110 protein-coding genes, 2 tRNA genes and 1 riboswitch (1 of these 113 running past the window's edge) are annotated in these 115,343 nt (G+C 62.5%); of the genes, 49 read left to right on the top strand and 63 right to left on the bottom strand.

Annotated elements, in window-relative coordinates; all coding sequences use genetic code 11:
- A partial coding sequence (locus tag EC912_RS19855; RefSeq protein ID WP_132142908.1) for a helix-turn-helix domain-containing protein occupies positions 1-246 on the bottom strand: 246 nt, incomplete at its 3' end.
- A gap of 66 nt (positions 247-312) precedes the next feature.
- Positions 313-1,098, bottom strand: a complete 786-nt coding sequence (locus EC912_RS08445; RefSeq protein WP_132142910.1) for an SDR family NAD(P)-dependent oxidoreductase — start codon at positions 1,096-1,098, stop codon at positions 313-315.
- 212 nt (positions 1,099-1,310) lie between these two features.
- Between EC912_RS08445 and EC912_RS08450 the strand changes: the two genes are divergently transcribed.
- The 6 genes from EC912_RS08450 to EC912_RS08475 are packed head-to-tail and all read left to right on the top strand — an operon-like array spanning position 1,311 to position 5,337.
- A complete protein-coding gene (locus tag EC912_RS08450; RefSeq protein WP_132142912.1) occupies positions 1,311-1,493 on the top strand; it encodes a hypothetical protein in 183 nt (60 codons plus the stop codon).
- A 38-nt stretch (positions 1,494-1,531) separates the two neighbouring features.
- Complete coding sequence (locus EC912_RS08455; protein ID WP_132142914.1) at positions 1,532-1,867, top strand: hypothetical protein; 336 nt, start codon at positions 1,532-1,534, stop codon at positions 1,865-1,867.
- 4 nt (positions 1,868-1,871) lie between these two features.
- Positions 1,872-2,246, top strand: coding sequence for a GntR family transcriptional regulator (locus tag EC912_RS08460; protein ID WP_132142916.1), 375 nt, complete (start codon positions 1,872-1,874; stop codon positions 2,244-2,246).
- Positions 2,243-3,100 carry an ABC transporter ATP-binding protein gene (locus EC912_RS08465; protein ID WP_132142918.1) on the top strand — a complete coding sequence of 286 codons (858 nt, stop codon included), beginning with the start codon at positions 2,243-2,245 and terminating at the stop codon, positions 3,098-3,100. The genes EC912_RS08460 and EC912_RS08465 overlap by 4 nt, the downstream gene beginning before the upstream one ends.
- Entirely contained in the window at positions 3,097-4,056 is a 960-nt protein-coding gene (locus EC912_RS08470; protein WP_132142920.1) for a hypothetical protein, read from the top strand. The genes EC912_RS08465 and EC912_RS08470 overlap by 4 nt, the downstream gene beginning before the upstream one ends.
- A gap of 57 nt (positions 4,057-4,113) precedes the next feature.
- Entirely contained in the window at positions 4,114-5,337 is a 1,224-nt protein-coding gene (locus EC912_RS08475; RefSeq protein WP_165973543.1) for a serine hydrolase domain-containing protein, read from the top strand.
- Positions 5,338-5,466: 129 nt separating this feature from the next.
- Here EC912_RS08475 and EC912_RS08480 read toward each other — a convergent pair whose 3' ends face one another.
- Positions 5,467-6,864, bottom strand: a complete 1,398-nt coding sequence (locus EC912_RS08480) for a class II fumarate hydratase (protein WP_132142925.1) — start codon at positions 6,862-6,864, stop codon at positions 5,467-5,469.
- Positions 6,865-7,007: 143 nt separating this feature from the next.
- On the opposite strand from EC912_RS08480, the gene purB reads away from it, so the two are divergent.
- The gene (gene purB, locus EC912_RS08485) at positions 7,008-8,375 is read left to right on the top strand and encodes an adenylosuccinate lyase (protein WP_132142928.1); all 1,368 of its coding nucleotides are present in this window, start codon (positions 7,008-7,010) and stop codon (positions 8,373-8,375) included.
- A 54-nt stretch (positions 8,376-8,429) separates the two neighbouring features.
- Here purB and EC912_RS08490 read toward each other — a convergent pair whose 3' ends face one another.
- Together EC912_RS08490 and EC912_RS08495 are read right to left on the bottom strand one after the other, a co-directional pair.
- Positions 8,430-8,936: a ku family containing domain-containing protein gene (locus EC912_RS08490; RefSeq protein WP_132142930.1), complete on the bottom strand. Its 507-nt coding sequence runs from the start codon at positions 8,934-8,936 to the stop codon at positions 8,430-8,432.
- Positions 8,937-9,008: 72 nt separating this feature from the next.
- Positions 9,009-10,331: an Nramp family divalent metal transporter gene (locus tag EC912_RS08495; RefSeq protein ID WP_132142932.1), complete on the bottom strand. Its 1,323-nt coding sequence runs from the start codon at positions 10,329-10,331 to the stop codon at positions 9,009-9,011.
- A gap of 225 nt (positions 10,332-10,556) precedes the next feature.
- On the opposite strand from EC912_RS08495, the gene EC912_RS08500 reads away from it, so the two are divergent.
- A complete protein-coding gene (locus tag EC912_RS08500) occupies positions 10,557-10,748 on the top strand; it encodes a CsbD family protein (RefSeq protein ID WP_132142934.1) in 192 nt (63 codons plus the stop codon).
- A gap of 86 nt (positions 10,749-10,834) precedes the next feature.
- Here the strand turns inward: EC912_RS08500 and EC912_RS08505 are convergent, their stop codons facing one another.
- Positions 10,835-11,425 (bottom strand): NADPH-dependent FMN reductase, encoded by a 591-nt coding sequence (locus tag EC912_RS08505; protein ID WP_132142936.1) that lies wholly within the window; start codon positions 11,423-11,425, stop codon positions 10,835-10,837.
- A gap of 129 nt (positions 11,426-11,554) precedes the next feature.
- Between EC912_RS08505 and EC912_RS19375 the strand changes: the two genes are divergently transcribed.
- Complete coding sequence (locus EC912_RS19375) at positions 11,555-11,707, top strand: hypothetical protein (RefSeq protein WP_165973544.1); 153 nt, start codon at positions 11,555-11,557, stop codon at positions 11,705-11,707.
- Between the two features lie 265 nt (positions 11,708-11,972).
- Here the strand turns inward: EC912_RS19375 and EC912_RS08510 are convergent, their stop codons facing one another.
- Positions 11,973-12,872 (bottom strand): LysR family transcriptional regulator, encoded by a 900-nt coding sequence (locus EC912_RS08510; RefSeq protein ID WP_132142938.1) that lies wholly within the window; start codon positions 12,870-12,872, stop codon positions 11,973-11,975.
- Between the two features lie 91 nt (positions 12,873-12,963).
- Between EC912_RS08510 and EC912_RS08515 the strand changes: the two genes are divergently transcribed.
- Positions 12,964-13,932 (top strand): NAD-dependent epimerase/dehydratase family protein, encoded by a 969-nt coding sequence (locus EC912_RS08515; RefSeq protein ID WP_132142940.1) that lies wholly within the window; start codon positions 12,964-12,966, stop codon positions 13,930-13,932.
- Between the two features lie 61 nt (positions 13,933-13,993).
- Here the strand turns inward: EC912_RS08515 and EC912_RS08520 are convergent, their stop codons facing one another.
- From EC912_RS08520 to EC912_RS08565, 10 genes are all read right to left on the bottom strand, one after another.
- A complete protein-coding gene (locus EC912_RS08520; protein ID WP_132142942.1) occupies positions 13,994-16,852 on the bottom strand; it encodes a TonB-dependent receptor plug domain-containing protein in 2,859 nt (952 codons plus the stop codon).
- Between the two features lie 358 nt (positions 16,853-17,210).
- Positions 17,211-17,438, bottom strand: coding sequence for a DUF3820 family protein (locus EC912_RS08525; RefSeq protein WP_132142944.1), 228 nt, complete (start codon positions 17,436-17,438; stop codon positions 17,211-17,213).
- A gap of 21 nt (positions 17,439-17,459) precedes the next feature.
- Positions 17,460-17,696, bottom strand: coding sequence for a hypothetical protein (locus EC912_RS08530; RefSeq protein ID WP_132142947.1), 237 nt, complete (start codon positions 17,694-17,696; stop codon positions 17,460-17,462).
- A 65-nt stretch (positions 17,697-17,761) separates the two neighbouring features.
- Complete coding sequence (locus EC912_RS08535; protein ID WP_132142949.1) at positions 17,762-18,007, bottom strand: hypothetical protein; 246 nt, start codon at positions 18,005-18,007, stop codon at positions 17,762-17,764.
- A gap of 162 nt (positions 18,008-18,169) precedes the next feature.
- Positions 18,170-18,949: an NADPH-dependent F420 reductase gene (locus EC912_RS08540; RefSeq protein ID WP_279389023.1), complete on the bottom strand. Its 780-nt coding sequence runs from the start codon at positions 18,947-18,949 to the stop codon at positions 18,170-18,172.
- Entirely contained in the window at positions 18,946-19,587 is a 642-nt protein-coding gene (locus EC912_RS19525) for a PAAR domain-containing protein (RefSeq protein WP_207906804.1), read from the bottom strand. The genes EC912_RS08540 and EC912_RS19525 overlap by 4 nt, the downstream gene beginning before the upstream one ends.
- Positions 19,588-19,783: 196 nt before the next feature.
- Entirely contained in the window at positions 19,784-20,779 is a 996-nt protein-coding gene (locus tag EC912_RS08550; RefSeq protein ID WP_132142955.1) for a DUF4105 domain-containing protein, read from the bottom strand.
- Between the two features lie 94 nt (positions 20,780-20,873).
- A complete protein-coding gene (locus EC912_RS08555) occupies positions 20,874-23,168 on the bottom strand; it encodes an Orn/Lys/Arg decarboxylase N-terminal domain-containing protein (protein WP_132142958.1) in 2,295 nt (764 codons plus the stop codon).
- A 24-nt stretch (positions 23,169-23,192) separates the two neighbouring features.
- A complete protein-coding gene (adiC, locus tag EC912_RS08560; protein WP_132142960.1) occupies positions 23,193-24,518 on the bottom strand; it encodes an arginine/agmatine antiporter in 1,326 nt (441 codons plus the stop codon).
- 50 nt (positions 24,519-24,568) lie between these two features.
- Positions 24,569-26,035 carry a DcaP family trimeric outer membrane transporter gene (locus EC912_RS08565; RefSeq protein WP_132142962.1) on the bottom strand — a complete coding sequence of 489 codons (1,467 nt, stop codon included), beginning with the start codon at positions 26,033-26,035 and terminating at the stop codon, positions 24,569-24,571.
- A gap of 239 nt (positions 26,036-26,274) precedes the next feature.
- On the opposite strand from EC912_RS08565, the gene EC912_RS08570 reads away from it, so the two are divergent.
- From EC912_RS08570 to EC912_RS08580, 3 genes are read left to right on the top strand one after another with little or no spacing between them, the layout of a single operon-like run.
- Positions 26,275-27,579: an amino acid permease gene (locus EC912_RS08570; RefSeq protein WP_132142964.1), complete on the top strand. Its 1,305-nt coding sequence runs from the start codon at positions 26,275-26,277 to the stop codon at positions 27,577-27,579.
- Between the two features lie 12 nt (positions 27,580-27,591).
- Positions 27,592-29,466, top strand: a complete 1,875-nt coding sequence (locus EC912_RS08575; RefSeq protein ID WP_343136939.1) for an esterase/lipase family protein — start codon at positions 27,592-27,594, stop codon at positions 29,464-29,466.
- A gap of 36 nt (positions 29,467-29,502) precedes the next feature.
- Positions 29,503-30,186, top strand: a complete 684-nt coding sequence (locus EC912_RS08580; protein WP_132142966.1) for an HAD family hydrolase — start codon at positions 29,503-29,505, stop codon at positions 30,184-30,186.
- Here the strand turns inward: EC912_RS08580 and EC912_RS08585 are convergent.
- Both EC912_RS08585 and EC912_RS08590 read right to left on the bottom strand, forming a co-directional pair.
- A complete protein-coding gene (locus EC912_RS08585; RefSeq protein ID WP_132142968.1) occupies positions 30,177-30,464 on the bottom strand; it encodes a hypothetical protein in 288 nt (95 codons plus the stop codon). The two genes, EC912_RS08580 and EC912_RS08585, sit on opposite strands and share 10 nt — an antisense overlap.
- A gap of 80 nt (positions 30,465-30,544) precedes the next feature.
- On the bottom strand, positions 30,545-30,925 hold the full coding sequence (locus tag EC912_RS08590) for a tautomerase family protein (protein WP_132142971.1): 381 nt from the start codon (positions 30,923-30,925) through the stop codon (positions 30,545-30,547).
- 245 nt (positions 30,926-31,170) lie between these two features.
- On the opposite strand from EC912_RS08590, the gene EC912_RS08595 reads away from it, so the two are divergent.
- From EC912_RS08595 to EC912_RS08605, 3 genes are all read left to right on the top strand, one after another.
- Positions 31,171-31,491 (top strand): hypothetical protein, encoded by a 321-nt coding sequence (locus tag EC912_RS08595; RefSeq protein ID WP_132142973.1) that lies wholly within the window; start codon positions 31,171-31,173, stop codon positions 31,489-31,491.
- A 187-nt stretch (positions 31,492-31,678) separates the two neighbouring features.
- Positions 31,679-32,191: an arsenate reductase ArsC gene (locus EC912_RS08600; RefSeq protein ID WP_132142975.1), complete on the top strand. Its 513-nt coding sequence runs from the start codon at positions 31,679-31,681 to the stop codon at positions 32,189-32,191.
- Positions 32,192-32,304: 113 nt separating this feature from the next.
- Entirely contained in the window at positions 32,305-32,646 is a 342-nt protein-coding gene (locus EC912_RS08605; protein ID WP_132142977.1) for a DMT family transporter, read from the top strand.
- 291 nt (positions 32,647-32,937) lie between these two features.
- On the opposite strand, the gene EC912_RS08610 is transcribed toward EC912_RS08605, so the two are convergent.
- The 8 genes from EC912_RS08610 to EC912_RS08650 all read right to left on the bottom strand — a co-directional run bounded on the left by EC912_RS08610 (position 32,938) and on the right by EC912_RS08650 (position 40,163).
- A complete protein-coding gene (locus tag EC912_RS08610) occupies positions 32,938-33,297 on the bottom strand; it encodes a DUF1304 domain-containing protein (protein WP_132143814.1) in 360 nt (119 codons plus the stop codon).
- 83 nt (positions 33,298-33,380) lie between these two features.
- The gene (locus EC912_RS08615; protein WP_132142980.1) at positions 33,381-33,812 is read right to left on the bottom strand and encodes a GFA family protein; all 432 of its coding nucleotides are present in this window, start codon (positions 33,810-33,812) and stop codon (positions 33,381-33,383) included.
- A 65-nt stretch (positions 33,813-33,877) separates the two neighbouring features.
- Complete coding sequence (locus EC912_RS08620) at positions 33,878-34,387, bottom strand: hypothetical protein (protein ID WP_132142982.1); 510 nt, start codon at positions 34,385-34,387, stop codon at positions 33,878-33,880.
- A 626-nt stretch (positions 34,388-35,013) separates the two neighbouring features.
- Positions 35,014-36,615 carry an MFS transporter gene (locus EC912_RS08630; RefSeq protein WP_132142986.1) on the bottom strand — a complete coding sequence of 534 codons (1,602 nt, stop codon included), beginning with the start codon at positions 36,613-36,615 and terminating at the stop codon, positions 35,014-35,016.
- A gap of 204 nt (positions 36,616-36,819) precedes the next feature.
- Complete coding sequence (locus tag EC912_RS08635) at positions 36,820-37,227, bottom strand: Rap1a/Tai family immunity protein (protein WP_132142988.1); 408 nt, start codon at positions 37,225-37,227, stop codon at positions 36,820-36,822.
- Positions 37,228-37,277: 50 nt separating this feature from the next.
- Entirely contained in the window at positions 37,278-37,502 is a 225-nt protein-coding gene (locus tag EC912_RS19380) for a hypothetical protein (RefSeq protein WP_165973545.1), read from the bottom strand.
- 298 nt (positions 37,503-37,800) lie between these two features.
- Entirely contained in the window at positions 37,801-39,225 is a 1,425-nt protein-coding gene (locus tag EC912_RS08645) for a hypothetical protein (RefSeq protein WP_132142992.1), read from the bottom strand.
- A 68-nt stretch (positions 39,226-39,293) separates the two neighbouring features.
- Positions 39,294-40,163 (bottom strand): ATP-grasp domain-containing protein, encoded by an 870-nt coding sequence (locus EC912_RS08650; protein WP_132142994.1) that lies wholly within the window; start codon positions 40,161-40,163, stop codon positions 39,294-39,296.
- Positions 40,164-40,177: 14 nt separating this feature from the next.
- Positions 40,178-40,254: riboswitch (S-adenosyl-L-homocysteine riboswitch) on the bottom strand.
- Between the two features lie 202 nt (positions 40,255-40,456).
- Between EC912_RS08650 and EC912_RS08655 the strand changes: the two genes are divergently transcribed.
- Positions 40,457-40,771: a hypothetical protein gene (locus EC912_RS08655; RefSeq protein ID WP_132142996.1), complete on the top strand. Its 315-nt coding sequence runs from the start codon at positions 40,457-40,459 to the stop codon at positions 40,769-40,771.
- A gap of 460 nt (positions 40,772-41,231) precedes the next feature.
- Entirely contained in the window at positions 41,232-41,804 is a 573-nt protein-coding gene (locus EC912_RS08660) for a hypothetical protein (protein WP_132142998.1), read from the top strand.
- 61 nt (positions 41,805-41,865) lie between these two features.
- Here EC912_RS08660 and EC912_RS08665 read toward each other — a convergent pair whose 3' ends face one another.
- From EC912_RS08665 to tpiA, 7 genes are all read right to left on the bottom strand, one after another.
- On the bottom strand, positions 41,866-42,555 hold the full coding sequence (locus EC912_RS08665) for an outer membrane beta-barrel protein (RefSeq protein ID WP_132143000.1): 690 nt from the start codon (positions 42,553-42,555) through the stop codon (positions 41,866-41,868).
- A 186-nt stretch (positions 42,556-42,741) separates the two neighbouring features.
- Positions 42,742-43,083 carry a hypothetical protein gene (locus EC912_RS08670; RefSeq protein WP_165973546.1) on the bottom strand — a complete coding sequence of 114 codons (342 nt, stop codon included), beginning with the start codon at positions 43,081-43,083 and terminating at the stop codon, positions 42,742-42,744.
- Between the two features lie 151 nt (positions 43,084-43,234).
- Positions 43,235-44,251, bottom strand: a complete 1,017-nt coding sequence (locus tag EC912_RS08675; RefSeq protein WP_132143005.1) for a hypothetical protein — start codon at positions 44,249-44,251, stop codon at positions 43,235-43,237.
- Between the two features lie 2 nt (positions 44,252-44,253).
- Positions 44,254-44,409, bottom strand: coding sequence for a hypothetical protein (locus EC912_RS19385; protein WP_165973547.1), 156 nt, complete (start codon positions 44,407-44,409; stop codon positions 44,254-44,256).
- 455 nt (positions 44,410-44,864) lie between these two features.
- Positions 44,865-44,949 (bottom strand) — tRNA-Leu (locus tag EC912_RS08680).
- Between the two features lie 20 nt (positions 44,950-44,969).
- Positions 44,970-45,410, bottom strand: a complete 441-nt coding sequence (gene secG, locus EC912_RS08685) for a preprotein translocase subunit SecG (protein WP_132143007.1) — start codon at positions 45,408-45,410, stop codon at positions 44,970-44,972.
- 25 nt (positions 45,411-45,435) lie between these two features.
- On the bottom strand, positions 45,436-46,185 hold the full coding sequence (gene tpiA / locus EC912_RS08690; protein ID WP_132143009.1) for a triose-phosphate isomerase: 750 nt from the start codon (positions 46,183-46,185) through the stop codon (positions 45,436-45,438).
- A 167-nt stretch (positions 46,186-46,352) separates the two neighbouring features.
- On the opposite strand from tpiA, the gene EC912_RS08695 reads away from it, so the two are divergent.
- Positions 46,353-48,749 carry a DUF3772 domain-containing protein gene (locus EC912_RS08695; RefSeq protein WP_165973548.1) on the top strand — a complete coding sequence of 799 codons (2,397 nt, stop codon included), beginning with the start codon at positions 46,353-46,355 and terminating at the stop codon, positions 48,747-48,749.
- 166 nt (positions 48,750-48,915) lie between these two features.
- Here the strand turns inward: EC912_RS08695 and EC912_RS08700 are convergent, their stop codons facing one another.
- Together EC912_RS08700 and EC912_RS08705 are read right to left on the bottom strand one after the other, a co-directional pair.
- Positions 48,916-50,550, bottom strand: a complete 1,635-nt coding sequence (locus tag EC912_RS08700; protein ID WP_132143013.1) for a serine hydrolase — start codon at positions 50,548-50,550, stop codon at positions 48,916-48,918.
- A gap of 70 nt (positions 50,551-50,620) precedes the next feature.
- Complete coding sequence (locus tag EC912_RS08705; protein ID WP_132143015.1) at positions 50,621-51,526, bottom strand: DMT family transporter; 906 nt, start codon at positions 51,524-51,526, stop codon at positions 50,621-50,623.
- Positions 51,527-51,622: 96 nt separating this feature from the next.
- Here EC912_RS08705 and EC912_RS08710 point away from each other — a divergent pair, with 96 nt between their 5' ends.
- Positions 51,623-52,507, top strand: coding sequence for a LysR substrate-binding domain-containing protein (locus EC912_RS08710; protein ID WP_132143017.1), 885 nt, complete (start codon positions 51,623-51,625; stop codon positions 52,505-52,507).
- 117 nt (positions 52,508-52,624) lie between these two features.
- Here EC912_RS08710 and EC912_RS08715 read toward each other — a convergent pair whose 3' ends face one another.
- The 4 genes from EC912_RS08715 to EC912_RS08730 all read right to left on the bottom strand — a co-directional run bounded on the left by EC912_RS08715 (position 52,625) and on the right by EC912_RS08730 (position 58,977).
- On the bottom strand, positions 52,625-54,457 hold the full coding sequence (locus tag EC912_RS08715; protein WP_132143019.1) for an ABC transporter ATP-binding protein: 1,833 nt from the start codon (positions 54,455-54,457) through the stop codon (positions 52,625-52,627).
- A gap of 69 nt (positions 54,458-54,526) precedes the next feature.
- Positions 54,527-55,183 (bottom strand): Pr6Pr family membrane protein, encoded by a 657-nt coding sequence (locus EC912_RS08720; RefSeq protein WP_132143021.1) that lies wholly within the window; start codon positions 55,181-55,183, stop codon positions 54,527-54,529.
- 44 nt (positions 55,184-55,227) lie between these two features.
- Positions 55,228-57,210 (bottom strand): M1 family metallopeptidase, encoded by a 1,983-nt coding sequence (locus EC912_RS08725; protein WP_132143023.1) that lies wholly within the window; start codon positions 57,208-57,210, stop codon positions 55,228-55,230.
- Positions 57,211-57,327: 117 nt separating this feature from the next.
- On the bottom strand, positions 57,328-58,977 hold the full coding sequence (locus EC912_RS08730) for a glycoside hydrolase family 19 protein (protein WP_132143025.1): 1,650 nt from the start codon (positions 58,975-58,977) through the stop codon (positions 57,328-57,330).
- Between the two features lie 359 nt (positions 58,978-59,336).
- Here EC912_RS08730 and gnd point away from each other — a divergent pair, with 359 nt between their 5' ends.
- Entirely contained in the window at positions 59,337-60,341 is a 1,005-nt protein-coding gene (gene gnd / locus EC912_RS08735) for a phosphogluconate dehydrogenase (NAD(+)-dependent, decarboxylating) (protein WP_132143028.1), read from the top strand.
- Between the two features lie 128 nt (positions 60,342-60,469).
- Here the strand turns inward: gnd and EC912_RS08740 are convergent, their stop codons facing one another.
- From EC912_RS08740 to EC912_RS08755, 4 genes are all read right to left on the bottom strand, one after another.
- On the bottom strand, positions 60,470-61,453 hold the full coding sequence (locus tag EC912_RS08740) for a malate dehydrogenase (protein WP_132143030.1): 984 nt from the start codon (positions 61,451-61,453) through the stop codon (positions 60,470-60,472).
- Positions 61,454-61,494: 41 nt separating this feature from the next.
- On the bottom strand, positions 61,495-62,694 hold the full coding sequence (locus EC912_RS08745; protein ID WP_132143032.1) for an aminotransferase class I/II-fold pyridoxal phosphate-dependent enzyme: 1,200 nt from the start codon (positions 62,692-62,694) through the stop codon (positions 61,495-61,497).
- A gap of 174 nt (positions 62,695-62,868) precedes the next feature.
- The gene (locus EC912_RS08750; RefSeq protein ID WP_132143034.1) at positions 62,869-63,378 is read right to left on the bottom strand and encodes a peptidylprolyl isomerase; all 510 of its coding nucleotides are present in this window, start codon (positions 63,376-63,378) and stop codon (positions 62,869-62,871) included.
- A gap of 133 nt (positions 63,379-63,511) precedes the next feature.
- Positions 63,512-65,260, bottom strand: coding sequence for a 3-hydroxybutyrate oligomer hydrolase family protein (locus EC912_RS08755; protein WP_132143036.1), 1,749 nt, complete (start codon positions 65,258-65,260; stop codon positions 63,512-63,514).
- A 178-nt stretch (positions 65,261-65,438) separates the two neighbouring features.
- On the opposite strand from EC912_RS08755, the gene EC912_RS08760 reads away from it, so the two are divergent.
- Positions 65,439-66,089 (top strand): response regulator transcription factor, encoded by a 651-nt coding sequence (locus tag EC912_RS08760; protein WP_132143816.1) that lies wholly within the window; start codon positions 65,439-65,441, stop codon positions 66,087-66,089.
- A gap of 83 nt (positions 66,090-66,172) precedes the next feature.
- On the opposite strand, the gene EC912_RS08765 is transcribed toward EC912_RS08760, so the two are convergent.
- Genes EC912_RS08765 through EC912_RS08775 form a run of 3 tightly spaced genes read right to left on the bottom strand, consistent with a single transcriptional unit; the run spans position 66,173 to position 72,817 of the window.
- Positions 66,173-69,454 carry a hybrid sensor histidine kinase/response regulator gene (locus EC912_RS08765; protein ID WP_132143038.1) on the bottom strand — a complete coding sequence of 1,094 codons (3,282 nt, stop codon included), beginning with the start codon at positions 69,452-69,454 and terminating at the stop codon, positions 66,173-66,175.
- 16 nt (positions 69,455-69,470) lie between these two features.
- Complete coding sequence (locus EC912_RS08770; RefSeq protein WP_243649202.1) at positions 69,471-70,514, bottom strand: extracellular catalytic domain type 2 short-chain-length polyhydroxyalkanoate depolymerase; 1,044 nt, start codon at positions 70,512-70,514, stop codon at positions 69,471-69,473.
- A 14-nt stretch (positions 70,515-70,528) separates the two neighbouring features.
- On the bottom strand, positions 70,529-72,817 hold the full coding sequence (locus tag EC912_RS08775) for a TonB-dependent receptor (protein WP_132143040.1): 2,289 nt from the start codon (positions 72,815-72,817) through the stop codon (positions 70,529-70,531).
- A gap of 176 nt (positions 72,818-72,993) precedes the next feature.
- Here EC912_RS08775 and EC912_RS08780 point away from each other — a divergent pair, with 176 nt between their 5' ends.
- The 4 genes from EC912_RS08780 (at position 72,994) to EC912_RS08795 (ending at position 77,459) form a co-directional block, all read left to right on the top strand.
- Positions 72,994-74,391, top strand: coding sequence for a GntP family permease (locus EC912_RS08780; protein ID WP_132143042.1), 1,398 nt, complete (start codon positions 72,994-72,996; stop codon positions 74,389-74,391).
- A gap of 29 nt (positions 74,392-74,420) precedes the next feature.
- Positions 74,421-75,119 (top strand): alpha/beta fold hydrolase, encoded by a 699-nt coding sequence (locus tag EC912_RS08785; RefSeq protein ID WP_132143045.1) that lies wholly within the window; start codon positions 74,421-74,423, stop codon positions 75,117-75,119.
- 250 nt (positions 75,120-75,369) lie between these two features.
- Positions 75,370-76,713 (top strand): hypothetical protein, encoded by a 1,344-nt coding sequence (locus tag EC912_RS08790; protein WP_132143047.1) that lies wholly within the window; start codon positions 75,370-75,372, stop codon positions 76,711-76,713.
- Positions 76,710-77,459: a hypothetical protein gene (locus EC912_RS08795; RefSeq protein ID WP_132143049.1), complete on the top strand. Its 750-nt coding sequence runs from the start codon at positions 76,710-76,712 to the stop codon at positions 77,457-77,459. Before EC912_RS08790 ends, EC912_RS08795 begins: the two co-directional genes overlap by 4 nt.
- A gap of 274 nt (positions 77,460-77,733) precedes the next feature.
- Here EC912_RS08795 and EC912_RS08800 read toward each other — a convergent pair whose 3' ends face one another.
- Positions 77,734-78,039 (bottom strand): ArsR/SmtB family transcription factor, encoded by a 306-nt coding sequence (locus tag EC912_RS08800; protein ID WP_132143051.1) that lies wholly within the window; start codon positions 78,037-78,039, stop codon positions 77,734-77,736.
- Between the two features lie 200 nt (positions 78,040-78,239).
- On the opposite strand from EC912_RS08800, the gene typA reads away from it, so the two are divergent.
- The 3 genes from typA to EC912_RS08815 all read left to right on the top strand — a co-directional run bounded on the left by typA (position 78,240) and on the right by EC912_RS08815 (position 81,581).
- Positions 78,240-80,075 (top strand): translational GTPase TypA, encoded by a 1,836-nt coding sequence (typA, locus tag EC912_RS08805; protein WP_132143053.1) that lies wholly within the window; start codon positions 78,240-78,242, stop codon positions 80,073-80,075.
- A gap of 329 nt (positions 80,076-80,404) precedes the next feature.
- Positions 80,405-81,085, top strand: coding sequence for an ATP-binding protein (locus tag EC912_RS08810; protein WP_132143056.1), 681 nt, complete (start codon positions 80,405-80,407; stop codon positions 81,083-81,085).
- Positions 81,078-81,581, top strand: a complete 504-nt coding sequence (locus tag EC912_RS08815; RefSeq protein ID WP_132143820.1) for a mismatch-specific DNA-glycosylase — start codon at positions 81,078-81,080, stop codon at positions 81,579-81,581. The genes EC912_RS08810 and EC912_RS08815 overlap by 8 nt, the downstream gene beginning before the upstream one ends.
- On the opposite strand, the gene EC912_RS08820 is transcribed toward EC912_RS08815, so the two are convergent.
- Both EC912_RS08820 and EC912_RS08825 read right to left on the bottom strand, forming a co-directional pair.
- Positions 81,578-82,807 (bottom strand): c-type cytochrome, encoded by a 1,230-nt coding sequence (locus EC912_RS08820; RefSeq protein WP_428993096.1) that lies wholly within the window; start codon positions 82,805-82,807, stop codon positions 81,578-81,580. The genes EC912_RS08815 and EC912_RS08820 overlap by 4 nt on opposite strands.
- Positions 82,808-82,819: 12 nt before the next feature.
- Positions 82,820-83,521, bottom strand: a complete 702-nt coding sequence (locus EC912_RS08825; protein ID WP_132143060.1) for a c-type cytochrome — start codon at positions 83,519-83,521, stop codon at positions 82,820-82,822.
- A gap of 129 nt (positions 83,522-83,650) precedes the next feature.
- On the opposite strand from EC912_RS08825, the gene EC912_RS08830 reads away from it, so the two are divergent.
- On the top strand, positions 83,651-85,231 hold the full coding sequence (locus tag EC912_RS08830; RefSeq protein WP_132143062.1) for an amidase: 1,581 nt from the start codon (positions 83,651-83,653) through the stop codon (positions 85,229-85,231).
- A 167-nt stretch (positions 85,232-85,398) separates the two neighbouring features.
- Here EC912_RS08830 and pgi read toward each other — a convergent pair whose 3' ends face one another.
- The 6 genes from pgi to pcnB all read right to left on the bottom strand — a co-directional run bounded on the left by pgi (position 85,399) and on the right by pcnB (position 91,387).
- Complete coding sequence (gene pgi, locus EC912_RS08835) at positions 85,399-87,030, bottom strand: glucose-6-phosphate isomerase (RefSeq protein WP_132143064.1); 1,632 nt, start codon at positions 87,028-87,030, stop codon at positions 85,399-85,401.
- A gap of 241 nt (positions 87,031-87,271) precedes the next feature.
- A complete protein-coding gene (panD, locus tag EC912_RS08840) occupies positions 87,272-87,652 on the bottom strand; it encodes an aspartate 1-decarboxylase (RefSeq protein WP_132143066.1) in 381 nt (126 codons plus the stop codon).
- 121 nt (positions 87,653-87,773) lie between these two features.
- On the bottom strand, positions 87,774-88,622 hold the full coding sequence (gene panC, locus EC912_RS08845; RefSeq protein ID WP_132143068.1) for a pantoate--beta-alanine ligase: 849 nt from the start codon (positions 88,620-88,622) through the stop codon (positions 87,774-87,776).
- A gap of 21 nt (positions 88,623-88,643) precedes the next feature.
- Positions 88,644-89,471, bottom strand: coding sequence for a 3-methyl-2-oxobutanoate hydroxymethyltransferase (panB, locus tag EC912_RS08850; protein ID WP_132143070.1), 828 nt, complete (start codon positions 89,469-89,471; stop codon positions 88,644-88,646).
- 60 nt (positions 89,472-89,531) lie between these two features.
- Positions 89,532-90,029, bottom strand: coding sequence for a 2-amino-4-hydroxy-6-hydroxymethyldihydropteridine diphosphokinase (gene folK, locus EC912_RS08855; protein WP_243649203.1), 498 nt, complete (start codon positions 90,027-90,029; stop codon positions 89,532-89,534).
- A complete protein-coding gene (gene pcnB, locus EC912_RS08860; RefSeq protein ID WP_132143072.1) occupies positions 90,026-91,387 on the bottom strand; it encodes a polynucleotide adenylyltransferase PcnB in 1,362 nt (453 codons plus the stop codon). Before pcnB ends, folK begins: the two co-directional genes overlap by 4 nt.
- 221 nt (positions 91,388-91,608) lie before the next feature.
- Here pcnB and EC912_RS08865 point away from each other — a divergent pair.
- Both EC912_RS08865 and fdxA read left to right on the top strand, forming a co-directional pair.
- Positions 91,609-91,684: transfer RNA gene (locus tag EC912_RS08865), tRNA-Glu, on the top strand.
- A gap of 30 nt (positions 91,685-91,714) precedes the next feature.
- Entirely contained in the window at positions 91,715-92,038 is a 324-nt protein-coding gene (gene fdxA / locus EC912_RS08870) for a ferredoxin FdxA (RefSeq protein ID WP_132143074.1), read from the top strand.
- 201 nt (positions 92,039-92,239) lie between these two features.
- Here the strand turns inward: fdxA and EC912_RS08875 are convergent, their stop codons facing one another.
- Both EC912_RS08875 and dapA read right to left on the bottom strand, forming a co-directional pair.
- On the bottom strand, positions 92,240-92,827 hold the full coding sequence (locus EC912_RS08875) for a hypothetical protein (RefSeq protein WP_132143076.1): 588 nt from the start codon (positions 92,825-92,827) through the stop codon (positions 92,240-92,242).
- Between the two features lie 29 nt (positions 92,828-92,856).
- Positions 92,857-93,750 carry a 4-hydroxy-tetrahydrodipicolinate synthase gene (dapA, locus tag EC912_RS08880; protein ID WP_132143824.1) on the bottom strand — a complete coding sequence of 298 codons (894 nt, stop codon included), beginning with the start codon at positions 93,748-93,750 and terminating at the stop codon, positions 92,857-92,859.
- Positions 93,751-93,874: 124 nt separating this feature from the next.
- Between dapA and EC912_RS08885 the strand changes: the two genes are divergently transcribed.
- The 7 genes from EC912_RS08885 to EC912_RS08915 all read left to right on the top strand — a co-directional run bounded on the left by EC912_RS08885 (position 93,875) and on the right by EC912_RS08915 (position 99,696).
- On the top strand, positions 93,875-94,435 hold the full coding sequence (locus EC912_RS08885) for a glycine cleavage system protein R (RefSeq protein ID WP_243649204.1): 561 nt from the start codon (positions 93,875-93,877) through the stop codon (positions 94,433-94,435).
- Entirely contained in the window at positions 94,436-94,897 is a 462-nt protein-coding gene (locus EC912_RS08890) for a peroxiredoxin (RefSeq protein ID WP_132143078.1), read from the top strand. It begins immediately after the preceding gene.
- Between the two features lie 189 nt (positions 94,898-95,086).
- Entirely contained in the window at positions 95,087-96,475 is a 1,389-nt protein-coding gene (locus tag EC912_RS08895; protein WP_132143080.1) for a PhoH family protein, read from the top strand.
- A gap of 48 nt (positions 96,476-96,523) precedes the next feature.
- Entirely contained in the window at positions 96,524-96,814 is a 291-nt protein-coding gene (locus tag EC912_RS08900) for a GIY-YIG nuclease family protein (protein ID WP_132143082.1), read from the top strand.
- A gap of 190 nt (positions 96,815-97,004) precedes the next feature.
- Positions 97,005-97,781 carry a bifunctional hydroxymethylpyrimidine kinase/phosphomethylpyrimidine kinase gene (gene thiD / locus EC912_RS08905; RefSeq protein ID WP_132143084.1) on the top strand — a complete coding sequence of 259 codons (777 nt, stop codon included), beginning with the start codon at positions 97,005-97,007 and terminating at the stop codon, positions 97,779-97,781.
- Between the two features lie 51 nt (positions 97,782-97,832).
- Entirely contained in the window at positions 97,833-98,786 is a 954-nt protein-coding gene (locus EC912_RS08910; protein ID WP_132143086.1) for an aspartyl/asparaginyl beta-hydroxylase domain-containing protein, read from the top strand.
- A gap of 7 nt (positions 98,787-98,793) precedes the next feature.
- Positions 98,794-99,696 carry a sigma-70 family RNA polymerase sigma factor gene (locus EC912_RS08915; RefSeq protein ID WP_132143088.1) on the top strand — a complete coding sequence of 301 codons (903 nt, stop codon included), beginning with the start codon at positions 98,794-98,796 and terminating at the stop codon, positions 99,694-99,696.
- Between the two features lie 45 nt (positions 99,697-99,741).
- Here the strand turns inward: EC912_RS08915 and EC912_RS08920 are convergent, their stop codons facing one another.
- The 3 genes from EC912_RS08920 to grxC all read right to left on the bottom strand — a co-directional run bounded on the left by EC912_RS08920 (position 99,742) and on the right by grxC (position 101,545).
- A complete protein-coding gene (locus EC912_RS08920; RefSeq protein WP_132143090.1) occupies positions 99,742-100,758 on the bottom strand; it encodes an isocitrate dehydrogenase in 1,017 nt (338 codons plus the stop codon).
- Between the two features lie 137 nt (positions 100,759-100,895).
- The gene (locus EC912_RS08925) at positions 100,896-101,276 is read right to left on the bottom strand and encodes a carboxymuconolactone decarboxylase family protein (protein ID WP_132143092.1); all 381 of its coding nucleotides are present in this window, start codon (positions 101,274-101,276) and stop codon (positions 100,896-100,898) included.
- Positions 101,276-101,545: a glutaredoxin 3 gene (gene grxC / locus EC912_RS08930; RefSeq protein ID WP_132143094.1), complete on the bottom strand. Its 270-nt coding sequence runs from the start codon at positions 101,543-101,545 to the stop codon at positions 101,276-101,278. The genes EC912_RS08925 and grxC overlap by 1 nt, the downstream gene beginning before the upstream one ends.
- Positions 101,546-101,720: 175 nt before the next feature.
- Between grxC and EC912_RS08935 the strand changes: the two genes are divergently transcribed.
- The 10 genes from EC912_RS08935 (at position 101,721) to EC912_RS08980 (ending at position 113,543) form a co-directional block, all read left to right on the top strand.
- Positions 101,721-103,352, top strand: coding sequence for a beta-barrel assembly-enhancing protease (locus tag EC912_RS08935; protein WP_132143096.1), 1,632 nt, complete (start codon positions 101,721-101,723; stop codon positions 103,350-103,352).
- Between the two features lie 67 nt (positions 103,353-103,419).
- Positions 103,420-104,109, top strand: a complete 690-nt coding sequence (gene phoB, locus EC912_RS08940; RefSeq protein ID WP_132143098.1) for a phosphate regulon transcriptional regulator PhoB — start codon at positions 103,420-103,422, stop codon at positions 104,107-104,109.
- Positions 104,110-104,181: 72 nt separating this feature from the next.
- Positions 104,182-105,465 (top strand): phosphate regulon sensor histidine kinase PhoR, encoded by a 1,284-nt coding sequence (phoR, locus tag EC912_RS08945; protein WP_428993097.1) that lies wholly within the window; start codon positions 104,182-104,184, stop codon positions 105,463-105,465.
- A gap of 92 nt (positions 105,466-105,557) precedes the next feature.
- Positions 105,558-107,633 carry a polyphosphate kinase 1 gene (ppk1, locus tag EC912_RS08950; RefSeq protein WP_132143100.1) on the top strand — a complete coding sequence of 692 codons (2,076 nt, stop codon included), beginning with the start codon at positions 105,558-105,560 and terminating at the stop codon, positions 107,631-107,633.
- A gap of 10 nt (positions 107,634-107,643) precedes the next feature.
- Entirely contained in the window at positions 107,644-108,789 is a 1,146-nt protein-coding gene (locus tag EC912_RS08955) for an MGDG synthase family glycosyltransferase (protein ID WP_132143102.1), read from the top strand.
- Positions 108,786-109,277, top strand: coding sequence for a hypothetical protein (locus EC912_RS08960; protein WP_132143104.1), 492 nt, complete (start codon positions 108,786-108,788; stop codon positions 109,275-109,277). Before EC912_RS08955 ends, EC912_RS08960 begins: the two co-directional genes overlap by 4 nt.
- 299 nt (positions 109,278-109,576) lie before the next feature.
- Positions 109,577-111,094, top strand: a complete 1,518-nt coding sequence (locus tag EC912_RS08965; RefSeq protein WP_132143106.1) for a Ppx/GppA phosphatase family protein — start codon at positions 109,577-109,579, stop codon at positions 111,092-111,094.
- 59 nt (positions 111,095-111,153) lie between these two features.
- Complete coding sequence (locus tag EC912_RS08970; RefSeq protein WP_132143108.1) at positions 111,154-111,867, top strand: peptidylprolyl isomerase; 714 nt, start codon at positions 111,154-111,156, stop codon at positions 111,865-111,867.
- A 4-nt stretch (positions 111,868-111,871) separates the two neighbouring features.
- Positions 111,872-112,606, top strand: coding sequence for a UDP-2,3-diacylglucosamine diphosphatase (locus EC912_RS08975; protein ID WP_132143110.1), 735 nt, complete (start codon positions 111,872-111,874; stop codon positions 112,604-112,606).
- Between the two features lie 85 nt (positions 112,607-112,691).
- Positions 112,692-113,543, top strand: coding sequence for an ion transporter (locus EC912_RS08980; protein WP_243649205.1), 852 nt, complete (start codon positions 112,692-112,694; stop codon positions 113,541-113,543).
- Positions 113,544-113,616: 73 nt separating this feature from the next.
- Here EC912_RS08980 and EC912_RS08985 read toward each other — a convergent pair whose 3' ends face one another.
- Positions 113,617-114,417: a ferritin-like domain-containing protein gene (locus tag EC912_RS08985; protein ID WP_132143114.1), complete on the bottom strand. Its 801-nt coding sequence runs from the start codon at positions 114,415-114,417 to the stop codon at positions 113,617-113,619.
- A 64-nt stretch (positions 114,418-114,481) separates the two neighbouring features.
- Positions 114,482-115,343, bottom strand: the 3' portion of a protein-coding gene (gene purF, locus EC912_RS08990) for an amidophosphoribosyltransferase (protein WP_132143116.1). 617 nt of this gene lie beyond the right edge of the window; 862 of the gene's 1,479 nt are visible here — the last part of the coding sequence; its start codon lies off the right edge, out of view — the gene reads right to left on this strand; the stop codon is at positions 114,482-114,484.

Below are 115,343 nucleotides of genomic sequence, written 5' to 3' on the forward strand. Positions count from 1 at the left end.
GCGATGGGGTCGCCGCGAGCGATCGGCCAGGGGCTCGTGCGCCTGATCGCGGCCTAGCCATTTGTAAGCGGTGGTTCGGCTGACGCCGAACCGGCAGGACAGCTCAGCGATCGACTGACCGGGCTGCTTGGCCGCCGCCACAAGCTCAGTACGAAGTGACATGGATGAGGTTTCCTTCCAGGGCATGGGCTGGGCCTCGGACCGCCACAACTTGGCGGTCGAGGTGTAAACCATGTCCTGGCACATCTGTTAACCATGTCTCCGGTCCATACACGCCCGCCGGAATGACGATGAGGGAATAGACGGAATCGCTCAAATCACCGAAGTCTTCGCCCCATCCATCGGAATCACCGCACCCGTCACATAACTGGCCAGATCGCCGGCAAGAAACACGGCAACGTTCGCGACCTCGTCCGGCTCCGCCATACGCCCCATCGGGATCTCCGCAACCTGCTCGGCCAAAAGCTCCTCACGCCCACGCCCCGAAGCACGCATCGCCGCCGAGATGCCCTCTTCCACCCGATCGGTACGAGTCATGCCGGGATTGATGACGTTCACCCGCAATCCCTTGTCGGCGTACGCACGGGCATAACCCACCGAGGCGAGCATCAACGCGGCGTTCGCTCCGCCGCCCGCGATATGTATCGGATTGGCCTGCTTTCCGCCCTGGCCGACGATGTTGACGATACTGCCGTGCCCACGCGCCGCCATGCGTTTGATCAGTGGCGCGAGCACATTGAGATAAGTAAAGTACTTGGCGTCCAGCGCACCCTGAAACGCTTCGTGCCCCAGCTCGTCCAGGGGGAAACGTCGCGCGGCTCCCGCGGAGTTCACCAGGACGTCGAGCGGCGCGCCGCTCTCCTCCAGCGAAGCGATCAGTGCCGCGGCGGCCTTGCTGTCGCGCAGGTCCACGGCATGAATATCCATATCGAACCCGGCGCGGCGCAGATCCTCCCTGGCCGCGTGCAGGTTGTCGATGCTCAGGGAAACACCCACGACGCTGGCGCCTTCGGCCGCGAATGCCCTGGCACAGGCCAGGCCGATGCCCTTGCTGGCCCCGGTAACCAGCACCCGCCTGCCCTTAAGACCCGATTCCATGACTCGCCTCGTCGACCGAATAAAGCCCCGATGATGCCCCAAACGTCGCGTATCAACGTTCTGGCGTACTAGCGCATCACACCAGTGACCGCGGCGACCACCCCGTAGGCCATTAGTCATATGGAATTTCACGAAATTCTTGTTGACGACTCAAATTATGGTGTTATAGTTCACTACAACACCGGTCACCCAGACCACTACTGGAGAACAACATGAAAAGCCCGAACTACATCGCCCTGGCAGCCTCCTTCGTTCTCGCCGCCGCCTCGATCGCCGTTTTCCACGAAAGCAGCACGACCGCCGCCCCGCTGACCGAAATCAACGGCACGCACGTCACCGACATGGCACCGATCGTCGTCTACGCCGACACCGGCGCGAACGTCGCCTCCCTCTAACCGCACCACCCGCTTAAAACCGTCATCGGAGTTTCCCCATGAAAGCGCCGAACCTGATAGCCGTCACCGCCTCCCTGCTGATCGCCGGAGCCAGCGTGTTCGTCTTGCGCTCCTTCGATGACCGCATTTCCACACTCGCCGCCGCGCCCGCCATGATCAACGGCGTACGCGTCATCGACCTGGCCCCCGTCACGGTCCGCCCCACCGCCGCAGATGTGCGCGAGGCGACCCGGACGAGCGAGGCAACACTGGATAACGCGGCAGCGGCTATCCGGCGCAACGCCGAGGAGCGCGCGATGGCGCTTCTCGGTTCGCAGCTGGCCATGCCCTACTATTCGTTTGGCAATGTTTTGAGCCGTACGGCCAAGGATTAACTACATGTCCATTACCTGGAACGACAGCGTCCCGATCTACCGTCAACTACGCGAGCGCGTAGTCGCGATGATCCTGGACGGCGCCTTGAGCGAGGGCGACCCGCTGCCGTCGGTACGTCAGGTCGCGGGGGATTTTCAGATCAACCCGTTGACCGTTTCCAAGGCGTATCAGGAGCTGGTGGACGAACAACTGGTTGAAAAACGGAGGGGATTGGGCATGTTCGTCATCGATGGAGCGCGCGAAGCGCTGCTTAAGTCCGAAAGGGAGCGCTTCCTGCGCGAAGAGTGGCCGGCTCTGTTCGCCCGCCTGCAACGCATGGGCCTGGATCTGAAAACCCTGATGCGCGAGGCCTCGGGCTCCGCGGAGGATCAGTCATGAGCGCGGTCATTACCGCCACCGGCCTCACCAAGCGCTACAAGAATTCCCTGGCGCTGGATGGCGCCAGCTTCCAGATCGGCGCCGGACGCATCGTCGGCCTGATCGGTCCGAACGGCGCCGGCAAGACGACCGCGCTGAAGGCCATCCTGGGACTGACCACGTTTACCGGCGAGCTGTCCGTATTGGGACTTGACCCGCGCAAGCAGCGCGACCAGCTGATGGAACAGGTCTGCTTCATCGCCGACGTGGCTGTCCTGCCGCGCTGGATCAAAGTGAAGGACGCCGTCGACTTCGTAGCCAACGTACATCCGCGCTTTGATCGCGCCAAATGCGAGTCCTTCCTGGCCCGCACGAAGCTGCAGCCGGACCAGAAGGTCAAGCAGATGTCCAAGGGCATGATCGTGCAGTTGCACCTTGCCCTGGTCATGGCCATCGATGCCCGCCTGCTGATTCTGGACGAGCCGACGCTGGGCCTGGACATCCTTTATCGCAAGCAGTTCTACCAGAGCCTGCTCGAAGACTATTTCGACGAGAACAAGACGATCGTCGTCACGACCCACCAGGTCGAGGAGATCGAACACATCCTCACCGACCTGATGTTCATCCGCGACGGCAAAATCGTTCTGGATACCGACATGGAAGCCCTGGGCGAACGGTTTACCGAAGTGCTGGTAGGTGCCGAACGGGCAGCCGCGGCACGGGAACTGAAGCCCCTCGACGAACGCCAGGTATTCGGCAAGAGCATTTTCCTGTTCGACAACGTGAGTCGCCCGCAGCTGGAAGAGCTGGGTGAAGTGCGACGGCCGTCGATCGGCGACCTCTTCGTCGCCACCATGAAGGGAACCTACGCATGAAAACCTTCTATTGGCTCGTCAAACGCGAGTTCTGGGAGAACCGGGGCGGCTTCTACCGGGCCCCCCTGATCACCGCCATCGTCTTCCTGGTGCTGAACCTGATGGCCATGGTGGTGGGCGAAGTGATGGGGCGCCGGATGGGCGGCTTCCACTTCACCGGCGAAGTCGACACGCTGAGCCATCTGGACGAACACGGTCTGGCGGTCGCCGGCGCGGCACTGGATGTCACGCTCTATGGTTTCACCGCGCTTATCCTCGCCGTCACCGCCATCGTCGTCTTCTTCTATTGCCTTGGCGCGCTGTACGACGACCGTCGCGATCGCAGCGTCCTGTTCTGGAAATCGTTACCCGTCTCCGACACCAGCACCGTGCTGTCCAAGGTAGCCAGTGCCGCTCTCGTCGCCCCCGTGATCGGTGTGGTGGTCGGTGTCCTTGGTGGCCTGGTCCTGGCCTTGATGGCAACCATCGTCGCAACGCTGCACGGCGTACCGCTCTGGCAATTCCTGGTCGAGGCCCATCCGTTCCGTGTCGCCTTCAACCTGATCTGCCTGATCCCGCTGTACGCACTCTGGGCATTGCCGACGATCGGTTGGCTGCTGCTCTGCTCCGCCTGGGCTCGTAGCAAACCGTTCCTCTGGGCTATCGCTCTCCCGATCGGTGCCGCGGTTGTCGTCCAGTGGTTCGGTCTGATGGGCATCTTCGAACGGTCCGCCCAGTGGTTCTGGGTCAACGTGCCGGGACGCCTGCTGCTCAGCATCATCCCCGGTGGGTGGGTTCGCTACGCAGATAATCTCGATCACCTCGACAAGCAAGACCCGGGTTCGATCCTGAACGCTGTCGGCCTGTCCTACCACTACAGCACGCTGGCTTCGCCGAACGTCTGGGTCGGAGCCATCGCCGGAGCGCTGATGATCGCCGGCGCCATCTGGTTCCGCCGCTGGCGCGAAGACACCTGATCGAACAAAGACGGCTCCCTCGGGAGCCGTCTTTCCATGAGCCGTGAGGAGATCGACATGCTCCGTCGCACGCTTACCGTTCTGTTCGGCATACTGGTCGCGGGCTGCGCGACACATCCGGTCGCAACCAGCCATACCCGCCTGCGCGGCGCCGATCTGGATCGCCGCATCGCGCGACTGATGGAAGCGGCGAACGTGCCCGGCCTTGGCGTGGCGATTATCGAGAACGGCCGCGTCACCAGCGTAAAAGCGTATGGCAAACGCGATGTCGAAAAGGGTTTGCCGCTACAGACCGATACGATCATGTACGCCGCGTCGCTGACCAAGGCCGCATTCGGCTACGCCACGATGACGCTGGTCGACGAGGGGCGGCTCGATCCGGACGGCACGATCGACAAAGACCTGCCCAAACCGCTTCCCTCGTATGAAAAATACGCGGATCTTTCGAACGATCCGCGCTGGAAGTCGCTGACACCGGCCATTCTGCTCAGTCACCGCTCCGGATTCGCGAACTTCCGCTTCTGGCAACCCGGCAAGGATTACGATCCGAACGGCAAACTCCAGTTCTACTTCGATCCCGGAACGCGCTTCGCCTATTCGGGCGAAGGCATCAACCTGCTCCAGTTCGTGCTGGAAAACGGCAAGCACATAGACGTCGATACACTGATGCGCGAACGCCTGTTCGTACGTTTCGACATGCGGCGCACCTCGATGACCTGGCGCGACGCCTTCGCGGCCAACGTGGCTATCGGTTACGACGAGAACGGCAAGGCACTGGGACACAAACAACGCGGCTCCGTGCGGGCAGCTGGCTCGATGGACACGACCGTCGCCGATTACGCGAACCTGCTTGCCGGCATGGTCCGTGGCGAAGGCTTGAGCGATGCGGCGCATAAGCGCTGGTTGACGCCTGCCGTTCGTATCCGGTCGGTGCGGCAATTTCCGACCATCGGCCTGCCCGACTCCAGTGACAACGACGGGATATCGCTGGGCTACGCGCTGGGCGTGGGAACGTTCACGTCGCCGCAGGGCAAGGCGTTCTTCAAGGAAGGACACGATGACGGGACTAACAACGTCGCCGTGTGTATCGAGGGCTCTAAGAACTGCGTACTGCTGATGAGCAATAGCTCGAACGGCGAGAAGATCTTTGCGTATCTCATCGACGATGTACTCGGGAAGACGTGCTTTCCGTGGTACTGGGACAGTTACATTCCGTACGATCATCCGGAGTGGCGGACGGCGAAGCCTGTGGTGAATGCGCATCCGGCTTGCACGTTGTAGAGCCTTACCGGACGGAGTCGCGAAAACCGTTCGCATCGCACTGGGTTCCTGCCTGCGCAGGAACCCAGTGCGGCGCAATAGATTTCAGCGATACGGCCAGTTCACGCTTTCAGCGCGCAATACCCTCAATCAACCGCCACCGCCGCCACCCCCATGAATCCCACCCTTCGTCAACGCCATGGGATCGAGCAACGCAGCCAGCTCACCTTTCGATAGCCCCGTCGTCTCCAGCGCCACATCCAGAATCGGCCGTTTTTCCTTATAGGCCTGCTTCGCCGTCGCCGCGCCCTTCTCGTACCCGATCACCGGATTGAGCGCCGTCACCAGGATCGGATTCTTATCCAGCGCCTCGCGGATATGATCCGTATTCACTTTGAATCCAGCGATCGCCTTATCCGCGAGCAACGTCGTAACGTTGGCCAGGATCTCGATCGACTGAAGCAGGTTGTACGCGATCACCGGCAGCATCACGTTCAACTGGAAATTGCCCGACTGACCGGCCACGGCGATGGTCGCGTCGTTGCCGATGACCTGCGCGGCGACCATGGCGGCGGCCTCGGGGATCACGGGGTTCACCTTGCCAGGCATGATCGACGAACCCGGCTGCAACGCCGGCAGCTCGATCTCGCCCAGCCCAGCCAGCGGACCGGAATTCATCCAGCGCAGGTCGTTCGAAATTTTCATCACGGCCACGGCCAGTGCACGCAATTGGCCCGATAGCTCGACCGGTGCATCCTGCGCGGCCATGCCTGCGAAATAATTGTCGGACGATTCGAATTTCACGCCGGTCAGTTTCGAAAGCTCGACGGCCACGGCCGGCCCGAATTTCGGATCGGCGTTGATACCCGTACCGACGGCAGTGCCGCCCTGTGGCAGGCGGCGCGTACGCTTCAGCGTGTCGACAATGCGTTCCGATGCGGCGGCGATCTGGGCGGACCAGCCGGAAAGCTCCTGGCCAAACGTGATCGGCATGGCATCCATCAGATGCGTGCGCCCGGTCTTGGCCACCTTCTTCAACTCGCGGGCGCGCTTGTCGATCGTCTTGCCGAGGTGCTTCAGCGCCGGCAGCAGTTTCTCGTGCGTCGCCAGCGTCGCGCTGACGAGGATCGCGGTGGGAATGACATCGTTGGAACTCTGGCCCGCGTTGACGTGATCGTTCGGATGAACTTTCGAACCGGCGAGTGCGGCGAGGTGCGCGATGACCTCATTGGCGTTCATGTTGGAACTGGTCCCCGACCCGGTCTGGAAGACGTCGATGGGGAACTGGTTGTCGACCTCGCCCGAGGCCACCCGCTCGGCGGCGGCACGGATGGCCTTCGCCTCGCCTTTTTTCAGCTGCCCGAGCTTCACGTTGGCCTCGGCGGCGGCCGCCTTGATCAGGCCCAGTGCGCGGATGAACTCGCGAGGCATGGTGAGCCCCGAGACCGGGAAATTGTCGACAGCGCGCTGGGTCTGCGCGCCATACAGGGCGCTGGCAGGCACTTTCAGCTCGCCCATGCTGTCGCGTTCGGTACGGTACTTGGTCATGCGGGGACACTCCGTGCACACGTGGGGTAGACCCGTATTAGGTGGCGGCAAGCCGCTCGGAGGCAAGGGCCGGTCCGGGCCTGCCCGGCCGCTCACGCTATAATCGGCGCTTTCGTCCCACCCGCAGCCCAGGAACCGCCCGAATGTCCCACGCCACGCTGACCGCTCTTTCGCCCCTGGACGGCCGTTACGCCGCCAAGGCCGGTCCGCTCCGTCCGATCTTCAGCGAGTTCGGTCTCATGCACCGCCGCGTGCACGTCGAAATCCACTGGCTGCTGGCACTGGCGGCCCACCCGGGCATCGTCGAACTGCCCGATTTCCCGGCCGAAGCCGTGGCGCGCCTGACCGCCATCGCCGATGGTTTCAGCGTGGACGACGGCGAACGCATCAAGGAAATCGAGGCGACGACGAATCACGACGTCAAAGCCGTCGAGTACTTCATCAAAGAGCGCATCGGCAACGAACCGGCACTCGCCCAGGCGAAGGAATTCGTCCACTTCGCGTGCACCAGCGAAGACATCAACAATCTCGCGTACTCGCTGATGCTGCGCGATGCGCGTCAGGACGTATTGCTTCCCGCTCTGGATGCGCTCATCGCCAGGCTGCGCGAACTGGCGCACACGCATGCCGGACTTTCGCTGCTTTCGCGTACGCACGGCCAGACCGCGTCGCCAAGCACGATGGGCAAGGAACTGGCCAACGTCGTCGCCCGTCTGGAGCGCCAGCGTCGCCAGTTCGTCGCCATCGACATTCCGGGCAAGATCAACGGCGCCGTCGGCAACTACAACGCGCATGTCATCTCGTATCCGGACGTCGACTGGCCGGTACTGGCGGATCGTTTCGTCACCGGTCTCGGCCTGACATTCAATCCGTATACGACCCAGATCGAGCCGCACGATGGCATCGCGGAATTCGCGGACGTACTGCGTCGCGTGAACATCATCCTGATCGATCTCTCCCGCGACATCTGGGGTTACATCTCGCTCGGCTACTTCAAGCAGGCCCTGAAGGCCGGCGAAGTCGGTTCGTCGACGATGCCGCACAAGGTCAACCCCATCGACTTCGAGAACGCCGAAGGCAACTTCGGTCTGGCCAATGCCCTGCTCGGTCACTTCGCCGAAAAGCTGCCTATCAGCCGCTGGCAGCGCGATCTCACCGACTCCACGGTGTTGCGCGCACTGGGTACGGCCTTCGGCCATACGCTGGTTGCCGTCGAGTCGCTGCAGAAGGGCCTTGGCAAGCTCAACGCGAACCCCGAGCGCATCGCGGCCGATCTGGACGCCAGCTGGGAAGTGCTGGCCGAAGCCGTGCAGACGGTCATGCGTCGCTATGGCTTGCCCGAGCCGTACGAACAGCTGAAAGCGCTCACACGTGGTCAGGGTATTACGCGCGATTCGATGCGCGCGTTTATTGCCGGGCTCGACATGCCAGCCGATGCGAAGCAGCGGTTGCTCGACCTGACGCCGGGTAGCTATATCGGTCTGGCCAACGTTCTGGCGAAGAACGTCTAAACGGCATGGCCTGCACGTTACAACGGCGAGGAATATTCCTCGCCGTTGTAACGGTCAAGACGCCTTTTTCGCACGCGTACGCGCCGCTTTCTTCGCGGCTGCCGAACGCCCCGCCGCACCCTTCGTATGCGCAGCCTTCTTCGCCGCAGCCGAACGGCTCGCCGCCGGACGTTTCGCCGCACTCTTGCGTGCCTGCGCCGACAGTGCCCGTTTGGACGCCGCGGCGTGGCCTTCTTTCTTCAATGCCGTCTTCGTCGCACGCGAACGCGTCGTCGACTTCTTCGCCGCCGTACCCGACGAACGCTTCCGCGCCGCCCTGGTATCGGACGCTGCTTTCTTCTTCGTAGCCGTGCTCGCGGACTTTCCCGCGCCGATCTTCACACCGGCGCGGCGCGCCTTCGAAAGACCGATCGCGATGGCTTGCTTCGCCGACCGGGCACCGTGTTTGCCCTCGCGAATATGTTCGATTTCCTCGTGAACGAATTCACCCGCCTGAGTAGACGGAGCCTTGCCCCGACGCTTGTCCTCGCGGGCTTTGGCGATGGTTTTCTTCTCGGGCATGGCAACGTCTCCGGTGATATCGACGATGCCCGAGACTGCACGCAACTATGTGATACCTATGTCGCGATCAGGTCACGCGACACCACACACTTGCAGCACCAGCCAGACGTTCGCGCCCGAAATCGCCGCGAAGAGTAGCCACGCGCAAACCGATACAAACCGCGTATTGACGAAGCTGCCCATAAGCAGGCGGTCGTCCGTGCATCGAATCAGCGGATACATCGCGAACGGCAGTTGCAGGCTCAACACCACCTGACTGGCCACGAGCAGTTGCCCCACCGCCCGGTCGCCCAGCAGCATCACGCCGATGAAGGCCGGCACGATCGCCAGGCCGCGCGTGATCAGCCGACGCTGCCAACAGGGAATCTTCAGACGCAGGAATCCGTCCATGATCACCTGCCCGGCAATCGTTCCGGTGAACGTCGAGCTCTGGCCCGACGCGAAGAGTCCTATCGCGAAAATTACCGCTGCCGCTGTGGTGCCCGCGATCGGTGCGAGCAGCTGGTATGCGTCGCTGATGTCGGCCACGTCGTTGCGCCCGGTGGAATGAAAAGCGGCGCCGGCCAGGATGAGGATGGCCGCGTTGATCGTCAGTGCGATCAGAAGAGACACGACCGTATCCACGCGGGTCAGCCGGATCGCCCGGCGCCGACCTGAATCGCCCGCTCCGATCACACGTGTCTGGACGATCGACGAGTGCAGGTACAGGTTGTGCGGCATGATCGTGGCGCCAAGGATGCCGATGGCCAGATACAGCGGCTCGCGCGACGAGAGCGCATGGAGCGACGGCACGAAACCCGCAGCGACATCCGGCCAGTTCGGCCGGATAAGCAGCAGTTCGACCAGGAAGCAGATCGCGATCGTACCGACCAACCCGAGGATGATCGCCTCGATGCGCCTGAATCCCCTGCCCTGCAATCCCAGAACGATGAACGTATCCAGCGCGGTCAAGGCCACGCCGACCGGCAACGACACGCCGAACAGAAGATGGAATGCGAGCGCGCTGCCGAGCACCTCGGCCAGATCGCAGGCAACAATCGATATTTCGGCCAGCACCCATTGCGCACGGCCCACGGCCGGCGAGTAGCGTTCGCTGGAAAGTCGCGCGAGATCCTTGCCGGTAGCAATACCCAGGCGCGCGGCCAGACACTGGAGCACGATAGCCGCCAGGCTGGACAATACGACGACGAACAACAGCTGGTAACCGTAACGTGAACCGGCCTCGATATCGGTGGCCCAGTTGCCCGGGTCCATATAACCCACGGCGACCAGCAGACCGGGCCCGACAAATCGGGAAAGCTGCTTCCAGAACGGCGCATCCGGCGACACGACGACCGAACCGGCCACCTCGGAAGGACAGAACGGCGCCGTGGCGGTCTTGGGCAAACGGTACATGGGGCGGGCTTATCCACGAAGAACGAAGGCGAGCGGCTCGCTCGCGTCTCATGCTACCCAAGAATCCGCAGCACTGTCGCCGATATCCGGTTCAGGAAGTCGCCGCGCAACGAACGATCGGATGCACTCAGTGACGGACGCCGGCACAGACGCTTCACGGAGAGACTATGCACACGGCGCGGTAATCGTACTGTCTGCAATACCGCAGATTCGAGGAGACACACGATGGACAAGAATCGTACCGAAGGCATGAAACACGAAGTAAAAGGCGCCATCAAGGAAGGTGTGGGCAAGGTGACGGGCAATACCGCGAAGCAGGTTGCAGGCAACATCGAGAAGAACGCGGGCAAGATGCAGAACGAACACGGCAAGCTTGCGGATGCCGCCCGCCAGGCAGATAAACGTTCCCATCATTGATCCATTGTCATGAGGGGGCGCTTCGTGGCGCCCCTTCGGCGTCCGTATTCCCGTATCGGCGGATGAGGCATTCATCCGCGGATACGCTAGTACGGCGTACCTTCCGCACGCTGTCGCTTCAGGGCCCGGGCATACCACTCAAGTTCGTCGAGGAAGCGGCCGAGCGAGCGGCTAAGCCGCTCGTCGGTCGGCACGCCCTGCTCGTCCAACGCATGGCCGATACGCGGAACGGGACACGTACTGGAGATACTCGGCATCCCGAGCTCTGCGACTGTCTCCCGCAGCGCGAAAGCCGCGCGTACGCCACCGAACTGGCCGGCGGAATATGAAACGATGCCCGAGGGCCGCCAGAAATACTCTTCCAGAAAATGATCGAGCAGATTCTTCAGCGCGGGCGGTATACCGTGGTTGTACTCGGCGGTGACGATAACGAACGCATCGACACGCCGATACAGTGTCGCTAGTGTTTCCAGCACCTCGGGTGCCTCGCCACTGGCGTATTCTTTGTACATCCGGTCCAGCAGCGGCAGGCGAACCACCATGGGATCGACAAGGACCGCTTCGTGGCCTCGCGCTTCCAGTGCGTTCACCGCCATGCGCGCGGCGCGTATACCCATCCTTTCCTGCCGGACGGAACCCAGCAGTACGGCAAAGGACAACGACTTCGATTCGGTCATGGAGAATTCCCCAGGCGTGACGTGCATGATACGTGACGGCAGCCATGCCTACGGCGCACTAACAAGCACCTGCCGTTTCGTTGACCGATGGCCTGCAATGCTCCGACTCAACTCCGAAGGCAAGGCTCTATGAACCGCACGCGCTTCCTCGCTCTGATCGCGCTCATCGTCGCCATGGTGGCGATCATGATCGTGGGCGCCATTCGCAATGGCGGTTCGTCGGGCGACGACGCGCCCGATCAGGGCGCGACGCAACATGCCACGCCTTCGCCGCAACGCTGACGATCAGGCTTCGGCGGGTTCGGGAGTATCCGCGGTCCACGTGTCCGTCGCCTGCGTGGCCCGCTGCACGGCCACCAGCCAGTCCACACCGTAGCGCATGACAAAGGGCGCAACCGTGCCCGGAACGAAGCCGTCCGGCCAGGGCGCTGCGACAGTCGATTCGGTATCGCCAGATAAAACCGGTATTGCGATGGCCAAAATCTGGCCCCCCGTTGATAGTCCCTGTTGCCTTAGTAAGCGAAAAAAGCGGCAACGTCAACGGTATCTACGTGACACCTCGCGTGTATTCGACCATGGCGGCAGCCAGGTGATCGAACATCAGACGCGTGCGCAGACTCCGGCGAAGGTCCTCATGCATCGTCACCCAGGTATCCAGACCGATGTCGACCTGCGCCGGAAGCAGCCGGACCAGGTTCGCATCGCGGCGAGCCAGCGCGACCTGGCAGATACCGATGCCGTAACCCGCACGGATCGCCGCCAGCGCGGCCAGATCGCTGTCCGTGCGTAACGCGAAGTCGTCGCGCGAATACGCCATGCCTTCGGGACGAAGCGCCCGGACATAAGGCTGCTCTTCGTCGTAGCCGATCAGCGTATGGGTGGCCAGTTCGCCGAGGTCGCGAGGCGTGCCGTGTGTTTCAAGATAGCGGCGATGCGCATGCAGGCCCAGCTTCACGGCACCGACATGCCGCGCCACGAGTGCATCCTGCGAGGGACGCACCATACGGATGGCGATATCGGCATCGCGACGAAGCAGATCCTCCGTGCGGTTGGATAGCGACAACTCCACCACGATGCCCGGATGACGTTCGCGAAACGGTACCAGCATCGCCGGCAGTACTTCGCCGCCGATTATTTCGCTTGCGGTAATCCTGACCACGCCTTGCGGGTCGGTCCGTCCTCCGGACGCCGCACGGTGTAGAGACGCCGATGCGGCAGCCATGGCCTCGGCATGCGGAAGCAGTTCGTCCGCGACGTCTGTCGGCACTAACCCTTGCGGCGATCGCGCGAATAGCGATACGCCCAGCGCCGCTTCGAGCTCGCGGACGTGCCGACCGAGACTCGGCTGGGTCATACCGAGCGACCGCGCTGCTCCGGACAGGCTCCCCTCGCGCATCACGGCGAGAAAGGAGCGAAGCAGTTCCCAGCTGGGTTCGGTATCGGCCATGCAAAAACGTATAGCAGCTCTTAGCCCATAGGCAATTCTTTTTATGCAGGCGAGAGCTCACGATGAGTCCGTCTACTCAACGGGATCGACCATGAACGCGAACGGCAAGACGGTACTGGTACTGGGTGCGACCGGCGGCGTAGGTGGCGAGGCGGCGCGGGCGCTGCTCCGGCATGGTTGGACCGTGCGGGCGTTGACCCGGACCCTCCGCGAGAACGACGGGAGCGGTATCGACTGGCGCCAGGGCGATGCGATGAATGCCGACGACGTGCTACGTGCCGCCGAAGGCGTGGCCGTCATCGTCCATGCGGTCAATCCGCCCGGCTACCGCGGCTGGAATCGCCTGGTGCTGCCGATGCTCGACCATACGATCGCCGCAGCGCGCGCCGTCGGCGCGCGCATCGTCCTGCCGGGCACCGTGTACAACTACGGCGACGATGCCTTTCCGGTGCTGACCGAGGCATCGCCCCAGCACGCCCGCACGCACAAGGGCCAAATCCGTGTCGCCATGGAGCAACGCCTCGCCGACGCGGCCCGCGATGGCACGCCCGTGCTGATCCTCCGCTGCGGCGACTTCTTCGGTCCGCGCGCAGCCAACAACTGGTTCACCCAGGGACTGGTCAAACCGGGCCAGCCTTTGCGCACGGTGACCTACCCGGGTCCACGCCAGCTGGCCCATAGCTGGGCCTATCTGCCCGACGTCGGCGAAACCATGGCGCGGCTCCTCGATCGCGAACGCGACCTGGCCACGTTCGATGCGTTTCATTTCGAAGGACACTACATAACGGGCGACGAACTGGTGGATGCGATCCGTCGCGCTGCGAACGCGCCCGATCTTCGCGTACGCGCCTTTCCCTGGCCGCTGATCGTACTGGCGTCGCCCTTTGTCGAAACGCTGCGCGAGCTGCGTCCCATGCGCTATCTGTGGAAAACGCCACTACGCCTGGACGGCCACAAGCTGCATGCGTTCCTCGACGACGTGCCGCACACTGGCATCGATGAGGCATTGCGCGCGACGCTGGCTTCAATGGATGTCGGAATCGTGCAGGAGCGCGCTTGAGCGCGCTCCTGCAAAAAGCCAAAATTGCCGGCCGCCCCATGGGCGGCCGGCTTGGGACCCATCAGAACTTCACTCGCACGCCGAGGCTATAGAACCGCCCGATCACGCCATTCATCGCATAGGTCGGGTTGTAGTTGATCGCCGCATAGTTGATGGGATCCAGTGGCGCCTTCCTGTCGAAGATATTCATCACCGATGCATTCACGGAGAGCTTCGGCGTGAAGTCGTAGCTACCCGTCAGATCCACATCCGTAAACGACGACATATGGCAGCTGGCCGGGAAGTCGGCACCCGTGAGCGTATTGGTCGAGAAGCATCCGCTCGTGATGTCCGGCACCGTGAACTTCAGTCCGCTCGTGTAGTAAGCCGTTGCGGTAACCGTCGCTTTGCCGAAGCTGACGCTGTTGGCCCACGAACCGCGATAGCGCGGCGTGCCCGCTCCAGAGGACAGCTGGTACGGACCATGCGTGCCGACAAACTGCAGTTCCGTTCCGTCCTGCAGGATCAGCTTCCAGCTCAGGATCTTCGTGAGCTGGATTTCGCTGGTGAAATGCACGTTCTCGCTGAAGTCGAAATTACCCTTCAGGTCCAGGTCGATACCTTCGGTTTTCAGCGCGTTCTGGTTTACATACGGCGCCGCCACGATCAACGGACGCGGAAGCGCGGTGGGTGCCGCGGGATCGGGACCGTCGACGGTAATCGACGAACCGGCCGGCAGTGGCAGACCTGCATAGTAGGCGTCGAGTATCGCGTTGGAACTCTGTTGCGCGATAACCCCGGTCTTCTTGATCGCGTAATAGTCCAGCGATGCCGACAGTTGCGGAATCGGCTGGTACAGGATGCCGAAGGTGTAGCTCTTCGATCGTTCCGGCTTGATGTTCGGATTCGCGGAAGTCAGGAAGGCAAGGCCGTACGGCTGCACGTAACCGCTATTTCCGTGCTGGTTCTGGAAATCCGCCGGCGGCGTGTACAACGTGAAACCTTCGGCCGCGCTCGATCCGTTTTCCGCGAAGCTCGGCGCGCGGAAGCCTTTCGAGAAGGTGCCGCGGAACGCCAGTTCCTCGATCGGTTTCCACTTGAAGCCGATCTTCGGCGAGAAGTTATTGCCGAAGTCGGAGTAATGGTCGAAACGTCCGGACAGATCGACCTCCAGCGATTCCAGGAATGGCGCGTCGATCTCGGCGTAGACGCCAGACACCGTACGCTTACCCCGGGTATGCGCAATACCCAGTCCCTGCGCCGCAAGATTCGGATTCAGGTCCGGATCGTCCTGCGCCTCGCGACGGATATCGATACCCGTCGCCAGACCCAGCTGACCGCCTTTCAGATCCATCAACGAACGCGACAGACGGAAGTCGATCGATTGCAGGTCGCTCGTCGAGGTTTTTTTCAAGGGAGGCGCCAGTGCGGCGATCAACGCCTGACTATTCGCGGACGGGTTGAGGAAGTTGTACGTCCCGTTCGTTACCGCGGATATCAGTTGATTGTAGTTGAGGAAGCCGAAATTGGTGACATCGAGCGACGTATGGTTGAGCACCAGCGCGGTGTCGTAGTTCCATTCGCCGAACGTGCCGGTCAGGCCGCCGACCAGACGGAAGTTATGGTTATCGTTCACGGCGCCGCCCAGTATTCCCGGGAAGCCGTAGTTGATGAGCGCTGCGTTGCCGGCCGCCGCAAACGGATTATTCGGATTCAGCGAGCCATCGGGCAACGTGGCCGGCAGCGCAATGGTATTGGTGTTGTTCGGCGTGCCCGCCTGGATCTGCGCGGGAAGACCGGACACCGTCGTCTTCGTCTCGTAGTAGCTGGCCCCGATATAGGCCTGCATGTTGTCCGACACCTTCAGGGTAAAGCGGCCGTAGACGCCGCGTCGATCGATGCTCGGCGCGATATCGCTATACAGCTGATTGACATTCTGGGAGCAGTAACTGCCCGGGTTGTTGGGATCCCCGGTCACCAGCGTGGTGCCGTTGGGACCGCACGGCCCCAGGGGCTGGGCAACCGCCCCCGTGTTCGGGACGCCGCTGGTTACATCACCGGGTCGCGACAGCTGGCCGGGCGTCACGGTGCCGACCGTGGAGCCGAGATTCAGCGACGGCTGACCGGCAATGAGGTTATTGCCGCCGATCCGCGACAGGTCCACGGTGTTGTACGGAAAGCCACGTTGCCGCACACGGATATCGTCGTCCTTCTGGTATTCGACACTGACATAGGCGTTATAGCCATCCTTGTTCAGATCGCCGCCGCCGAACAGCACGCTCGCACGCTTCTGCGTACCGCCGCCATGCTGTGACGTACCGACGCTCGCCGAGGCTTCCGCCCCTTGATAGCCCGGTTTCAGGATGATGTTCACCACACCGGCAATGGCATCGGCGCCATACAGCGACGATGCGCCGTCTTTCAGTACGTCGATGCGCTCGATGGCGTTTGTCGGAATGGTGTTCAGATCGACGAACGAACGCTGCCCATCGTCGGCCAGCGCGTAACTGGCCGCGCGGCGGCCATCGATCAGCACGAGAGTCGAGTTCACGGTTAGACCGCGCAGGGCAACACCCGACGAACCGGCCGCGAAACCGGCGGTAAACGACGTGGGAATCGATCCGCTGTTGTCCGCCGATACCGCGCGGATAACGTCCGAAATAGTCGTCAGACCGCTCTTGCGGATCATATCCGCCGTAATGACGGTCACGGGCGACGGCGTTTCAACATCGATGCGAGGGAGCGCCGAGCCGGTAACGGTGATGGTCTGCAGTTCGGTGGTCCCTTTCTGGTCCTGTGGGGCAGGAGCCGGAGGCGGCGCGGACTGCGCGAAGCTTGCAACACTCGTGCAGGCGATAGCGAAAGCGATGGCCGTTGCGAGGGAATGGCGACGATATGCCCGTAATGGGAATCGGACCCGTAGCGGGGAGCAGGTTTTCATGAGCGATCTCCGGAGCCTGTCAGGGGAGTTAAGGCGACTGGTGATCTCAAGGAGTGCCGGCACGCGCGTACGTCCGTTATGCCTTGTGGCACGGACGCGACATCGGTGGGCGTTATGAAGTCATTAGCACTCCAGAGCAAAGGCGACCCGACACTCCGCGCCGTATCGTCATTGTCCGAAAGGCCATGCCCTCCCGCATGACCTGCGTGCCCGAATGAACCGACAACATTTCATTCACGGCAGCGCAGCAAAGACGCTACGCCGAATTCACGAACCGCACAATCCACGAAATGTGAAATTCCGCGAAAACGCTCTGGCACGAACTATGCTCTCCCGGCGTGTTCGTACCTGGCCGTATTTACGGCTTTCGCAACGGCGTGAGCAGCGAGCGCAGACCGTTGTGGTCAAGCTCGTGCATCAGGGCCAGAAGCCGACCCAGATCGCCCGGAGGAAATCCTTCGCGGGCGAACCACGCAAGATAAGGCCCGGGAAGGTCCGCCACGGGCATGCCCTTGTGCTTGCCATAGGGCATGGTCAAGGTGGCGAGGCGTTTGAGGTCGTCGGGTTTGAGTGAGATATCTTCCATGGCGCGAAGCATAACGTGCAATCAGCCAGCGCCGGGATCGAAACCTTCGCGATCGACCATCATGCGCCGTGCCGCTTCGACACCCTTCCCCAGACCTTCCGCGCAGGCATCCGCTTCCGATTCGTGCAAGGCAATACAGGATTTTTCGAGCACCTCGTCGCCATCTTCGCGTATGACGTATTTGCCGCGCCATCGTCCCGGCTTGGCCATGTAACAGGTGCCTTCCACGTCGAAATAACCGATCTTTCGATGCGTCATGATTTTCACTGCGGGGACTGTGGCCCCCCATGCTAACCATCGGCGATAAATATCGCGTGTAGCGCTCAGAGCAATCCGCTGACGGGACGCTTCGCGTTCGACTCGAACTCGCGCCAGATACCATCGGCGCCTTCGACGGATACAAGCACGCGCACGCCTCGCTGCGCACCGATCAGTTTCGACTGCGCGACGGCGTAGGCAATAGCTGCCACGCGCGTCGCGAAGTTTTCCATGGGCACGCCATTCAACTGGACATGCCAAAGACCGGCCAGGTCCGGATTGAACGGAATATCGTAGATCGCAAGACTCATGATCAGGCGTTACTCCACCGAGCCGGTAGAACCAACAGTCGCCGGGGCGACGAATGCCGGGGGCTCCCCGTCATTCGCGACCCGCAAGGTTAACGCTTTCGCCGATGGAGGAACAACGCGGTTCCGAGATCCCGGATTTTCACGCCGTCCTAACGTCCCATGTCAGCGCGGCTGCTCGAAACTGCCGGGACTGCGATCCGTCGCCCGCCAGTCGGGCGTGCGATGCCGGGATGCATCGATGAGGCCCAGTTTCAGCCGGTCGAGCTGGAAATCGGTCGTGTAGACCGGCGTTCCCGGCTGCTGCCGCCAGGACTCGTCCAGCGTCCCCGAATCCACCCCGTCGAACCCCAGCGCCTCGACCAGCTTGAGGACCGTCGCCTTTGCATTGGCGTCGTCGCCCGCCACGGGGAGTGCCACGCGATCGCGCGCACCCGACGGCCGCCCCAGCTTCAACAGATGATCGGCATAGATATTGTTGAACGCCTTGATAACAGGACGCCCGATCTGGCTGGATACCCATCGGCTTTCCGTCATGCCTTGCTCGATGCCATCGATGCGGCCATCTCGCTGGCGCGGGTAGTAATTGCCGGTATCGACCACGACGACATGTTCGCCGACGCCGGCGAAAAGATCGCCGGGTAGATCCGGTACGCGATGCTGGGGAATGGTGACGATCACGACATCGCCCGCACGCGCGGCCTCCTGCGCCGTGACCGCCCTTGCCCCTGTTTCCGCGGCAAGGGATTCCAGCGTATCCGGCCCGCGTGAATTGGCGACGAATACGTCATGGCCAAGTTCGCGGAAACGCTTCGTCAATGTCGAACCAATGTTTCCCGCACCGATAATGCCGATCTTCATTCGAACCTCCAGATGCGATGTGTGGACACGCCACCATGGCGCAGTCCTTTCCCGGCCATTCTTTAGCCAACGTCGTGAATTCAAGGCGAGCGAGGTATGACGTCGCGTCGCGGACGGCCCCGGCGGCGACGCTGCGGTGCAGGCGGCGGCAGCTCCTCCGGCACGAAATCGATAGCGACGAGTTCGAGCCGCCGCTCCGCCGGGAGCCCGAACTCGAAGTAGACGGGCGGCGCGTCGGGGCATGCCATCGTCACCGGGTCCGTAAGACCGTATGCGTCGGTATAGCGCCAGTCTTCTCCGCCTTCGCTACGCGGTACGACATACGAGGTATCGGGAACCGGAAGGCCACTGACCGCGTGCGAGACCCTGAAGCGAAGAACGGGCGGCAAGGCGGCAGCCCCCTGCAGACGACGCTCCGCGATGCAGGCCATGGATCGCGCGCGCGGGCGGATGACGTCCGCCGGGTAGCTATAGCGCCAGAGACTGCTCATGACCCATGCGCCACAGGAAGTGCGGTCGCCATGAACGGCAAAGCGCGGCTCGTCGCCGATGGACGGCAATCCCGTTTCGACGATGGACGCGATCGTGCCGCAAGCGTCGCAGATGACCTTGTCGCCGATCCGCGCCACGGCCAGACCGTAGAGGCGCGCGACCGGACAACCGGAGATCACCCGCCCGCCATGCGTGGTGATGTCGCCGACCACGACGATGGGCCGGCTCATCGGTCGTCCTTTGTCCGGGGGCGCACGCGCCCGGATATTTCCGAGTGTCGGTCCACTGAATGGTTCCTCCATGAACCCTTGCATCGTGGCCGCGTCATCCGACGCGGCCTCCTTTTGCCATTAAATCGGCATCGCAGCCCTCTGGATATACGATTGTTCTGAATTACGACGCGCAATAAATCTGGCAAAGCCCAACTTAACGTGCGGGCGGAACGCCATCGCGGATGACCCGCGAGAAATCGTCGCCGACTGCCGACCCTCGCGCCCGGTCGGTGATACGCCCCTGACGGCGCCATTCGTCGACCGAAAGTCGCGGATCGAGCGTGCCGTTGTTGTGCAGGTATTCGGGAAGGTAACCCGTGAGAAGGAGCCGCAGGTCCATGGGCAGGCCCGGATCGATACGGCGCGCCATGCGATAGACGATGGTCGTGCAGTTCGAGGTGATCGTGTTGTAGAAACGCGGCGTCGTCGTCAGTTCGTTCGCGGCGTTCACGTAAGACAGGAACAGCGAACGCATGCCCTCGCGAGGCATGCTCAACGGAAACAGGTAATCGTCCTCATCCCGTACATTGGTCCGCACACGAACGATGTCGCGTTCGTCCGCCGCGATCAGCACAAGCTCGAACTGCTTGAAGAACCCGCCGATCTCTGAGAAGGCTTCGCCACGTTCGCGCCGGATTTCCATCGAAAAAACGACGTGCCTGCCGTCGGAAAAACCGAACGAGATCATGGCATGGGCAATGGCCTTGCTGCCCCAGTACGAAAGGATGGCATCCGCGGACACCAGTTGGTCCAGATCGTAGGTTCGCGTGTCCCAGCGCTCGTCGAAATCGTCGTCGGTACGCCAGTTGAAGTCGCGGACATTGACCAGGGTGACGCGACTCCCATCCACCGACCCGTGCAGCAAATGCGCTACGTCGGGCGACCATACCCGGTCGTTGGAAGGCCGGATGCTCGTCCACCATACGACCAGCAGGAGCAGCAACCCCGCGTACGCAAGCACCGGCCACCAGGCGCGCCTTGTCACTGTCAGTGCAAGCACCGCGATGACCGCCAGCGCCCAGATCGCACTACCGGTCCAGCGCGCCGCCTGGCCGCCGGGAAGCTGGTACCAGAGCGCGAACCCGCCCCATACCCCCGAAACGAATACGACGACACCCGTAAGCGCCCCAAGGACCGTCCGGATCAGCATCCCTCGTTTTCTCATTCCCACACCCGCATCGCGACCCCGACGGCCTTGAAGGCAAGCGTCGGGGTTCGCTGCGCATAACGCAATGGGCTATCGATCAGACGCCCTTCAGCACTTCTACCTTGTACTCGGCTCCCTTGGGACCGTTCTCGATAATCAGACCGTGCACGTCCGATTCGAATCCCGGGAAACGCTCGTTCTGCGCGCGAGCGATACGCAGCGATTCGATAATCGCGTCGTTTTTTCCGCCAAAACGCTCGCCCGGCATGATCGTCGGAATCCCTGGCGGATAGGGGACCAGCATCGTTGCCGCGACGCGCCCGCTGAGTTCGTCGATCGGGGCACGCTCGATCTCGCCCTTCACCAGCCGATCGTAAGCTTCGGCGGGAATCAGCACAGGTTCGGGAAGTCCGACGTACATCTTCTGCATGATCTCCGCCACCTTGTACTCGACGTTGAAGGCATGCAGCCGGTCGCACAGATCGCGCAAGCCGACATCGCCATAGGTCAACGGATAGTCCGCCACCAGCGACGGCAATGCATTCAGCAATGGCTCGTTGCGGTCGTAGAGTTCCTTGAAGGCCAGCAATTCGGTGGCCAGCGTGCTCCATTTGCCCTTCGTGACACCCATCGAGAACAGCAGCAGGAACGAATACAGGTTGGTCTTCTCGACCGTTAGCCCACGCGACCACAGGAATTTCGTGACGATAGCAGCAGGGATGCCACCCTTCTTCGTCGATCTGCCGTCCATGCCGAGACCCGGCGTAAGGATGGTGACCTTGATGGGGTCGATCATCATGTAGTCGCGTGGAAGATCGCCGAAGCCGTGCCATGCGGCCTTCGGCGCCAGACGCCAGTCGGCCTGCTTCGTGGTGACCGGTAGCGCGGCCCGTTCGCCCAGCCGCAGTTTTTTCTCCAGACCATCCGGCTGCCAGACCCTGAACCACCAGTCCCGCTGGGACAGGCCGTCGCCGATGTGCAGCATCGCGCGCCGGAACGACACGGCCTCGTCGTGCGTTTCCTGCACCAGCGAACGTCCCGCCCTGCCCTCCATCATGCGCGCCGCAATGTCGCAGGCGGCGATCACGCCATAGTGCGGCGACGTCGTGGTGTGCATCATGAAAGCTTCGTTGAAACGAGCGACGTCCAGACTGCGATGGCGGCCGTTGCGCGCATGGATCATCGATGCCTGAGAGAAAGCCGCCAGCAGCTTATGTGTCGAATGCGTGGTGAAAATCACGGGATCCTGTTCGCGCGCCTTACCCTTCGCCATGCCGTAGTGATTGTCGTACAGCTCGTGGAAGGCCGCATACGCGTACCAGGCCTCGTCGAAGTGCAGGTAATCCACACCGCCGCCGATGTCGGCGGCGATACGCTCGGCGTTGTAACAAAGCCCGTCGTAGGTCGAATTGGTCACGACCGCAATGCGCGGTTTCTTCGGATTTTTCGCCTTGCTCGCCAAAGGATGCGAAGCGATCTTCTTCGCCATCGCCTTCGGTTCGAACTGATCGAGACTGATGGGTCCGATGATGCCGTGCGCGTTGCGGCTGGGTGTGAAGTACACCGGGACCGCACCCGTCATGATCAGCGAATGCAACAGCGACTTATGGCAATTCCGGTCGACGAATACCACGTCTCCACGCGCCACTGTGCCATGCCAGACGATCTTGTTCGAGGTAGACGTGCCATTGGTCACGAAGAACGTATGGTCGGCGCCGAAGGTGCGGGCCGCCTCGTCTTCCGCCTGCTTGATCGGACCGGTGTGATCCAGCAGCGAACCCAGCTCCGGCACGGAAATCGACAAATCACTTCGCAACGTGTTTTCCCCGTAGAACTGATGCAACGCGCGACCCACCGCCGACTTGGTGAATGCCACGCCGCCACCATGACCTGGCGTATGCCAGGAATAGTTCGACTGGGCCGTATGCTGGATCAGCGCCTTGAAGAACGGCGGTAACAATTTGCCCATGTAATCGTCGGCGGCACGCATGACCTGGCGTGCGATGAAGTTCTTGGTGTCTTCGTAAAGGAAGACGAAGCTGTGCACACGCCCGAGCAATTTGGCCGGAATCTGCTCGATCGTCCGGCGTTCGCCATACAGAAACACCGGAAGATCCCCGCGACGAGCCGACTGGTCGTCCAGGAATCGAAGCAGGTCGTCGAACTGATCGGGCCCCTCTTCTCCTCCATCGATGGAAATGAGCACGGCCGACGCGGCGATATACGTGCGGGCGGCCGCCTGCGCGTCGCCCATCGTCAAACCGCTCAGGACGCGCTGTCCGTGCGTAGCCAGCTCGTCCGCGAGCGCTCGTATCAGAATGCCGTTGATGCGCGGCGACTCGTAATCGTCGTCGATGATGACGATAGGGTAATCAAGTGCGTTGAAGTACATAGCCAGACTCCGTAGGGGGATAAGTCAGGGTGTCTTGACGAGGCGCGCGCGCTGCCGGCGCTGCTCGCTGAAGAAGGGATAGAAGACGGTGATGAACAGCATGAACAGGAATGCGTAGCTCACCAGATTGCCGTCCGTACCGAAAATGGCCCACAGGCAATACACGACGGCGATGCTGGTCAGCACCCAGTAAAAGCCCGTATGCGTCGTTGAATGGGATTCCTCGACCGCGAAATAGCAAGCGACCGACGAGTAGATATACGGAAGCAACGTAAGGACAACGGCGGCCTGCGTGATCAGCTCGAACTGCTGCGACGCGCTCGGCGACGAGGCCGTGACGACGACAATCAGCGACATCAGCACGCCGACGATGACCAGGCCCATGACCGGCGTATCGTGCTTGTCGGTCTTGCTGAAAATCTTCGGAAACAGCCCGTCGTCGCCAGCGGCCTTCGCACTCAGCGCCGTCAGCAATATCCAGCCGCCCAGCGATCCACCCGCGCCAAGTGCGGCGCAGAGGCTGACGATGCCGCCACCCCACTGTCCGAGTGCCACCTGAGCCGCAAGGGCGAACGGCGCATCGGCGACCTGAAGCTGATCGTTCGGAATCATGCCCATGATCACAGCCGAACTCAGGATGTAAACCACGGCCGCCAGCGCGACTCCCGCGATGGTCGCGATCGCCACGTTTTTCTCGGGATCCTTCACGACAGCCGCCGACACCGATGCCGACTCGACGCCGATGAACGCCCAGAGCGTGAGCGATGCAGCACTGGAAATCGCTTCGAAATCGCCCTTGCCGGACACGTTGTGCGCGCCAGCGAAGATATCGGCACGGAACCAGAACCATCCGAACAGCGCGATACCGAAAAGCGGTACGAGCGCGAACGATGTCGTGATGGACTGAATTCGGGTGACGACGTTCGCGCCGAGAATATTGGCGAAGGTAAACACCCAGATCAGCACCAGCACGACGATGGTGCGCATGCCCGCTTCCCGGAGCGAGGGAACGAAATAGCTGAAATAACCCACCGCCGCCACGGGCAACGCCACATTGCCTATCCAGTTGGCGAACCAGTAGATCGTGTTCGTCTGGAAACCCATATAGGGACCGAAGGCGTCCCGCGCATACGCATAAGGACCGCCCGCCTTCGGCGCCAGCCGTCCCAGCTTGGCGAAGACGAAGGCGAGAAGCAGCGAACCTATCGTGGTCACCGCCCAGCCCCACATCGAAATCGTACCGATGCGCGCGAGACTTCCCGGCAGAAGGAACACCCCCGACCCCATCATGTTGCCGCCGACCAGGAAGGTCGCCGCCACCACGCCTATCTTGCGTTGCCCGCTTGCCATGACATGCTCCCTATCGATGATGAGAACCGGCCTTCCCCCGATAACCCGGCCTATTTGACGAAGCTGTACTGCAAAGAACCCTGCACACGCGTGTCGTTGGCCGTACTGCCGTCCTGCTGACGCAACCTTCCGTGCAGCACCTCGACACCCATCGTCCAGGTAGGTGCGGGGCTCCAGATAAGATTGGCAGCGGCATAGTTGCTGTCTCGGAATGCGTTGCTCGCGAGCAGGTTGCTACCGGCCGTGCGCGCCATGCCGTACACGGCACTGGAGCGCCAGTTCTTGCTCCAGTAGTGCGTATAGGCACCGTATCCGCCCCAGGTTTTCAGGGCCTTCAACTGCCCGTCGGCACCCACGACGGCGTCGAGACCCGACCCACTGGTATCGGAAAGGTAACGTGCGATGCCCTTGCCCCAAGCGCCACTGAACATCAGCAGATCGTCGCCGAACGTGGCCAGCGCGCCGGCCAGCGCCACACCGCCGGCCATCGTGTAATCGCCACGTCCGTCGCGCGCATAGCCCAGCCGGCGTACCACCGCGCTGGCCTGGACATGTCCCCATGCGCGCTCGATCCGACCCGCCAGAACGACATCCGGAACGCGCGTGGTGCCGGTGACGGGATGGTCCACGTCCGGCACCGCCACTTCCGAACTGGGGCGCTCGGCGGAAATCGTGATGCTATTGCCCTGGCTCAGCTCGAAGGCCTGGTGGATACCTGGCTGCAGCAAGAACATCTGTCCGCCGGGCCCGGCGAAATCGAGCGTGTCGGGCAGTGCATCGGCATCCATGAAAGAGGAGTAGCCGTAGCCGGCGTAGGTATTGCCGATCTGGCCGAAGGCCTGGCGCAGGTGGAACTGGTAGGCGTCGCTGCCACCGCCGAAGAAATCGTTCTCGAGATAGAAACGCAGATTGCCGTAGTCCGTCGGCCTGCGTGCCTCGAAGCTGAAACGCGTCTGCCGCGCATGCATGTTGAAATTCGCATTACCGGCATTCGGATCGCCGATGGGGAACGTCGCGGGAATGAATTGCTCCCGGTTACCGGCATCGTGCGTGTCGTAGATGGCATCCAGTTTTGCGTAGCCACCGATGCGTATCATCGTCTCGGTGCCGGGAATGGGGATGAACCCCTTCAGTTCGGGATCGTTCGGCGGCGGCCGGTTGTCGATGCGGGAAGCGCCCGTGGCGTTGTCCGAAACGCTTTGTTGTTCCGGCAGACGGGATTGTTCGATACCCAGCGCAATGGCCGGTTTCTGTGCTGGGGACACGGACATGACGGCAGGCGGCGGCGGAACCCCGGTCGGTGGCCTTGCCGGCGCGGGTACCGTCGTCGCAGCCGACTGCGATTGCGCGCTGCGCTGATTGGCCTCGACACTATCCAGGCGTGCCTGCAATGCGCGCACCGTTTCGCGGAGACTTTCCACCTCTTCTTTCAGCGCCTTCGTATCGTCCTGCGCCACGGCTCCTGTCGAGGCGAGCAGCCCAACGACCATCGCGCATACCAGCAGCCCCTTTCGCATAGCGCACTCCGTTTCGCCAGCGAGGGCGGTTATTGAAGATTGCGTTACAACATGGTGCGCATTACGTCGTCGAGGCTAAACGCTCGTGCCTGAAAAATACAAGCAACTGCGGCAAATTGCGCCATATCCGTCAAGATACCGGAACACACTTTGCATTTTTAATGCATGGAATGCGTGAAATGCATTACCGATGATAAGGTGCCTTCGCTCGTCCCGGCATTCCTATCGAGGTATTACCGATGACCGATCGCCCGGTGCGCAAGATGGGACTGCTCGCGACCACGATGCTGGTCGCCGGGAACATGATAGGCACCGGTGTTTTCCTGCTCCCGGCCAATCTCGCCAGCGTCGGCAGCATCTCGATCTTCGGCTGGGTCGTGGCCACGGTGGGCGCCATGGCGCTTGGCCTCGTATTCGCCCGGCTTGGCCATTTAGACCCCCAACAGGGTGGCCCTTACGCGTATGCGCGCGACACCTTCGGTTATTACATAGGATTTACCAGTAATTATGCTTACTGGTTCGGCAACTGGATCGGCAATGTCGCCATTGCGTTGGTGGTAACGGGTTATTTGTCCGAACTGGTTCCGGGTCTTGAAGGTCCCATGGCTCGCGCCGTTTTTACGCTAGCCGTGATCTGGATTCTGAGTTTCGCCAATGCACGCGGTGCCTCATGGATCGGGCACCTGGAAACATGGACGTTGTCGCTCGCGCTTGTCCCCATTCTGTTTATCGCGATCGGTGGCTGGTACTGGTTCGACCGCGACCTGTTCCTTCGCGGATGGAATGTCAGCGGACAAAGCGACTTCTCCGCGGTGTCGAGCGCCGCATCCATGGCCCTATGGGCGTTCATGGGCGTGGAGAGCGCCGCGGTGTCCGCGGGCGTCGTCGATAACCCCAGACGGACCATCCCCCTGGCAACCCTGTTCGGCCTGGCGATCTCGGCTGTGGTCTATGTCAGCTGCTCGACGGTCATCATGGGCATGCTGCCCATGGACACGCTGCGCACTTCATCGGCGCCCTTCGCCGAAGCCGGTCGTCTGATGATCGGACCATGGGGTGTCGTCATGGTCGGCGTATGCGCGGTACTGAAGTCCACCGGAGCACTCGGCGGCTGGATGCTGCTGGTCGGCCAGTCCGCCAAGGCCGCGGCCGACGACGGGCTGTTTCCGTCGATTTTCGCGCGAATGAATCGCCACGGCATGCCAGGTGCGGGCCTTTACGTCGTCGCCGCACTGATGACAGCCATGCTGCTGCTTACGATGTCGCCGACCCTGGCAGGCCAGTTCCGGACCCTGACCGGCATCGCCGTACTGCTGGCGATCCTGCCCTATCTGTTCTCCGCCGTCACGGTCATCCGCTTCAGCCTTGCACGGCACGAGACGGGCCTGCGCCGGATCGGTAGTTACGCCATCGGCTGCGTCGCCAGCATCTATTGCCTTTGGGCCATACTTGGCGCCAGTCCGGTACAGGTCATGCAGGCCGTCGTCTTCGTCCTGCTCTCCGCCCCGATCTATCCTTTCTTCATGCGACACACAGAGAAATAGCAGCACGCGCCTATGTTCCAGCCACGATTTTTTCTGCTGCTCGCCCTCACCCTCGCCTCCACCGCCTGCAATATCAATATGGTGGGGATTCGCCATGTCGCACCGCGCGACTACGTCAACGAGCGGCGCTCGGATGTCCTGAGTACCCGGCGCCTCAGTGACAGCACTATCCAGACGCTCAACGTCGTCGCGCTCTTGCCCGACGACTGCCTGGCCAAACTGGCACCCTGCGAAACGACGATCGAGGGATCGGCCGGGCTCACCGACGAACAGCGCTTTTCCGCGCTGTCGGAGCTGTGGCTGGATGTTGCGGTACGTGCCGACCCGGGTGACGGCAAGCGCGCACTCGACGACCGCGCGCTGGACGCCTATATGCGTTCCGCCCGTTACGCCTACGTCTACCTGTTCCGCACGTCGCGGGCACCCACGGAACGCGCGTTCGAGCTACGCCAGGTACAGGTGATCGATTTCTACAACTTCGCCACGCAGCGCGCGATGACCCGATTCTTCGCGGCCCTGCCGAGTCTGGGCACAGACTGGACGCAAACGGAGTTCGCCGGATGGACGATTCATCGTCCGCGTTCGGATGTCCGGGTGGGCGATGGAAACGGCGTCCCCGCCGAACTGATCGCGGCGTCCGGCCTGCGCTTCGACGGTCTGAGGAATATCTATAAGCGCGATGGCTTCGGCTCCAATTTCGTCGCGGTGGCGGCTCCCGACGCGCCCGATAACACCGTGCCCTGGCGCAATCCGGACTACGCGCCGATCACCGGCACTCTGGAATTCGCGGGCGATACCGCGGCCGCCGTACTCGCCGTGAAAGACGTCAGCATCCTTGCCAGCGATCCCTATCACGACGGAAGCATTACGTTCGGTGGCCAGAAGGTTCCGTTGGCGGCCAACTTCACGGCACCGTACGGCGTATGGCTGGCCCGCTCGGGCTTCGCCAGCCAGTCGATCCGCTCCCTGCTGGGTCGCGAGGGCGGCCTGAAAACGCCGCGCGTTCTTTTGATGCAGCCTTACGACCCGAATCGCATCACCGTGATCATGCTGCACGGGCTGGCCAGCAGCCCCGAGGCCTGGGTCAACGTGGACAACGAGGTCATGGGCGACGACGATCTTCGGCGCACTTACCAGATATGGCAGGTCTACTATCCGACCAACGCGCCGGTCGCCGTGAATCTCGCCAATATCCGCAAGGCGCTGGACGCGACCCTCGCGCATTTCGATCCCACGGGCCAAGCCCGTGCCTCGCACAACATCGTGCTGGTCGGCCATAGCATGGGCGGCGTCATCGCCCGCCTGCTGGTGTCCACCAGCGACGAAAGCCTCTGGAATGTCATACCGCTCCGGCGCGACCTCTCGCCCGAACGCCAGCGCCAGGTACGTGAACGCCTGACGCCCTATCTGCGTTTCTCGCCGATGCCGGGGGTGACGCGTGCCGTCTTCCTTGCCTCGCCGCATCGCGGCACGCCGTACGCCCAGCACCGGATCGCACGCTGGCTGGGCAATCTCATCCGCCTGCCCGCCGACCTGCTGAAAGAGGTGGCCAGCGTATCGGACGCCTGGAACCCGGGTGTCGAAGGCGGCTCTGCCCGTATCCCGAACAGCGTCGACAACCTCAGCGACAAAGATCCGTTCATCCGCGCCACGGCCAGCCTGCCGATCTCGCCGGCCGTCCGCTACCACACGATCGTCGGGGTATATAAGCTGAAAGGACCGCTGGCGGACAGCAGCGATGGCGTCGTGCCCTATGCCAGCGCACATCTGGATGGCGCCGAGTCCGAACTCGCGGTACCGTCATGGCATAGCGTCCAGGAAACGCCGCAGGCCATTCTGGAGCTACGCCGCATCCTCAGGGAACACGCGGCGGCAGTTACGAACTGAACCATCGCGTGGCAAGCATCTGGAGGGCGGGTGGCCATGGTCCTTTTTCCCGCGACACCCATGGCCGTCTTCTTCGACCTGGACGGTGTCCTGTTCGATACCGAAATACTCTATCGGGATGCGCTTCGCGAAACCGCGACAGCGGCGGAAATCGATGTGCCGCTGTCGTTATGCGACCGGATGGTCGGCCTCCACGCGCAGGCGGCACGCATGCTGCTGCGCGAACATGTCGGCAACGACATCGACCTCGACGAGCTATGGAGCGCCGCCGCGGGATGCATCCGGAGGAAACTGGAAACCGAATTGCGCGTCAAAGCCGGTGCCATCGAGCTACTGGATACGCTGGATGAATTCGGCATACCCAGGGCCGTGGTGACCTCGTCCTCGCATATGGTGGCCACGCATCACCTTGAAGCGTCCGGCCTGCGCGATCGCTTCGACGCGGTGGTCGCCTCCGGCGATTGCGAACGCACCAAGCCTTATCCCGATCCTTACCTGCTCGCCGCCCGCATCCTCAACAAGCCACCCCTGTGCTGCCTGGCACTGGAAGACTCGCACCTGGGCGTCCGCTCCTCCGTCGCCGCGGGCGTCCCGACAATCATGGTCCCCGACCTGCTGCCCGCCAATGCGGAAATGCGCCGTATGGCGATCCATGTCGCGAATGATCTGCATGAAGTGAATAAGCGGCTACGCGAGGCCTGCATCATCGCTCACAGCTGACACTGGATCGTCGCGAACGCCCCATCGCCGTGCCGGTAATCCGGCCGGGCTCCGGGGAAGTGCCGGTCCAGCACCCTCAGCCCGATCATTTTCTCCATGCGGAAGAACTTCCAGCCCGTCGTGGCTCCGGAAAGGCTATCGCCTTCGATCTGGTATGCGCTGAGCAGGCCATCGCCTCTTGCATCCACACCGTACGCATGGGGCTCCACGACACGTTCGCTGCCGTCGTAGCTGAAGATGAGCAGCCGGTGCTGCGCTATGGCCAGACAAATGGACATCGCCCGAGCATACGCCTGCCGTGTGGCAGTGGCGCGAAAGCGGGCCCGGCGACCGGAGGCCGGTGCCGGGCCCGGAACGGTCAGGCGTACTGCGCTTCGCCGTTGCCGAAGGACCAGTTTTCCTTCACCACTTCCACCAGACTGATGAACACGTCCTCGCGACGCAGGCCAACCCGTTCATGAAGCCCGTCCGCGACCGCCTTGTAGAAGGCCTTTTTCATGTCCACGGTACGCCCGCCGTTGAGCGTGACCTGGATGAAAACACAGGCATCGGTACGTTCGATGCCCAGATAGGTACGGTCGATCACGAGGTCGCCGGCCGGATGTTCGGTGATAATCTGGAACCGGTCGTTCTCGGGCACGTTGAGCGTGGCGCGCATGGCCTGATAGATGACATCGCCGATGGCATGGCGCTCGTCGCGGGAGCGTCCCGACAGCAGATCGACTCGAACCAGGGGCATGATCGTTTCTCCGTTGGGGGGGGCTTTGGGGGGTCTGCCGATATTACAGACGAACCGGCGACGGCGTCCGCTAATTTTCCCTATAAATTCAGACTTTTCGGAATTTTCGTTTCTTCCGTTGACCCCACGCAACACCCACGCGATCCTCTGCGCATCGCCACACTTCACGTGTCGAACGGTCGCCGGGACTTCCCGGTATCCGCCGCCCGCATGATGCAATCACACACTCTTACATGGACGTCCCGATGAGCGAAAACGACCTGCCCCGCTATACCCTTCCCGACGCGCGCGCGTTGTTCGCGACCACCGGCGTCACCCTGCGCTGTCCGGTCTGCCGGGACAAACGCGACGTCGCGCCTTCCGACCTGCACGACGCAATGACGGTGCGCCTCACTGGCGCGCGCAGCGTCGCCGACCTGCTGGTCGACGCGCAAAGCGTCGACGTCGAAACAGCCACGGTCTCGCGCGCCGCCTACCTTATCCGTGGCCTGCTTGACGAAGCCCTCGACATTTACGCGCAACTCAGCGTCGCGGCGTACCGCTCGGGCGCCGCCGGCGTACGCTGAAGCGGACCGCCCCAGCTCAGCTTCCCGCCGTCTCGACGGCCTGCGCGGCGCGTGCAAGGGCAGCCTGTTCGGCATCGCCCTTGCAATTGCTGCGCGGGCGGCGATTCGACAAACTGCGCTCTGGTCGATGGCGCCTGCCTCCCAGACGGTTCGTGCAAACAGACCATCGACTCACCGGACTCTCGCCATGACTCACCGCGTGCTATTCGTCTGTACCGGAAATTCCGCCCGTAGCGTGCTGGCCGAAGCGACGCTACGCGCATGGGGAGGCTCCCGCTTCGAAGCATTCAGCGCTGGCAGCAAACCTGCCGGAACGATCAATCCCTACGCACTACAAACCCTGGCTGCGGGAGGCATCGCCACGGCGGGGCTACGCAGTAAATCGTGGGACGAGTTTTCCGGCGACGGTGCGCCCGCCATCGATCTCGTCGTCACCGTATGCGACAGCGCGGCCGCGGAAACCTGTCCCGTGTTTTTCGGAGATTTCGTGCGAACGCACTGGGGCCTACCCGACCCCGCCGCCCTCGAAGGCAGCGATGAAGATAAGCAGGCCGCATTCAAACTGGCCCACGCCGTGATCAAGGCGCGCCTGCTTGCCTTCCTTACGTTACCCGCCTCCACATGGGCCGACCGCGAGATGCTGAAGATCGCACTGGACCGCATCGGATTCATTCAGTCCGAGGACGCGGCGCATGTCTGAGGTCGCATCAAAACCAGATGAATATTCCGCTGCGCACGTAAACGCAGGACTGTCGAGTCTCGACGATCCTGCACGACTGCCCTAACGTAGGGTTCTTTGCGGAGCAAAGCGCGATGAACTGGCTTTCCTATCTTGCGTTGCTTGGCGCCATCGTCTTTGAAGTCGTCGGAACGACGTCCCTGAAAGCCAGCGAAGGCTTCAGTAAAACCGCCCCGACCGTCGTATCACTGGCGGCTTATGGCATCGCGTTCTATTTCCTGTCGCTTACGTTGCGGCACATTCCCGTCGCCATCGCTTACGCGATCTGGAGCGGGCTGGGCATCGTGCTGATCGCGGCAGTAGGCTGGATACGATTCGGGCAGAAGCTCGATGCATGGGGATTGACCGGCATCGGGCTGATCCTTGCTGGCGTACTCGTGGTCAACCTGCTTTCGAAGTCAGTGGAACACGGCTGACCGGAGCGGCATCGAGCCAGAGCTTCGCCGCTTCAAGCGGCGAAGCTCCTTCTTTGCACGGATACGATAGCGATGGTGCAGATACCGCGGATGCCATAACAGTACGATCGCCCATCGTTCGTCGCACCAATTCCTCACCGTCATTCCCGCGCAGGCGAGAATCCAGCGCGGTGCGATCGGTTATCGCGATAAAGAATGGTCACCTCTTCACCCCGGCCGATACATCGGAGCCTCGAGGCAAGGCCTCAGCCGGCACCGAACTTTTCGGCGAGTGCGCAGAAATATGATGCTTCAGTGCACGAATATCTGCGCCAACAACGCAAGAACAGCCGGTAACGCCTGAACATACAGAATGCGCCTGCTGGCGGTGATACCGCCCCAGACTCCAGCCACCACGACGCACGCCAGACCGTAGAAGACGAAACCCGTTCCGACGGGTCCACCCAGTACGAGCCCGAGTATCAGGGCCGCTACCAGGAAGCCGTTGTACAGACCCTGGTTAGAGGCAAGCGTGACGGTCTCTTTGGCAAACTGTGGCGTGATGCCAAAGACTTTGGGTCCGCGGCTCTGCCAGAGAAACATCTCCAGCACGACGATATAAACGTGGATCAGGATGACCAGCACGGTCAGGATGGTCGCGAAGATTGCCATCACACCTTAGTTCCTTCTTTCGGATTGACGAGATGGCTGAACCTTGCAATGAGTCCGTTGCCATGCAGCCGAGGATACTCGTTCTAGATACCGTTCTCGATGTACTCGACCCGGCCAATCCAGTTGCGCTTCCTGCGGGCCAGCCGCGACTCTTTCGCTTCGCCATCGAAGCTTCCCGATGTGCGGCGAAGGAGTGTCGGGTCAACATCGTCGAACGCGTTGACGCTTACGACAGCGAATAGCTGACCGTCGATCAGACTGGTTACGACGGGCACTACGCCACATCGGGAACACGTGTGGAATTCCGCGGTGCCGGTGTCGAATACGTATCTGGAAACGAGCCGGGAATCTTCGACGACGACCTTCAGGCTGCTATCCGGATTGGCCGCCCATACGCCACCATGCTTGGTACAGAACGAACAATCGCATACGCGAGCCTGAATTTCGGCTGGATCGGGCTCCCATGTGAGGGAGAACGAGATGTTCCCGCAATGGCATTTACCGTGAATCAGCATGTGTTCGATATCCGCTGGTACGAGCTGTCGCCCTGCTCCCGCCTGATGCCGCAATTCATAACATACTAGCTCCCGATGGCTTCTTTACGGGACAAGAGTCCCTCGAGCAAGGCCAGCAGCAGGTGCATATCGAACAGTGCGGTATAGCCGACGCTGGCATGCGAGCCGTCGCGCAACTGGATACCGATTCTCGATGTCCAAGCCCTGGATATCAGCGATGGAGACTTCCTGTCCAGGAAGGCCGCGCTGCCGTGTCGATAGAACTGGCGGGTCTCGGCCAGATCGCGATAGAGCCACGTCGTCGTTACCCCACCCAGTTCGCTCTGAACGCCATATTCGCCAAGAACCCACTGGCGACGGCGCACGAAAAACCCAAGAGCAATGAGGCCAGCGGCTACGATGGCGCAGCCGATCATGGTCGCATTGACGAGTGCCGCACCTTCAGGCGCCACCTTGCTCCTTATCGCAAACAGCAATGCGGCACAGGTCGCGAACATCAGCCCCAGGATGAGGACGACAACAGAAAGCGCGGATTTATCGCGATGACGACTGACAACGCGCCCGATGGATGACATAAATAATCTGACTGCGATTATGAAGACATAATAAGCACTCGTCAGGCGCCTTTGCCTATAGCGAATACTTGCCGTCGTACCATATCCGAATTCATGTCAGGGAAGACACCCGAATGATCGCTCAGCATTCAAATATGAGAGTCGTTCCGCACGAATTACAGCCTATGCGATCCCTGCCTTTTATCAGGGATGCCATGACAGCCGTATCCGACAGAAATTCGGAATCGCTACACTCCGAGGCAAACAGGAAGACCTCGCTACTTTTGTTCCCGCCAACAAGTATCCGCAGGACCGTCGGCGGATCGCGCTGCCCGTTCGATGCGAGCAAGGGCTTCAGGTGCTCGCAAATCCAGCCCGCACTTTCCGAAAGCGGCTTCTCATAGCAAAGCTGACCTTCGAATTCGACGATCGACATAAGCCTCCGACCAGAAAACCACTAAACCCATACTTTCCTACGGCGAATGCCCAGCTTTTCTGTAACCGACTCTATCTGAAACGAGATGGCCGAGTCCTCGATAGAGATGCAAGCGCAAACGGCATCCCAGAACTCGTCAAGGAAGGACGATGCGAAACATATTCTCCTTTATCCGTCCCTGTAAAAATTCGTTGCTCCGGTAACACGCGCCCTAGTCACCCGGATGTTCATCCACGGATCTTCCCGAACGCTCCGCGATAAGAATCCACGCGCTGATCGCACTAAGCAGCGCAAGCGCGGCGGAAGCCAGCATGACCCATCGGAACCCCGAGACGAACGATACGTCAATCGCATGCCTCATCGTGGAAGTGGCCGAAGCCGGATATCCACCAGGGATAACGATGCCAGCCAGTTTTTGACGCTGTGTTATGACGGACGACACGAGCTCCTTCGGCACGCTTACGGATGCGAGTTCATGACTTAACCTGGCATTGAACGCCCACGTCAGAACGATGCCGAAAATCGCGATCGCCAGCAATCCGGCGGCGCGGGAAACGGCGTTATTGATACCGGAGGCGGTACCCGCCAGTCCCGGTCCAAGGGCATTCATGACCGTGGTAGTCAGCGGCGCTATCGTAACGGTCATACCAAAACCGAGAACGCAAATCGCCGGAAAAAATGTCGTCCAGTATTTGCTGCCGACGGACGGTACGGCGAGCAAGCCGAACCCAAACGCCGCCACGATGGGACCCACGACCAGCGGGAGCCTTGGGCCAAATACGTCCACCAGGGTTCCTGCCCAACGGGACAGGAAGAACATGATCGCTATGAACGGAAGCAGGGCAGCCCCCGCGAACGTGGCACCGTAACCCTGAACCTGGATCAGATTGAGCGGGAGGAAGAACAGGCTTCCCCCTAGCGCGGCATATAGCAATAAGGTCAGGAGATTGGCCCCTGCGAAATTGCGTTCGCGAAAGAGCGACAGCGGCAACATAGGTGCGGCACTACGGCCCTCCACCCAGACGAACAGGACAAGCGCAACGATGCCGATGCAGGCAGCCATCCAGACGGGTGCTGCCAGCCATCCCCGGCTCGGTGCCTCGATAAGCGCGAACACCACACCTGCCAGCCCGATGGTTGCGAGGCAGGCCCCCATCGCGTCGATCGGGCTGCGACCGCCCGAGCCCCGGCTTTCGGGTACTTTCGCCATACAGATCAGCAGCAGCACGATACCTATGGGCACGTTTATCAGAAAGGCCCAGATCCACGAATAGTGCTCGACGAGAAAGCCGCCAATCACCGGTCCGATAGCGGCCGTAATGCCACTGAAAGCGGACCACGTACCGATGGCGGCGCCACGCTCCGACTGAGGGAACGTGGCACTGATGAGTGCCAGACTTCCGGGCACGAGCAGGGCTGCGCCGATACCTTGCACTGCCCGCGCAGCGATCAGCTGACCGACGCCAACGGACAAGGAGCATCCGATCGAGGAAAGTGCGAACAGCGCAATCCCGATCATGAAGATGCGCCGACGCCCGAAACGATCGCCAAGCACGCCTCCCACCAATAGCAGCGATGCCAGGAACAGCGCGTATGACTCGATGACCCATTGCGCATCGGACGTGGTAGCACCAAGGTCCTGTTGAATGGATGGAAGGGCCACATTGACGACCGTGCCATCGATGAATGCCAGGCCCGACCCGAGCACCGCCGCGACAAGCGTCCAGCGGCGCGACGACACGGAGCAAGGCAACGACACGTCGCCGTGAAAAATCGCACCGTCGTCGCAGGGAGGCTTTCCGATCTGGCTCATGACGTCCACGAGATATCGACCTTGCCGAAGCTTACTCCTGCCACGCGAGAACGCATTCGTGGACTAGTACTCTGTCCATACTTCGCTACCATCGGACTCGAACACGAGCTGCCCCGACACGCTGCATATCTCTATGCTTTCCGCTGCCCATCTGGGGTCTAGCGACATGGGCGAGACCGCGCATGCTCGCCATCGGTCGGCTGACTAACCCCTGGTCGTACATGGATAGGCTGATGCAAGAGCCAGGATTGCATACTGGATTTCCTGGAGCGTCAGAAGATCAGGCCGTGACTTCGAGAAATCGACGATGACCTTCGCCACGAGCCAGGTTTTTATTCCCTCATTGGGCAAACAAAAGAATGCGCGCTTCGGATCTTCACGTCGAACAGCCTCGTTGGCATCGGTCAAGCCATCCATGACACCCATGCAATACATGGCGTCCATGTAGTTATCCTTTTGCACCGTCGCCTCGTCTTCATTGAAGCGCACGGCATATGTGCAGCTGCTCACGAGGTCGTGCCCCGTGGGGCCATCAATCATGGGGCGGTTATTTCCATGGGTGTGCGGCAAATGCGAGCATCCCGCTATGCCGAGAACCATCGCAATCGTCATGACTATGACTTTCACTATTGGCAAGTACCCGTGAGTTATTGTTGATGCACCTACTTCGGTCCAGCGGGCTCGGGCCGATCCAGGTACTTCTGCTCATCGTTGAGAAACCCCAAGACATTCGACTGCTCTTCTTGCGTCATCGAGCCCTCGATCATCCTGAACTGAAGACGGCCATCGGCGACTTCCAGAATGGAGACTCGTTCGCCAGATACGATGAAGAGAACATAGCCAGCAGCCAGCACTCGAGAATCGCCCGACTGAGGGAGGATCGACACTCGACTGCACTGCACGGCAACTACCCCTTCAGGGGCATCTGGTGGCAAAACGAATGGTGCCCTTACAGAGGTAACCGATAGAACATGGAGCGATGGGAAGAACGTGGCGTCGACCGTTTTCGATCCCGCGGATTTGACGAGAACAGCGCACTTCTCCGTGCTGGCCTTCGCGCTATGCGTGGCGGCATTCGGTCCACCATGAGCCGACAACGATGCACAAGCGCATGCAAGACATAACAATACCGTCCGGATTCTCACGCGCCCCTCCGTTGATCCAGTTTTTTAAAGTAATGCCGCTTCAGTGGAATTCCTTTCCGTCGGCGCCATAGACTTTCCCCTGACACAGATCCCATATTGCCGTCCCCAAAGCATCGTCATCGCCCATCGGTATGGCGGAGCAGCTCATGGTGCCCGGCGTAGCTGGCGCCGAACTGTACTGTTTCCATAGCACGGCGCGGTGGTCCGCCAGCACCATCCAGTAGATGGGAGCTTTGCCTTCCTCGACCATGACAGCCCCTTGCATGACTTCTGGATTTGTCTCCAACTCGGGCAATTTATGCATCGCCTGCATCTGCTGGACGAACTGTGCGGCGGTTCGGGTCTTGAGTACCGCCGATCCGAAGTCGTCGCTCATACGAAAAACCGTGGACGGGGCTGATTTCATTCGAGCCACCATGGCAGGGGCTGCCTGCACCACCTTCAGTTGTGCGGCTATACGTGCAATATCCTCATCGCCATGAGCGAGTGTGTCTCCCACGAGTGAAAGACGCGTGGTGAGGGAAAAATTGGCGGGACTATCGGGCAACTGGAGGTCGGCATCCATCTGCGGATCCTCCTGCTCGATGGGCATCACCATCGCCGCGTTGCGGATTTTAAAAGTAGCTTCGAGCGTCTTCAGGGCCTTCCCTGCCATGGCTTCAACGCCGAGACGCATGAGAGGTTCGCTGAGCCCCATCTCGACGAGCGTATCCAGATCTTCGAGCCTGGCATTCAGACGCTGCCTGTTGGTTGCTTGTGAGGGAAGCAACGCGAGGGTGGCTCGTGCCATATCGGTGGCATAGGTAACCTGCCCCGCCCCGTTTTTCCATGGAAGCATCAGATACTGCTGCGAAACGCTATGAGCGGAAAGCGTTGAACCATCCGAAAGCACGGCCTCCACAGCAATGTATGGATAGTCGTCGGAGTGAGTTGCATCGAAGCCTTTCGTCATCATTCGGGCCAGAGGGCCAGGTTGACGCAACGAATCTCGCAGGACATCTGTCTTGACTTGAGTACTGGACAGAGCCTCAACCGTATCGGGGGCCGTCAGAATACGGTCGATCGCCTTCTGGACCCTCTGATCGGACAGGCCTATGGCCCGAAGTTCGACCAGGGGTTGTGGCGCCGCTTTCATGGCAGTCACCAGTCGTTCGATTTGTGCGACGGGGACAATTCGTACCGGCAGTACTTCTGTCAAATCCGGTCTGCCATGGCACTCGGAACTGACTGTGCCGCTTAAATGGTACGCGGCACCCTTCCGCTCGATCGTGAGCTCGGTTTTCCGTGGTGTACACGGACTAAATCCGGCCCAGTACGAATGGATGCTGATCCGGGTTGCCTCCGGGTGCGATTGCGCCTGTGCATCGGCGAAGAAAAACCATAGCGCGCAGATCAGGGCAAAACCGCAAATTCGTTTCGCCCGGCTATCGCCGGACACTGACCATCGATTGATGCTTGCGTCCATGGTGTCTCTACGTAGATGGATTATCGAGAAAAGCATCGGCCTCCACACGATGGATGAAACAGCCGGAGTCACCCCATCAATCGCTTCCATAGATTGCCTGCAAATCGCTCCGCAGCCTCAGGGCAAGCCTCGAGATGCAGAAAGGGTTCGATCATTTCCAACTCCATCAGCAGGAAACTACCTTGGGCAACCACCCCGTCCACGCGCGCATAGACGACGTCGGCATGGCCGATCGTTGCGGCCGCCGCAAGGGCACGTTTCGCGCTGGCGATAAGGATCGCATCGGGTTCGATGAGCTGTGAGGTACCTCCGAAGTCGGACTGCACGCGATAGTCGCCGGCGGCCGGTCGCTTGATCACTGCATGACTGTATTCGCCGTCGAAAAATAGCAATGACCATTCGCCATCGCTGACAACTTCGGGGACGTAGGGCTGTACCAGATAGTCGAATTCCAGCGGCATCTGCGCGATGGCGCGTTCGAACCCTGCTTCGCCAACCATCCCGCGCGCTGTATGCCAGGCCGTGCCGCTGATCGTCGGTTTAACGACGACTTCCTGTGCGGTCATCGCGGCCAGCGTTTGCGGCAACTCCTTCGCCGATACGATCTGCGTGGGAATGATGTCGACGCCCTGCTCCGCCAGTTCGAGCAAATAGCGTTTGTCGCTATTCCAGCGCAGCAGGTCTTTGTTGTTGATCGTCGGAACGGGGAGCTGATCCAGCCATTGTCTGAAAGCAGCGTAGTGCTTGAAGTAGTCCCAGATCGAACGTATCAGCACGGCGTCGAATCCCGCCCAATCCACAGCGGGGTCGTTCCAGACGCAGGCGGTGGACTCGATGCCAAGGCGCCGCAGCGAAGCTACAAGATGACTATCGTCCTGATGGATATCCGGAACAATGACAGACGTGGCGACGGCAAGACGAATACGGGAAGCGGACATGCAAAACCATCCAGTCATGGAGGGCGCCCTTGTCCGAAGAGATCGAAACCGAGCGTGGCGGATCAGATCCGTCGCAGCACCCCTCGGCTCGACCGCGCAACGATCAGCTTGCGCGTAATAGGTTGGTATAAATATTTATGCGTAGACAGTTTCACCGAACTGGCTGTCCTTGGTCAATTTCGCAGACAGCGAATCGTCATATGTAAATATTTACCTACACGAGTCCGGCATCCTCATAGCTACGATCCGGACCCTGCCCTAAATGGGTCATCAAACCAATCAAGGGGAAATCCATGAAAATTGCCGCACTAGCTTTCGGCGGTCTGACCGCGTTTGTCTCCATGCAATCCACCGCCACCGATGACTACAACCGGACAATCAACGCCGTAGGCGTGCAGTCGACCTCTGCGTACGTGCAGTTCAAGGAAGGTTTCTCCGGCAGTTGCGCTTTCAGCAGCATATATCCCGGCAGCCTTGAAACCCAGGCAACGAAAGCAATGCTCGCCACGCTCCTATCCGCTCGCTCCCCTGGAGGAAAGGTGTCGCATATCGCCTATACCACGGGAAGCGACGGCTTCTGCACCGCAAATCAAGTCGAAGTTCAGTGAGCCACCCAATTCGATCAACGTCACGTGTTGATAGCGCGCGAATGACATTGGAAAAGCCAAACGCCTTCTACTTCTCGTCGCGCTTCTTCTTCCAACCATTGCAACCGCCCAGAGCGCGAAATACTTCGGATACTACGGTGGGGACAACACGAGTCCTCCGGCGGCCTCGGGCTTTCCGGAAGTGCAGGATCACATCAACCTCTACTCGATAATGATCTGGACCACCGATTCCAGTGTCGCAGGTAAAACGGGTTCCGAGGAATATGTCCTGCAGGAGCTAGCCAAGGCCAGGGCGGCGCACGTCCACGCAATTGTCCCGGCGTTCCCCGTTTGTGTTCCAGTTTCAAGGCGACGGTAAGTCTGGCTGATGGACTCTGATGTAGTCGCGGATGGGCAAGCCTCGCTCAGAAGATGGTCTGACCAGGGTTATTGGATCCCAGGCGATCCGGATCGAAGCACCGTGGTCGCTACCTATATTGTCGATGAACCGAATGGATCCGGCTGCCTAACCGACGTAAAAGGAACTGCGAATCCAGCTTTACAGAACGCCGTTTCCGCCATCAGGCAAGCGCCTTCAACCGCCACACTGCCCATGGTCTCGATCCTGACACTCGACTTCGCCAGTATCCGCCAGGGCATAAAACTCCTGGACTGGATCGGGTTCGACCATTACGGCGACAGCGACAATACGTGGACGAACACCATGAACTCCCTCAAGTCGTATGCGCCGGGGAAGAAATATATCGTCGTCCCCGGGTCAATGACTGGCTGCCCCGACGTCACGATCGATAATCCGACAAGGTTCCTGCAGAGCATGAGTACGGACCCCGACGTGGTATGGCTTGCACCCTTCGCATGGTTCTCGGTGTCGGCGACTTGCAAGGGAGTTCGCGGCATCCCATCGCTGCGTTCCACCTACACGAACGAAGGTCTGAGCATCAAGGCACAGCAATGCAACTCTTCACTTGGGGCTAAGCAATTCTGCGGAATGGCGTCAAACATCGCAGCGATAAACTATCTGCTAGGCGACTAGCTTCGCGATTCGCATGGAGGCCCACATACGGATATGTGGGCCGTAGAGCCTTCATCGATGCTCAGAAACGATATTCGGCTCGGATACCCGATACGCGAACATGGACTTTTTCCGTGAGGTGATCCAGATGCACCTTCGGCGCGTGCTCGTCGAAGGAAAGTGCAACGTCGAGATGCGGGGTGATGTCATATCCAACGGCTACGCCGTAGTAGTAGGCATTCTTGGACCACTCCTGAGTGTAATGGGTTGAGCCATCATCCACGCCGTTCAACCAGTATTGCGTATTAATCGTCAACGTCGACTTATAGCGCGCGATACCTGCCCGTGCCATCAATGACCACTTATCGGCAATGGTCCAGCGCCCATTTATTCCAAGAAATGGGGCTTTCGCCTTCTCTTTGCGCTTCTGATCGATATCCACGGTATTAATAGCGAGGAACTGACTCTGGTGGTAGCGACCGGCTCCTTCGCCGAGGTCGACATAGCCGCCCTCGAAGCCAAGCTTAATCGTGTCCCATACGGTCCAGCGATAACCAGCAGAAATGCCGAAAGAATGATTGATACGATCAAACGTGGTGTAACGAGATCCGATAAATAAGCCCGACTGGTATGGTGCCAGCAGTTGATTCGGGTCAAATCGACTTTGTCCGGCATTGACTGCGACGAACGCTTCGCCATCGTTGGCGTAAGTGACGGATGCGGCCAGATACAGAGCAGATGCCAGCACTACGGCAGAAAGAACCTTCTTCATGAAATTCCCTGCTCCTACTACACACTGATCGACTGATCAGTGTGGCTACGAGGCCGCTCAAGTCTAATTTCACGTCGCTCCGCGTGCACCCGATGACGTCGAAGTCCGGCACCCGATAGACAAGGAACACTTTCGACACTGAGGGCTAACGGGGCAGAGACCCGACAGCGACTAGTACGGATTACTTCAGAAAGCAATCGTATCAGCGTCTTCACTATTAACCCAACGTGTGCAGGTGCCGCTACCCTGGACCGAAACCGGCAGGTTACTCGCGTGAGCGGCGAGAAGTGCTGCGTACTGTTTTTTTGCTGTATCTGTATTTTCGTTTGGAACAACCCAGAGATTATTGGATACGGCACAAGCCGCCCGATTAGCGATACTGCCATCGAGCGCAAAGAAGACCAAGCCGTCATTTTGACGAACGTAGACGATTACTACCGTGCCTGTCTGGGTGCCCGCCATGACGGAACCCGGAGAGATGAGGCTGATCGCGATAAGACCGACCATGCCGAACAAGTTTTTTTTCATGAGGGTATTTCCTAGTTGGTGTCCAATGGTTAGGTTACGTTCCATCAGAAGTCCTGGTCGCGACGGAATTCTGATCACGAGGGGAGAACCTGTTATCCGGAATCAACGAAGCCTGCATATCCAAATGCGGGCTTCGTTGCAAACATCGATTCTAATTCCCCATCAGATAGTCAATTCCGGGAGAGATATTGGGCGCCTTTCCACAGAACCATTTTGCTGCTCTCGATACGCTGCACTGCCGCGCCTTTATATCTAGCCCCACCTTCGTATAGGTGGCGCGTCGATCTGGGATATCACGCACGCCTATACAGCCGTCCGATTTTGAGGATAGCCACTTGAACGGCGTCAGCCAGATCACATCGGGATCCGTATTCATCGTGTTGAGGAAACGAGTTGGATCTTCGTTTTTTACTTTCGGGCAGCTGTTAGACGCACCAGGAACGATGATGTACTTTTTCCCGGGAGCACGTGATTTCATTTCATTGAAGTGCCCGTACCACTGAGAATCTGAATCGCCGTAATGATCGAAGCCCACCCAGTCGAAGAGTTTCATGCCTTGGTTGATTTGGGCGAAATCGGGCGTCAGAACCGTTGCCACCGGAAGAGTTGCCGTTGCCGGGTTACCGCGAATCGCCGCGAAGGCCGTCTGGAGGGCTGGATGCGCCGCCCCGTTGACGTCCGACAAGCAGGCATCGCCATTGGGTTCATCAATGAGGTAAACCGCGACGACAGTACTACGTTCGGGGTCACCGGGAATAAGGTATCCTTGGTCCACCATTTTCTGCGTGAAACTGTTCCATCCTCGTACCGCATCGGGATCGTCGTGGAAGCACTTTTCGTTAAGGACTTGCCTAAGAACGAACGGATAGCCCGGGACAATGGCGTGGACGTGGGCCGCCTTGGCCCTTGCCAACTCGGTTAGCACCCAAACCTCAGAGCCGTCCTTGTTGGCCGGGGTCGTGCTATCTCCACTCCAGTACATGATCGAATACAGATTCACGTGATCCTGAAATTCATGGAAATCAGGAACATCTGGGACCGACATCGCGTCGCCGTAGAAATAGCCGAAGTATTTGGTAACCGATTGGGCTCCCGCTATCGCGGGAAGCAGAAGTCCGACAGAAAATAGAAGACGTTTGAGTATCAAAGAAGCATCTCCGGCAGCCATTGTCAGCGAGTGATCGTGATCGAGTTGAGGAGCTCGGAGTCGGACCAGTAAGACGGGCAGGTGTTGCTTCCGTAGACGGATACCGTCAGGTCCTGACTCACAGCTGTGAGCAGCAGGGTGTACATGGCCTTACCTTCCACGGTTGCGGTATTGAACACGAAAGCCCCTTGTGGCCCGCACGGCGCCAGCGATGGATGGCTCTCGACCGTGAACAAGGACGCGCTGCCATACGCGGTGAGCTTGGCGACATGACCTGATCCATGCCCTGCGTTGGCCCCATCGCACAACCCACGGGTGCCAAGCTCTGGAACGATTTCTTCATCTGAATTTTCCCCTGAGGAGATACGAGATGGTTCCGCATGCATCGATGCGCACGAGTGTCGGGAGCGCAGGGCCGAGGGGGTGCGCAAACGCCACGCCGCGGAAACGAATACTTGCGATACCTCTGAAAAAAGCTCCGTAGAGCAGCCCCGCGGTTCAGAAGTTAACGCAGCAAAGACTCAACGTATGTAGTCTTTTCCCTACAAACTATTCGCCGAATATCGGCATCAGATTCAATTCGAAATCGCACCCACAAAAAAACCCGCCATAGGCGGGTTTTTTTGTTTTGCATTGGTGCCCAAAGGGGGACTCGAACCCCCACGACCTAAGTCGCTACCACCTCAAGGTAGTGCGTCTACCAATTCCGCCATCTGGGCAAATCTGTTGGTGTTGCTAGTTACTTCTTCGCCGGGTCAGCGGCGGGTACATCACCCTTGGGCGCCGTTGCCGGTGCCTGGGCTGCCGGCGGGACGTCTCCGTTCGCGGCGGGAGCGGCCTTCGGCACGTCCGTCGCGGCGGGCGTTGCCGGCGCTGTATTGTTGGCGGGAGCCTTCGGCGTTTCAAGGCCGGACATGACGCCAAGATCCGCGGTGGGCTGCACGACGGTGCCGCGACCGAGGTAGATACCCATGCCGAGGCTGAGCACGAAGAACAGTGCCGCCAGGACGCCCGTGGCGCGCGTCATGAAGCTGGACGAGCCACGTGCACCGAAGACCGTTGCGGATGCGCCGCCACCGAAACCGGAGCCTGCATCGGCGCCGGCACCGCGCTGCATGAGAATCAGCACGATCATCGCAGCGGCAACCAGAATGTAGAAAACGCTAAAGATGATGAACATGTTTTCTCTCGCCGAGTCGCGCCAGTTAACGCGCCGCGGCGCAAATCGCCAGGAAATCGGTTGCTGCCAGAGCGGCGCCGCCGATCAAACCCCCGTCTACATCAGGCTGGGCGAACAGCTCGGCCGCATTGGCCGGCTTGACGCTTCCGCCGTAAAGCACCCGGGTCAGACGAGCAATATTAGCATCCTCTTTTGCCAGTTGGCTACGGATGAATGAATGAATTTTCTGTGCCTTGTCCGGTGAGGCCGTCAGACCGGTGCCAATGGCCCAGACCGGCTCGTAGGCCACCACGGCGTTCCAGAAGGCCCCGACACCATTGGCGGCCAGTACGGCGGCCAGCTGGCGCTCGATGACCTCGTGCGCAAGACCGGCCTCGTGTTCTGCGAGGGTTTCGCCCACGCACAGGATGGGAGTCAGGCCGGCGGCCTGCGCGGCGGCGAACTTCTGCGCGACCAGTTCGTCCGACTCCTGGTGATACTGGCGACGCTCGGAATGGCCCACGATGACCCAGGTCGCGCCGACGTCACGAAGCATTTCCGCCGAAATATCGCCCGTATAGGCGCCCGGCCCCTGATGCGGGCAGCAATCCTGCGCACCGAAAGCCAGCGCCGTGCTGCCATGGCGGGCAACGAGTTCGCCGATATATACGCTCGGCGGGCAGACCACGACATCGACGCCGGCAGGCAAATTCGCCAGGATGCCATCGACCAGTTCCTCGGCCATGACGCGCGAGCCGTGCATTTTCCAGTTCCCGGCGACCAGCTTCTTGCGCATGACGGATTCCTCTCCCTTCAGAGGGGCGGCAGGATAGCCGCAGGAATGGGGCGCAGCAACGCTGCAATGCCGCATAAGATAGGCACCTTACGCGATGTTCACCGCGGATGGCGCACAAAGCGGCTCTCCGTTGACCCGCCGTCCCGCCTCCCCCGACTATGCGAGCCATGCGAACCCTACGATTTCTCCTGACACTGATCCTCTTCGCATGCGTGGGCGCGGCCTTCGCGCAGGACGCCGACACCAATAAGAAACTGGACGATCTGCGCGACCAGATCACCCAGATCAAGACGGCGAAGACGACCGATCTGACCGATGCGCAGATCGACGATCTGCGCAGCAAGGTCACCGACCTCCAGGGCCAGGCGCAGAAGCTGTCGGTCGCACTGCAACCCAACCGCGATGCCGCGAAGGCGAGACTCGACCAGTTGGGGCCCGCACCGACCGGCACGACGAAGGAAGCGCCGGAACTGGCAACACAGCGAAAGGATGCCCAGAAAGGCTTCGACACGGCGGATGGACAGGTCAAGCAGGCCGACGCCATCGCGCTCGATGCGACCCAGCTCGCTTCCCAGCTAAGCGACCTACGTCGCACGCGTTTTCAGGAAACGATTTCCCGGCGCACGAATTCGCCCTTCTCGAAACCGTTCTGGTCGGACACCGCCCAGGCATTTCCGCGCGACTACTCGAACCTGCGCGACCTGACGGTCCAGGCGCGCGACGACCTCGCTGCCGATTTCCAGCCCGGCAATCGCGTGCCCTTCTTCATCTGCACGCTGTTCGGATTGCTGTTGATCACGGTCGTGCGCTGGTATCTGGAACGCCGCGTCTTCAAGCTCACGACCGACCGTATGCCCGCCGGCCGGTTGCGTCGTTCGGCGATGGCGCTGGCCATTACGTTTCTTGCGACGTTCACCACGGGTCTCGGTGCGCAGCTCATTTATCAGGGTGTCAACTGGAACGGCACGCTTAGCGAAGAAGTCGACGGACTGGCGAAAGGGCTTGTCCGCCTGTTCTTCCTTGGCGCCTTCGTCGCGGGACTGGGTCGGGCGCTGCTTTCGCCGAAACGGCCTTCGTGGCGTTTGCCGACCCTCAGCGACGAGACCGCGGACAAACTGCGCCGTTTTCCTTTCTACATCGCCACCGCGGCGGTGGTCTTCGAGTTCATCAAGGAAATCAACCGCACGACCGGCGCCAGTCTCGCAGCCACCGTCGTCACCAGTTTCCTGCACGCGGCGGTGCTGTCCGCGCTCATTACGATGGCGCTGGTCCGCCTGAGCCGCACGCATCGCCTTCACGAAGACGGCACACCGCCAACACCGCGACCGATCTGGGCCAGCGTCATGATCGCCGCCGCCACGCTGTGCGTCGTCGCGTCGTGGCTGGGCATGCTTAGCGGATATATCGCGTTCGCCGTTTTCATCTCGCGGCAGATCATCTGGACGACACTGGTGGTCGGCGCGACGTACCTCGCCATGCGCCTCGTGGACGATCTGTTCGAGACGCTGCTGTCGGAAAAGGGTCCGATGAGCGCACGCGCGCAGGCAGCCTTCGGCATGGATCCGAAGCTGCTCGACCAGGCTGGCGTCTTGCTGTCGGGTGTGGCCCGCCTCGCTTTGTTCCTGTTCGGCGTCAGCGCGGTGATGACGGGTTTCGGCGCCGGTGCAACGGACATCATTGCATTGGGCGGCAAGCTCGAGGGAATGACGTTCTACGGACTCGCTATCCAGCCCGATCGCATTCTCGGTGCTATCGGCATCTTCTTCCTTGGCCTTCTCGCCGTCCGCATCCTGAAGAACTGGCTGGCCCACCAGTGGCTGCCACGCACCAGCCTGGATGCAGGCATGCGCAGTTCGCTCACCACTCTGCTTGGCTATGCCGGCGGCGTGCTGGTGTTCGCGTTCGCGCTGTTCATCATGGGGCTCAGCGTGCAGAACATCGCATGGGTCGCCAGTGCCCTGTCGGTGGGTATCGGTTTCGGTCTCCAGGCGATCGTGCAGAACTTCATTTCGGGCCTGATCCTGCTGGCCGAGCGTCCGGTGAAGGTCGGCGACTGGGTGGTCCTCGACGATGCCGAAGGCGATATCCGCCGCATCAATGTTCGCGCCACCGAAATCCAGATGGGCGACCGCTCGACGGTGATCGTGCCAAACTCCTCGTTCATCACGAAGCCCGTGCGCAACATGACGATGGCCAATCCGCAGGGCCGCGTGCAGATCAAGCTGCCGATGCCGCTGGACACCGATGCGTCCGCCGCACGCACCATCATGCTGGAATCGATGAAAGCGCATCCCGCCGTGCAGGCGACGCCCCCGCCCACCGTGCAACTGGACAGCGTGGATCGCACCGCGATGATGTTCGTCGCTACCGCGTACGTCGGCAGTCCGCGCGACGTCGGCAACGTGCGCAGCGATCTTTTGTTCGATGTGCTCGCGCGATTGCGTGGAGCGGATATTCCGTTGCTGCGCCCGCAGGATCTGGTACTGCGCAGTACGGGTAGCGACGTGCCGGGGCCGAATGCGTCCGGCACACCTGTGTCGAGTACGGATGCGCCGCCAACCTGATCGTACGAACGCGTCTGCAGGAGCGCGCTTGAGCGTGATCCCTGAGTGCGGGTAGTTAACGATCGCCGCAATAAGAAAAACGGCCGGTACGCGTCATTCGCGTTACCGGCCGCTTTGCTTCGCAGGGATCGCGCTCGAGAGCGCGCCTACAAGGGCAACGGATGGCTCAGGTCTTCGGCACCAGGCGGAGGTCCTGGAAGTCGAAGCTGAAGTCGGTCAGTGGGGACACCGGCTCCATGCGCACTTCGCGGATCTTGCCGTCCGGGTCCAGCGCGAAGTTGACGAAGGCATCGCCGTTCAACGAGCGATCGTTCCAGCGAACGATGAACGTATCGTGTTGCCACGGCTCCATCGTGCCGGTCAGCTGCGCGGTCTTCGAGAAGCGCATGACCAGCTTGCCGCCTTCCTTCTTCACCGTGACGTCGCCGTACCAGGGATCCTTGTACGTACCCGCGTACCCGTCCAGCGGCAGCGACGGCTTGCTGCCCTTCGCGCGAGCGCCCTCATGCTTCTGCATGCTGTCGTCGGCCTTGGCTTCCGCCTTCTTGACGGCGGCGGCGTACGCGGCGATCCAGTCGGTCTTCGGCGCATCCATGAAAGCGTCCAGACCACGCATGGTCACGGCCTGGAAGGCGGCGCCGGACTCCTGATTGGTCAGGACCACGATGCCAAGCTTCAGATCGGGGACCAGCGTCACGCGCGAAACCATGCCCGGCCAGCCACCGGTGTGCCACACCAGCTTGTGACCGCGATAGTCCGAGACGAACCAACCTTCGCCGTAGCCGGAGAAATTCGGCTTCGCGGCGGCAAGCTCGGGAACGCTCGGTTCGGGGATACGGATAGGCGTGATCAGCGACCACATTTCCTTCTGGCGTTCGACGCTGAAAAGTCGCTGGTCCTTGTCGTCGGCACCCTTTCCATACACACCGCTGTCCAGTTGCATGCGCATCCACTTCGACATGTCGTGGACGCTGGAATAGATACCGCCCGCCGCGGTGTTATTCGCCCAGGCCATCGGTTCGACCGGCTTCAGTTCCTTGAAGTTGTACTTCGCGTGGCCGAAGGCAACATCGTCGCCACTCTTGACGCTGGTGACGTTGGTACGCGTTTCGGTCATGCCCAGCGGCACGAAGATGCGGTCGTGCAGGAAGTCTTCGTAACTCTTGCCCGACACCTTTTCGATCACCAGACCCGCCACGGCGAACAGAATATTGTCGTACGCGTATTCGGCGCGGAAGCTATTGGTCAGCGGCACGTTGCGCAGGCGCTGCACCACTTCCTCGGTGGAGTACGTCGTGGCTGGCCAGTACAGGAGATCGCCTGCGCCAAGGCTCAGTCCGCTGCGGTGCGCAAGCAGATCGCGCACGCGCATTTCGCGGGTGACGTAAGGATCGGACATCTGGAACCACGGCAGGTGATCGATCACCCGGTCATTCATATCCAGCTTCTTCTCGTCGGCCAGCATGGCCAGCGACGCGGCGGTGAAAGCCTTCGTGTTCGACGCGATGGCGAACTGCGTATGCGCATCGACCTTCGCCGCTTCGCCCATGCGGCGCACGCCCGAACCCATTTCCAGTACGACCTTGCCATCCTTCACGATAGCGACCGCGATACCCGGCACGTCGAACTGTTTGCGTACCGCATCCACGTACGCGTCGTAATCGGCCAGTTGGGCCGGACGCGCGTCGGAGGTGGCGGCTACCGGAGTCGCGACGGGTGCGACGTCCTGCGCGCCGGCTGCCAGCGCGAAGGCGAACGTACAGACGCCGAAGGAGAGGAGAAGACGGGAGCGCAGCGGCATGGATAGTCCTGACGTGATGAAAGTCAGGCGGGACTATTCCATGCCGGGACCGTCGAGGGGAAGCTGCCTGTCAGGCCTTGCGTTTCTGGCTGAAGATCACACTGCCCAGGATGATGGCGCCGGCAAGGGCCATCGTCGGCGTCAATGCCTCGCCCAGGAACATCCACGCCCAGGCCACGCCGAACAACGGCACCAGATAGGTCGACGTTGCCGCACGCGGTGCGCCGATGCGCTGGATCAGGCGGAAGTAGAAGGCATACGCCAGCCCCGTGCACATGACGCCCAGAGCGATCACGCACAGCCACGACTTGCCCGGAATCGGTGCGCTCGGCCACGTGGCGAGGGCCAGCGGCGCCGTGAGGATCGCGGCGCCCAGCAGGCAACCGGCCGCCACGGCAGTGGGCGGCAGATCGGCGAGGTAGCGCTTGATGAGGTTGGCGGAAATGCCGTAACACAACGACGCCAGCGCGCCGGCCAGTGCCGCCGGAGCGATGTTGTCGCCGGCCGTGCGGCCGCTGGCCAGAATCACGACGCCGACGAAACCCGCCACGAGGGCGAGGGCCTTCCGTGTATCGATCTTCTCGCCGAATGCCACGAACGCTACCAGCGCCGCGAACAGCACGGTCATGCTATTGGCGATCGCCCCGATACCGGCGGGTGCGCGCTCGGCACCCCAGGCAAACAGGGTGAACGGAATCGCCGCGCTCAGCGCGCCGATTCCGAGCATCTTCCAGATATGGGCCGGGCGGATCGCCGCACGGGCTCGCCACAGCAGCGGCGCCAGCACCGCCGCGCCCAGCAGCAGCCGCGTGGCCACCATCGGGAACGGGCCGAAGTCTTTCGCCGCTACGCGCATGAAGAGGAACGAACCGCCCCAGATTGCGCCAAGTGAGACCAGTTCGACCGGTGTACGCCAATCGCGCGGCTCGACCAGCGGAGCGGCGGACGGGACGGATGCATCTGAGACGGACGACATGACGAACCTCGCTTGTGGCTACCCGTGTATTGTGGCTGGAACCGCAGCGCCAACAAGCGCATGCTTCTTGAGTCAGCCTATAAATTTATTCAAGTCTTGCCCATGCGATCCGCCCTGCTACCCGCCCTCGCCGCGTTTGCCTCGGCCGCCCGGCACCAGAACTTCGCCCATGCAGCGGAGGAACTGCACCTTACCGCCAGCGCGGTCAGCCATCACGTGCGCAAACTGGAGACCGCGCTGGGCGTAAGCCTGTTCCAGCGGCATGCCCGAGGGGTGGTGCTGACCCCGGAGGGACGCCTTCTGGCCGACGCCGCAGGCTCCGCACTGGCCGAAATCGAATCCGTGCTGGACGGCCTGAGACAGCATCGCCGCGATAACGGCCTGCGCATTACCATCCTGCCGTCGCTGGCGGCTACCTGGCTTACGCCCCGGCTGAAGCGCTTTATCGATCTCCATCCCACCGTACGGCTGTCGATCGACACCGATCGTTCGCTGGTGCGCTTCGACGAAGGCGGTCCGGATATCGGCATCCGCTATGGTCTGGGCCAGTGGCCGGGTCTGGCTTCGCGCTTCCTTATGGACGATACGCTGCAACCGCTCGCCTCGCCTGAACTGGCCGCGCAGGTAACCAGCGCCGAAGATGTCGCCACCCTGCCCCTGCTTACCGATATCGCGCCCGAAGGATGGCGCGAATGGTTCCGCGCGGCGGCCGTGCGCTATCCACGTACCGGCACCATGCACACGATCAGCGATTCGGCCGATGGACTGAATGCCGCGGCGTCGGGACTGGGCGCCGTGCTTGCGCGCACCCGGCTCGCTACCGCGCATCTTGCCGACGGGCGTCTCGTTCGTTTGCCCGGACCGGAATTGCCGACGCGTTATGCGTATTACATCGTGCATTCGGCACATCGGCCGCCGAGCGCGGCGGCGTTGTCGTTTATTGCGTGGCTGGAGCGGGAGGCGTTGGAGCCTCGGGGGTGACGGAGGGCGCCGCCTCATCGCTTTGTTGGTTTTCGCGCGCAGGCGCGCTCCCACAAAGAGCCGAAGCGCGCTGCTGCTCTCCGTGGGAGCGCGCCTGCGCGCGAAAGACGCCGAGGATCACTCCACGCCCACGAACCCACCCGTCTGATGCTGCCAAAGCCGCGCATACAACCCGCCATGCGCGATCAATTCCGCATGCGTCCCGGTCTCGACGATCGCCCCATGCTCCATGACCACCAGACGATCCATCCGCGCGATCGTCGACAGCCGGTGGGCGATAGCGATCACCGTCTTGCCCTGCATCAGGGTTTCCAGGCTTTCCTGGATAGCCGCCTCGGCTTCCGAATCCAGCGCCGAGGTCGCCTCGTCCATGATCAGAATCGGCGCATCCTTCAATAGCACACGCGCAATGGCGATGCGTTGGCGTTGTCCGCCCGACAGTTTCACGCCGCGCTCGCCCGCGTGAGCGTCGTAGCCCGTGCGCCCGCCGCCATCCGATAGCATGGGAATGAATTCGTCGGCGCGCGCTTTGCGCACCGCCTCGTGCATTTCCTCGTCGGTGGCATCGGGGCGGCCGTAAAGAAGGTTGTCGCGGATCGACCGGTGCAGCAGCGACGTGTCCTGCGTGACCACGCCGATCTGCGAACGCAGCGATTCCTGCGTGACCTTCGCGATGTCCTGGCCATCGATATAGATATGGCCGTCTTCCAGGTCGTACAGACGCAACAGGATATTGACCAGCGTGGACTTACCCGCGCCCGAAGGCCCGACCAGACCGATTTTCTCGCCCGGACGCACGATCAGGTCGAGTCCGCCGATCACGCCGCCGGCCTTCCCGTAGTGGAAGTGGATATCGTCGAAGCGCACTTCGCCGCGCCGTACGACCAGCGGCAGCGCATCCTCGCGATCGACGACCGTACGCGGCTGGGCGATGGTGGTGATGCCGTCCTGCACCGTACCCACGTTATCGAAAATGCCGTTGACGACCCACATGATCCAACCGGACATATTGTTGATGCGGATGACCAGACCAACGGCCAGCGCCACCTGCCCCGTCGACACCGTGCCGCGCGACCAAAGCCATACCGCCAACAGGCTCGTGCCCGCGATCAGGAAACCGTTGAGCGTGGTGATCGACACGTCCATCGACGTAATCATGCGCGACGAACTGCGCACCTTCTGGGTCTGCTCGGTCATTGCCTCGCGCGCATAGGCTTCCTCGCGATGGGTATGCGCGAACAGCTTCAGCGTCATGATGTTGCTATAGCCGTCGACGATACGCCCCATCAGTTTGGAGCGCGCCTCCGATGCCAGCCACGAACGTTCTTTCACGCGCGGCACGAAGAACGCCAGCATGCCGATGTACATCGCTATCCAGATAATCAGCGGCAACGCGAGCCATATATCGGCTTTCGCGAAGAGATAGATGGCGGTGCCCGCGTAGACGCTGACGTACCACAGCGCGTCGACCACCTGTACGGCGGACTCGCGCAGGGCTGGCGCCGTCTGCATGATCCGGTTCGCGATACGGCCGGCGAAATCGTTCTGGAAGAAGCCCAGGCTCTGCTTCAGCACATAACGGTGGTGCTGCCAGCGCACCATGTTCGTCATGCCCGGCGTCAGTGTCTGATTGACGAGCAGATCGTGCAACCCCATGAACAGCGGCCGCAGGATAACCGTGACCACGCCCATCCACACCAGCTCGCGCCAGTGAACGGCGAAGAACTGCGCGGCGGGCGTCTTCTGGGTCATATCGACGATGCGACCGAGGAAGTCGAACAGCGCGACTTCGATCAGCGCGACGATCAGGCCCACGACCAGCGCGGCCACGAAGACACGCCAGACCTGCCGCAGGTAATAGGCGTAGAAACGCAGGACACCGGTCGGAGGCGCCTGGTCGGGCGCTTCCTTGAAGATGTCGATAAGGGATTCGAAACGACGGAATATCATGGCGCCATCTTAAGGCACCCCGATGTCAGATGGATGTGCATCGCTTGCCGCTACCCGGCAAAACGGCGGTCAGACCGTGGAGCTTCGACGCCCCAGCAGACGGTCGATGGCGATCAGCCCCAGACCCAGCGCGTAGAAGAAAATGCCAACGCCGATGCCGTTGAGTATGGCGCGGGGATAACCAAGCTCGATCACGTCGATGAACGGATAGGGATAAGTCCCGACGATAACGCCCCGGCCGATCGTCCATGCGGCGTAAATCGCCGGCACGATCAGCCAGCGCCCCGCGTCCACCCAACGCAACGCACCATGCGGCGTGAACCCGATCCACCAGACCAGATAAAGCACGGGAACCACATCGTGCAGCGCCACATCGGCCCACAACTGGGGGCCCTGCGGGTGGTACAGACCGCGAAGCAGGACAGCGTAGATAAGCCCGGTCACGGCGATATACAACGCCACGGCGCCGAGAACATGCGGCCTGCGCCACCAGCGCAGAAAGGGGAGTTCGCCGCCCGTCGCCACGAAGGTACATACCAGCGCGACGGCGATATTGCTGACGATCGTGAAGAAACTCAGGAAGGCGATCGTCATGCCCAGCACCCCGCCGCTCCATATCAGCAGCCAGTACTGAAGGCCGAGAGCGGGCCACGCCACGGCGGCGATGACCGTGGCGAGAAGGAGGCTGGTCGCGCTCAGGCGGGGCGTTGGCGAGATGGTCGGCATCGGCCGATGGTACGCAACACCCTGCCCGCCGCCAATCGATGCATTTACTTCGAGCCAGTCCGCGACGAACGCATGTCGAAGCGATCGTTGGCGCGATTATGGTCCGGCAGCACATGATCGGGATCGACCGCGGCCGAAACCACACGCTTATCGCCCGGAACCGTCAGCGCGAAGCGCGTGTGCTGCTGCCAGGTCTCCACCGGCAGGCGCACATTCTTCGTCGACCCGTCGTCGTAGGTCACGCGTACCGTCGACGGCATCACCAGACGATCGAGGTTTTCGACCGTGACGATGGCTCCCTTGTGGAAATCGCCGTCGACATAGGTCACGTTGGTCACCGCCAGGTCCAGCTGCCAGTTGTTCTGGTACCAGCCGCGCCAGAACCACGAAAGGTCCTCGCCCGCTTCGCTCTCCATCAAGCGGAAGAAGTCCGACGGCGACGGATGCTTGTATGCCCAGGTGGCAATGTACTTGCGGAACGCCGGGTCGAAACGCTCCGGCCCGATGATCTGTTCGCGGAGCAATACCAGGCCCAGGGCGGACTTGAAGTAAGTCGCCGGATGGCGGTACTTCTCCTTGACCATATCGGCGCCCATCAGCAGCGGCGGCGCATCGGCGTCGGCCAGCAGCGGCAGGATTTCGTCCACCGGGTTGCCACCCTTGGGGGCGTACTCGCCATCGCGCTTGGGCGCGAACTCGCCACTATGGAAGGCATCGGCCTCGTATACATCGATGAATGTGTTGAAGCCCTCGTCCATCCAGGCGTTGCGACGCTCGTCGGTGCCGACAATCATCGGGAACCAGGTGTGACCGATCTCATGCGCCGTGACCATGTGCAGGTCTTTGGGCTTCGCCTCCATCGGATCGAACACGATGCCCGGGTATTCCATACCGCTGGCGGCCGAACCGGCCTCGTTGATGGCGACCGGATAAGGATACGGATACCACTTCGTGGAAAAGTGTTCGACGGACGCCTTGAGGTATTCGGTGGAACGTCCCCACGACTGATCGCCGACGCTTTCGATCGGATACACCGACATCGCCAGCGCCTTGCGGCCCTCGGGAAGATTGATGCGCGCGGCGTCCCAGACATAAGCCGTCGACGCGCCGAACGCGACATCGCGCGTGTTCTTCATGCGGAAATGCCAGGTCAGCGTGCCGTCCTTCTTCGGCCGGCTGGCCGGGTCGGTCACTTCCGCGGGCGTGCGGATCATGACCGTGGCATCGCTGTCCCGCGCCTTGGCCAGCCGCTGACGCTGCGTGGCCGTAAGGACGTCGTCCGGATTCACCAGCTCGCCGGAGCCGGCGACGATCATGCTCGAGGGCACGGTGATCGAGTAATCGAAATCGCCGTACTCGAGATAGAACTCACTGTTGAGGAACGGCGCGGTATCCCATCCCCGCAGGTCGTCGTAAACGCACATACGCGGATACCACTGGGCCATCTCGTAAATATTGCCGTTCTTCGAACCCGCGAAACCCGTGCGTCCACCAAAATCACCCGGGAGGTCGTAGCTGTATTCGATGGTGACCGAGACCTTGCCGCCCCGCGCCGCCACGGCCGCGGGCAAGCGAACCTGCATGCGTGTATCGGCGACGACATACGTCGCGTCGACGGTATGTCCGCCCTGCTCCACCTTGACCGATGCGATGCGATAGCCGTCGGTATGCTGCTTAGGCGTACGGTCGGACGTGAAGTTGCCACGGGCATCTTCGCGATAACGATTCTGCTCCACCTGCAACCACAGCACATCCAGCGCGTCGGGACTGTTGTTCGTGTAGTGAATCGTGGCGCGGCCGGTCAGATGATTGCGTACGGGGTCGAGGTCCGCACGAAGTTCGTAGTCGGCCCGGTTCTGCCAGAAGAGCGGTCCCGGCATGCCACTGCCGGAGCGATACGCGGTCACCGGCTGCGGATAAGAGAAGGGAGCGAACGCCTCGCGAGGATCGTAGGAACCTGCGATAGCGCCGGTTGCAGCGGTAGAGAAAAGAACGAGTACCGCGGCGCGACGGAAAGTCTGGGTCATGGAGATCGGCAACGTGACGAATGGCATGGTCGGTCAATATAACGTCGCCCGACCTTTCGTCACCCTGCCATACGGCATGGAAGGCCGCGACTTTCGTCGCGACCTTCCATGGACCGATTACCGGACCGGTTCGGTCACCACATTAGGGAAGTAGTACTGCACGCATCTCTCATAATCGTTGTCGACCAGCGCACTGAAAGGCGTTTGCTCGTTCGTCAGCTGACACTTGTATGAGAGTCCGCCAACCGTCGATGCCGACCACGAATAGTCCTGCACCCAGGATAGCTTCAGGGCCGCCGAGCTGGCTTCCGTGAACTCCTTCATACCCTTGCAGCCCTGCGGCTCGCCCGGTGCGATGGCGGCCTTCAGGTGGTTGGCCATGTCGCCGTGATAACGCATGCGATTGAGCGACTGCTGATTTTCGTTCGCACCGCCGCACTCGACGCCACCGTTGATGATGAGCGTGGTCGTGCCAAAGCCCTTGAGGCGATGGTCGGCCTTGTCGGCATCGTTCGGAACCCAGGTGCCGTCGACCACATGGAGCATCGAGGGCTTGGGTGGCTGCGGATAGACGAAGAAGAAGACGGCGCTAGCCAGGTTCAGCCATGTATCGGCCACCAGTTCCGGCGAATTGAGCAGCACGCTCTTGTTGCCATAGATCGCCTGCGAGAAAGGTCCATAGTTGTAGTTGTACGACAGCTGCTTGGCGCCGCGACCGAAGTAATTCTTGAACTTTCCGGCATCCGGACCGCTTTCGAGTACCGCGCAAGGGAAGGCATAGCCCTGCCACAGAGCTTTATCGCAAATGCCATAGCCACCCGTGAAGCCTTCGGAGAGATTCATCTCGCGCACCCAGACGAGCGCCTGCCGCCACTCCGGAACCTGTCCGTCATTGCCGTCGTGTCCACCGGTTTCCTGGCCGAAGTGCGCGAACATCGTCGCCAGCGACGTGCGGCAAATGGCCTCGGCGTCGCGACCGTCGTCGTAGTCGCCGCAGAATGCCGGGAACTTGGCTACGGCCTGGAGGAATCCGGTGTACTGATACGCCTTGTCGCGATACGGAAACAGGAATTCGAATTCGCTGTCTGAAACGATGGCTTCGACACGGCGTACGTTCGAGGGATTATCCGCAGCGCCCGGCTTCACTTTCGCGACGACGTCGTTATCCAGCGTGCGCACGGAATGCAGGATCTTCTGCAAGGCGGGAGCGCCCCGAATCGCGGCCTCTTCGGCACGCATGTCGTCAATACTGCGATAGACCGCCTCCAGGGGAGGATCGACAGGTCCGGGACCACCCGTATCTTCTCCTTCGACATAGACCTTCCACGGCGAAGCCCACGGCGTGAGTGGATCGACTCCAGCGGGACTCTGTCCCGCATCGACATACCACTGCGCGATGTAGACAACGTTTTCGAACAACACTTTGTCGCCCGCCTGATAGATACGCGACACATCGTAAGCGGGCGTTTCGGGATCGACCGGATCAACTGGATCGACCGGATCGACCGGATCGGTACCACTGGCATCGCCGTCGTATCTTTCCCAGGGCGTCTCCCATTCGTTGGCCACCTCGTCGACGGAAGCGGGTGTCAGCGAATTGGCATTGACCCACCATTTGGCACGAAACAGTTCATCGTCGAAACGAACGATGGCGTCGGCGGGGTAGCTGACCGACGAGCTGAAATCGACGACCGTTGCCGACAACACGTTGGTGGAGGCGAAAATGGCGAACGCCATCGCGGTGGTGAGAATGGTTTTCTTAAGCATGCATCGTCCTAATTGAGCCGTAATGGCAGGGACGATTGTGTTGGCTCGATAACGGGCAACGTAACGAGACAATTCTGAAAAATCGGACACTTAAGTCCGGCAACTTCACGCGGGCTCGACCACGATCAATCCTCCATTCGTCCTTCGGTCTCTCGTGACGAAATCTTCTCGCCTGATGCGATACTCCGGGACGTTGCAAATGACGGAGACCAGGTCAACTCCATGCGGTTCGTTCCGGTCGACCGGATGTCCGGTGTCGACGCGCGGCCCCGGGACCGGCACGCTATGCTTTCCTATACCTTGCGGTGCCGCGTCATGCCCGCATATAGCTAACGCTTGCACACTTCGAGGACAGACAAATGCAGATCGGTTTGATCGGACTTGGCCGCATGGGCGGCAACATCGCACGACGCCTGATGCTCGATGGCCACCAGTGCGTGGTCTACGACAACAACGCCGACGCGCGGGCCGCCCTGGCCAAAGATGGCGCCACCGCCGTCACGTCGCTGGCCGCCATGGTCGAAGCCCTGCCCACGCCCCGCACCATATGGGTGATGCTGCCGGCCGGCGAGATTACCGAGAACACCATCGGTCAGCTGACCGAGATGCTGTCGAAGGGCGATATCGTCATCGACGGCGGCAACACGTTCTACAAGGACGACGTACGTCGTTCGAAAGTTCTTGAACAGAAAGGCATGCACTACGTCGACGTCGGCACATCCGGCGGTGTATGGGGCCTGCAGCGCGGGTACTGCATGATGATCGGCGGCGACAAGGCCACGGTCGACTATCTCGATCCGATCTTCGCCACGCTGGCGCCTGGCGCCGGCGACATCCCGCGCACCGAACGGCCTGCCGGTGCGGATCCGCGCGTCGAGAACGGTTACATGCATACCGGCCCCGCCGGCTCGGGCCATTTCACCAAGATGGTCCACAACGGCATCGAATACGGTCTGATGCAGGCGTTCGCGGAAGGCTTCGACATCATGCGCAACCGCAACCAGCCGCAATTGCCCGATGGCGAGCGCTTCGACCTGAATGTGGCCGACATCGCGGAAGTCTGGCGTCGCGGCAGCGTCGTGTCGTCGTGGTTGCTCGACCTGTGCGCCAGCGCGCTGGCGAAGGGGCCGGAACTGGATAATTACTCCGGCTATGTCGACGATTCCGGCGAAGGCCGCTGGACCATCGCCGCCGCCATCGAAGAGGCCGTGCCCGCCGAAGTGCTGTCGTCCGCGCTGTACGCCCGCTTCCGCTCGCGCCAGGAACACACGTACGCCGAGCGCCTGCTGTCGGCGATGCGCATGGGCTTCGGCGGCCACATCGAAGGCCGCGGCCAGCCGCCGAAGCAGGGCGAGGCTTCCTGAAAGGTTGAGCGGGGCGTTACGGATATCGTGCGCTCCGCTTTCTGTAGGAGCGCGCCGTCTTCGTCAGGAAGGGATGCGAAAACAAAAAAAGCCGCCTTTCGGCGGCTTTTTCGTTGCATCCAGCCAGCTTATTTGGCGAACAGGTGCTTCACGCCGTCGCGCTCTTCACGCAGTTCCTTCTCGGTCGCATCGATGCGAGCCTGCGAGAACCCGTTGATTTCCAGACCCTGCACGATGGCGTACTTGCCGTTCTTCACCGTCACCGGGTAACCGAAGATCACGCCCGGCTCGATGCCGTACGAACCGTCGGACGGGATACCCATCGATACCCAGTCGCCGTCGGTCGTGCCGAGGGACCAGTCGCGCATGTGATCGATGGCGGCCGAAGCGGCCGAGGCGGCCGACGACGCACCGCGTGCCTTGATGATGGCGGCGCCACGCTGCTGCACGGTCGGGATGAAGTCCGATTCGTACCAGGCCTGGTCGACCAGATCGAGCGCGGCCTTACCCTTCACCGTGGTCTGGTGCAGGTCCGGGTACTGCGTCGAGCTGTGGTTGCCCCAGATCGTGACCTTCTTGATGTCGGTCGTGTGCGAGCCGGTCTTCTCGGCCAGCTGCGACAGCGCGCGGTTGTGGTCGAGGCGGACCATGGCCGTGAAGCACTTCGGATCGAGATCCGGTGCGTTCTGCTGCGCGATCAGCGCATTGGTGTTGGCCGGGTTGCCGACGACCAGGACGCGGACGTCACGCTTGGCGTGATCGTTCAGTGCCTTGCCCTGCGGGCCGAAGATGGCGCCGTTGGCCTCGAGCAGATCCTTGCGCTCCATGCCCGGACCACGCGGACGTGCACCGACCAGCAGCGCGTAGTCGACGTCCTTGAACGCGACGTTGACGTCGTCGGTGGCGACCACGCCGGCCAGCGTCGGGAACGCGCAGTCGTTCAGTTCCATGACCACGCCCTGCAGCGCGGGCAGCGCCGGGGTGATTTCAAGCAGGTGCAGGATCACCGGCTGGTCCGGGCCCAGCATGTCGCCAGCGGCGATACGAAACAGCAAGGCATAACCAATCTGGCCGGCAGCGCCGGTCACGGCAACACGAACGGGGGCTTTCATGTGGGTGACTCCTCTGGAAATCGTTACGATCGAACGGTCGATCAGGTCAGTTCGGCGAAGAACTCGACGATGCGGGCCATGCCCTTGTCGAGTGCGTCGTCGGGACACGAATAGGAAATACGCAGCGCACGCGGCTCGCCGAAAGCGGAGCCCGGCACGCAGGCCACGCCCTTCGCTTCGAGCAGCACGGCGCAGAAGTCGACGTCGCTGTCGATAGCGACGCCGTTGTGCTTCTTGCCGAATGCGACGGAGATATCGGGAAAGGCGTAGAACGCGCCCTGCGGACGCGGACAGGCCACACCGGGAATGGAAACCAGCGCGTTGTAGACGCGGTCGCGCTTGATCGCGAACTCCGCGCACTTGGCCAGCGGCACGTCCTGCGGACCGGTAAGCGCGGCGTGCGCGGCGGCCAGCGTCACTTCGGGCAGGCTGGTGATGTGATTGGAATTGAGCGTGGTGACGGCTTTCGCCACGACTTCCGGTGCGGCGATGAAACCCACGCGCCAGCCCGGCATGCCGTACGTCTTGGACAGCGAATCGACGAAGATCACCCGATCCTTCAGTTCCGGGCGGACGTGCACGAAATTGTGGTAGCCCACGCCGTCGAACACCATTGTGTTGTAGATGTCGTCCGTGATGACCCAGGTGTCCGGATACTTCGCGATGACATCGGCCAGCGCGGCGATTTCATCGCGCGTATAGACCATGCCGGTCGGATTTGACGGGTTGTTGAACAGGAAGACGCGAGGCTTGCGCGCCAGCGCGGCGTCGAGCTGCGCGGGCGTGAGCTTGTAGTTCTGTTCGGGCGGGCACGGCAGGATGTTGATCTTCGCACCGACGATTTCGGCGATGTCGAGATAGCTGGTCCAGTACGGCGCCGGGAACGCGATTTCGTCGCCTTCGTCCAGCAGCGCCTCGGCCAGGTTGTACAGCACCTGTTTCGCGCCGACGCCCGTGGTGATATTGGCGCGGGTGTAACCCGTGAGGCCCAGTGCTTCGATATGCGCAATGAAGGCGTCCAGCAGGACGTCCGGACCGCGATTGCTGCCGTACTGGCCCGAGTCCTTGTCCAGCGCTTCGCGCGCTGCGGCGTACACGTGGGCGCCGGGGAGGAAGTTCGGGACGCCGATCGAGAAACTGACGATGTCGCGGCCTTCGGCCTTGAGCTTTTTCGCCTTCTCGGCAATGACCATGATCGCGCTGGGTTTGGCGCGGCTCATACGCTGGGCAAGCTGGGGCATCGTTATCCTCGATCTGGCGAGAGCAAAGGCCGCCATTTTATCACGCCCCGACGACGCTGGCTGGGTTGTAGGAGCCCGCTCGCGGGCTCCTACAAGGGCAAATGCACCCCGGATACAAAAAAGCCGCCGCCCGGGGACCGGGCGGCGGCTTTTCTGGAACTCACGACAAACGGATCAACCGCGGGCGTCGAGCACTTCGTTCCACTTGGCGACCTGGTCGGCCTGCTTCGCCAGCAGCGCGTCGACGTCGCCTTCGACCATCACCTTCTCGATGATGTCTTCCTGGCGAATGGCGTCAACCACTTTCTGGTCTTCCGGACCGACCACTTCGCCGAAGACGCTGTGCTTGCCGTCCAGCCACGGCGTGGCGCCGTGGGTGATGAAGAACTGGCTGCCGTTGGTGCCCGGGCCGGCGTTGGCCATGGACAGTACGCCCGGCTTGTCGTGGCGCAGGCTGGCGTCGAACTCGTCGCCGAACTTGTAGCCCGGACCGCCGCGACCGCTGCCTTCGGGGCAACCGCCCTGGACCATGAAATCGCTGATGACGCGATGGAACGACAGGCCATCGTAATAGCCGCGCTTGGCCAGATTGACGAAGTTGGCGACCGTCACCGGCGTCTTATCGTCGTGCAGGCGCAGGTGGATATCGCCCTTATTGGTCTTGAAGGTGACGTTGATGGTCATCGCTTTTCCTGTAAATCGTTGAAAAGTCGGGACAATGGCACAGCGCCATCGCCCGGAGGGCCGCAAAGGATACCGAAGATGGCGGCCCTACCCCGAGACTTCAAGCGATAAAGCGTGACGACGATGCGAGGTTTCAGTCGATTCCCAGGTTTGCCGGCGTAAGCGTGCCAGCCCCCCGCGGCTTGGTCCCGGCCGCCGCCGCGTCCTCCGGGAGCGCCCGGCCCTTCGCAACATGTTCCCAAAGCCGGTCGAGCGCCGCATAACCGAAGGCCAGCAGCGGGACATGGCGGTCGCCGAAATCCGGGAACGCGAGGAAAGCGTCGAAGTGCTGGGCGTAAGGCACTTTCCAGAACACCGGCGCACGGCCGGAAGCGCGCAGCCAGCGCACGTACGGCTCGGAGCTGAAGGCGGTAGGTATGAGACCGTCGTCCGCGCCATGCACGACGAACACCGGCAGACCTTCCCGAGGGAGCGCGGCCGCCGTGGCTTCCACGCCGGCACGCAGGGCCACGGCATCGCCATCGACGCCCGTCCACAGATCGCGCAGGCAGATATTCCCGGGAAGCGTCGGATCCAGCGACAGGTCCGTACCGCCGGCCAGTACCACGCCAGCGCCGGGTGGAATACCCCCGGCATCCGCCCACCAGGCGGCACGCACGCGCGGATCGGCAGGACCGGGCACACCGGCGGCATTGAGCGTGCGATAGGAGAACCCGCACGGCATGGCCCCGACGCCACGTCGCAGGTAGGCCGATGCATAGGCTGCTGTCACGGCGCGCCACAGGTCCAGCGATGTCGACGATGCGGCGACGGCCAGCGCGTTGTCCTTCCATCCCGTTGCGTGCAATTTCTCCAGCGCCTCGCTGGCCTGCCCCTGCGGCGTAGCCGACGCGAGCCGTCCATGCGCATGCAGACTGGCACAGCGCAATGCCCAACCCGGTGGCGAGACTCCCGCGACGCGTGCGAAGGGAACGCCATCGAATGCCGGCGCCGCCATCGCGCACGGCAACAGCAACGCGGCTTCCGTTCCGTAGTCGAAGAAAGAACGCCCCTGCCCGGCGACATAGACATTCGGCTCCAGCGCCACGACGCCGGCCAGCATGTCGTCGCTGTCGTCTCCCGCCGCCTGCAACACCGCGCCGCCGCCATTGGACAGGCCCGTCGCAATGACGCGTGTGTTCGCCGCGGTGAATGGCGCCTGCTCGGGAAAGGCGCGATCGAGCATGGCCAGCCCGAAACGCGCCGCCTGCAAGACGTGACGCCCCCAGTCCGCTTCCGGGTTGTCGCCCGAATGCGCATGTTTGACCGCGATACCCGCATCGACCGCGGGATGCTTCGGTTCGAATTCCAGTTCGGCCGTGCCGGCTTTCGCGCGCGTACCGTCGAGCGACACACCCGTGCCGTCGGCCGTGTCGAAGTAACCCGATCCCGTGCCTTTGTCCGTATACGCCACGGCGCATCCGCGAGGCAGGCCCCAGGCACCGGCCAGTGCAATCGCACCATAAATGCCCCGCGACCCCGACGAAGCGGTCACGACCAGGCACCGCCTTGTACGATCGAAATCGTCGGGCACCTGCACCAGCACGCGATGCGGCGAGCTGGCCGCGGGCAGCCGGGCGAACGCCTGATACTCGCGGCCGGGCACGGCGGGAACCGCGCCATAGACGCTACCGAAGCCACCCTTCGGCCCCAGGTCGGCAATGCCCTTCCAGCTCGACTGGATCGCGCGGCGACGCAGTTCCGCAGGCGTGGGTGCGGTGGGCTCCGCGAACGGCGCGAGCGTTCCGGCCAGACCGCGCAAGCCCAGTCCCGCGCTCAGAAGATCGTCGGTGCCACGATGCGTCGTGACCCTTACTTCTCCGAAGACGTCGCTGGCGGACATGCGTGACTCCCTGGGCGCCGTCGCACAACCGGTCAGGGCGACGAGAGCGGAAAGAACGAAGCTCGATGGGAAGATGCGTGACATACGGCCACCATAGCAAGCCCGTTCGCCACCGCCATCGTACGAAAGGGCCATGCCGCACTCGACGGCACGCGCCGCTGACGCTACCGTCGCGGCGATGAACCGACTTCTGATCGCCGACGACCATCCGCTGTTTCGCGCCGCGCTGCTTCAGGCCGCGGCGTCCGCCGTCGACGATGCCGAGCTGACCGAAGCCGCCGATCTCGACGGCGTGATGAGCGCCCTCGCGGCACAGCCCGACACCGATCTGGTATTGCTCGATCTGCGCATGCCCGGAAGCCGGGGCCTGTCGGGACTGGCCGCCCTGCGCGCGCAATATCCGGGCGTAGCGGTGCTGGTCGTATCGGCCCACGACGAACCGCGACTGGTCCGTCGCGTACTCGACCACGGCGCGGCGGGCTTCATACCGAAAAGCGCCGATCCGAAACAGATCGCCGAAGCCGTGCGTACGGTGTTGGACTGCGGTCGCTGGTTGCCGCCGGACCTCGCGCGCGCCATCGCCGCCCTGCCCGCCGACACGGCGGATTCCGCACTGGCGGCGAAGCTCGCACGCCTCACCGAGCAACAGTTCCGTGTGCTGTCGCTGTTGTCGGAAGGGTTACTCAACAAGCAGATCGCGGATCGGCTGTCGGTGCAGGAGCGAACGGTGAAGGCGCATGTGACGGCGGTCTTCGAGAAGCTGGGCGTGCGCAATCGCACGCAGGCAAGCGTGCTGTTGCGGTCGCTGGATCTTGGGGACGCGCTGTAGCACGGCATCCTTCCGCGCCCTCTATGGGCCTGTGTGCTCTCTGTTGTGCTTTCTGTGGGAGCAGACAGCTTAGGCGACGATCGTTACAACGCTCCCGCGAAGCGCTGCAAGACCTGCCTCAGCGCCAACGGCTTCAGCGGCTTGTACAACACATGGCCGCCAACCTCCTGCAACCGCGCACGCAACTCGCCATCGCGGTCCGCAGTCACGAAAATCGCCGGCACATCACCGAACCGCTCGCGCAGCACACCCAAGGCATCGAGCCCCGTCCGCCCCGCATCCAGGTGGTAATCGAGCACCAGAAGATCGGGCGTACCCGCATCGCCTTCGGGTACGCGCAACGCATCCACGGTCCAGCCCCAACTGCGCAACAGCGTCGCCGTCGCGGCAAGCGCGGAAGGATCGTTGTCCACCACGATCGCGTGACCCAGCGGCACGTCGGCCAGTACCACGGGCTCAACGCGTTCGACCACACCGACCGGCGCCCACGGCACCGTGACGTCGAAAACGCTTCCCCGTCCAGGCCAGGAACGCAGGCCGATGGGGTGACCGAGCAAGCTCGCGGTACGTTCGGCAATGGCAAGGCCGAGGCCCAGCCCCTGCCCGGCCGCATGCTGTCCGCGACGGAAAGCATCGAAGATCAGCGAGCGATCTTCCGGCGCGATGCCGGGGCCGGTGTCCCAGACCTCGATTCGCAACGCATCCGCCACGCGACGGCAGCCGAGCAATACCTGTCCGCCGTCCGCGTAACGCAAAGCATTCGACAGAAAGTTCTGCACCACGCGCCGCAGCAATTGCGGATCGGTGCGCACCCACGCCCGGCTGGCCACGTTGTCGAAACGAATGCCACGGTCGCTCGCCAGCGCATGGCACTCGGCAGCCAGCGGACCCAGCACGTCGGCCAGCGGGACGTCGCGGATCTGCGGCGACAACCGCCCGCCTTCGAGCCGTGCGATATCCAGCAAGCCGGCCAGCAGATTTTCGGTGGCGGCCAGCGCGCCGTCGAGATGCCGTGCCGTCTGTCCATCGCTGTCCGCACCATGGCGCAAGGCATGCGCGAACAACTGCGCGGCGTGCAACGGTTGCAGAAGATCGTGACTGACCGCGGTCAGGAAGTGGCTCTTCGCTTCATTCGCCTGCTTTAGTTCGGACGTCCGCTCGACGACGCGAAGTTCCAGCGTTTCGTTCGTGCGCTTCAGCTCGTCCTCGGTCTCGCGGTACATCGTCACATCGGTAAACGTCGCCACGTAGCCGCCGCCGGGCATCGGATTGCCGCGAATCTCCACGACCGTGCCGTCGGGAAAGCGGCGTTCGGCCAGATGCGGCGAACCCGAGCGCATCAATTGCATCCGCCGATCGACCCGCTCATCGATATCGCCGGGCCCGACCAGGCCGGCGGCAATATTGTGCCGGACCAGATCGGCCGCGGAACGGCCGACTTCGAGCAGTCCCACGGGATATCCGAACAGCTCGGCATAGGGGCGATTCCACGCCACCAGTTTCAGCTCGCCGTCCACGACGCAGATACCCTGGCTCATGGTTTCCAGCGCGGCTTCGAGTACGCGCTGGTTGAAGCGGAGGTCCTCGGTCGCTTCGCCGACGATGGCGGCGACCGTATCCAGCTCGTCCTGTCGTTGCCGCTGCACGACCTGAAGCAGCAGTCGCGCGGAACCCGCGCCGATCACCGCCGCCAGTTCGTGTTCGACGGCACCCGCGCGCACGCTGCCCGCCGGACCGTGGACCGGTGCGTTCGCGAATACGATGTCGACGCGTTCGGTCGGAAGAAAGCGCGCCGCCAGTGCGCGCAGGTCGCCGGTATCCACTTCGCCCAGGCGCGACGGCGGCGCCACTTCGCGGCCGAAACGCGAATGCGCGACCAGCGCGATAACAGCGATATTCGCGCCCAGACTCAGCACGACGGCGCGGCCGAGCCGGCTCCATTCTTCCAGTCCCAGCAAACGATCGGGCGCGAGCCAGCCGAGCCCGAACGGACCGTGGACGATCCAGTCCGGCGCATGCGCGACCAGCGCCGGCAACAGCACGTATAGCCATACCAGCGTTCCGACGGCGAGGCCCGAGGCCACGGCACGCGCGCCCGTCTGCGGACGATAAACGGCAACGATCAGTGCGGGTGCGAGTCCCGCCAGCGCGGAAAACGAGATGCCGCCGATATCGGCCAGGACGTCGTTGCCCGCCAGTACACGGCTATATGTCCAGGCCAGCAGGATAACCGCCAGGATCGCCACGCGACGCTGGGAAATGACCTCGCCACGCAGGTCGCCGCGCTCGTCCCGGCCCCAACCGGCAAGCACGCGGACTGGCGCGATGAAATGATTCACCACCATCAGGCTCAGGGCCAGCGTCGCCACGACGACCATGCTGGTCGCGGCACTCAGTCCCCCCAGAAAAGCGAGCAAGGCCAGACCGTTCTGTTCGCGCGCCAGCGGCAGAGCCAGCACGTAAAGATCCGAAGGCACGCCGAGCGGCGCCAGCGTGGCATCGCCAAGCCGTGCAAGCGGCAGGATCGGCAGCGAGATCAGCAGCATATAGGCCGGAAACAGCCAGCGCGCCGTACGCACGTGCCGCACGTCGCGGCACTCGACCATCCCCGCGTGGAACTGGTGCGGCAGCGTGAACATCGCCAGTGCGCCGAGCAGGATCAGTGCGGGAAACCCACCGGTATCGTGAACGGGTGGCACGACGATAGCGGGCAATGCAGGCAATACCGGTGCCGCACCGAACAGAAGCGTACCCAGCGCGAGCATCGCGCCGAGCTTGAATAACGATTCGAATGCCATCGCGAGCACCAGCCCACGGTTATGCGCCATCGCCGAGGCGCGGCGTGTGCCGAACAACATCGCGAAGGCGGCCATCAGCAGCGCGATATAAAGCGCGCTGTCCTGCCATGCCGGCGCGTCGGGGTGACGGCCGCGCGCTAGCAATCCGTAACTCATCGCCACCGCTTTCAACTGCAGCGCGATATACGGAACGATGCCGACGAGCATGACCACGGTCACCAGCGCCGCAAGACCGCGATGCCTTCCCAGCCGTACGGAAATCAGATCGGCGAGCGAACCGGCGTTATAGTCGCGCGCAAGTACGACGAGCCGTCGCAACACACCGACCGCCAGCACATACATCAGGATCGCGCCGACGAAGGTCGGCGGCAGCCACCAACCGGAGCGGCTGGCCTGGGTCACCGTTCCATAGAACGTCCACGACGTGCAGTGAATCGCCAGCGACAGCGAATACACCACGGCCCAGCGCCGCTGGAACAGACCGGGGCGACGCTCGCCATAGAGCGCCACCCCGAACAGCAGGCAAAGCCAGAGACCCGCGGCGGTCGCGACGATCCACGCGCTCATGAGCGCGTCGCCGGAATCAATGCGGCCTGGGCACACCCATACCCACGAGCGCGTTCGTCAGCCATGTCAGCTGGACGCCTGCCCGCGAGTCGTAACCTTCCCCCGAATATCCCCACCAGTCCCAGCATGCCTGCGGATTCAATGGCGCGAACACCGCGCGGGTCTGAGGATACAGGACGGCCACGTCGTACACGTCGGCCCAGCGGTTGAAGCCCGCGTCCGCGACAAACGCCTGTCCCACCGCATCGGCGTTCTGTTTGCAGCCATGCAGCGCGACCATCACACCGCAAGGTTTGCCGGCAAGGCAGTCCGGCGGCAGATAGACGTAACCGGTGCTGGCGAGGAACGCGTCCTTGCCGTCCGTCCGATAAGCATCCTGATCGAAGGGACGGATCTCGCCCGCCGCCTTGTCCGCCTGCTTTCCCGGCTTGCCATACAGTTGCGCGAAGATCGCTCCGGCCGCGTCGAAACCGCAGTGACCGAGATACGGCGCCACCGACTTTCCGCAATCGTCGCCAGCGACGCCGACCGGCAGGTTATGTGCGAAGGCGCGATCTCCATCGTCCACGATCGTCATGCCGGCAAGCGCCGGATCGCCCTTGCGCAACGCTTCGTAGAAACCCGCCGACGCGTGACCGACGACCGGAGCGACCAGCGCGTCCTGCGCACCGTGCAGCGCGTAAATCCGGGTATGCGCAAGCGCGCCAAGCGGGCCGATCTCGCCTTTGCCGGCGCGCTCGCGGGCGCTCTTCGCCAGCGCGGCAACGTCCGGCGCCGGCGTACCCTTCATGCAACTGCCCAGCGCGACGTCAAGCTTGCCTCCGGCACAACCATACGGGCCGCCGGCGACGAGTGCCGCGCCATGGAACACGTCCGGATACGCCATCTGCGCCTGTGTTGCCATATACGCGCCGGACGACAGGCCCGCTACCGTGACGCGCGTCGCGTCGACGTGCAATGCCGGAAGCTTCGCGGGAGCATCGGCCGCCATCGCCGCGCCCGCCGAGGCGAGTGCGACGGCGAATACCGTCCGGCACATGGTCTTGAACGAAGGTTTCATCGTCGTTTCCCGCATCAGAAGTTATAGCGAACGCTGCCGTAGTAATTGCGCGGCATACCGTAGTAGGCGGTACGGATGTTACCGACGCTGGAGAACTCCTGGCCATCGGTCTTATAGACCTTGTTGGTCGCGTTGCGCACACCGGCGCGAAGCTGCCAGTGGCCATCGCCGGAATCGAACACGCCGAACAGGCCAGCCAGCGTATAGGCTTTCTGACTGAGCGCGGTGTAGTTGTCGACGCTGAGCCAGGTTTCCGTGCGATAGGACGCATCGGCACCCACCGTCAACGCGCCGCCGCCAACGGAGAAGGTCTGCGATACCGCGATGCGCGAAGTCCATTTCGGCGAGAACGGCACATGGTCGTGGAGGTGGGGGTTGTATTGCGGATTGGCCGGATTCAGCCGCGCATCGTCGAACTTGTCGTACCTCGCGTCCAGATAACCGATCTGCGTACTCAACTTCGTCCCCGTGCCGAGCAGCGCGACGCCTTCGACTTCGAAGCCGTCCATCTTGAGCTTCGCCGCATTGATGACCGGGAACGCGAAGGTCGGCGTGAGCGAACCCGAATTCTGGATTTCCGACACACGCGCCTGGAAATCCTTGTAGTCGCTATGGAACGCGGCGATGTTGGCTTGCAGGCGATTATCGGCCGAACGCAACTTCAGGCCAGCCTCATAAGTCCACACGTATTCCGGATCGAACTCGGGATTCTTCGCTTCGTTCGCGGCATTCGCGCGACCGTTGAAGCCGCCCGACTTGAAGCCGCGACTGGCCGAAATGTATCCCATCGCCTGCGGATTGAACTGTTTCTGCAAGCTGACCGTCGGCGTCCATGCGCTCCAGGTCTTACTCTTGGCCAGTGCGACCGTCTCGTCCAGCGCCATGAAGGGAACGCCCCAGAATGTGCTGGTCGTTCGGTCGTAGTCCTTGCTTTCGCGGCTGTAACGCAGGCCAGCGGCGAGCGTCCAGCTCGGGGTGAATTCCCAGTTCACGTGACCGAACGCGGCATAACTCTTCGTCGTCAGATCGTCGTCGATGCTACGCAGGAACGTGATCTTCCGGCCGGCCAGCGCGAACAGGTCGTCCGCGTATGCATACTGCGTCGACGGCACATTCTCGCGCAGGAAGTACGCGCCGAATACCGATTGCAGGTTGCTTCCGTTGTCGAACGCCAGCTGGAGTTCCTGACTGACCTGCTTCTGCCGGAAGCCAACGAACACGTCGCCCAGCTGGTACTTGGATGCATCGATGTCGATATACGAGTTGCTGTCGAGCTTGCGGATGGCGGTGATGCTTTTCAGGTTCCACTGGTCGGACAGACGCCAGCTCATGTTCAGCGCCGCGCCCTTGTGGGTCAGCTTCTGGCCCTTGTCCGGATCGAACGAAGTTTCCGTGTGGAAGTTGTACTTCTCGTCCAGATTCGGGCGCAGCAGCACGACCGGCCCACGCGCCAGATCGGTCTGGGTCAGCGGCGACACCGGCTGGCCCAGCGTCAGGGCCGTATCCATCTTCGTATAGTCGAGCGTCAGGACGCCGTCGAACGTTTCGGACGGGTGATAACGCAGCTTGCCGCGGATCGACTTCGTATCGTCGTCGTTATAGCGATGGCCTTCGTTGTCCTTCACGTAACCGTCGTTACGCGTGATCGCGCCGGCCAGCGAGGCCGACCATGCGCCGTCCTTGCTCAATGGCGTCGAACCGTAGAAACGCCCCTCGCGACGACCATAGTTCCCGAAGGTCGCTTCGACCGAGCCTTCCGGCGTCGTTCCCGGATTCTTCGTAACGACCTTCACCGCGCCACCGGTGGAGTTCTTGCCGTATAGCGTGCCCTGCGGACCGCGCAGCACTTCGATGCGATCGACATCGAACAGGCTGATCAGCGCACCCTGAATACGCGAATAGTAGACATCGTCGACATACATGCCGACGCCGGGGTCGAAGGTCTGCAGCGCGTCGGGCTGGCCGATGCCGCGAATGAAGATATTGACCGACGAGGACGAACCGCGGCCCTGCACGATGTTCATATTGGGCACGGCACCCTGCAGACCATCGATGCTGGTGGCCTGCAGGTCTTTCATATCGTCTTCGCCGAACGCGCTGACGGCGACGGGCACTTTCTCCATCGACTCGTCGCGACGACGCGCGCTTACCGTCACTTCGGACAACTGCGTCGCGCTTTGCTGCTTCTTCTGCGCCTCGGTGGACGTGGCGGACGGAGCGGCGGCATCCTGCGCCGCGGCGGGCGGCGCGCAGACAAGTCCAAGCGCCAGGCCGATCGCGAACGTCAGCGGTGTGTGCTTCATGGTTCCCCCGGGTACATCGAAAGTCGACGCCCCCTTGGCGCCGTATGACACGAAGCATAGGTAGAGGGCGTACGCGTTCACACTTGTACCTTGGTACAGTGCCACGCCGCTCGCCCCCTGCGGATACTCGCCGCCGAAGTCGCGCTTCGTACGCGACGCTTAAGGACGAGAGTTTCGTGGCATTGCTGATCGTGCTGGCCGCCCTGGCCTTCCTCATGCTGGTCGCTTATCGCGGCTATAGCGTGATCCTGTTCGCGCCCGTGGCGGCGCTGGGTGCCGTGCTGCTGACCGATCCGTCCCTGGTCGCGCCGATGTTCACCGGCCTGTTCATGGACAAAATGGTCGGTTTCCTCAAGCTGTATTTTCCCGTCTTCATGCTCGGCGCCGTCTTCGGCAAGCTGATCGAACTGTCGGGATTCTCGCGTGCCATCGTGGCAGCGACCATCGGTTTGCTCGGCGAGCGCAGGGCCATCCTTTCCATCGTGCTCGTATGTGCGCTGCTGACCTATGGCGGCGTCTCGCTCTTCGTCGTGGTCTTCGCGGTGTATCCGTTCGCGGCGGAGCTGTTCCGGCAGGCAGGCATCCCGAAGCGGCTCATTCCCGGCACGATCGCACTCGGCGCGTTTACATTCACGATGGACTCGCTGCCCGGCACGCCGCAAATCCAGAACATCATCCCCACCGGCTTCTTCGGCACGAATACCTGGGCCGCGCCGTGGCTCGGGCTGCTTGGGTCGGTTTTCATTCTCGTCGTCGGCTTGCTTTATCTGGAGCACCGCCGTCGTGCCGCTGCCGCCGCTGGCGAAGGCTATGGCGAATCGCTGGTCAACGAACCCGTCGCCTTTACCGGCGAGAAACTCGCCCATCCGCTGCTCGCCCTGCTGCCACTGGCTCTTGTGGGCGTGGCGAACAAACTGCTTACCCTCGCTATCCCCAGACTCTACGGCACAACGCAGTCGTTCGTGCCGACCGTCGTCGGTACATCGGCGCCGGTCGTGCAGGAGGTGTCGAAGGTCTCCGCGATCTGGGCGGTCGAGGGTGCGTTGCTTATCGGCATCGCGGCCGTGCTCGCCTTCGCATGGAAACCGGTCGTGTCCCGTTTCGCCGAAGGCAGCAAGGCAGCCGTCGGCGGTGCGTTACTTGCGTCGATGAACACAGCGTCCGAATACGGTTTCGGTGCGGTCATCGCCGCGCTGCCCGGCTTCCGGATCGTGGCCGACGCACTGCACGCCATTCCCAATCCTCTGGTCAACGAAGCGATATCGGTGACGGCGCTGGCCGGCATCACCGGGTCGGCATCGGGCGGCATGAGCATCGCACTCGGCGCCATGGCCGATACCTTCATACGTAACGCCGAAGCAGCTGGCATTCCGATGGAAGTGCTCCACCGCATCGCGGCCATGGCATCGGGCGGCATGGACACCCTGCCCCACAACGGCGCGGTCATCACGCTGCTGGCGGTCACCGGCCTGACCCATCGCCAGTCTTACCGCGACATCTTCGCGATCACCGTGATCAAGACGCTCGCCGTCTTCGTCGCGATCGTCGCCTACTACGCGCTTGGAGTCGTCTGAACGAGCGCATCAACCGGAGGTACGTCAGCATGCGTTCCCTACGTCGTCTGTTTTCCGCGCTTCTCGTTCTTTCGCTCATCGGCACAGGCAGTGCCTATGCCGCCTGCGTCGACAATGTCGTACTGGTCCATGGCAATACCGGCAAGCCGACCGATTTCCAGGCCACGCACGATCTGCTCGTGCAACGCGGCTATACCGAATCGCAGATATTCGCCCCGGCATGGGGCAACGCGTTCTGCGCCGCATGCAACGATCACAAAGGCACCGAGGAAACGCCGGTCGAGAATGCCATCGTCGACGCGCTGGCGTCCTCGTGCACGGGCAAGATCGACGTCATCGGCCACTCCATGGGCGCGACGCTCGCCGCACGCGTCATCGATCGTATCGGCGCATCCACGTCGGTAGACGCGTTCATCGGTATCGCAGGCGCATTCCGCGGTCTGTGGAGCTGCGGCACCTATCCGTTCAACGTAGCAACCACAACCTGCGGCAGCTGGGGCCTTTCGGTCAACAATCCCTTCCTCAACGGTATTTCGGGCCACAAGTTCGGCGCGCGCATGTACTCGTTCAAGTCGTATGCCGACGAGATCAACTGTTACGGCGGCGTATGCCTGGTCTACGGGGTGCACACCTCGCAGATTGCCGGAGAGACCGCGAGCTACACCTTCCCGTACGGCCATTACGGGCTGCTCTGGTATACGGCGACGCAGCAGGTGAATTTGCTTTAGCAGAAAAACCGAGTCGCATTGAAACTGCTTGAGGACGCGGCCATAACCTACGCAAGCGGGTGACGGAAAGGGCGGCACTCTCGGACCGTGCCGACGGACGTGTGGAGAGGAGGCATTTAGCTTCGAGGGGCCGCAATGGCTGGCGGCGCGCCGAAAGGAACGAACGTTCCACGCTGCGTCGCCAAACCTCTAGGGAAGGTGTCCCATGACACGTAGGCAGTTAAACAAGCTTCTGGGCTCCGCGCTTTGCATGACCGCTATGATTTTCGCGCAAGCGCACGCGAAAAACCACAATTCGGCCCGGAACGAATCGCTCAACCTCACTGATCGATTCGTGATGACGGGGGCCCCGGTACGCGCTTTCACGCTACCCATGAAGCAGCATACGCAGGCATCGCTGCGTCATAGCAGTCACGCTGCTTCGCGAAAGACGGTTGCCGGACCGCCCACTTCAACCGATGATGTCCCGGCACCCCTCGACGGATGTCAGGAAATCGATGTTGGGAACACCTACGGTGCCCCAACAGCACCCACCGGCACTCTTCGTTGCTTTCAGTTCATCACGGAGCCGTCAAACAAAATTACCGTCTATGTCGCTGACCTTCCCGCGGGCGAACAGCACGATGTTCATCTGTTTGAAGTGGCTAACGACGGGACATGGAATCCACTCGATAGCGTACTCGGCATCGATTCATTCAAAGTCACCCAGGCCATTCGTGCCAAACCCACCGGGATACTTCTGTTGATCGACGCACAGCAGGCCGTTGGCGGCGCAACATTTCAATTTCAGGCGACGACGACGAGTAAATTCGATGGTTGGGAGGCTAACGACTCACTGACGCGCGCGACACACTTGACTGGCAATATCTACCTGCGCGCATATCTGGACAACGCCAATGACTTTGACTATTACTCGATAGCACCTCCGGCGACTCAATCGTCTACGTCTCTCACCTTTACCGGATCATCCCGGCAGGTGATCGAACGACAAGGAGAAGACGGCACATGGATATCACTTGCTAACAATAGAAAATATCAAATTCGTGTACCCGCGGGCGACACCATTCACATTCGTGTCTATAGCCCTTTGGGCGACGCCTTACCTGAAGATCAGTACTGGATAAAAACGTCCGACCCACTTAATCGCGCAGGAATCGATCAGTACTCCAGTAATGAAAATCTCAGCGGACTGGCCCCCGGCTTACCCCGGGTCGCTCGGGAAATCGATGTTGGCGTAACCGTGTGGGATGAAGCTGGCAACGTACCCCAAGGGGCCGGTGAGCATGTAACCATTGAAGTCTACGATTCCGACGGAAGGAAGGGAACGCCCACCCTTCTTGCTCAAACCGATGGCTTAACCAACGCGCAAGGATCATTCGCAGCGAAACTGGATATCGGCCCGTGCAGAGGCCCGGGCATTGAAGGGCCTCATCGCTTCAATACGTATTCGGTGCCGGCGGAATATTGGGACATTACTTATGTGCCAAAAGCATTTGTCGTCGCATATACCGACAATAACCGCCGCATTGAGTGGCCCGGCATCGTATTTTTTACGCATGTGTGCGATGAACGGTACCGGGGGTATCGGCCATGATCCATGACCTGGCGACCGTCAGCTCTCTCCTGCCGCTAAAGATTCCAAACCCGACAAAAACGGAACCCGCGAACAAAGAGACATCGGTTATCGATACGGGCTATGTAAGAGAAGTTCGTTCCGACGCAGGTGCCTCGGTCCACGCGTATCTTAATGATATGACCCATACATCGAGTGTTTTCGCGGATTTCGCCGAAAGGTTTACCAAACACCTCGAACACATCGATTCCCTGCGGCAAGGAGTGATCGACAAGACATTTGATGTCGTCGTCGAGAACGGCAGCCTGCGGGTAGTCGACAGTAGACTCGATAGCGAATCGACCGCATGGTTAGAGCGAGAGTTGAATACCGACCCGGAACTGGCCTCTCTCGCCAAAGCCTTCAACGCGCAGGTCGTGAAAGTCTATGACACCGGAAGTGGCTCGCGGGACGCGGAGGGTAAGCAGCTGGAACACGGTACATTTCCCATGGAGGGAGGTGGAGAAATCGATTACGCGGGACTTGCGTCGACAATCGATGCATCCGTCAAGTTCGTTTCACTATTAAGGGATGTCAGTTCAGCCAACCGCGCGGCCGATAGCATGAGGGGAATCGATCCGGACAGTCACGAACCAGAATATTTCGATGCCGGCCTCATAGTGCAGCGTTATCTCCAGGGCACAATCACCAGCTACGAGAAGCGAGCCGATGGATCGCTCGTAACCCGCACCGGGGTATCCCATTCAAGGATGCGCATGTTCACCTGATAGTGCATGTCACGGGTCAAGCCGGCCCACTATTCCACAGGGACCAGCTCGACCCGTCCATGTCCAAGACATAAGTACTGACCGTCCTGATGTCGTCGACGACATCGGGACCCATCGCGATGTTACCTATACGATGACTTTGCAGAATGGTGACCTGGCCTTGTCTTGATTGCCGATAAGTGGGGTGTTTGAGGCCATCTGGTTTCGGGCGCAGGCGCGCTTCCCCAGAGAGCGCCTGCGGAGCTCGCCGCCCTTGCCCGATCGTTCAAATCGTTTAAGCGGTGTCGAGCCTATCGCCCCAGAAACGTTCGTAATGACGCAGCCATTCCATGCCCGCGTGCATGGGCGCGGCGTCCAGTGCGCACAGATGGGTGCGTCCCCGCACGCTGCGCACAAGGAGTCCGGCGCGTTCGAGTACTTTGACGTGCTTGGACGCCGCAGCGAGCGACATCTCGAAGGGGGCGGCCAGTTCGCCAATGCTGATGGGGCCGAGCGCCAGTCGCGACAACATCGCGCGGCGGGTGGGATCGGACATCGCCGCGAAGACGCTGTCGAGTTGCTGTCCGGGATTATCAACCATAAGGTTGAATATCTGCCGCCAACCCTCTTTTGTCAACCATCTGGTTGAATGTTTGGATGCGCCCGCAGCGCCCGTCCCACCTGCCTAAACCCCATGAAAACCGCGTTCTCAAGGCGTCATGCGAAAGTTAGGGAAACCCTTTATAATCGGCGGCTTCCCAATCCAAAGAGGTGCACCGGCTCAAGGCTGGGGCATACCCGATGTCAATCGAAAACCTGCGCAATATCGCCATCGTCGCTCACGTTGACCATGGCAAGACCACCCTCGTCGATCAGCTTCTTAAGCAGTCCGGCACGCTCAACGAGCGTACGGTGCTCGCCGAGCGCGTCATGGATTCGAACGACCAGGAAAAGGAACGTGGCATCACGATCCTTGCCAAGAACACCGCCATCACTTGGAATGGCAACCGCATCAACATCGTCGACACCCCGGGACATGCCGACTTCGGCGGCGAAGTCGAGCGCGTGCTGTCGATGGTCGACTCGGTACTGATCCTCGTCGATGCGATGGACGGCCCGATGCCGCAGACCCGCTTCGTGACGCAGAAGGCGTTCAACATGGGCTTCAAGCCCATCGTCGTCGTCAACAAGATCGACCGCCCGGGCGCCCGTCCGGACTGGGTCGTCGACCAGGTGTTCGACCTGTTCGACAAGCTCGGCGCCACCAATGAGCAGCTCGACTTCCCGATCGTCTACGCCTCGGCCCTGAACGGCTACGCCAGCCTCGAGCACGAAGCCCGCGAAGGCGACATGACGCCGCTTTACGAAGCGATCATGAAGCACGTCAGCAAGCCGGACGTCGATCCGGAAGGCCCGTTCCAGATGCGCATCAGCCAGCTGGACTACAACAACTTCGTCGGCGTGATCGGTATCGGCCGCATCCAGCGCGGCAAGCTCAAGAAGAACATGCCGGTCAGCGTCGTCGGTCCCGGTCCGGACGGCAAGAAGCGCCAGGGCAAGGTGCTGCAGGTGCTCGGTTTCATGGGTCTGGAGCGCGTGGAAGTCGAGGAAGCCGAGGCCGGCGATATCGTCGCCATCTCGGGCATCGCGGACCTGGGCATCTCCGATACCGTTTGCGACCTGAACACCCCGGAAGCGCTGACCGCGCTGACCGTCGACGAACCGACGATCAGCATGACCTTCCAGGTGAACAACTCGCCGTTCGCCGGTAACAAGGACCACAGCGGCGGCAAGTTCATCACCAGCCGCCAGATCCGTGAGCGTCTCGACCGCGAAAAGCTGCACAACGTGGCCCTGCGCGTGGAAGAAGGCTCCGATCCGGATAAATTCCTGGTCTCCGGCCGTGGCGAACTGCATCTGTCGGTGCTGATCGAGAACATGCGTCGCGAAGGCTACGAGCTTGCCGTGTCGCGCCCGGAAGTCATCGTCAAGGAAATCGACGGTGTCCTCATGGAGCCGATCGAGCAGGTCGTGGTCGACGTCGAAGAAGTCCACCAGGGCGGCGTCATGGAAAAGCTGGGCATCCGCAAGGGCCAGCTGAAGAACATGGTGTCGGACGGCAAGGGTCGCGTTCGTCTCGACTACCTGATTCCGGCTCGCGGCCTGATCGGTTTCCAGAACGAGTTCAAGACGCTGACGCAGGGCTCGGGCCTGCTGTTCCACACATTCGATCATTTCGCTCCGAAGGAAGCGGGCGCCATCGCCAAACGCCAGAACGGCGTGATGATCGCCAATGCTCCGGGCACCACGCCGGCGTATTCGCTTGGACCCTTGGAAGAGCGCGGCAAGCTGTTCGCCGCCGAAGGCGACAACGTGTACGAAGGCCAGATCATCGGCCTGCACTCGAAGGACAACGATCTCACGGTCAACGCGATCAAGACCAAGCCGCTGACCAACATGCGCGCCTCGGGTAAGGACGATGCCATCAAGCTGACTCCCGCCTTCAAGCACACGCTGGAGCAGGCCCTGGACTTCATCGAGGACGACGAGCTGGTCGAAGTCACCCCGAAGGAAATCCGCATCCGCAAGCGTCACCTGACGGAAGGCGATCGCAAGAAGAATTCGCGCGGCGGTTGATACGCGCTGGATGAAGCGATAAGGAAAAGCCCGGCGAAAGCCGGGCTTTTTTGTTGGGGTTACGGCGTCACTACTCCGTTGGCTATCGCGCGCAGGCGCGCTCCCACAGAAAGCGTACGAGGTTACCTGTGGGAGCGCGCCTGCGCGCGATAGCCAACGGAGCGATGAAGCGACACCCTGCACCCTGCTTATCCACAACCGCTGTGGACAGTCACTGCATAAGCATGTGGATAACTCCGAACCATCCTTACGTGGCACGCACTTGCGTTGCCTTGCTCACTAACTGACCATCCCTTCCCGCGCAGCACGAAACCCGTAAAGTAGTCCGCATGAGCACACCGATCATTCTTTCGTGGAGCGGCGGCAAAGACTGCCTGATGGCCCTTGGACGCCTGCGTGCCGACCCAGGCTGGAACGTGCTGGGCCTGCTCACCACCGTCACGGCGAACTACGACCGCATTGCGATGCACGGCATCCGGCGCACCGTACTGCACGCGCAAGCGGCGGCGCTCGGCCTTCCCGTGATCGAAGCATCCCTCACGTGGCCCAGCGACAACGAAAGCTACGAGCAGATCTATCGGGCGGCACTGAACGAAGCGCGCGCACGCTGGCCGGGGATTTCCCATTGCGCGTTCGGCGACCTGTTTCTCGACGACGTCCGCGCCTATCGCGAGACGCAACTGGCACGCGACCACTGGCAGGGCGTGTTCCCACTATGGGGCGAGGACACCTCCGCCCTTGCCCGCCGCTTCGTTGCCGAGGGTCACCGTGCCGCGCTGTGCTGCGTCGACACCACGCAGCTCGACGCGGCGTTCTGCGGTCGCGACTTCGACCATGCACTGCTGGATGAACTACCGAACGGCGTCGATGCCTGCGGCGAGCGCGGCGAGTTTCATACGCTGAGCTATGGCGGTCCGCTGTTCGCGCACGACGTAGCGCTGGAGCGCGGCGATTCCCTGCTGCGCGACGAACGCTTCCAGTACACCGACTTCCTGCTTGCCTATGCGTGATGCGCCGATCCTTCCCGATGTGCTCGAACCCGGCCTGCGACTGGTGTTCTGCGGCACGGCGGCGGGCCGGCGCTCGGCGGAAGCCGGGGCGTATTACGCGCATCCGGGCAACATGTTCTGGCGAACGGTCTTCGCGACCGGACTGACGCCTCGCCTGCTCGCACCGGCGGAATATCCGCTGATGCCGGGCTTCGGCATCGGCATGACGGATCTGGCCAAGTTTCATAGCGGCAACGATATCGATCTTCCCGCGGACGCCTTCGACGTGGCCGCGCTACGCAAGAAGATCGCGACCTTTGCACCGGGTGTCCTGGCCTTTACCAGCAAGCATGCGGCGCATAGCGCACTGGGCGGCAAGCCAGCTTACGGACTGCAGGAACAGGGATTCGGCGACACGCGCCTTTTCGTCCTGCCCTCGCCTTCCGGCCAGGCACGGCGCTCATGGAACGCCGATGTCTGGCACGACCTCGCACGACTCGTACACGCGGCTGGTTAGCCGCCCGGGGTCGACCGGTACGTGCGCACGTCATCCGCCGAAACCGGGTTCGCGGCGTTCGACCATGCCTGACGAATATACGAGACCACCGCGGCCACCTCGTCGTCGCTGAGATGCTGCGAGAACGGCGGCATCGAATACGGTCGCGGATTGCCCTTCGTCGCCGGCGCGAAGCCACCGGACAATACGACGCGAATCGCATTGACGCCCACCGGTTCGACAACCGACGAATTGCCGTCCAGCGGCGGATAGGCGTCTCCCTTGCCCTTGCCGGAATCGCCGTGACAGGTCGCGCAGCGATCGGCGTAAACCTTCTGCCCCTTCGCAATAAACATGGGACGCGAAGGCAGCGAGTCGTCTTTCTTCTGCTCTGGCCGTGCCGGCAGCGATCGCAGATAAACGGCGATCGACGCGAGATCCTCGTCCGTCAGGTGCTGGGTGCTTTCGCGAACGACTTCGGCCATCGGACCGAACGCGGTACCGCGCGCCGAACGGCCGGTCTTGAGCAGGTCGACGATGTCGCGCTGCGTCCAGCCCGACAGTCCTCCGTGAGCCTGCGTGCTCAGATCGGGCGCGTACCAGTCCTGGATCGGAATGAGGCCACCGGCCAGACGCGGATCGTCGACCGTCGCGCCGAGCGAATTGCGTGTCGAATGGCAGTCGTTGCAATGACCCAGCCCCTTCACCAGATAAGCGCCGCGATTCCACTCGGTCGACTGCTTCGGATCGGCTTCGAACTCGCCCTTCGTGAAATAGAACGTCCGCCATCCCGCCATGAGCCGACGCATGCTGTACGGAAAACGGAGTTCGTTGTCGCGATTCTCGCTGTGCACCGCCGGCAGGCTTTGCAGGTACGCGAAGATCGCGTCGCTATCGACGCGCGTTACCTGCGTGTACGAGGTAAAAGGAAACGCCGGATATAACAGCTGTCCGTCCTTGCCGCGACCGTCGTGCATGGCCTGGTAGAACTCGTCGGCCGTCCAGTCGCCGATGCCGGTCGACTTGTCCGGCGTAAGGTTCGGCGAGGGGATGTTGCCGAACGGCGTCGGCACCGTGCGGCCACCGGCGTATGGCTTGCCGCCTTTCGCGGTGTGGCAGGACGCGCAGTCGCCGGCAAGACTCAGGTACCGGCCACGCTCTATCTGGTTGCCATCGACGGCCAGGGCCGATCCGGCGACAGCGAACAGGGCGAAGGATGCGACGGCGCGAAGAATGCGGTGGGTCATGATCGTCATAGCTCAGCCTCCCACGCTGCCACAATGCATGGGCATCGTGAGCGAATCCGCGGGTTCCGGATGCGTATCGTCGGGAATGGGCAACGACGAAAGCCACGCGGCGGCGGCGCTGATATCGGCGTCGCTCAGGTGACTGGTAATAGTGGCCATGCAATCGGGCGCGACGGTGCTTCGCGTCTGCGTGCGCCAGGAACCGAGCTGCGCACTGATGTAGTCGTAAGGAAGACCGACCAGACCGGGGATGTCCGGTTGCATACCGGTCAGACGCGGACCGTGACAGCCCGAGCAGGCGGGAATATTGCGCGCCGGATCGCCCTTCGTAACCAGTTGCTCGCCACGGGTCATCGCACTCGCGGGCAGGCGCGGCGACTTCTGCTGCGTATACGGCACGTCCTGCGTGGCGAAATATTCGGCGATCTCGCGCATATAGTCGTCGGTCAGCGGCGCGACCGTGTATTCCATGACCGGGTAATGGCGCAGGCCCAGTTTGAAGTCCTGCATCTGACGCACCAGATACCCGGCGGGCTTGCCCGCCAGTCGCGGATTGAATCCGTTGTCGCCGCCCTCCCCTTGCTCGCCATGGCAACTGGTGCAGCTGGCGATGCGTTGTTTCAGGGTATCGGGAACCGGCCTGTCGTCCGCCTGGACGGCTACGGACAGGGCAATGGCGGCCAGGGCCAGCCAGCGAAGCGAACAGGGACGCATGCGAGGACTCCGTTTCATTACGTAGAGGCAGCCCCTGAGTGCATCCGGCTTGCCTTGCGTCCACGCAGTATAGCTTTCCCATGTCGAGCTAAGATGAGGCGCATCGCCGCATGACTTAAGGGGGAAAGCATGTTCGTAAAGTCCACCACGAGGACGGCCATGGCCGCCTTGCTCTGTTTTGGCGCAGTCAACGCCGTCTCGGCATCCGCACCCGACGAAACGACCGCGTTCGCTTCCATCGACTCGCTGAAGCAGGCATACGCCAAAGGCAGCTTGACCGCGGAAGGGGTAACCCAACTCTTCCTCGATCGCATCGCGAAGATCGACAAAGCCGGACCGACCATCAACGCCGTGATCGAGGTCAATCCGGATGCGCTCGCCATCGCGCGACAAAGCGACGAACACAAGTCGGGCTCGCTGCGCGGCATCGCCATTCTTCTGAAAGACAACATCGACACGGGCGATCGCATGCAGACGACGGCCGGCTCGCTGGCATTGGCCGGGCCGCCCGCGCCGCACGACTCGACCGTCGCCGCGAAACTACGCGCCGCGGGTGCCGTGATTCTGGGCAAAACCAATCTCAGCGAATGGGCGAATATGCGCTCGAACCACGCATCCAGCGGATGGAGCGGACGCGGCGGCCAGACGCGCAATCCTTACGTCCTCGATCGCAATCCGTGCGGATCGAGCGCCGGCTCCGGCGCCGCTGTTGCCGCGGGCCTGGCGACCGCCGCCATCGGCAGCGAAACCGACGGGTCGATCATCTGTCCCGCTGCGGTCAATGGACTGGTCGGTATCAAACCGACCCTCGGGCTCGTCAGCCGCGCGGGCATCGTGCCCATTTCGCATAGCCAGGACACGGCGGGACCGATGGCACGCAGCGTCGCCGATGTCGCTGCCGTGCTTTCGGCGATCGCGGGTTCCGATCCACGCGACAAGGCGACGGCGGAAGCCGACCGTCACGCTACCGATTACACGCGATTCCTCGACAGCAACGGTCTTCGCGGCAAACGCATCGGCGTAGTGCGTCAACTCGCCGGCATCGAACCGAACGCGGATCGCGCTCTGGAAAAGACCATCGCCGTGCTGAAGGCGAACGGCGCCGTCGTTATCGATAACGTCGAGATTCCACATCTGAAGGAGTTCGGCGATTACGAGCTGACCGTGCTTCTGTACGACTTCAAGCAGGACATCGCCGCCTATCTGGCGACGCGTACCGGTCTGAACGTGCATACCCTCGCCGACCTCATCGCCTTCAACGATGCGCATGCGAAAGAAGAGATGCCCTGGTTCGGCCAGGAACTCTTCCTGCAGGCGCAGGCCAAGGGCGCGCTCACCGACAAGGTTTATGTGGAGGCCGTGGAAAAAACGAAGCGGCTTGCGGGACCGGAAGGCATCGACGCGGCGTTGAAAGCGAACCGGCTGGATGCGCTGCTGGCGCCGAGCTGGGGGCCCGCATTCATGACCGATCCGGTACTCGGCGACCACGTGGTCAGTGGCGATCCCACCGTCGGCGGCGTATCGGCACCCGCGGCAATCGCCGGCTATCCGTCGATCACGGTGCCAGCCGACTTCGCGCACGAACTACCGGTAGGCGTGGTGTTCTTCGGCACGAAGTGGAGCGAGCCGACGTTGATTTCGATTGCGTATGGATTCGAGCAGAAGGTGCAGGCTTTCCGGAAGCCGAAGTTTCTGCCGACGGTTCCGTAAAACCAGATGCCGTGTGCAGGAGCCCGCTTGCGGGCGAAAGTCAACAAGGCGAGGAAGACGAATGCTCACATCCGCGAGCCCAACATCCGGGCTGCGGATGTCACGCATGGCATCTCCGCCACGTTGGCTTTCGCCCGCAAGCGGGCTCCTACAAACGCAGTTCGCGCTTATTTTCTGGACTGAATCGCCTTGATCAGCGCGCGTGTCGCGCTGTCGAACTGCGTCAGGGCATCCGGGTTCGCATCCAGCGACGGCAGGATCTGCGAGGCAATGGCCTTGCCCAGCTCAACGCCCCACTGATCGAACGCGTTGATGCGCCAGAGATGACCGAGCAAGAATACCTTGTGCTCGTAGAGCGCAATCAACGCACCCAGCGAGTAAGGCGTCAGCGAATCGAGCATCAACACCGTGCTCGGACGATCGCCTTCGAACGTGCGCTGTTCGGCCAATGCGCGACGCTGTTCGTCCGTGCCGCTCTTCGCTTCCGCCAGCGCCTCGTCGAAGGTCTTTCCAAGCGCCAGCGCGGCAGCCTGCGCGAGCAGGTTCGACAGCAGCGCCGCATGATTTTTCACCAGCGGATGCGCGGGCTTCACGATGCCGATGAATTCCAGCGGCACGATGTCGGTGCCCTGATGCAATGCCTGGAAGTACGCATGCTGCGCGTTCGTACCGATGCTGCCCCAGACGACGGGCACGGTCGAATCCTCGACGATTCCGCCATCCGGATGCACGTGCTTGCCGAGGCTTTCCATCTCCAGCTGCTGCAGATAGGACGGCAGGTCGACCAGCGAGTCGACATACGGCACCACCGCGCGGCTGGTGCGCTTCAGTACGTTGCGATTCCACAGCTCGGCAATGGCCAGCAGCACGGGACCGTTCTCCTGCCACGGCGCACTGCGGAAGTGATCGTCCACTTCGGCTGCACCGGCGAGCATCTGGCGGAAGTTGTCCATGCCGACGGAAAACGCGATGGCGGCGCCGACCGCCGACCAGAGCGAATAACGGCCGCCGACGAAGTCCCACATCGGCAGGACCTGCGCGGCCGGTACGCCCCACTTCTCGGCGGCTTCGACGTTGGAGCTGACCGCGAGGAAATGCTTCGAGGCCGCGCGTTCGTCGCCGTCGTGCGCCCGCAAAATCCAGTCGCGGAAGACGCCGCCGTTGAGCAGGGTTTCCTGCGTCGTGAATGTCTTGGAGACCAGGATGACCAGCGTGTGACGCGGATCGAGCTGGTTCATCAGGTTGTAGGCGGCGTGGCCGTCCACATTGGTCAGGAAGTGGCTGCGGATGCCCTTGACGTGGAACTGTTCCAGCGCATGTACAGCAAGACGCGGACCCAGGTCCGAACCGCCGATACCGATGTTCACGACATCGGTGACCTGCGGGATGAGGCCGACGGTTTCGCCTTCGCCCCGATGCACGGCGCCGACGATTTTTTCCATGCGCTGCAGCGTTGCCTCGACTTCCTTGCGGACATCGGCCGGCGCGACGGGATGGCGCGAGGCACCGGAACGCAGTGCGGTATGCAGCACCGCGCGGTCTTCGGAGGTGTTGATGTGCTCGCCGGAGAACATCGCATCGCGTGCGGCCTGCCAATGCGTGCTTTCGATGTATTCGCCGACGGCATCGAGTGCGGCCGTGTCGAGTTTCTGCCGGCTCAGGTCGAGGAGGATGGGTCCGACGCGACGTCGGAGCCGGTCCCCGCGCGCCTCGTCGGCGAGCAGCTGGCGCAGATGAGTGGAGGCGAGGCGCGAAGCGTGCGCTTCGAAGGACGGCAGACGGGTGTGCTTGGAATCCATGGCTCCCACTTGCTATGCATCGGAGGAAGCCACGATGTTACCGCACTGGGTGGTGTTGGAATTGTATCGATCTAATGAAGCATCACGTTTTTTTGTAGGAGCCCGCTTGCGGGCGAAAGCCAACAGGGCGAGGAAGACGGATGCCCACATCCGCGAGCCCGATGTCCGGGCTTGCGGATGTCGCGCACAGCATCTCCGCTCCGTTGGCTTTCGCCCGCAGGCGGGCTCCTACAACAGCAGGCTATGCAGCCTGCTTCGGAATCGCGTGATTCGTGTGCGTGATCTTGTTGTCGCGATCGACATAGACCAGGTCGGGCTTGTACGCCGCCAGTTCGGCTTCGGACAGGCTGACGAACGCCGCAATGATCACCAGGTCGCCCGGCTGGGCGCGATGGGCTGCGCTGCCGTTGACCGAGATGATGCCGGAGCCTTCCTCGGCACGCAGCGCATAGGTGACGAAGCGCTTGCCGTTATTGATGTTCCAGGCGTGGATCTGCTCGTACTCGCGGATGCCCGATGCGTCGAGCAGGAGTCCGTCGATGGCGATCGATCCTTCGTAATGCAGCTCGGCGTGGGTCACCGTAGCGCGGTGGATCTTGGCCTTGAGCATGTTCAGGTGCATGAGCGGAATACCGTGGGATCGATGAAAGGCAAACGCCAATTATAGCCAGCCGCGCCCCGGGCGTCGTCAAGGCGCTTCGGGGCGGTTAATGGGGGCGCCCGGCCCCGGCGCAAGGGGCCGGTCAGTCGAAGATAAGGTTGTCGATCAGGCGCGTGTTGCCGAGCCGGGCCGCCACCAGGGCCACCAGCCCCGTCCGCTCGTCGACGCTGGGCGCGCCTAGGTCCTCGGCGCGCCGGATCGCCACGTAATCGGGAACGAAGCCCGCCCGCTGCAGCCGGGCCGAGGCGGCCTGCTCCAACGCCTGCCAGGCATGGCCGCCCTGCACGAACAGCTCGCGCATCTGGATCAGCGTGGCGTGGATCTGGGGCGCCCGGGCACGCTCGGCAGGCGAGAGGTACTGATTGCGCGAGCTGAGCGCCAGGCCGTCATCCTCGCGCAGCGTGGGCGCGGCCATGACCTTGATCGGCAGCGACAGGTCGCGAACCATGCGCTCGATGACGCGCAACTGCTGGAAATCCTTCTGGCCGAAGACCGCGAGGTCCGGCTGAACGAGATTGAACAGCTTGGCCACGATCGTCGCCACGCCATCGAAATGGCCGGGACGATGCGCACCTTCCAGCGTTTCGGTGAGCAACGGCACGTGAATGCTGACGCTGGCCGCGGGGCCGAACGGATACATCGTCGATACTTCCGGCGCGAACAGGATGTCGCAACCGGCCTCGGCGAGACCGGCCTGATCCTGCGCGAGGGTGCGCGGATAGCGCTCGAAGTCCTCGCCCGGACCGAACTGCGTGGGATTGACGAAAACGCTCGCCACCACACGGTCGGCCCGGTCCCGCGCCAGCTTCAGCAGGGAATGGTGCCCCGCATGCAGGTTGCCCATCGTCGGCACGAGGCCAACGGTCTGCCCGGCGGTACGCCAGCCACGGATCGCGGCGCGTAGCGCGGCGGCATCTGTCACGGTTTGCATGATTTCTTAAAGCCTGGATGGTCAGTTGAAGCCGTGTTCGACGCCGGGGAACTGCCCGCTCCTCACGTCCGCGACATAGGCAGCGATAGCGCCCTGTATAGAATCGCGGCCGGAGAGGAAATCCTTGCTGAATTTCGGACGCTTGCCCGGCGTGAGGCCGAGCATGTCGTAGACGACCAGCACCTGGCCGTCGCAATCGACGCCGGCGCCAATGCCGATGACGGGAATGGAAAGCTCGCGGGAAATGCGCGCGCCCAGCGCCGACGGGATGCATTCCAGCACCAGCATGTCGGCACCGGCGGCCTCCACGGCTTTCGAATCGGCCACCAGTTTGTCCGCGGCGTCCTGCTGCTTGCCCTGGACCTTATAGCCGCCGAACTTGTGGACCGACTGGGGAGTAAGGCCCAGATGCCCGCAAACCGGGATATCGCGCTCGACGATGGCCGAGATCACTTCGCAGATACGTCCGGCGCCTTCGATCTTCACCATCGCCGCGCCACCCTGACCGACGAGGCGGGCGGCGGCATCCAGTGCCGAAGGCACATCGCGGTCGCTCATGAAGGGCAGGTCCGCGACCAGCAAGGTCGAGGACAGACCACGCGCCACCATGATGGTGTGGTAGACCATGTCGTCGACGGTCACCGGCAGCGTGCTGCTACGGCCCTGCACGACCATGCCCAACGAATCGCCCACCAGGGCGACATCGACATCGGCGGCCTCCAGATGGGCCGCGAAACTCGCGTCGTAAGCGGTGAGCATCGTGATCTTGCGCCCTTCGGCCTTCATCGCCCGCAGGCCCGGCACGGTGACCGGCTTACGGGATGGGGCACTCGTTTTTTCGGCGTACACGGCAGCTCTCTTAGTCGGTGAGCGGAACTCGAGAATTATCCCGCCTTGCAGCAACGAGACTCAAGGAATGACTTCGCAACCGCCGGCGTCGACGGATTCAAGCAGGTCGACTACACGGCCCTGCCCCTCGATATGGAGGTCGGGAGCAACGTCCGCCAGTGGGAGCAGGACGAAAGCCCGATCGCGGATACGGGGATGCGGCAGGATCAGCCGTTCGTCGTCCTGCGTGACGCCTTCGTAAACCAGAAGATCCAGATCGAGGACGCGAGGGCCCCAGCGCTGGCCATCCCGAACGCGCCCGGACGCACGCTCGGTATCCAGCAGCAGATCGAGCAGGACCGATGGGGACAGCGAGGTCGATACCTCGATCACCGCGTTGACGAAATCCGGCTGGTCGACGATGCCCCACGGGGGCGTGCGGTAGTAACGCGACCGCGCGACGACGGTAACGCCGGGATGCGCGTCCAGCGCCGCGGTGGCCCGCAGCAGCTGGTCGCGCGAATCGCCGAGATTGCTGCCAAGCGCTATGTAGGCGCGGGCGCCGGGCACGACGTTCACGCGTTGCCCGAATCGCCCTTGCCACGACCCGCGGGCTTACGCCGGCGACGACGCTTGCGCGCGGGCGCGGCGGCTACCGTCGGCGGCTCCGGCGAGGGAACGCCACCGCCACCCAGCGCCTGCGCGAGCACTTCGGGCGGCAGTTGCTGGGCATGCGCCCACCATTCGCCAAGTTCGTTCATCTGCGGAGATTCGTGCGCCCGCAGCAGCAGGAAATCGAAGGCGGCGCGGAAACGCGGATGCGCCATCAGCCGGAAGACGCGCTTGCGGTGCACCTGCTCGAAACGCGGCTGCAACGCCCAGATTTCTTCCATCGTGAACGTAAAGCGACGCGGAATCGCCACGCGCTGGCACTGCTCGCCCACGACATGGACCGCCGCACGCTGCCAGGCCTCGTTGACGTCCAGACCCTCGGCCATCCATGCATGCGCCTGATCGCGCACTTCGCCCCACAACAGCACGGCGAACAGGAAGGCGGGCGTGACCGACTTGCCGTCGGCGATGCGCTTGTCGGTATTAGCCAGCCCCTGCTCCACCAGCGCACGAAGCGCTTCGTCGCCACGTTCCAGCGCACGCGCCGTGACCGGGAACAGGAATTTCAGCAGACCGCAGGCTTCCAGCATCCGGAAGCTTTTCAGCCCGTGACCGCCCAGGAAGAGCTTGAGCGACTCGTCGAACAGACGCGCGGGCGCCGCTTCGCCGAGCAGGTGGCCCAGCGTCGCGAACGGCGCCGCGGTCGCTTTGTCGATGGTGAAATTGAGCTTCGCGGCCAGGCGCGCGGCGCGCAGCATCCGCACGGGATCTTCGCGGTAGCGCAGCTCCGGATCGCCGATGAGCCGCATGGTGCTGTCCTCGAGATCCTGCATGCCGCCGACGTAGTCGCGGACGCTGAAATCGCCGATGTCGTAATAGAGCGCGTTGACGCGGAAATCGCGGCGCACCGCGTCTTCCTCGATCGTGCCCCAGATGTTGTCGCGGACGATCCGGCCGTCGACGATGTGACGGTCGCCTTCGCCGCCCTCCTCGCCCGTGCCGCGGAACGTCGCCACTTCGATGATCTCCGGACCGAACACCACATGGGCAAGCCGGAAACGGCGCCCGATCAGGCGGCAATTCCGGAAAAGCCCCTTGACCTCGTCCGGCGTTGCGTTCGTGGCGACGTCGAAATCCTTGGGGTGCCCACCGAGCAGGAGATCGCGCACGGCACCGCCGACGAGGTAGGCGTCGAACCCGGCGTCGTGCAGGCGGTACAGGACGCGCAGCGCGGCCTTGCTGATGTTCTTGCGGGAGATGGAATGCTGCTCACGCGGGATAATGCGCAACACCGGCGGAGCGTCCTTCCTTGTATCGGGATTCAAGCTGAAAGAAGTCCTGGCGGACGCCCATGCGTCCAGTGACGAAGCCGCCGGGTCAGTCCAGACCGACCTCGGATGAATGATTGCAATGTAACGAATTCGTGGCTCACTTACGAATATCGCCCCCAATGCCGGCATTGGGACAGGACAAAAGCCTTCACAAAGGCATTGCCGCCTGTCGCAATTTCGCTATACTAGCGCGCCTCGTACTTCGCGTACGAATCGCTCCCTTCGTCTAGTGGCCTAGGACACTGCCCTCTCAAGGCGGGAACACGAGTTCGAGTCTCGTAGGGAGCACCATTCCTCTCGCACATTAAGGCTGCTCGCGGCATGACTTTTGTCGTCACCGACAACTGCATCAAGTGCAAGTACACCGACTGCGTCGAGGTTTGCCCGGTCGATGCCTTCCACGAAGGCCCGAATTTCCTGGTCATCGATCCGGACGAGTGTATCGACTGCACCCTGTGCGAGCCGGAATGCCCGATCAATGCGATCTATCCCGAGGACGACGTCCCCGCGGGCCAGGAATCCTTCGTGAAGCTCAATGCCGACCTGGCGAAAGACTGGCCGGTCATCACCGAGCGCAAGGACGGCCTGCCAGACGCCAAGGACTGGGAAAACAAACCCGGCAAGATCGACCTGCTCCAGCTCTGACCCGACGGCCCCTCGAGGGCCGTTTTGCTGTCCGACCCCACACCCTGTTTTGTAGGAGCCCGATCTACGGGCTGCGGATGTCACGCATGGTATCGCCGCTCCGTTAGCCTTCGCCCGCAAGCGGGCTCCCACAACAAGGCGTGGGCGCGCAAACAAAAACGCCGCCCCAGGGCGGCGTTTTCGCATTTTAAGGCCCTGGCCTCAGCCGCCCATACGCGACTTCAGCGAATCGACCACGCGGCGAACGCCGTCGCTGTCGCCCTGGGCGCGGACTTCGCTACCCGTGCCGCTGGGAATGACCGTAATGACGACCTGACGCGTACCCGGCGTAGACGAGGACGGAGCGGCATCGGCCGCATCGTTCTTCTTGCCGCCGCCGAACATGCGACGGAACAGACCGGGCTTGCTCTCCGACATGCCCTTGCCTACCGAAAGCTGGTAGGTATGGGCCGTGTCGTCGTGCGCCAGCACCTTGCCGAGATCGCCGGCACCAAGTGCCTCGCCAATACGGCGATAGACGTTGTCGACGTTGTCGGCCGACACGAAGCCGTCGGAGACCGCGGAAGCGCCCGACTGCTGGGCGGCTGCGGCCGCAGCGCCGGAACCGACGTCGGGAATGACGAGCGCCGCGCTGGTCGACGGCGTATCGAGGCCCGGCGGGATCTCCAACGGGGCTTCCTGCTGCGCCTTGTCCCAGTCCTTGTGGGAGCGGAACATGCCGCAGCCGGAAAGGACCAGGGTGGACATGGCGACTGCCGTGAAGGCCAGCGCGAACGACGATTTCTTCATGAACGGGTTCCGTTGAAAGGGGTGTGGCTTCAGGCTGCGGACGCCAATGGTGCCAGAGCCGCGAGCGTTTCGCGCAATCGGGATAGTGCCGGACCCGACTCGAGCTCGATCAGCGGCAGCCTCGGCGCCGCCGATCCCAGCCCCAGGGCGGCCAGACCGGCCTTCACGGGGATGGGATTGGGAGCACAGTTCAGCGCGTCGATCAGTGGAGCCAGACGCCCGACCAGCCGGGCTGTGCGATCGGCGTCGCCGGAACGGGCCACGTCGCACAACTGCCGGAAAGCTTCGGGTACCAGGTTGGCCACCACCGAGATGGTGCCAGCGGCGCCGGCTAGCATGGCCTGGTGGGCCGAACCGTCGTCACCGCTGAGATAGACGAAATCTTCGCGCACAAGTTCCGCCGTGGCGCGAATGCGTTCCGCGTCGCCCCTGGCCTCCTTGATGCCGACGATCGCCGGATGGTCGCGCAGCACCGCGGTGGTTTCCGGCGCGATGTCGCAGCCGGTGCGCGGCGGCACGTTATAGAGAATGACCGGAAGCCCGCCCTCGTCGGCCACCGCGAGGAAATGCCGGCGCATGCCTTCCTGGGTGGGACGGACGTAGAAGGGGGCCACGACCAGCGCGACATCGGCACCCAGATCGCGGGCACGCTGCGTCATCGCGACGGTTTTCGCGGTACCGGCTTCACCCGTACCCGCGATGACCGGGATACGGCCCGCGACGCGCTCGACGGCGAAGACCAGCAGCCGGTCGAACTCATGGTGGTCGAGAAAATGGGACTCGCCGGTAGACCCGGCGACAACGACCGCCTGCGTGCCACCGGCGATCTGCTGGTCGATGAGGCGCCCGAAGGCGTCGAGGTCCAGGCCGCCGTCATTACCGAACGGCGTGGCCAATGCACAGATACTTCCAGAGATGTTCAAGGGCTGACCCACGAGTTACGAGCCCTTCCATGTTACTTGCGGGCTCACGACGCGGGCAAGTAAGCTGAACTCCAGACGTTAAGGCCGCCCCGCGCCCCGCGGGACCGCACACAGGTAGTCCATCTTGAATCGCTCCGCGCCGCGTAACGCCACCGCCGACAACCAGTTGCTGATCCAGACGCTTTCCCCTGCCCATCGCGCCCCGTTGCTGCCGCTTGCCAAGCGCATAGCGGATTCGGGCTGCAACATGGCTGACGCACGCGTGTCCACGATCGGCAACGACACGTCGGTCATGCTGCTGGCAAGCGGATCGTGGGATGCGGTGGCGAAACTGGAGACGGCGCTCGCCAAGCTCGGCCGCGACGAAGACGTGCAGATCGTCCACTACCGCACCACGCCGCGCGAACCGACAACGCATCTGCTGCCCTATCTGGTGGAAGTCATCGCGGCCGACCGCCAGGGCATCCTGGTCAAGATCATCGAATTCTTCTCCCGCCGCGACATCAGCGTCGAGCAGCTTTCGTCGATGCGCTACCAGGCCATGCAGACGGGCGCGGACATGTTCCAGGCCCAGATCACCATCGGCATACCCGCCGAAACGCATATCGCCGCGCTGCGCGACGATTTCCTCGAACTGTGCGACGGGCTCAACCTCGACGCCATCATGGATCCGGTGAAGTTCTGAATGATCGGAATCGGTAAGAAAATACCCAATCTCACAGGCACGACGGGCGATGGCGCCACACTGAAGCTGGCAGCGCTGAAAGGCCGATGGATCGTCGTCTACTTCTACCCGAAGGACAGCACGCCCGGCTGCACGACCGAAGCGCAGGATTTTCGCGATCTGTATCCCGAATTCACTTCGCGCGGCGCGGAAGTCATCGGCGTTTCGCGCGACTCGGTACGCTCGCACGGCAACTTCGCCACGAAGCAATCCCTGCCCTTCCCGCTGATCTCCGACGCCGAAGAAACCTGGTGCCAGGCGTTCGATGTCATTCGCGAAAAAGTTCTCTACGGAAAGCGCCACATGGGCATCGTCAGGAGTACATTCCTAGTCGACCCCACCGGCAAGCTCGCCATGGAATGGCGTGGCGTCAAAGTGCCGGGCCACGCGCAACACGTACTAGAAGCCATCCCCACTGAGTGATCCCGAAGACCGTCAACGCCCTGCCCACCGTCGCGAGCCCGAAGCTCGCGACGGGCGGACGCGGGGTGTTGGCGTTTGCACGTCTCCAGCCGCCCACAGCCGGCGGCAAGGGGGGTCGCCCACGCGACCGTCAGAGCGGCCGACTGGAAAGCCGGCTATCAGCAACCTCTCAAGTGAGGTCACTTCCGCATGACCGGAAGCAAGCGCATCTACGCCCTCGACACCAACGTGCTCCTGCACGACCCGACGTCGCTGTTCCGTTTCGAGGAACACGATGTATTCATCCCCATGACGGTGCTGGAGGAACTGGACGAAAAGAAGAAAGGCGGCTCGGAAGTCTCGCGCAACGGCCGCCAGGTCAGTCGCTTCCTCAACGAACTGATCGAACGAGGTAACGGGCACGGCATCAAGGACGGCATCGAGCTGTCCAATCCGCAAGGCATCAAACTGAAACGCGGCGCGGTAGGCCGCCTTTACTTCCAGCAACGGGCAAGTCACGGCAACGGCAAGGCGGACAACCAGATTCTCGCGGCCGTCATCGACCTGCGCGACCAGTATCCCGACCGGCCGGTCATCCTCGTCACCAAGGACATCAACCTCCGGATCAAGGCGTCCATCTACGGCATCACCGCCGAAGATTACGAGAACGACCGCGCACTGGACGATTTCGCGCTGCTGTTCACCGGCTCGGACGGCTTGCCGGAAGATTTCTGGAGTCATCATCCCGAACTTCGTTCGTGGAACGAACGCGGCCGCACGTACTACGAAGTGACCATGCGCGAAGACGAGCACTGGTACGCCAACGAGTGCCTGTACATGCCCGGCGAAAACGACGTCGAACTGCGTGTGCTGGAAATCGTGGAAACGGAAGACAAGCGCACGGCAAAACTCGTACTGTTGGATGACCACACGCATACCGCGCATGGCGTCTGGGGTATCGCCGCGCGCAACCGCGAGCAGAATTTCGCCCTCAACCTGCTGATGGACCCGGACGTCGACTTCGTCACGCTGCTGGGTACGGCAGGCACCGGCAAAACCCTGCTCGCACTGGCCGCCGGCCTCGCCCAGGTCATGGATCAGCAGCGCTATCGCGAAATCATCATGACCCGCGCGACGGTGTCGGTCGGTGAGGACATCGGCTTCCTGCCCGGCACGGAGGAAGAGAAGATGACGCCCTGGATGGGCGCGCTGACCGATAACCTCGAGGTATTGGCCAATCCCGAGGAAGGCGGTTCGTGGGGCCGACAGGCTACCAACGACCTGCTCGCTTCGCGCGTGAAGATTCGCTCTCTGAACTTCATGCGTGGCCGTACTTTCCTGAGTCGTTACCTGATCATCGACGAAGCCCAGAACCTCACGCCGAAACAGATGAAAACGCTGATCACGCGCGCGGGTCCGGGGACGAAGATCGTCTGCCTCGGTAACGTGGAGCAGATCGATACGCCTTACCTGACCGAGACGACATCGGGTCTGACTTATGCCGTGGACCGGTTCAAGCTTTGGGCGCATTCGGGGCATATCACGCTGAGGCGTGGCGAGCGGTCGAGGCTTGCGGATTTTGCTTCTGAGGCGTTGTAAGGAAACCTGGAGGCGCGGGGCTTACGCCCCGCGCCGTTTGGAGATGCCATGGAGAGGCAGCCGTTTGTTTATGTGCTTGCGAGTCATCGTCGCGGCAATCTGTATGTCGGCGTGACCAGCGATCTCATCAAGCGCATCTGGCAACGTAAGAACGATGTGGTGCCAGGTTTTTCGAGTAGGCACGGCATCCACACGCTGGTGTGGTTCGAACGACACGAAACCATGGAGTCCGCGATTCTTCGCGAGAAGAATCTGAAGGGTTGGCGGCGGGTGTGGAAGATCGAGTTGGTCGAAGGCGAGAATCCGGAGTGGCGCGACCTCTATCCGGAAATCTTGTGAGGCGGTGGGGCTCGACCGATCGGTATCGCTGCGGATTCCGGCGTGCGCCGGAATGACGGTGAGGGTTAGATCGTTCGAGGGAACCCACGCCCCCTCTACGTCATTCCGGCGCACGCCGGAATCCGCAGCGACCACGCCCGAATAAGCCCCAGCCCACCCTACGGGACTCCTCCACTATCCTTACCACCCCATGACCAAACCCATCGCACTCACCATCGCCGGCTCCGACTCCGGCGGCGGGGCAGGCATTCAGGCCGACCTGAAAACCTTCCACGCCCGCGGCGTGCACGGTCTCAGTGCCATCGCCGCCATCACGTCGCAGAACACCCGCGGCGTCACGGCCGTCCATACCGTCCCGCTGGCGCACATCCGTAGCCAGCTCGATGCCGTGTTCGACGACTTCTCCATCGGTGCGGTGAAGACCGGCATGCTCGGCAGCGCGGCGGTTACCCGGCTGGTGGCGAAGGAAATGCGTCGTCGCGAACCCGCGTGGCTGGTGGTCGACCCGGTGATGATCGCCTCCAGCGGCGCGCGACTGCTGGCCGCCGACGCGATCGACGCCATGGTGAATGCGCTGATTCCGCTCGCCGATGTGCTCACGCCCAACCTGCCGGAAGCCGAAGCGCTGCTGGGCATCCCTATTCGCAAGCCCGGCGATTTCGACGCGGCCGGTGCGGCACTGCTTGCCCTCGGCGCGAAGTCCGTCCTCCTCAAAGGAGGCCACGCCAGCGGCCGGGAAGTGGTCGACCGCTTCTACGACGAGCGCGGCGTCATGACCCTCCGCCACCCCCGCTTCAAGCGCGAAGGTCACGGCAGCGGCTGCACTCTGGCCTCCGCCATCGCCGCGGAGCTGGCGAAGGGCAAGACACCCCGCGCCGCCGTGCGCGCCGCCATCGCCTATGTGCAGCGCGCCTTCGCAAATAGCTACAAACCCGGCGGCGGCGACCTGTACGTCCTCGGGCATTGACCCGGAGTATCCTAAGCCGCATCTGAAGCACGACACCCAAGAGTCTTCGCCATGAATTTCCTCGGGCCGCGATTCATCGCCCTGTACCTGCTGATCCTGTTCACGCTGTGCGTGCTGGTCATCCACCTGCGCGGACGCTCGCGGCTGCGCTTCGACCGCCAGCTGGTCGATCATTCGGCGATCTTCGCGCCGTACAACCTGCTGATGTACGCCTTCTCGGCGGTCCCCGCACGTCCGATCCTCGATCGCGCCGGCTTCCCCCAGCTCGACCTTCTGCAGCAGAACTGGCAGGCCATCCGCGAAGAGGCCATGCACCTGTTCGACGAGGGTTTCATCCGCGCCGCGGAAAAGCACAACGACGCCAGCTTCAATTCGTTCTTCAAACAGGGCTGGAAGCGCTTCTACCTGAAGTGGTACGGCGAGCCGCTCGCGTCGGCCGAGACGCTGTGCCCGAAGACGGTCGAACTCCTGAACTCGATCCCCAGCGTGAAGGCGGCGATGTTCGCGCTGCTGCCGCCGGGAAGCAAACTCAATCCGCACCGCGATCCGTTCGCCGGTTCGCTGCGTTATCACCTCGGCCTGATCACGCCGAACTCCGACGAGTGCCGCATCTTCGTCGACGGCGAGATGCATGCATGGCGCGATGGCAAGGACGTCGTATTCGACGAAACCTATGTGCACTGGGCGGAGAATCTTACCGACCAGACCCGCGTCATCCTGTTCGCCGATGTGGAACGCCCGTTGCGCAGCAGCCTGATGACACGGATAAACAAACGCGTCGGCGCCTTCATGGGTTCGATCACCGCTTCGCCGAACAGCGACGACGGCAAGGAACAGGTCGGTTTCGTCAATCGCATGTTCGCGGTCAACAAGCGCGGCCGCGAACGTAGCCGACGCTTCAAGAAGGCTTACCCGAAGCTGTTCCGCATCACCAAGTACATCGGCATCCTGCTGTTGATCTGGCTGGTCTTCCTCGCGCCCTACCCGTTCTTCCGCGGCCACTGAGCCCGTCATGGCGCGAACGGCGGCGGAACAACTTTTCCATCCGCTGCGTGCGCGCCTGACACGACTGGCGTGGCGCATGCTCGGTTCCGTGGACGACGCCGAGGACATCGTGCAGGAGGCATGGCTGCGCTGGCATACACAGGATGTCGCGAACGTCGAATCCGCCGAGGCATGGCTGGTCACCGCCACCACGCGCCTGGCACTGGATCGCCTGCGCCGCGCGAAACTCGAACGCGCGGACTATCCCGGCCGCTGGCTGGCGGAACCCTGGGTCGCGGCCAACGATGGCGTCGACGCTTCGCCCGAGGATCGCCTCGAACGCGCGGAGACCTTGTCGACCTCCTACATCGCGCTCCTGGAACGCCTGGGTGCCGAAGAACGTGCCGCGTTCCTGCTCCACGATATTTTCGATCTCGACTATCCCGCCATCGCCACGATGATCGGGCGGTCGGAGGCAGCGTGTCGACAACGCGTTCATCGCGCACGCACGCGTCTGCAAACCGAACGGGCCGGCCGTACTATCGATAACGATACCAAGCGCCGTCTGCTGGAAAGGTTCGCGGCGGCGATCGCCGATCCAACGGAAGAAACGCTGGGACGCCTGCTGGCGGACAATGCGACGCTGATCGGCGATGGCGGCGGCATCCGTCGCTCGGTGCTGCGTCCGTTGCATGGCGCCATGCGCATCCTGGCCATGTACGAACGCATCGCCGCGTTCGCACCGGGTGCGGACACAACCATCGCCGATCTGCGCGGCGAACCGGTACTGCTGACCTGGCGGGACGGCGAGCTTTACGCGGCGACATGGATCGAGTCCGACGACGAACGCATCCACTCCGTTCGCAGCGTGCTCAACCCGGAAAAGCTTCGTCGACTGGAAGCTTTCCTGCGCTCCGCGCAAAGCACATAAAAAAAGGGACGCCGAGGCGCCCCTTTCTTCAGGCACGACCGGCGATTACGCCGAAGCGCGAATGCGCTCGACCAGTGCGTCGGCGAACGTGTCCGTGGTGCCCTTGCCGCCGAGATCCGGCGTGACGCGATCGCGCGCATCGATCGTCTCGCGGATGGCGTTACGCAGACGCGTGCCCTTGGCGACCATGTCGAGGTGATCGAGCATGTCGGCGGCGGCCAGCAGCAGCGCGCAGGGATTGGCCTTCTTCTGGCCGGCGATATCGGGGGCCGAACCGTGCACCGCTTCGAAAATCGCCGCTTCGGCACCGATGTTCGCGCCCGGAGCCAGACCCAGGCCACCGACCAGACCGGCGCACAGATCGGACAGGATGTCGCCGAACAGGTTGGTCGTCACGATGACGTCGAACTGGTACGGGTTCATCACCAGCTGCATGCAGGTGTTGTCCACGATCATCTCGTTGAACTCGATGTCCGCGTATTCCTTGGCCACTTCACGCGCGACGTTCAGGAACAGGCCCGAGCTCGTCTTCATGATGTTGGCTTTGTGCACGGCCGTGATCTTCTTGCGGCCCTTGCTGCGTGCCATTTCGAACGCGTAGCGGACGATGCGCTCGCTGCCCTTGCGCGTGTTGCGGATGATCGACTGGGCGACCTGGCCGTCCTCGGACAGCGTCTGGCCTTCGGCGAGGTACGCGCCTTCGGTGTTTTCACGCACCGTGATGATGTCGATGTTCTCGTAACGCGCTTTGGTGCCCGGGAAGCTGATCGCCGGACGCACGTTGGCGTACAGGTCGAACTTGCGGCGCAGCGTGACGTTGATCGAGGTGAAGCCACCGCCGATCGGCGTGGTCAGGGGGCCCTTGAGCGCGACCTTGTGCTTCGCGATGGCGTCGACCGTGGCTTCGGGCAGGAGGTCGCCGAGCTTGTCCAGCGCGACCATGCCGGCTTCGACGTAGTCGTATACGAGACCGCAGTCGAGCGCGTCGAGGCAACGGATGGTGGCATCCATGATCTCGGGGCCGATGCCGTCGCCGGGGATAACGGCAATGGTCTTGCTCATAGGGGAACTCCTGGGAAGCTGAACGCGGGGAAGCGCGCGGAGGGGCGCGCGAGCGAGAAAAATCGCCCAATTATCGGCGATCTTGGGTTCAACTCACAAGTTTTCCCGGGGAGACTGGGGCTAGCGCCCCATCGCGCTTAAGCGTGATCCGCGCAAACCGCCGCGTCGCCCTGCCCGCCTTCCAGCGAATCGAGAAAGTCCACCGCGCGGCGCAGGTGGGGAATCACGATGGAGCCGCCGACGACGAGGCCGACGCTGAACACTTCGAAGAATTCGGCGCGGTTGACGCCCGCTTCCTTGCACTGGGCCACGTGATAGCTGATGCAGTCGTCGCAGCGCAGGACCATGGAGGCCACCAGGCCCAGCATTTCCTTCGTCTTCACATCCAGCGCGCCTTCGCGGTACGTCTGGGTATCCAGCGCGAAGAATCGGCGGACGACCTGATTGTCCTCCGCCAGGATGCGCTCGTTCATGCGCTTGCGGAAATCGGTGAACTCCGAGAGGCGGTCGTCGCTCATCAGCCGGCGACCTCGAGGATTTCCGCCAGCTTGCCGCTACGGTCCGCAGCCACCAGATCGTCGAAACCGCCAATGTGCTGGTCGTTGACGAAGATCTGCGGCACGGTACGGCGGCCGCCGCTACGGGTCAGCATCGCGTCGCGCTGCGCCGGGTCAGTGTCGATGCGCACCTCGCTCCACTCCAGCCCTTTGGACTTGAGCAGGTTCTTGGCGGCAACGCAGTACGGGCAGACAGCGGTCGAATAGATGGTGATCTCGGGGTTAGCCACAGGCTTCTCCAGATGGGACTGGTGGCCAAGATGTAGTTGCGGGCTAACTATTGCAAGCCCGAATCGCGAACCTCCGGCCGGGATGACGGTCCAAGGCCCGGGCGAAGCGGCCGGATCGCCGAACGGTCCGTGAACGGACTCGAATGCAGACACGAGTGGTATCGTCTAAGGACCTATGCGCAACGCTCTCCAACGCCTCTTTTTCACCCTGGCAGCCGCCGCCATCCCCCTCACGGCGGGAGCGCAGGATGAAGTCCGCCTGCCCGACCTCGGCAGTTCCGCCAATGCCCTGCTGAGCCCCCGCGAAGCCGACGAATACGGCGCGGGCATGCTGCGTCAGATGCACGCGCTCGACATGGTCCTAGACGACGCGCTGCTCGATCAGTACATCAACGATCTCGGTTTCCGGCTCGTCGCTTCCAGCGACAGGCCGAAGGACAAATTCTCGTTCTTCATCGTGCGGGACAACCAGATCAATGCGTTCGCGGCGCCCGGCGGCTATATCGGCGTCAATTCCGGCCTGATCGCGATTACCGACAGCGAAAGCGAGCTGGCGGGCGTCATTGCCCACGAAATCGGCCATATCACGCAGAACCATCTCTATCGCGCCTTCGAGGATTCGAAGAAGAACGGCCCGCTGATGGCCCTGATCCTGCTCGGCGCGATCGCGGCGGGCGCGGGATCGCATAGCGGCGACGCGGCGCCGGCCGTTCTGATGGGTGGACAGAGCCTGCTGATGCAGCGCTCGATCAACTTCACCCGCAAGGACGAAACCGAAGCGGACCGCGTCGGTATCCAGACGCTGGCCAATGCCGGCTTCAATCCGGAAGCCATGGCGGGCTTCTTCGAACGCATGCAGGACACGATGCGCACCGGCGCCGGCGCCAGCGAGGACGCCGTGCCGGAATTCCTCCAGACCCATCCGGTCACCATGAACCGTATCAGCGACGCCAAAGCCCGCGCCCGCGTCCTCGAAACCCAGCTGGCGCAGCGGCCCCGGCAGCCGACGCTGGACAAGGCCACCTGGGAAAAAAGCACCGCGCCGGTCATTTATGTGCAGGATCCGACGAAAATCCTGGCGGGCGGCAAGGTGGTGCAACGCAACGGCCCGGGCGATACCTACGCCCTGATGCGCGAACGGGCGCGGGTGCTCTCCGGGGACGCACTGAGGCTCGCCACGTATTACGAGCAGAACCTGAAACACAAGGATTTCGACACCGCCGCCAACCGCTACGGTTACGCCCTGTCGCTGATCCGCACCAACCGTGGCACGCAGGCCGCCGGCCAGTTGCAGCCGCTGGTGGACGCCCAGCCGGACAGCGTCGTGCTGCGCCTGGCCATGGCCGATGCCTGGGTCGACGCGGGCCGTCGCGCCGACGCCATGATCATCTACAAGCAGTTGCACGCGAATTCGCCGCAGAATCGGGCAGTCGCGCTGGGTTACGCCCAGGCACTGGTGGCCACCGGGGCCAAGGATGCCTCTCGCCAGGCCGTCGCGATGCTGAAACCCATGCTCGACAACAGCGACGACCCCGAGCTTTACCGCACTTTCGGCCGGGCCAGCGAGCTTGCCGGGGACAATATCCGCGCCTCCGAGGCCTATGCGGACAGCGCTTACCTCTCCGGCCGGCCGTTTGATGCCATGGAACAGCTGCGCCGGCTGCTCAAGCGCGACGACCTGGATTACTACCAAAGATCCCGTATACAGGCCCGGATCAGCGATCTGACGCCACTTCTACTGGAACTTCGCAAGCGTCGCATACAGACTGACGACAATCCGGACGGTCGTGGCCAGCAAGGAATGTGAGAACTGTCATTGCCATGTAACACAACCCGGCTGCAATAATACCGTCACAGCCAACGAGCCTCCCCGAGTGCATAAGCGCATCCTGATCGTCGAAGACGAGGCATCGATACGCGACATGGTCGCCTTCGCCTTACGCAAGGCTGGCATGGACGCGGCACACGCCGCCGACGCCCGCACCGCCCAGCTCGCCATTTCCGAACGGGTTCCCGACCTCATCCTGCTCGACTGGATGCTGCCGGGCACCAGCGGACTGGAACTGGCCCGCCGTCTCCGCAAGGAAGAACTCAGCCGCGAGATCCCCATCATCATGCTCACCGCCCGCGGCGAGGAGATGGATCGCGTCAATGGCCTGGAAGCCGGAGTCGACGACTACGTCATCAAACCGTTCTCCACCCGCGAACTGATCGCCCGCATCAAGGCCGTGCTCAGACGCAGCCAGGGCGACGACGGATCGGGCATGGTCGAACTCGGGGGACTGCGCATCGATGGACCTGCGCACCGCGTATTCGCGGGCGACGATGCCATCCCCATCGGTCCGACCGAATACCGCCTGCTGTTCTTTTTCATGACCCACCCGGAACGCGTCTACTCGCGCGCCCAGTTGCTCGATCATGTATGGGGCGGCAGCGTCTACGTAGAAGAGCGCACCGTGGACGTCCATATTCGTCGCCTGCGCAAGACGCTCGAGCCGTGGAAGCTCGACGACATGGTGCAGACGGTACGTGGCGCCGGCTACCGGTTTTCCGCAAGCACCTGAGTTTCGGAAAATATCGGGCTGACGGCGATGTCACGGCACGGTAAGGTGCCGTGGCCCATCCGCCTTTCGGTCATGCCCATGTCCTATCGTTTCGACAGCTCCCTGCGACTGCCCGCCCTTCTTATGGCGGCGCTTGCCGTCGGGGGTGTGGCGGGTGCGTTCGTCGACGCGCCGCTGGCGGGTGTGACCGTGGTCGCGCTGGCCGAAATCGTCGTACTGCTGTCGCGAATCCGTCATCGAAACCGGCCAATGATGGCCACGGCCCGCGCCGAGGCCGATCCGCAATATGACCGTCTCATGACCCGAACCCGCCGTATCGCCTCCCAGTTGCGCGACCTTCGCAGCGCCGCCGGCACTTTGCCGGACGCTGTGGTCCTGCTGGACCAGGCGCGCCACGTGCGCTGGTTCAACCACGCGGCGGAAGAACTGCTGGGCCTTCGCCGCCCGACCGACCGCAGCCGCGACCTGCTGGACGTGCTGCGCAATTCGGAACTGGCGGACTGGTTGACCGAAGGCGCGCGCGAACCGCTCAACGATGTCACGGCCCCCGGCCGGCCAAACCGTCATATCTCGGTCACGCTGCTGCCGTTCGGCAGCCGCCAGCGTTTGTTACTGGCCCGAGACACCAGTCATCTCACCCGGCTCGAACAGATTCGCCGCGATTTCGTGGCCAATGTTTCGCACGAGCTACGCACGCCCCTCACGGTGATTCACGGTTACCTCGAACTGCTCGATCCGGAAGACATCCCGGAACTGGCTTCGGTGATCGACGAAATGCGCATCCAGTCCAAGCGCATGGGGCAGATCGTCGAAGACCTGCTGACGCTTTCGCGCCTGGAAACCCAGGACCACGTCGCCGAAGAGCAGGTCCAGATGACGCCGTTGCTGGCCACGTTGCGCAAGGAAGCCGAAGCGCTGAGTCAGGGGCGCCACAAGATTGCACTCGAAGGTTCCATCGCGACCGACATCCTCGGTTCGCCGAAAGACCTGCACAGCGCCTTCTCCAACCTGGTGAGCAACGCGGTTCGCTATACGCCCACCGGCGGACGCATCGACATTCGCTGGGAGCGTACCGCCCATGGCGCGACCTTCTCGGTCAAGGACAGCGGCTTCGGCATTCCGGCGTCGCATATCGCCCGGCTGACCGAGCGCTTCTATCGCGTGTCCTCCAGCCGGTCGCGCGACTCGGGCGGCACGGGCCTTGGTCTTTCCATCGTCAAGCACGTACTCAACCTGCATCAGGCCCGTCTCGAGATCGACAGCGAACCCGGCCAGGGCTCCACTTTCGCCTGCGTCTTCGGCACCGAACGCCTGCTGGACCCCGAGCGCGCCCACGATCTGCACCTGCATGGCTGATTCGTGACTACGCCGTCCTTGCTGCGTTGCCACTTTCCGGCATGATGCAAACGCGCCACCATCGGCGTTTGTCACGCGGCGAAGTGGAACGAATGAGCGAGTACGTCGACCTCGGGGCCCCCGAGCTCTATCTGAACCGGGAACTGGCGGCGCTGGAATTCAACTTCCGCGTACTGGCGCAAGCCCGCGACGCCACGATTCCCGTTCTCGAGCGCCTGCGCTACCTCACCATCGTCAGCAACAACCTTGACGAATTCTTCGAGGTTCGCGTGGCCGTGCTGAAGCATCACCATGCGCTCAGCTCCGCGGCGCCCGGGCCGGACGGCATGCCGTCGGCGGAAATTCTGGCGCGCATTCGCGAGCGCACGCTGGAACTGGTTGCCGACATCTATACGACGTGGCAGGACGAACTGGGCCCCGCCCTCGCCGTCGAAGGCATCCGCTTCCTTACGCACAGCCAGTGGACCGAAAAGCAGCGGCGCTGGCTGCAGGGCTATTTCCAGAACGAGATCATGCCGGTGCTGTCGCCGCTGGGCCTCGATCCCGCGCACCCGTTTCCGCGCATTCTCAACAAGACGCTCAACGTCGCCGTGGTCCTGCAAGGCCGCGATGCCTTCGGCCGCGAAGGACATATGGCGCTGGTCCGTGCGCCGCGATCGCTGCCGCGCCTGGTTCGCCTGCCGGCGGAAGTCGCCGGGGCGGATTTCGATTTCGTATTTCTCGCCGAAGTGCTGCAAGCCTTCGCCGTCGAGATGTTCGCCGGGTTCAATGTCTGTGCGTCTTATCAGTTCCGGGTCACGCGCAACAGCGAACTGGTGGTCGAGGAAGCCGAGGTCGAAAACCTCGCCCGCGCGCTCAGCGAGGAACTGGCCGGGCGCGGGTATGCGCGCCCCGTTCGTCTCGAAGTTGGCGCGGACTGCCCGCGCTCCATCACCGACATGCTGATGGCCAACTTCCAGCTCGAAGACCAGGACATCTACCGTTGCGACGGTCCGGTGAACATCATTCGCGCAGGCATCGTCTACGACCAGATCGATCGCCCCGAACTGAAGTTCCCCCGGTTCACGCCGCGCCTGTCGCCGGTGTTCGAGAAAGAGGTCAACGAGTTCGACGTGCTCAGTACGCGCGACGTGCTGCTCCATCATCCTTACGAATCCTTCGCCTCCGTCGTCGAACTGCTGCGCCGCGCGTCGCAGGACCCGAACGTACTCGCGATCAAGCAGACGCTTTATCGTGCGGGCAAGGACTCGCCGCTGGTCGACCTGCTGGTGGACGCGGCGCGCAATGGCAAGGACGTAACCGTCGTCGTCGAACTGCGCGCGCGTTTCGACGAAGAGGCGAACATCGGCCTGGCCAATCGCCTGCAGGAAGCGGGCGTACAGGTCGTATACGGCGTCGTGGGTTACAAGACGCACGCGAAGATGCTGTTGATCGTGCGCCGCGACGGCGACGGCCTGCGTCGCTACGTCCACCTGTCGACCGGCAATTATCACCAGGGCACCAGCCGCGGCTATACCGATATCGGGCTGATGACCTCGAACCAGGAAATCGGCGAGGACATCCACAAGGTCTTCCAGCAGCTTTCGGGGCTGGGACCGATGATCCAGCTGAAACGCCTGCTGCATTCGCCGTTCACGCTGTACAGCAGCGTCATGGGCAAGATCGAGCGGGAAATCGAACACGCGAAGGCCGGACGTCCCGCGCGCATCGTCGCCAAGTTGAACGCACTCAACGAAGCGCACGTGATCGAGGCGCTTTACCGCGCGTCCAACGCCGGTGTCGATATCGAACTCATCGTACGCGGCGCCTGCACGTTGCGACCGGGTCTGCCGGGTGTGTCGGAGCGTATCCGCGTGCGCTCGATCATCGGACGTTTCCTCGAGCACAGTCGCATCTACTGGTTCGGCAACGACGGCAATCCGGAAATCTACTGCGCCAGCGCCGACTGGATGGAACGCAATCTGATGCGCCGCATCGAGATCGCCACGCCCATCCTCGACCCGGCCCTGGCGACACGCGTGTACGAAGAAACGCTGGAAAATTATCTGCGCGACAACACACAGGCCTGGATGCTGGGAGACGACGGACGCTATATCCGCCGCGTTCCCGGGAAGGGCCAGGAACCGTACAGCGCCCAGCAAGCGTTGCTTGCCAAATACATCAACTGATGAGTGCCGAATGACCCGTCGAATCCTTCTTCTCAGCGTTTCGGCGGGCGCCGGTCACGTGCGCGCCGCCGATTCACTCCACGCGACGGTCGAGGCAATGGCCGCGAACGGCGTGGACGTCACCAGCCTGCACCTCGACGCGATGGACTATGTCCCGTCGAGCTTTCGCCGGATGTACTCGGACTTCTACCTGCGCCTGATCACGAAGCACCCGCAGCTATGGGGCATGCTTTACCGCATCACGGACGACGCCCATCCCGATGCGCTCGTGCAGCGCATGCGCCGCACGATGGAGCGGCTGAACACGCGCAAGCTGCGCAAGGCGATCGCGGAATTCCGTCCCGACGCCATCGTCTGCACGCACTTCCTTCCCGCCGAAATGCTGATGCACGAAATTCGCCGCAATCGCTTCGACGTACCGGTGTGGGTACAGGTCACCGATTTCGACCTGCATCGCATGTGGGTCGTTCCGCGCATGCGCGGTTACTTCGCGGCCAACGACGAAATCGCCGCGCGCATGCACGCCGTCGGTATCGACAGGAAAAACGTGCATACCACCGGCATCCCCATCATGCCCGCCTTCTCGTCCGCGCCCGATCGTCTTGCCTGCGCAGCCGAATACGGCATCGATCCCGACCGCCCGGCGTATCTGGTAATGGGCGGCGGTGCGGGTGTCGGCGGTCTGGACGACGTGGCCGCCAGGCTTCTCGCGGTCGACGGCGACTTTCAGCTGGTCGTGCTTGCCGGACGCAACGAGGACGCGCTTGCCCGGCTGCGCACGCTTGCCGCCAAGCATCCGGGGCGGCTGTATCCGCAAGGTTTCAGCCGGCAGGTCGAGCGCTTGATGGCCTGCTGCGATCTGGCCATTACCAAGCCCGGCGGCCTGACGACATCGGAATGCCTGGCAATGGGCCTGCCAATGATCGTCAATGCACCGATCCCCGGGCAGGAAGAACGCAACGCGGATTACCTGCTTGAGCAAGGCGCCGCACTGAAGGGCATCGATGCGGAAGCGCTCGCGTGGCGCATCGCCCATCTGAACCGCAACCGGGGCCACCTGCAGGCGATGCGCGAACGCGCCCGTGCCATCGGGCGCCCCGATGCGGCGAAGGACGTGCTCAATATCGTGCTTGCGGATCTGGCGACGACCGCGTGAGGTTTCGGTTCGAACGGCCGTGGACGCTCATTGCGACGTTTGCCTTCACCCTGGTCCTCGCCTGGATGTTCGCCAATGTCGAAATCCAGATAGAAGGCGGCGCGGGCTGGGCCACCAGCCTGCCCACGTGGCGCATCGAGCGCCACTGGCTGCTGGACCTGCTGTGGGGCGGTCGCGCCATGACCGGCTACCACGCCTGGGTATTCCCGTTCATCGCGCTGTTCTTCCACTTCCCCATGGTGTTCCAGGGCCGCTGGACGTGGCGGGCCGAGGTACGGGCCATCGCCTGCGTGATGATCTTCTGGGTCACCGAAGACCTGCTGTGGTTCGTGCTGAACCCGGCCTGGGGCCTTGGGCGATTCAATCCTGTCGATGTGCCGTGGCATAAGCACTGGTGGGGCGTGGCGCCGACGGACTACTGGGTCTATGGCGCACTGGGGCTGGGGTTGTTCGTGCTTTCGGGATGGCATTCCAGACAAGAGCGCTGACCCGCTCTCCGTGGGCTGTGGGCTGTGGGCTCTATGGCTCTCTGTGGGAGCGCGCCTGCGCGCGAAAGCCCACGGAGCGAGGAAGCCTGAGGTTCTCATCGCTAGCCCACTTTCCTGGCAGCGGATGCCGCGCATAGCATCTTCGCTCCGTTGGCTTTCGCGCGCAGGCGCGCTCCCACAAAGAACGACCGAGCAACCGAGAGCACTTCGCCTTGCTCGCCCCTACAGAACACGATCTATTGCCTGCAAGCCCTCGGCACGTGCAAGAATCGCCCAAATCGAAGTCTCGGGACGGCCCATTGAGCAATGCCGGCAAATCGCAGATCAATGAAGGCGAACTGCTCGCCGCCGTCGATCTGGGCTCCAACAGCTTTCACATGGTCGTGGCCCGCTTCGAGCACGGCGAACCGCGCGTCATCGACCGCCTGCGCGATTCCGTGCGCATGGCCGTCGGATTGCGCTCCGACGGCACGCTGGACGCGGAGCACCGCGCTGCGGCGCTCGCCAGCCTCGCCCGCTTCGGCCAGCGCATCGCAGGCATCCCCGCCATGCGCGTCCGCGCGGTCGCCACCAACACGGTCCGGCGCCTCGCCTCGCCACAGGCGTTCCTGTCCGCCGCCGAAGCGGCGCTCGGCCACCCGGTCGAAATCGTCTCCGGTCGCGAAGAAGGACGCCTGATCTTCCTGGGCGCCGCGCACGACCTGCCCGCCTCGCGCGATCACCGGCTGGTGATCGATATAGGCGGCGGCAGCACCGAATTCATCATCGGCCGCGGCACCGCGCCGCTGCACACGGAAAGCGTCCAGGTCGGCTGCATCGCTTCCACCATGCGCTTCTTCCCCGGCGGAAAGATCACGCGCAAGCGCTGGCAAAAGGCACGCCGCGAAATCGGCGTGCTGCTCCAGCAGTTCGGCGAGGAATATCGCGAGGCCGGCTGGGCCGATGCCTACGGGTCGTCGGGTACGGCCAAATCGATCGGCGCCGTGGTCCGCGCCATGAAGCTTTCCGACAACGGCATCACGGCCGCCGCGCTCGCCACGGTACGCGAAGCCATCATCGAACAAGGCCAGTCCTCCACGCTCAAGCTGCCCGGACTGGCCGACGACCGCGCGGAAGTATTCGCCGGCGGTGTCGCCATCTTCGAAGCGGCCTTCGAGTCCCTTGGCATCGAACGGCTGGGCGTATCGGAAAGCTCCATGCGCGAAGGCCTGCTGTGGGATCTGATGGGTCGCGCGGTCGGTACCGATCCGCGCACGGCCAGCATCGACGCGCTCGCCAGCCGCTATGGCGTGGACCGCGCCCAGGCGCGCCGCGTGGAAACTACCGCCCTCGGATTCTTCGACCAGGTGGCGAAGGCCTGGAAACTGGACGACGACGCCCGCGAATGGCTGTCGTGGGCCGCCCGTGTCCACGAGCTGGGCCTGGCCATCGCCCACAGCCAGCATCAGCGTCACGGCGCTTACATCCTCAGGCATGCGGACCTCGCCGGCTTCTCGCGACAGGAACAGCAGTTGCTGGCGGCCATCGTCGAGTGTCATCGCCGCAAGCCGGAAAAATCCGTGCTGGCGAGTCTGCCGGTGCGTTATCGCATGCTGGCGAAGCACATTACGGCACTGCTGCGCCTGGGCGTGCTGTTCCGTCGCGCTCGCCGTGCCGAGGCGCTCCCACGCATCCGCGTCGCCGCGACACGTCAGCGCCTGCGCCTGTCGATGCCGGCCGACTGGCTCGACCAGCATCCGCTGACCGAGGCCGATCTGGAGCAGGAACGCGAACCGCTGGCCGACCTCGGATTGCAACTGGAACTTGCCACCGAGTAAGCCTCCCGCCGAGATAGGCGTATCATCGCCCGAATGTCTCGCCGTACCCGATAACGCCCATGCTTCGATACGCCCTAGCCAGCCTGCTTCTCGCCCTGCCCTTGTCGCTTGCGGCGCAGACGGCCAAACCCAACGCTCCGACGGCCGGTGCCGATCAGCATCCGCGCGTGGTCATGCATACCAGCCAGGGCGACGTCACGCTGGAGCTGTACCCGGAGAAGGCGCCCAAAAGCGTGGCGAACTTCACGCAGTACGTCCGCGACGGCTTCTACGACGGCACCGTATTCCACCGCGTGGTCGACGGTTACATGATCCAGGGCGGCCTCTACGGTCGCGACCTGACCCAGCGTCGTACGCGCGCGGCCATTCCCAGCGAAGCCGACAACGGCCTGTCGAACCTGCGCGGCACCATTGCCGTGGCTCGCGGCGCCGATCCGAACTCGGGCACCGCCCAGTTCTATATCAACCTCGTCGACAACCGTCGGCTGGACTACGTCAGCAACCAGAGCGGTCTGACCTGGGGCTTCGCGGTATTCGGCAAGGTCGTGACCGGCATGGACGTGGTCGACAAGATCGCCAAACTGCCGACGCACCCGCAGGGCCCCTTCGTCAGCGACGTACCCGATCCGCTGGTCGTCATCACCACGGCGAACGTCGTCGGCGAGGAAAAGGCCACGCCCGCTCCCACCGCCTCGGCGCCACCCGCCCCGCCCGCTCCGAAGAGCGACGCGACGAAGTCCGCGCCAGCCAAAGCGAAGCCGGCGAAGCACTGATCGCATGACGACGCTCTTTATTTCCGACCTGCATCTGGACGACAGCCGCCCCGCGATCACGACCTTGTTCGAGGACTACCTGGCCAGCGACGAAGCGCGCGCGGCGGATGCGTTCTACATTCTGGGCGATCTGGTGGAAGCCTGGGTCGGCGACGACGACGATGCCGAACTTCCCGGACGCATCGCACACGCGACGCGCAGCCTGCGCGATGCCGGCGTACCGGTGTACTTCATGGTGGGCAACCGGGACTTCCTGCTCGGCGAGACCTTCGCCGAACGTGCCGGCATGATGCTTCTCGACGACGGCGTCGTACACGACCTTTACGGGACGCCCACTCTGCTGATGCACGGCGATCTGCTGTGCACGGACGACATCGAATATCAGGCGTTCCGCCAGCAGGTAAGGACGCCCGCATGGGGCGCGCAGATTCTCGCCATGCCGCTCGAAGCACGCCGTGCATTCGCCGCCAAGGCGCGCACGGAAAGCAAGGAGCGCACCGGCCGTATCGCCGAGGCGATCATGGACGTGAACCAGCATACGGTGGAAACCACCATGCGCGACAAGGGCGTTCATCGCCTCATCCACGGTCATACGCATCGTCCGGCCATCCACGACTTCACACTGGACGGCGCACCCGCGCAACGCATCGTGCTGGGCGACTGGTACGACCAGGGCTCGGTGCTGACCGTCGATGCCAACGGTGTCGAGCTGCGCGGACTGCGTCTGCCGACGGCGTAAGAAGGTCCGTATCGGACTTTATCCATAGTCGTACACCTCGGTGGAAGCGCTAGACTCAGCGCGGCTCCCGCGAGGCGTTCCACGCATGAACATGTCCCGGCAAGACACGCGCAGTCTCCGCTTCGGCAAACCCGCAAGCGGATGGCGACGCAAGGCACATACGCTGATCTTCGAGTCGGACACGACGGCGGGACGCCGTTTCGATGTCACGCTGCTACTGGTGATCGTCACCAGCGTACTGGTAGTGATCCTGGACAGCGTGACGTCCATCCATGCGCAGTCCAGCGGTGCGCTGTATGGGCTGGAATGGGTGTTCACGATCGCGTTCACCATCGAATACATCGTGCGCCTGCTGGCCGTGCAACGACCGTTGCGGTACGCCTTCAGCCTGTTCGGCGTGATCGACCTGCTGGCCATCCTGCCGACCTATATCGCCCTGGTGCTACCGGGCATCCATTACCTGATCGACGTGCGCATCCTGCGCCTGCTGCGCGTCTTCCGCCTGCTCAAGATTCCCCTGTACTTCGACGAAGCGCATGGACTCATGACGGCGCTGGCACATGCGCGCCGGAAGATTTTCGTGTTCTTCTTCGCGGTGTGCATCCTCGTCGTGATCCTCGGCACGATGATGTATGTCGTGGAAGGTCCGGAGCACGGATTCACCAGCATTCCCGCCGCGATGTACTGGGCGGTCGTCACACTGAGCACCACGGGTTACGGCGATCTCACGCCACGCACGCCGCTAGGTCAGATGCTCACCTCCGTCACCATCCTGCTCGGCTACGCGATCATCGCGCTGCCTACCGGCATCGTCGGTGCGGAACTGGCCGCCGGCATCATTCGCGGCGAGCGCGATACGCGGATGTGTGCGCATTGCGGCACGGTCGGGCACGAACGCGATGCGGGATATTGCAGGAAGTGCGGTACGGGGTTGTAGCCGCATGAGCAAGGTCCTCTTCGTGACGATGCCCATGGTGGTGCGAAGCTTTCTGTGGGAGCGCCAAAAGCCCTTAGCCCAACGTCTCCAGCCACTCCAGCTCCAGCTCGCTGAACCCCGCCTCGCGGCGGGCCGGGCGATTGAACGGGCCGCGTAGCGATCCGTGCATGTATTCGTCGAGCAACGCGACGAAGGTGGCGCGCGACTCGACGCCGTCACGCTCGCAGCACCAGTGAAACCAGCGGGTGCCCGCGGCGACATGCGCGACTTCTTCGCGCAGGATCACGTCGAGTATCGCCACCGTCGGATCGTCGCCCTGACGCTTGAGGCGTTCGATCATTCCCGGTGTAACGTCCAGACCGCGCGCTTCGAGTACGCGCGGCACCAGTGCCATGCGTGCGGTGTCGCTGTGCGCCGTCTTTTCCGCCATGTCCCACAGGCCGTTATGCGCGTCGAAATCGCCATAGGCGTGGCCAAGCTCCGCCAGGCGCGAGGCCAGCATCGTGTAGTGGCGTGCCTCGTCGTTCGCGCAGGACGCCCAGTCGCGATAGAAACCCTCCGGCTTGCCGCGATATCGATAAACGGCGTCCCACGCCAGATTGATAGCGTTGAATTCGATATGCGCGATCGCATGGACCAGCGCGGCACGCCCTTCGGCTGTGCCGAGCCCGCGCTGCGCGAGGTCGCGCGGCGATATCAGACGTGGAAGCGGCGGCCGTCCCGGCGGACCGACCGGCTCGGGACCGGGCGCGTCGACATCGGGCCTCAGTTCGCCATCGAGCAGACGCTGCCATGTCTCGAACGACAGACGCACCTTCTCGGCCGGGTCGACGGCATCCAGACAGCGTTTGGCGGCGGCATGGAGATCGGTCATGTCCAGAATCCCTGAAACGACGAGGCGGCCTCGATGGGCCGCCTCGTTGTGAAGCCGATCGGACTCAGGCGCTACGGCGTTCCGTTTTCGCGGCATCCGAACGCTGGGTTTCCTGCTGTGCGAGGTAGCCGGCTTCGACACCCGTCACGTACTCGCCCGAGAAGCACGAGGTATCGAAGTGCTTCAGATCTTCGTTGCCGTCACTGACGGCCCAGATCAAATCTTCGAGGTCCTGATAGACCAGCCAGTCGGCGCCAAGCTCCGTCTCGACTTCCTTCACCGTACGGCCGGCAGCGATCAGTTCCGCCGTCGCGGGCATGTCGATGCCGTAGACGTTCGGATAGCGCACCGGCGGCGCGGCCGAAGCGAAGTAGACGTTCTTCGCACCCGCGTCGCGGGCCATCTGGATGATCTGCTTGGACGTCGTGCCGCGAACGATCGAATCGTCGACCAGCAGGACGTTCTTCTTGCGGAATTCCAGCTCGATGGTGTTGAGCTTGCGACGCACCGATTTCACGCGCTCGCCCTGCCCCGGCATGATGAAGGTACGGCCGATGTAGTGATTCTTGACCAGCCCTTCGCGCATCGGAACACCAAGCGCCTGCGCCAGCGAACTGGCCGCTGTGCGCGAGGTATCCGGGATGGGGATGACCGCGTCGATACCGTGGTCCGGACCGCGCTCGCGAAGGATCTTCTCGGCGAGCTTCTCGCCCATGCGCAGGCGTGCCTTGTACACCGACACGTCTTCCATCATCGAGTCGGGACGCGCGAGGTACACGTATTCGAAGATGCACGGTGCATGCACCGCATCCGGCGCGCAACGCTGGGCATGCAACTGGCCACCGTCCGTGATGATGACGGCTTCGCCCGGCTCCACGTCGCGCACGCGCTTGAAGCCAAGGACGTCCAGCGCGACGGATTCGGAG

The organism is Luteibacter rhizovicinus, assembly GCF_004342265.1.
GTDB classification, from domain to species: domain Bacteria; phylum Pseudomonadota; class Gammaproteobacteria; order Xanthomonadales; family Rhodanobacteraceae; genus Luteibacter; species Luteibacter rhizovicinus_B.

Bases quoted from the DNA above. Each gene is read 5' to 3' on its own strand.
- EC912_RS08445 (WP_132142910.1), bottom strand. From the start codon at position 1,098: ATGGAATCGGGTCTTAAGGGCAGGCGGGTGCTGGTTACCGGGGCCAGC.
- EC912_RS08450 (WP_132142912.1), top strand. From the start codon at position 1,311: ATGAAAAGCCCGAACTACATCGCCCTGGCAGCCTCCTTCGTTCTCGCC.
- EC912_RS08455 (WP_132142914.1), top strand. From the start codon at position 1,532: ATGAAAGCGCCGAACCTGATAGCCGTCACCGCCTCCCTGCTGATCGCC.
- EC912_RS08460 (WP_132142916.1), top strand. From the start codon at position 1,872: ATGTCCATTACCTGGAACGACAGCGTCCCGATCTACCGTCAACTACGC.
- EC912_RS08465 (WP_132142918.1), top strand. From the start codon at position 2,243: ATGAGCGCGGTCATTACCGCCACCGGCCTCACCAAGCGCTACAAGAAT.
- EC912_RS08470 (WP_132142920.1), top strand. From the start codon at position 3,097: ATGAAAACCTTCTATTGGCTCGTCAAACGCGAGTTCTGGGAGAACCGG.
- EC912_RS08475 (WP_165973543.1), top strand. From the start codon at position 4,114: ATGCTCCGTCGCACGCTTACCGTTCTGTTCGGCATACTGGTCGCGGGC.
- EC912_RS08480 (WP_132142925.1), bottom strand. From the start codon at position 6,864: ATGACCAAGTACCGTACCGAACGCGACAGCATGGGCGAGCTGAAAGTG.
- purB (WP_132142928.1), top strand. From the start codon at position 7,008: ATGTCCCACGCCACGCTGACCGCTCTTTCGCCCCTGGACGGCCGTTAC.
- EC912_RS08490 (WP_132142930.1), bottom strand. From the start codon at position 8,936: ATGCCCGAGAAGAAAACCATCGCCAAAGCCCGCGAGGACAAGCGTCGG.
- EC912_RS08495 (WP_132142932.1), bottom strand. From the start codon at position 10,331: ATGTACCGTTTGCCCAAGACCGCCACGGCGCCGTTCTGTCCTTCCGAG.
- EC912_RS08500 (WP_132142934.1), top strand. From the start codon at position 10,557: ATGGACAAGAATCGTACCGAAGGCATGAAACACGAAGTAAAAGGCGCC.
- EC912_RS08505 (WP_132142936.1), bottom strand. From the start codon at position 11,425: ATGACCGAATCGAAGTCGTTGTCCTTTGCCGTACTGCTGGGTTCCGTC.
- EC912_RS19375 (WP_165973544.1), top strand. From the start codon at position 11,555: ATGAACCGCACGCGCTTCCTCGCTCTGATCGCGCTCATCGTCGCCATG.
- EC912_RS08510 (WP_132142938.1), bottom strand. From the start codon at position 12,872: ATGGCCGATACCGAACCCAGCTGGGAACTGCTTCGCTCCTTTCTCGCC.
- EC912_RS08515 (WP_132142940.1), top strand. From the start codon at position 12,964: ATGAACGCGAACGGCAAGACGGTACTGGTACTGGGTGCGACCGGCGGC.
- EC912_RS08520 (WP_132142942.1), bottom strand. From the start codon at position 16,852: ATGAAAACCTGCTCCCCGCTACGGGTCCGATTCCCATTACGGGCATAT.
- EC912_RS08525 (WP_132142944.1), bottom strand. From the start codon at position 17,438: ATGGAAGATATCTCACTCAAACCCGACGACCTCAAACGCCTCGCCACC.
- EC912_RS08530 (WP_132142947.1), bottom strand. From the start codon at position 17,696: ATGACGCATCGAAAGATCGGTTATTTCGACGTGGAAGGCACCTGTTAC.
- EC912_RS08535 (WP_132142949.1), bottom strand. From the start codon at position 18,007: ATGAGTCTTGCGATCTACGATATTCCGTTCAATCCGGACCTGGCCGGT.
- EC912_RS19525 (WP_207906804.1), bottom strand. From the start codon at position 19,587: ATGAGCCGGCCCATCGTCGTGGTCGGCGACATCACCACGCATGGCGGG.
- EC912_RS08550 (WP_132142955.1), bottom strand. From the start codon at position 20,779: ATGCTGATCCGGACGGTCCTTGGGGCGCTTACGGGTGTCGTCGTATTC.
- EC912_RS08555 (WP_132142958.1), bottom strand. From the start codon at position 23,168: ATGTACTTCAACGCACTTGATTACCCTATCGTCATCATCGACGACGAT.
- adiC (WP_132142960.1), bottom strand. From the start codon at position 24,518: ATGGCAAGCGGGCAACGCAAGATAGGCGTGGTGGCGGCGACCTTCCTG.
- EC912_RS08565 (WP_132142962.1), bottom strand. From the start codon at position 26,035: ATGCGAAAGGGGCTGCTGGTATGCGCGATGGTCGTTGGGCTGCTCGCC.
- EC912_RS08570 (WP_132142964.1), top strand. From the start codon at position 26,275: ATGACCGATCGCCCGGTGCGCAAGATGGGACTGCTCGCGACCACGATG.
- EC912_RS08575 (WP_343136939.1), top strand. From the start codon at position 27,592: ATGTTCCAGCCACGATTTTTTCTGCTGCTCGCCCTCACCCTCGCCTCC.
- EC912_RS08580 (WP_132142966.1), top strand. From the start codon at position 29,503: ATGGTCCTTTTTCCCGCGACACCCATGGCCGTCTTCTTCGACCTGGAC.
- EC912_RS08585 (WP_132142968.1), bottom strand. From the start codon at position 30,464: ATGTCCATTTGTCTGGCCATAGCGCAGCACCGGCTGCTCATCTTCAGC.
- EC912_RS08590 (WP_132142971.1), bottom strand. From the start codon at position 30,925: ATGCCCCTGGTTCGAGTCGATCTGCTGTCGGGACGCTCCCGCGACGAG.
- EC912_RS08595 (WP_132142973.1), top strand. From the start codon at position 31,171: ATGAGCGAAAACGACCTGCCCCGCTATACCCTTCCCGACGCGCGCGCG.
- EC912_RS08600 (WP_132142975.1), top strand. From the start codon at position 31,679: ATGACTCACCGCGTGCTATTCGTCTGTACCGGAAATTCCGCCCGTAGC.
- EC912_RS08605 (WP_132142977.1), top strand. From the start codon at position 32,305: ATGAACTGGCTTTCCTATCTTGCGTTGCTTGGCGCCATCGTCTTTGAA.
- EC912_RS08610 (WP_132143814.1), bottom strand. From the start codon at position 33,297: ATGGCAATCTTCGCGACCATCCTGACCGTGCTGGTCATCCTGATCCAC.
- EC912_RS08615 (WP_132142980.1), bottom strand. From the start codon at position 33,812: ATGCTGATTCACGGTAAATGCCATTGCGGGAACATCTCGTTCTCCCTC.
- EC912_RS08620 (WP_132142982.1), bottom strand. From the start codon at position 34,387: ATGTCATCCATCGGGCGCGTTGTCAGTCGTCATCGCGATAAATCCGCG.
- EC912_RS08630 (WP_132142986.1), bottom strand. From the start codon at position 36,615: ATGAGCCAGATCGGAAAGCCTCCCTGCGACGACGGTGCGATTTTTCAC.
- EC912_RS08635 (WP_132142988.1), bottom strand. From the start codon at position 37,227: ATGACGATTGCGATGGTTCTCGGCATAGCGGGATGCTCGCATTTGCCG.
- EC912_RS08645 (WP_132142992.1), bottom strand. From the start codon at position 39,225: ATGGACGCAAGCATCAATCGATGGTCAGTGTCCGGCGATAGCCGGGCG.
- EC912_RS08650 (WP_132142994.1), bottom strand. From the start codon at position 40,163: ATGTCCGCTTCCCGTATTCGTCTTGCCGTCGCCACGTCTGTCATTGTT.
- EC912_RS08655 (WP_132142996.1), top strand. From the start codon at position 40,457: ATGAAAATTGCCGCACTAGCTTTCGGCGGTCTGACCGCGTTTGTCTCC.
- EC912_RS08665 (WP_132143000.1), bottom strand. From the start codon at position 42,555: ATGAAGAAGGTTCTTTCTGCCGTAGTGCTGGCATCTGCTCTGTATCTG.
- EC912_RS08670 (WP_165973546.1), bottom strand. From the start codon at position 43,083: ATGAAAAAAAACTTGTTCGGCATGGTCGGTCTTATCGCGATCAGCCTC.
- EC912_RS08675 (WP_132143005.1), bottom strand. From the start codon at position 44,251: ATGGCTGCCGGAGATGCTTCTTTGATACTCAAACGTCTTCTATTTTCT.
- secG (WP_132143007.1), bottom strand. From the start codon at position 45,410: ATGTTCATCATCTTTAGCGTTTTCTACATTCTGGTTGCCGCTGCGATG.
- tpiA (WP_132143009.1), bottom strand. From the start codon at position 46,185: ATGCGCAAGAAGCTGGTCGCCGGGAACTGGAAAATGCACGGCTCGCGC.
- EC912_RS08695 (WP_165973548.1), top strand. From the start codon at position 46,353: ATGCGAACCCTACGATTTCTCCTGACACTGATCCTCTTCGCATGCGTG.
- EC912_RS08700 (WP_132143013.1), bottom strand. From the start codon at position 50,550: ATGCCGCTGCGCTCCCGTCTTCTCCTCTCCTTCGGCGTCTGTACGTTC.
- EC912_RS08705 (WP_132143015.1), bottom strand. From the start codon at position 51,526: ATGTCGTCCGTCTCAGATGCATCCGTCCCGTCCGCCGCTCCGCTGGTC.
- EC912_RS08715 (WP_132143019.1), bottom strand. From the start codon at position 54,457: ATGATATTCCGTCGTTTCGAATCCCTTATCGACATCTTCAAGGAAGCG.
- EC912_RS08720 (WP_132143021.1), bottom strand. From the start codon at position 55,183: ATGCCGACCATCTCGCCAACGCCCCGCCTGAGCGCGACCAGCCTCCTT.
- EC912_RS08725 (WP_132143023.1), bottom strand. From the start codon at position 57,210: ATGACCCAGACTTTCCGTCGCGCCGCGGTACTCGTTCTTTTCTCTACC.
- EC912_RS08730 (WP_132143025.1), bottom strand. From the start codon at position 58,977: ATGCTTAAGAAAACCATTCTCACCACCGCGATGGCGTTCGCCATTTTC.
- gnd (WP_132143028.1), top strand. From the start codon at position 59,337: ATGCAGATCGGTTTGATCGGACTTGGCCGCATGGGCGGCAACATCGCA.
- EC912_RS08740 (WP_132143030.1), bottom strand. From the start codon at position 61,453: ATGAAAGCCCCCGTTCGTGTTGCCGTGACCGGCGCTGCCGGCCAGATT.
- EC912_RS08745 (WP_132143032.1), bottom strand. From the start codon at position 62,694: ATGCCCCAGCTTGCCCAGCGTATGAGCCGCGCCAAACCCAGCGCGATC.
- EC912_RS08750 (WP_132143034.1), bottom strand. From the start codon at position 63,378: ATGACCATCAACGTCACCTTCAAGACCAATAAGGGCGATATCCACCTG.
- EC912_RS08755 (WP_132143036.1), bottom strand. From the start codon at position 65,260: ATGTCCGCCAGCGACGTCTTCGGAGAAGTAAGGGTCACGACGCATCGT.
- EC912_RS08760 (WP_132143816.1), top strand. From the start codon at position 65,439: ATGAACCGACTTCTGATCGCCGACGACCATCCGCTGTTTCGCGCCGCG.
- EC912_RS08765 (WP_132143038.1), bottom strand. From the start codon at position 69,454: ATGAGCGCGTGGATCGTCGCGACCGCCGCGGGTCTCTGGCTTTGCCTG.
- EC912_RS08770 (WP_243649202.1), bottom strand. From the start codon at position 70,514: ATGAAACCTTCGTTCAAGACCATGTGCCGGACGGTATTCGCCGTCGCA.
- EC912_RS08775 (WP_132143040.1), bottom strand. From the start codon at position 72,817: ATGAAGCACACACCGCTGACGTTCGCGATCGGCCTGGCGCTTGGACTT.
- EC912_RS08785 (WP_132143045.1), top strand. From the start codon at position 74,421: ATGCGTTCCCTACGTCGTCTGTTTTCCGCGCTTCTCGTTCTTTCGCTC.
- EC912_RS08790 (WP_132143047.1), top strand. From the start codon at position 75,370: ATGACCGCTATGATTTTCGCGCAAGCGCACGCGAAAAACCACAATTCG.
- EC912_RS08795 (WP_132143049.1), top strand. From the start codon at position 76,710: ATGATCCATGACCTGGCGACCGTCAGCTCTCTCCTGCCGCTAAAGATT.
- EC912_RS08800 (WP_132143051.1), bottom strand. From the start codon at position 78,039: ATGGTTGATAATCCCGGACAGCAACTCGACAGCGTCTTCGCGGCGATG.
- typA (WP_132143053.1), top strand. From the start codon at position 78,240: ATGTCAATCGAAAACCTGCGCAATATCGCCATCGTCGCTCACGTTGAC.
- EC912_RS08810 (WP_132143056.1), top strand. From the start codon at position 80,405: ATGAGCACACCGATCATTCTTTCGTGGAGCGGCGGCAAAGACTGCCTG.
- EC912_RS08815 (WP_132143820.1), top strand. From the start codon at position 81,078: ATGCGTGATGCGCCGATCCTTCCCGATGTGCTCGAACCCGGCCTGCGA.
- EC912_RS08820 (WP_428993096.1), bottom strand. From the start codon at position 82,807: ATGACCCACCGCATTCTTCGCGCCGTCGCATCCTTCGCCCTGTTCGCT.
- EC912_RS08825 (WP_132143060.1), bottom strand. From the start codon at position 83,521: ATGCGTCCCTGTTCGCTTCGCTGGCTGGCCCTGGCCGCCATTGCCCTG.
- EC912_RS08830 (WP_132143062.1), top strand. From the start codon at position 83,651: ATGTTCGTAAAGTCCACCACGAGGACGGCCATGGCCGCCTTGCTCTGT.
- pgi (WP_132143064.1), bottom strand. From the start codon at position 87,030: ATGGATTCCAAGCACACCCGTCTGCCGTCCTTCGAAGCGCACGCTTCG.
- panD (WP_132143066.1), bottom strand. From the start codon at position 87,652: ATGCACCTGAACATGCTCAAGGCCAAGATCCACCGCGCTACGGTGACC.
- panC (WP_132143068.1), bottom strand. From the start codon at position 88,622: ATGCAAACCGTGACAGATGCCGCCGCGCTACGCGCCGCGATCCGTGGC.
- fdxA (WP_132143074.1), top strand. From the start codon at position 91,715: ATGACTTTTGTCGTCACCGACAACTGCATCAAGTGCAAGTACACCGAC.
- EC912_RS08875 (WP_132143076.1), bottom strand. From the start codon at position 92,827: ATGAAGAAATCGTCGTTCGCGCTGGCCTTCACGGCAGTCGCCATGTCC.
- EC912_RS08890 (WP_132143078.1), top strand. From the start codon at position 94,436: ATGATCGGAATCGGTAAGAAAATACCCAATCTCACAGGCACGACGGGC.
- EC912_RS08895 (WP_132143080.1), top strand. From the start codon at position 95,087: ATGACCGGAAGCAAGCGCATCTACGCCCTCGACACCAACGTGCTCCTG.
- EC912_RS08900 (WP_132143082.1), top strand. From the start codon at position 96,524: ATGGAGAGGCAGCCGTTTGTTTATGTGCTTGCGAGTCATCGTCGCGGC.
- thiD (WP_132143084.1), top strand. From the start codon at position 97,005: ATGACCAAACCCATCGCACTCACCATCGCCGGCTCCGACTCCGGCGGC.
- EC912_RS08910 (WP_132143086.1), top strand. From the start codon at position 97,833: ATGAATTTCCTCGGGCCGCGATTCATCGCCCTGTACCTGCTGATCCTG.
- EC912_RS08915 (WP_132143088.1), top strand. From the start codon at position 98,794: ATGGCGCGAACGGCGGCGGAACAACTTTTCCATCCGCTGCGTGCGCGC.
- EC912_RS08920 (WP_132143090.1), bottom strand. From the start codon at position 100,758: ATGAGCAAGACCATTGCCGTTATCCCCGGCGACGGCATCGGCCCCGAG.
- EC912_RS08925 (WP_132143092.1), bottom strand. From the start codon at position 101,276: ATGAGCGACGACCGCCTCTCGGAGTTCACCGATTTCCGCAAGCGCATG.
- EC912_RS08935 (WP_132143096.1), top strand. From the start codon at position 101,721: ATGCGCAACGCTCTCCAACGCCTCTTTTTCACCCTGGCAGCCGCCGCC.
- phoR (WP_428993097.1), top strand. From the start codon at position 104,182: ATGCCCATGTCCTATCGTTTCGACAGCTCCCTGCGACTGCCCGCCCTT.
- ppk1 (WP_132143100.1), top strand. From the start codon at position 105,558: ATGAGCGAGTACGTCGACCTCGGGGCCCCCGAGCTCTATCTGAACCGG.
- EC912_RS08955 (WP_132143102.1), top strand. From the start codon at position 107,644: ATGACCCGTCGAATCCTTCTTCTCAGCGTTTCGGCGGGCGCCGGTCAC.
- EC912_RS08970 (WP_132143108.1), top strand. From the start codon at position 111,154: ATGCTTCGATACGCCCTAGCCAGCCTGCTTCTCGCCCTGCCCTTGTCG.
- EC912_RS08975 (WP_132143110.1), top strand. From the start codon at position 111,872: ATGACGACGCTCTTTATTTCCGACCTGCATCTGGACGACAGCCGCCCC.
- EC912_RS08980 (WP_243649205.1), top strand. From the start codon at position 112,692: ATGAACATGTCCCGGCAAGACACGCGCAGTCTCCGCTTCGGCAAACCC.
- EC912_RS08985 (WP_132143114.1), bottom strand. From the start codon at position 114,417: ATGACCGATCTCCATGCCGCCGCCAAACGCTGTCTGGATGCCGTCGAC.